The 115343-nt window shown below is 71.1% G+C and carries 91 protein-coding genes, 1 tRNA gene and 1 pseudogene (1 of these 93 running past the window's edge); 40 read left to right on the top strand and 53 right to left on the bottom strand.

What is annotated here, in order from left to right; genetic code table 11:
* From EDF20_RS00470 to EDF20_RS00455, 4 genes are all read right to left on the bottom strand, one after another.
* A protein-coding gene (locus EDF20_RS00470) for a glycosyl hydrolase family 65 protein (RefSeq protein ID WP_133737391.1) crosses the window boundary here: on the bottom strand, positions 1-2251 show its 5' portion. The gene continues 257 nt to the left of window position 1, outside the view; only the first 2251 of its 2508 coding nucleotides appear in the window; the start codon lies at positions 2249-2251; its stop codon lies off the left edge, out of view.
* Complete coding sequence (locus EDF20_RS00465) at positions 2248-3126, bottom strand: beta-phosphoglucomutase family hydrolase (protein WP_133737390.1); 879 nt, start codon at positions 3124-3126, stop codon at positions 2248-2250. The genes EDF20_RS00470 and EDF20_RS00465 overlap by 4 nt, the downstream gene beginning before the upstream one ends.
* A 153-nt stretch (positions 3127-3279) precedes the next feature.
* Positions 3280-3843: a hypothetical protein gene (locus tag EDF20_RS00460; protein WP_243833319.1), complete on the bottom strand. Its 564-nt coding sequence runs from the start codon at positions 3841-3843 to the stop codon at positions 3280-3282.
* 94 nt (positions 3844-3937) lie between these two features.
* Entirely contained in the window at positions 3938-5083 is a 1146-nt protein-coding gene (locus EDF20_RS00455; RefSeq protein WP_133737388.1) for a zinc-dependent alcohol dehydrogenase, read from the bottom strand.
* A gap of 192 nt (positions 5084-5275) precedes the next feature.
* Here EDF20_RS00455 and EDF20_RS00450 point away from each other — a divergent pair, with 192 nt between their 5' ends.
* The 3 genes from EDF20_RS00450 to EDF20_RS00440 all read left to right on the top strand — a co-directional run bounded on the left by EDF20_RS00450 (position 5276) and on the right by EDF20_RS00440 (position 10244).
* Positions 5276-8833, top strand: coding sequence for a DEAD/DEAH box helicase (locus EDF20_RS00450; protein WP_133737387.1), 3558 nt, complete (start codon positions 5276-5278; stop codon positions 8831-8833).
* A gap of 135 nt (positions 8834-8968) precedes the next feature.
* On the top strand, positions 8969-9730 hold the full coding sequence (locus tag EDF20_RS00445; RefSeq protein WP_233568917.1) for an MBL fold metallo-hydrolase: 762 nt from the start codon (positions 8969-8971) through the stop codon (positions 9728-9730).
* A 118-nt stretch (positions 9731-9848) separates the two neighbouring features.
* Positions 9849-10244: a hypothetical protein gene (locus tag EDF20_RS00440; RefSeq protein ID WP_133737386.1), complete on the top strand. Its 396-nt coding sequence runs from the start codon at positions 9849-9851 to the stop codon at positions 10242-10244.
* 151 nt (positions 10245-10395) lie between these two features.
* On the opposite strand, the gene EDF20_RS00435 is transcribed toward EDF20_RS00440, so the two are convergent.
* Positions 10396-11520 carry an SDR family oxidoreductase gene (locus tag EDF20_RS00435; RefSeq protein ID WP_133737385.1) on the bottom strand — a complete coding sequence of 375 codons (1125 nt, stop codon included), beginning with the start codon at positions 11518-11520 and terminating at the stop codon, positions 10396-10398.
* A gap of 122 nt (positions 11521-11642) precedes the next feature.
* Here EDF20_RS00435 and EDF20_RS00430 point away from each other — a divergent pair, with 122 nt between their 5' ends.
* The 3 genes from EDF20_RS00430 to EDF20_RS00420 all read left to right on the top strand — a co-directional run bounded on the left by EDF20_RS00430 (position 11643) and on the right by EDF20_RS00420 (position 16061).
* Positions 11643-12353, top strand: a complete 711-nt coding sequence (locus tag EDF20_RS00430) for a T6SS immunity protein Tdi1 domain-containing protein (RefSeq protein WP_208292564.1) — start codon at positions 11643-11645, stop codon at positions 12351-12353.
* A gap of 10 nt (positions 12354-12363) precedes the next feature.
* The gene (locus EDF20_RS00425) at positions 12364-14199 is read left to right on the top strand and encodes a threonine/serine exporter family protein (protein ID WP_243833318.1); all 1836 of its coding nucleotides are present in this window, start codon (positions 12364-12366) and stop codon (positions 14197-14199) included.
* A gap of 80 nt (positions 14200-14279) precedes the next feature.
* Positions 14280-16061 (top strand): DEAD/DEAH box helicase, encoded by a 1782-nt coding sequence (locus EDF20_RS00420; protein ID WP_133737384.1) that lies wholly within the window; start codon positions 14280-14282, stop codon positions 16059-16061.
* Between the two features lie 222 nt (positions 16062-16283).
* Here EDF20_RS00420 and EDF20_RS00415 read toward each other — a convergent pair whose 3' ends face one another.
* Positions 16284-16637 (bottom strand): hypothetical protein, encoded by a 354-nt coding sequence (locus EDF20_RS00415; protein WP_133737383.1) that lies wholly within the window; start codon positions 16635-16637, stop codon positions 16284-16286.
* A gap of 201 nt (positions 16638-16838) precedes the next feature.
* Between EDF20_RS00415 and EDF20_RS00410 the strand changes: the two genes are divergently transcribed.
* The 3 genes from EDF20_RS00410 to EDF20_RS00400 all read left to right on the top strand — a co-directional run bounded on the left by EDF20_RS00410 (position 16839) and on the right by EDF20_RS00400 (position 18263).
* On the top strand, positions 16839-17195 hold the full coding sequence (locus tag EDF20_RS00410) for a hypothetical protein (protein WP_133737382.1): 357 nt from the start codon (positions 16839-16841) through the stop codon (positions 17193-17195).
* A 179-nt stretch (positions 17196-17374) separates the two neighbouring features.
* Positions 17375-17674 (top strand): hypothetical protein, encoded by a 300-nt coding sequence (locus EDF20_RS00405; protein WP_123545408.1) that lies wholly within the window; start codon positions 17375-17377, stop codon positions 17672-17674.
* A 109-nt stretch (positions 17675-17783) separates the two neighbouring features.
* Positions 17784-18263, top strand: a complete 480-nt coding sequence (locus tag EDF20_RS00400; protein ID WP_133737381.1) for a very short patch repair endonuclease — start codon at positions 17784-17786, stop codon at positions 18261-18263.
* Positions 18264-18314: 51 nt separating this feature from the next.
* Here the strand turns inward: EDF20_RS00400 and EDF20_RS00395 are convergent, their stop codons facing one another.
* Positions 18315-21746, bottom strand: a complete 3432-nt coding sequence (locus EDF20_RS00395) for a TM0106 family RecB-like putative nuclease (protein ID WP_347876477.1) — start codon at positions 21744-21746, stop codon at positions 18315-18317.
* Positions 21747-21924: 178 nt separating this feature from the next.
* Positions 21925-22791 carry an AraC family transcriptional regulator gene (locus tag EDF20_RS00390; protein ID WP_133737379.1) on the bottom strand — a complete coding sequence of 289 codons (867 nt, stop codon included), beginning with the start codon at positions 22789-22791 and terminating at the stop codon, positions 21925-21927.
* A gap of 128 nt (positions 22792-22919) precedes the next feature.
* Here EDF20_RS00390 and EDF20_RS00385 point away from each other — a divergent pair, with 128 nt between their 5' ends.
* From EDF20_RS00385 to EDF20_RS00345, 9 genes are all read left to right on the top strand, one after another.
* A complete protein-coding gene (locus tag EDF20_RS00385) occupies positions 22920-26351 on the top strand; it encodes a DUF5107 domain-containing protein (protein ID WP_243833316.1) in 3432 nt (1143 codons plus the stop codon).
* 9 nt (positions 26352-26360) lie between these two features.
* Positions 26361-27374 carry a substrate-binding domain-containing protein gene (locus EDF20_RS00380; RefSeq protein WP_208292563.1) on the top strand — a complete coding sequence of 338 codons (1014 nt, stop codon included), beginning with the start codon at positions 26361-26363 and terminating at the stop codon, positions 27372-27374.
* Positions 27375-27455: 81 nt separating this feature from the next.
* Positions 27456-29000: a sugar ABC transporter ATP-binding protein gene (locus EDF20_RS00375; protein WP_133737377.1), complete on the top strand. Its 1545-nt coding sequence runs from the start codon at positions 27456-27458 to the stop codon at positions 28998-29000.
* Between the two features lie 14 nt (positions 29001-29014).
* Positions 29015-30064: an ABC transporter permease gene (locus tag EDF20_RS00370; RefSeq protein ID WP_192041510.1), complete on the top strand. Its 1050-nt coding sequence runs from the start codon at positions 29015-29017 to the stop codon at positions 30062-30064.
* A 3-nt stretch (positions 30065-30067) separates the two neighbouring features.
* Complete coding sequence (locus EDF20_RS00365) at positions 30068-31258, top strand: zinc-binding dehydrogenase (protein WP_208292562.1); 1191 nt, start codon at positions 30068-30070, stop codon at positions 31256-31258.
* Positions 31255-32220, top strand: a complete 966-nt coding sequence (locus tag EDF20_RS00360) for a hypothetical protein (protein ID WP_133737376.1) — start codon at positions 31255-31257, stop codon at positions 32218-32220. Before EDF20_RS00365 ends, EDF20_RS00360 begins: the two co-directional genes overlap by 4 nt.
* Positions 32221-32487: 267 nt before the next feature.
* Positions 32488-34158 (top strand): DUF3375 family protein, encoded by a 1671-nt coding sequence (locus EDF20_RS00355; RefSeq protein WP_166644729.1) that lies wholly within the window; start codon positions 32488-32490, stop codon positions 34156-34158.
* Entirely contained in the window at positions 34155-35057 is a 903-nt protein-coding gene (locus EDF20_RS00350) for a DUF4194 domain-containing protein (RefSeq protein ID WP_133737374.1), read from the top strand. The genes EDF20_RS00355 and EDF20_RS00350 overlap by 4 nt, the downstream gene beginning before the upstream one ends.
* On the top strand, positions 35054-38617 hold the full coding sequence (locus EDF20_RS00345) for an SbcC/MukB-like Walker B domain-containing protein (RefSeq protein WP_133737373.1): 3564 nt from the start codon (positions 35054-35056) through the stop codon (positions 38615-38617). The genes EDF20_RS00350 and EDF20_RS00345 overlap by 4 nt, the downstream gene beginning before the upstream one ends.
* Before the next feature lie 383 nt (positions 38618-39000).
* Here the strand turns inward: EDF20_RS00345 and EDF20_RS00340 are convergent, their stop codons facing one another.
* From EDF20_RS00340 to EDF20_RS00315, 5 genes are read right to left on the bottom strand one after another with little or no spacing between them, the layout of a single operon-like run.
* Positions 39001-40002, bottom strand: coding sequence for a citryl-CoA lyase (locus EDF20_RS00340; RefSeq protein WP_243833315.1), 1002 nt, complete (start codon positions 40000-40002; stop codon positions 39001-39003).
* Complete coding sequence (locus EDF20_RS00330; RefSeq protein ID WP_243833314.1) at positions 39999-41264, bottom strand: CoA transferase; 1266 nt, start codon at positions 41262-41264, stop codon at positions 39999-40001. The genes EDF20_RS00340 and EDF20_RS00330 overlap by 4 nt, the downstream gene beginning before the upstream one ends.
* Positions 41261-42814, bottom strand: coding sequence for a tripartite tricarboxylate transporter permease (locus tag EDF20_RS00325; RefSeq protein ID WP_123545388.1), 1554 nt, complete (start codon positions 42812-42814; stop codon positions 41261-41263). The genes EDF20_RS00330 and EDF20_RS00325 overlap by 4 nt, the downstream gene beginning before the upstream one ends.
* Positions 42814-43413, bottom strand: a complete 600-nt coding sequence (locus tag EDF20_RS00320) for a tripartite tricarboxylate transporter TctB family protein (protein ID WP_199732283.1) — start codon at positions 43411-43413, stop codon at positions 42814-42816. Before EDF20_RS00320 ends, EDF20_RS00325 begins: the two co-directional genes overlap by 1 nt.
* A complete protein-coding gene (locus EDF20_RS00315; protein ID WP_243833313.1) occupies positions 43410-44411 on the bottom strand; it encodes a tripartite tricarboxylate transporter substrate-binding protein in 1002 nt (333 codons plus the stop codon). Before EDF20_RS00315 ends, EDF20_RS00320 begins: the two co-directional genes overlap by 4 nt.
* Positions 44412-44551: 140 nt before the next feature.
* Here EDF20_RS00315 and EDF20_RS00310 point away from each other — a divergent pair, with 140 nt between their 5' ends.
* The 3 genes from EDF20_RS00310 to EDF20_RS00300 are packed head-to-tail and all read left to right on the top strand — an operon-like array spanning position 44552 to position 47090.
* On the top strand, positions 44552-45400 hold the full coding sequence (locus EDF20_RS00310; RefSeq protein WP_123545384.1) for an IclR family transcriptional regulator: 849 nt from the start codon (positions 44552-44554) through the stop codon (positions 45398-45400).
* Between the two features lie 60 nt (positions 45401-45460).
* Positions 45461-46123, top strand: coding sequence for a methyltransferase (locus EDF20_RS00305; RefSeq protein WP_133737371.1), 663 nt, complete (start codon positions 45461-45463; stop codon positions 46121-46123).
* Complete coding sequence (locus tag EDF20_RS00300; RefSeq protein ID WP_208292561.1) at positions 46116-47090, top strand: NAD(P)-dependent oxidoreductase; 975 nt, start codon at positions 46116-46118, stop codon at positions 47088-47090. The genes EDF20_RS00305 and EDF20_RS00300 overlap by 8 nt, the downstream gene beginning before the upstream one ends.
* 84 nt (positions 47091-47174) lie before the next feature.
* Here EDF20_RS00300 and EDF20_RS00295 read toward each other — a convergent pair whose 3' ends face one another.
* The 3 genes from EDF20_RS00295 to EDF20_RS00285 all read right to left on the bottom strand — a co-directional run bounded on the left by EDF20_RS00295 (position 47175) and on the right by EDF20_RS00285 (position 49626).
* Positions 47175-47909 carry a small multidrug efflux protein gene (locus tag EDF20_RS00295; protein ID WP_243833312.1) on the bottom strand — a complete coding sequence of 245 codons (735 nt, stop codon included), beginning with the start codon at positions 47907-47909 and terminating at the stop codon, positions 47175-47177.
* Between the two features lie 107 nt (positions 47910-48016).
* Positions 48017-48748, bottom strand: coding sequence for a GPP34 family phosphoprotein (locus tag EDF20_RS00290; RefSeq protein WP_133737370.1), 732 nt, complete (start codon positions 48746-48748; stop codon positions 48017-48019).
* Positions 48745-49626, bottom strand: a complete 882-nt coding sequence (locus EDF20_RS00285) for a MerR family transcriptional regulator (protein WP_133737369.1) — start codon at positions 49624-49626, stop codon at positions 48745-48747. Before EDF20_RS00285 ends, EDF20_RS00290 begins: the two co-directional genes overlap by 4 nt.
* Positions 49627-49932: 306 nt before the next feature.
* On the opposite strand from EDF20_RS00285, the gene EDF20_RS00280 reads away from it, so the two are divergent.
* The gene (locus tag EDF20_RS00280; protein ID WP_133737368.1) at positions 49933-52425 is read left to right on the top strand and encodes an FN3 domain-containing metallophosphoesterase family protein; all 2493 of its coding nucleotides are present in this window, start codon (positions 49933-49935) and stop codon (positions 52423-52425) included.
* A gap of 70 nt (positions 52426-52495) precedes the next feature.
* On the opposite strand, the gene EDF20_RS00275 is transcribed toward EDF20_RS00280, so the two are convergent.
* From EDF20_RS00275 to EDF20_RS00220, 12 genes are all read right to left on the bottom strand, one after another.
* On the bottom strand, positions 52496-53356 hold the full coding sequence (locus tag EDF20_RS00275; protein ID WP_148050017.1) for a serine hydrolase domain-containing protein: 861 nt from the start codon (positions 53354-53356) through the stop codon (positions 52496-52498).
* Positions 53356-54309, bottom strand: a complete 954-nt coding sequence (locus EDF20_RS00270; RefSeq protein ID WP_133737367.1) for an HTTM domain-containing protein — start codon at positions 54307-54309, stop codon at positions 53356-53358. The genes EDF20_RS00275 and EDF20_RS00270 overlap by 1 nt, the downstream gene beginning before the upstream one ends.
* A gap of 649 nt (positions 54310-54958) precedes the next feature.
* On the bottom strand, positions 54959-55294 hold the full coding sequence (locus EDF20_RS00265) for a hypothetical protein (protein WP_133737366.1): 336 nt from the start codon (positions 55292-55294) through the stop codon (positions 54959-54961).
* 462 nt (positions 55295-55756) lie between these two features.
* Complete coding sequence (locus EDF20_RS00260) at positions 55757-56560, bottom strand: TetR/AcrR family transcriptional regulator (RefSeq protein WP_243833310.1); 804 nt, start codon at positions 56558-56560, stop codon at positions 55757-55759.
* Positions 56557-58737 carry a CocE/NonD family hydrolase gene (locus tag EDF20_RS00255; protein ID WP_243833309.1) on the bottom strand — a complete coding sequence of 727 codons (2181 nt, stop codon included), beginning with the start codon at positions 58735-58737 and terminating at the stop codon, positions 56557-56559. Before EDF20_RS00255 ends, EDF20_RS00260 begins: the two co-directional genes overlap by 4 nt.
* A complete protein-coding gene (locus EDF20_RS00250; RefSeq protein ID WP_133737365.1) occupies positions 58734-58958 on the bottom strand; it encodes a hypothetical protein in 225 nt (74 codons plus the stop codon). The genes EDF20_RS00255 and EDF20_RS00250 overlap by 4 nt, the downstream gene beginning before the upstream one ends.
* A gap of 11 nt (positions 58959-58969) precedes the next feature.
* On the bottom strand, positions 58970-61021 hold the full coding sequence (locus tag EDF20_RS15975; protein ID WP_243833308.1) for an ABC transporter ATP-binding protein: 2052 nt from the start codon (positions 61019-61021) through the stop codon (positions 58970-58972).
* Positions 61022-61044: 23 nt separating this feature from the next.
* Complete coding sequence (locus tag EDF20_RS00240; protein ID WP_243833307.1) at positions 61045-61929, bottom strand: ABC transporter permease; 885 nt, start codon at positions 61927-61929, stop codon at positions 61045-61047.
* 107 nt (positions 61930-62036) lie between these two features.
* Positions 62037-63107 (bottom strand): ABC transporter permease, encoded by a 1071-nt coding sequence (locus EDF20_RS00235; RefSeq protein WP_133737364.1) that lies wholly within the window; start codon positions 63105-63107, stop codon positions 62037-62039.
* Positions 63104-64708 (bottom strand): ABC transporter substrate-binding protein, encoded by a 1605-nt coding sequence (locus EDF20_RS00230; RefSeq protein ID WP_133737363.1) that lies wholly within the window; start codon positions 64706-64708, stop codon positions 63104-63106. Before EDF20_RS00230 ends, EDF20_RS00235 begins: the two co-directional genes overlap by 4 nt.
* Positions 64709-65071: 363 nt before the next feature.
* A complete protein-coding gene (locus EDF20_RS00225) occupies positions 65072-65713 on the bottom strand; it encodes a G5 domain-containing protein (protein WP_133737362.1) in 642 nt (213 codons plus the stop codon).
* An 18-nt stretch (positions 65714-65731) separates the two neighbouring features.
* A complete protein-coding gene (locus EDF20_RS00220) occupies positions 65732-66076 on the bottom strand; it encodes a DUF4234 domain-containing protein (protein WP_133737361.1) in 345 nt (114 codons plus the stop codon).
* 252 nt (positions 66077-66328) lie between these two features.
* On the opposite strand from EDF20_RS00220, the gene EDF20_RS00215 reads away from it, so the two are divergent.
* Genes EDF20_RS00215 through EDF20_RS00205 form a run of 3 tightly spaced genes read left to right on the top strand, consistent with a single transcriptional unit; the run spans position 66329 to position 68952 of the window.
* A complete protein-coding gene (locus EDF20_RS00215; protein ID WP_166644727.1) occupies positions 66329-67405 on the top strand; it encodes a nuclease-related domain-containing protein in 1077 nt (358 codons plus the stop codon).
* Between the two features lie 9 nt (positions 67406-67414).
* Positions 67415-68410, top strand: a complete 996-nt coding sequence (locus EDF20_RS00210) for a 3'-5' exonuclease (RefSeq protein WP_347876488.1) — start codon at positions 67415-67417, stop codon at positions 68408-68410.
* Positions 68407-68952 carry a hypothetical protein gene (locus EDF20_RS00205; RefSeq protein ID WP_133737358.1) on the top strand — a complete coding sequence of 182 codons (546 nt, stop codon included), beginning with the start codon at positions 68407-68409 and terminating at the stop codon, positions 68950-68952. Before EDF20_RS00210 ends, EDF20_RS00205 begins: the two co-directional genes overlap by 4 nt.
* Here the strand turns inward: EDF20_RS00205 and EDF20_RS00200 are convergent.
* The gene (locus EDF20_RS00200; RefSeq protein WP_133737357.1) at positions 68949-70730 is read right to left on the bottom strand and encodes a DUF2075 domain-containing protein; all 1782 of its coding nucleotides are present in this window, start codon (positions 70728-70730) and stop codon (positions 68949-68951) included. The genes EDF20_RS00205 and EDF20_RS00200 overlap by 4 nt on opposite strands.
* Positions 70720-71040: a nucleotide pyrophosphohydrolase gene (locus EDF20_RS00195; protein ID WP_133737356.1), complete on the bottom strand. Its 321-nt coding sequence runs from the start codon at positions 71038-71040 to the stop codon at positions 70720-70722. The genes EDF20_RS00200 and EDF20_RS00195 overlap by 11 nt, the downstream gene beginning before the upstream one ends.
* A 236-nt stretch (positions 71041-71276) precedes the next feature.
* Between EDF20_RS00195 and EDF20_RS15845 the strand changes: the two genes are divergently transcribed.
* From EDF20_RS15845 to EDF20_RS00165, 7 genes are all read left to right on the top strand, one after another.
* The gene (locus tag EDF20_RS15845) at positions 71277-71543 is read left to right on the top strand and encodes an AAA domain-containing protein (RefSeq protein WP_208292560.1); all 267 of its coding nucleotides are present in this window, start codon (positions 71277-71279) and stop codon (positions 71541-71543) included.
* Positions 71544-71568: 25 nt separating this feature from the next.
* Entirely contained in the window at positions 71569-72651 is a 1083-nt protein-coding gene (locus EDF20_RS00190; protein WP_208292559.1) for an AAA domain-containing protein, read from the top strand.
* A gap of 354 nt (positions 72652-73005) precedes the next feature.
* Complete coding sequence (locus EDF20_RS00185; protein ID WP_133737355.1) at positions 73006-74130, top strand: hypothetical protein; 1125 nt, start codon at positions 73006-73008, stop codon at positions 74128-74130.
* Positions 74130-76163 (top strand): hypothetical protein, encoded by a 2034-nt coding sequence (locus EDF20_RS00180; protein WP_133737354.1) that lies wholly within the window; start codon positions 74130-74132, stop codon positions 76161-76163. Before EDF20_RS00185 ends, EDF20_RS00180 begins: the two co-directional genes overlap by 1 nt.
* Complete coding sequence (locus tag EDF20_RS00175) at positions 76160-77254, top strand: hypothetical protein (protein ID WP_243833306.1); 1095 nt, start codon at positions 76160-76162, stop codon at positions 77252-77254. Before EDF20_RS00180 ends, EDF20_RS00175 begins: the two co-directional genes overlap by 4 nt.
* A 15-nt stretch (positions 77255-77269) precedes the next feature.
* On the top strand, positions 77270-79129 hold the full coding sequence (locus tag EDF20_RS00170; RefSeq protein WP_133737352.1) for a hypothetical protein: 1860 nt from the start codon (positions 77270-77272) through the stop codon (positions 79127-79129).
* Positions 79126-80079: a PfkB family carbohydrate kinase gene (locus tag EDF20_RS00165; protein ID WP_133737351.1), complete on the top strand. Its 954-nt coding sequence runs from the start codon at positions 79126-79128 to the stop codon at positions 80077-80079. The genes EDF20_RS00170 and EDF20_RS00165 overlap by 4 nt, the downstream gene beginning before the upstream one ends.
* A 487-nt stretch (positions 80080-80566) precedes the next feature.
* Here EDF20_RS00165 and EDF20_RS00155 read toward each other — a convergent pair.
* A tRNA-Pro gene (locus EDF20_RS00155) sits at positions 80567-80643 on the bottom strand.
* A 150-nt stretch (positions 80644-80793) separates the two neighbouring features.
* Between EDF20_RS00155 and EDF20_RS00150 the strand changes: the two genes are divergently transcribed.
* The 8 genes from EDF20_RS00150 (at position 80794) to EDF20_RS00115 (ending at position 91480) form a co-directional block, all read left to right on the top strand.
* Complete coding sequence (locus EDF20_RS00150; protein ID WP_133737350.1) at positions 80794-81723, top strand: HNH endonuclease; 930 nt, start codon at positions 80794-80796, stop codon at positions 81721-81723.
* 66 nt (positions 81724-81789) lie between these two features.
* Positions 81790-82677, top strand: a complete 888-nt coding sequence (locus EDF20_RS00145) for an ABC transporter ATP-binding protein (protein ID WP_133737349.1) — start codon at positions 81790-81792, stop codon at positions 82675-82677.
* 58 nt (positions 82678-82735) lie between these two features.
* Entirely contained in the window at positions 82736-83803 is a 1068-nt protein-coding gene (locus EDF20_RS00140) for an aliphatic sulfonate ABC transporter substrate-binding protein (RefSeq protein ID WP_133737348.1), read from the top strand.
* Positions 83800-84669, top strand: a complete 870-nt coding sequence (locus EDF20_RS00135; protein WP_243833305.1) for an ABC transporter permease — start codon at positions 83800-83802, stop codon at positions 84667-84669. The genes EDF20_RS00140 and EDF20_RS00135 overlap by 4 nt, the downstream gene beginning before the upstream one ends.
* Before the next feature lie 169 nt (positions 84670-84838).
* Positions 84839-86323 carry a DUF3375 domain-containing protein gene (locus EDF20_RS00130; protein ID WP_133737347.1) on the top strand — a complete coding sequence of 495 codons (1485 nt, stop codon included), beginning with the start codon at positions 84839-84841 and terminating at the stop codon, positions 86321-86323.
* The gene (locus tag EDF20_RS00125; protein ID WP_133737346.1) at positions 86320-86964 is read left to right on the top strand and encodes a DUF4194 domain-containing protein; all 645 of its coding nucleotides are present in this window, start codon (positions 86320-86322) and stop codon (positions 86962-86964) included. The genes EDF20_RS00130 and EDF20_RS00125 overlap by 4 nt, the downstream gene beginning before the upstream one ends.
* Positions 86961-90338, top strand: coding sequence for an SbcC/MukB-like Walker B domain-containing protein (locus EDF20_RS00120; protein ID WP_133737345.1), 3378 nt, complete (start codon positions 86961-86963; stop codon positions 90336-90338). Before EDF20_RS00125 ends, EDF20_RS00120 begins: the two co-directional genes overlap by 4 nt.
* Positions 90339-90352: 14 nt before the next feature.
* Positions 90353-91480, top strand: coding sequence for a Wadjet anti-phage system protein JetD domain-containing protein (locus tag EDF20_RS00115; RefSeq protein WP_243833389.1), 1128 nt, complete (start codon positions 90353-90355; stop codon positions 91478-91480).
* Between the two features lie 235 nt (positions 91481-91715).
* Here the strand turns inward: EDF20_RS00115 and EDF20_RS00110 are convergent, their stop codons facing one another.
* The 22 genes and pseudogenes from EDF20_RS00110 to EDF20_RS00005 all read right to left on the bottom strand — a co-directional run bounded on the left by EDF20_RS00110 (position 91716) and on the right by EDF20_RS00005 (position 114575).
* On the bottom strand, positions 91716-93224 hold the full coding sequence (locus EDF20_RS00110; RefSeq protein ID WP_133737343.1) for an MATE family efflux transporter: 1509 nt from the start codon (positions 93222-93224) through the stop codon (positions 91716-91718).
* Positions 93225-93335: 111 nt separating this feature from the next.
* Positions 93336-93779: a MarR family transcriptional regulator gene (locus tag EDF20_RS00105; RefSeq protein WP_133737342.1), complete on the bottom strand. Its 444-nt coding sequence runs from the start codon at positions 93777-93779 to the stop codon at positions 93336-93338.
* A gap of 122 nt (positions 93780-93901) precedes the next feature.
* Entirely contained in the window at positions 93902-94468 is a 567-nt protein-coding gene (locus tag EDF20_RS00100) for a hypothetical protein (RefSeq protein WP_133737341.1), read from the bottom strand.
* 76 nt (positions 94469-94544) lie between these two features.
* Positions 94545-95075, bottom strand: coding sequence for a hypothetical protein (locus EDF20_RS00095; RefSeq protein ID WP_123545339.1), 531 nt, complete (start codon positions 95073-95075; stop codon positions 94545-94547).
* Positions 95072-96865, bottom strand: coding sequence for a hypothetical protein (locus EDF20_RS00090; protein ID WP_133737340.1), 1794 nt, complete (start codon positions 96863-96865; stop codon positions 95072-95074). Before EDF20_RS00090 ends, EDF20_RS00095 begins: the two co-directional genes overlap by 4 nt.
* Entirely contained in the window at positions 96862-97176 is a 315-nt protein-coding gene (locus EDF20_RS00085) for a hypothetical protein (RefSeq protein WP_123545335.1), read from the bottom strand. The genes EDF20_RS00090 and EDF20_RS00085 overlap by 4 nt, the downstream gene beginning before the upstream one ends.
* 143 nt (positions 97177-97319) lie before the next feature.
* On the bottom strand, positions 97320-98828 hold the full coding sequence (der, locus tag EDF20_RS00080) for a ribosome biogenesis GTPase Der (protein ID WP_123545333.1): 1509 nt from the start codon (positions 98826-98828) through the stop codon (positions 97320-97322).
* A gap of 8 nt (positions 98829-98836) precedes the next feature.
* Positions 98837-99514: a (d)CMP kinase gene (cmk, locus tag EDF20_RS00075; RefSeq protein WP_133738040.1), complete on the bottom strand. Its 678-nt coding sequence runs from the start codon at positions 99512-99514 to the stop codon at positions 98837-98839.
* A 149-nt stretch (positions 99515-99663) separates the two neighbouring features.
* Positions 99664-100851 (bottom strand): prephenate dehydrogenase, encoded by a 1188-nt coding sequence (locus EDF20_RS00070; protein ID WP_123545331.1) that lies wholly within the window; start codon positions 100849-100851, stop codon positions 99664-99666.
* A 1517-nt stretch (positions 100852-102368) separates the two neighbouring features.
* A pseudogene (locus EDF20_RS15970) lies at positions 102369-103148 on the bottom strand (pseudouridine synthase); the annotation flags it as partial.
* Entirely contained in the window at positions 103138-103764 is a 627-nt protein-coding gene (scpB, locus tag EDF20_RS00060) for an SMC-Scp complex subunit ScpB (protein WP_123545329.1), read from the bottom strand. The pseudogene EDF20_RS15970 and the gene scpB, both read right to left, overlap by 11 nt.
* Complete coding sequence (locus EDF20_RS00055) at positions 103754-104536, bottom strand: segregation/condensation protein A (protein WP_243833388.1); 783 nt, start codon at positions 104534-104536, stop codon at positions 103754-103756. Before EDF20_RS00055 ends, scpB begins: the two co-directional genes overlap by 11 nt.
* A 58-nt stretch (positions 104537-104594) precedes the next feature.
* Positions 104595-105494 carry a ParA family protein gene (locus tag EDF20_RS00050; protein ID WP_133737338.1) on the bottom strand — a complete coding sequence of 300 codons (900 nt, stop codon included), beginning with the start codon at positions 105492-105494 and terminating at the stop codon, positions 104595-104597.
* 94 nt (positions 105495-105588) lie between these two features.
* On the bottom strand, positions 105589-106512 hold the full coding sequence (locus EDF20_RS00045) for a site-specific tyrosine recombinase XerD (RefSeq protein WP_133737337.1): 924 nt from the start codon (positions 106510-106512) through the stop codon (positions 105589-105591).
* Between the two features lie 34 nt (positions 106513-106546).
* Positions 106547-107119: an NUDIX hydrolase gene (locus tag EDF20_RS00040; RefSeq protein WP_233568906.1), complete on the bottom strand. Its 573-nt coding sequence runs from the start codon at positions 107117-107119 to the stop codon at positions 106547-106549.
* 3 nt (positions 107120-107122) lie between these two features.
* On the bottom strand, positions 107123-108868 hold the full coding sequence (locus EDF20_RS00035; RefSeq protein ID WP_133737336.1) for a CTP synthase: 1746 nt from the start codon (positions 108866-108868) through the stop codon (positions 107123-107125).
* Positions 108869-109023: 155 nt separating this feature from the next.
* Positions 109024-110733 carry a DNA repair protein RecN gene (gene recN, locus EDF20_RS00030; RefSeq protein WP_133737335.1) on the bottom strand — a complete coding sequence of 570 codons (1710 nt, stop codon included), beginning with the start codon at positions 110731-110733 and terminating at the stop codon, positions 109024-109026.
* Entirely contained in the window at positions 110730-111653 is a 924-nt protein-coding gene (locus EDF20_RS00025) for an NAD kinase (RefSeq protein ID WP_123547159.1), read from the bottom strand. The genes recN and EDF20_RS00025 overlap by 4 nt, the downstream gene beginning before the upstream one ends.
* 5 nt (positions 111654-111658) lie before the next feature.
* A complete protein-coding gene (locus EDF20_RS00020; RefSeq protein ID WP_133738039.1) occupies positions 111659-112504 on the bottom strand; it encodes a TlyA family RNA methyltransferase in 846 nt (281 codons plus the stop codon).
* Between the two features lie 8 nt (positions 112505-112512).
* Positions 112513-112716: a hypothetical protein gene (locus EDF20_RS00015; protein WP_133737334.1), complete on the bottom strand. Its 204-nt coding sequence runs from the start codon at positions 112714-112716 to the stop codon at positions 112513-112515.
* 13 nt (positions 112717-112729) lie between these two features.
* Positions 112730-113788, bottom strand: coding sequence for an HAD-IIA family hydrolase (locus tag EDF20_RS00010; RefSeq protein ID WP_133737333.1), 1059 nt, complete (start codon positions 113786-113788; stop codon positions 112730-112732).
* On the bottom strand, positions 113727-114575 hold the full coding sequence (locus EDF20_RS00005; RefSeq protein WP_243833304.1) for a hypothetical protein: 849 nt from the start codon (positions 114573-114575) through the stop codon (positions 113727-113729). The genes EDF20_RS00010 and EDF20_RS00005 overlap by 62 nt, the downstream gene beginning before the upstream one ends.
* Positions 114576-115343 lie beyond the last annotated feature (768 nt).

The raw sequence follows: 115343 nt of genomic DNA, 5'->3' as shown, positions 1-115343 counted from the left end.
CGACGCGGAGGCGGCTTCCCTTGACCGTCAGGCGGAACGTGAGCTCCTCCCAGTCGGCGGGCAGGCGCGGGTCGAAGCTGACACCGCCGAGGTAGTCGCGCATGCCGCCGTAGCCGTTGACCAGCGCGCTCCAGATGCCGCCGGTCGACGCGACGTGCACACCGTCCGCCGTGTTGCGGTGCAGGTCGGCGAGGTCGACGTAGAGCGACGACAGGAAGTACTGCATCGACAGCTGGTGGTGGCCCACCTCGGCCGCGATGATCGACTGGACGACGCCCGAGAGCGTGGAGTCGCCCGTCGTCAGCGCGTCGTAGTACTCGAAGTCGCGCAGCTTCTGCTCGGCCGTGAACTCGTCGCCCTGCAGGAACAGCGCGAGCACCACGTCGGCCTGCTTGAGCACCTGGAACCGGTAGATCACCAGCGGGTGGTAGTGAAGCAGCAGCGGGCGCTTGTTCGCCGGCGTGGCGTCGAGGTCCCACAGCTCCTTGTCGAGGAACTGCGCATCTTGCGGGTGGATGCCGCGGTGCTCGTCGTAGGGGATCTCCATGGCCTCGGCGGCGCGCTGCCAGCCGGCGACCTCCTGCTCGTCGAGCCCCAGCCGGGAGACCATGCGCTCGTAGGCGACCGGCGACTCCTCCGCGAGCTTGGCGACGTAGCGGACGGCGGCCCGGAGGTTCGCGCGGGCCATGACGTTCGTGTACAGGTTGTCGTCGACGACGGTCGTGTACTCGTCGGGGCCCGTGACGCCGTCGATGTGGAACCGCTGGTCGCCGTTCGAGCGCCAGAAGCCGAGGTCGGCCCAGAGCCGTGCCGTCTCGACGAGGATGTCGACGCCGCCGCGCTCCATGAAGTCGAGGTCCCCCGTGGCCTGGACGTACTGGCTGAGAGCGTGGCTGATGTCGGCGTCGATGTGGTACTGCGCGGTGCCGGCCGCGTAGTAAGCGGACGACTCGAGCCCGTTGATGGTGCGCCACGGGAAGAGGGCGCCGCGCTGGTTCAGCTCGACGGCGCGGTCGCGGGCGGCGTCGAGCATGCCGAGACGGAAGCGCAGGGCGTTCCGTGCGACGTTGGGCGCCGTGTACGTGAGGAACGGGAGCACGTAGATCTCGGTGTCCCAGAAGTAGTGCCCGCCGTAGCCGGACCCGGTGACGCCCTTGGCGGCGATGCCCTGGCCGTCGGTGCGGGCCGTCGCCTGCGCGAGCTGGAAGAGGTTCCAGCGGACGGCCTGCTGGATCTCGGGCTGGCCCCCGACGACGACGTCGGTCCGAGCCCAGTAGTCGTCGAGCCAGGCCCGCTGCTTGTCGAACATCGCCTGCGGCGGCTCCTCCGCGGCACGGTCGAGGGTGCGGTCGCAGCGGTCGGCGAGCTCGCGCGGCGGCACGCCGCGGCTCGTGTGGTACGTCACCGTCTTGATCATCTTCACGGACACGCCCGCCTTCGCGCGGACGCGGTACACGTGCTTCGACAGGTCGTCGTCGATCGACGACGACTCGTCCCACTCGTTCTCGGTCTCCATCACGTGGTCGGCGCCGACCGCGATGGTCATGCCCGAGTTGGTCGTGCGGTAGCCGAGCACGGCGCGGGCGCCGCCGTTGCGGGCCAGCACGGGCTGCAGCACCCTGTCCTCGAAGGACTCGGCGCGGCGGGGGTCGAAGGCGTCGGCGGCGGCCCGCATGCCCGCGTGGTACTCGTCGCCCATGTCCTGGCGGTTGAGGATCTGGCTCGAGATCAGCAGCGAGGCGTCGGCGTCGAGCACGGTGACCTCGTACTCGATGATCGCCAGGTGGCGGTCCTCGAGGCTCACGAGGCGGCGGCTCGTGACGAGCACCCGCTTGCCCGACGGGGTGCGCCACTCGACCTCGCGGCTGAGGACGCCGTCCTGGAAGTCGAGCCGGCGGCAGTGCCGCAGGATGTCGGCCTCGAAGAGCACGAAGGGCTCGTCGTCGACGTAGAGCCGGATCACCTTCGCGTCGGGCACGTTGACGATCGTCTGGCCGACGCGGGCGAAGCCGAACGCCTCTTCTGCGTGGCGGATCGGCCACGTCTCGTGGAACCCGTTCACGTAGGTGCCGAACGAGTGGCCGCCGCGCCCCTCGTCGGGGTTCCCGCGGAGCCCGAGGTAGCCGTTGCCCACGGCGAAGATCGTCTCGGAGACGCCCTCGTCGCCCTGGTGGTACTCGTCCTCGACGAGCGCCCACTCGTCGACGGGGAACCGGCTGCGGTCGAGCGGGTCGGAGGTGATGTGGTTCACGGCTGTGCCTCTGCGGTCTCGGTGCTGGTCGTGTCGGGGGTGCCGGTGTTGGTGGTGTCCGCGCTGCTGGTGGTGGCGGTGTCGGCCTCGGCCGTGCGGGCCGGGTCGGGCGACGAGGAGGCGCGGGCCGAGCCGAGCGCGGCGACCACCTCCTGCAGGTCGTCGACCACCACGTCGGCGCCGGAGCGGAGCAGCGCGTCGCGGCCGGTGCCGCGGTCGACGCCGAGCACGAGGCCGAACGAGCCGGCGCGGCCGGCCTCGACCCCGCTGGTCGCGTCCTCGACGACGACGCAGTCCGCGGCCGTGAGGCCGAGACGGCGGGCGCCCTCGAGGTACGTGTCGGGCGCCGGCTTGCCCGCGATGTTCTCGGCGGCGGCCACCGCGCCGTCGACGATCACGTCGAAGCGGTCACGCAGCCCTGCGGCCACCAGCACGGGCACGGCGTTGCGCGAGCTGGAGACCACCGCGACCTTCACGCCGAGGGCGATCGCGCGGTCGAGGAACTCGACGCTGCCCGGGTAGGGCTCGACGCCGTTCTCGTCCAGCTCGGCCGCGAAGACGGCGTTCTTGCGGTTGCCGAGGCCGCGCACGGTCTCGGCGTCGGCGCTGTCGTCGTCCGTGCCCTCGGGCAGCTCGACGCCGCGCGCGGCGAGCATCGCGCGGACTCCGTCGTAGCGGGGGCGCCCGTCGACGTGCTCGAAGTAGTCGGCGTCGGTGTACGGGGCGAGCCCGTGCGCGTCGAACCAGTCGTTGAAGAGGCGGGACCAGGCGCGCATGTGCACCTCGGCCGTCGGCGTGAGGACACCGTCGAGGTCGAAGAGGAGCGCGCCGAACTCGCCGAGGCGGGACGCGTCGCGCGGGAGGGTGGAGGCCATGCACGGATCCTTCGAGGAGGTGTCGGTCAGAGGCGTTCGGAGCGCCCCGGAGCGACGACGGCCCGTGGTGCGCGCCAATTCTGGCACCACGCGGGCGTCCCGCACGACACCGCCGGGCCCTTCCTCCCGGCGACGTCCCTTCCCTCCCCTGGCTCAGCGCAGTGCGCGCACCGCCTTCGCGACGACGCGGACGGCGACCACGCCCGTCACGACCCACGGGCCGGCGACGATCAGCGGGTCGAGCCACCGGTGGTGGCGGTCGACGCGGGTCGAGTCGCGGGACGCGGCCCGCGCCTCCTTCTTCGCCTCGGCGGTCACGCCGGTCTCGGTCAACAGGTCGTCGGGCCGGCCGCTGACGAACGACCGGAGGTGCGCCCCCGTCGCGTCGACGCGGTCGCCGGCGACGAGCAGCAGCCAGTGGGCGAGGCGTCCCTCGCTGTAGCGGTCGTAGGCGAACCGGCGGATCGCGCCCGACACGCCGTGCAGCGGCTGGGCCGTGCCGAAGACGGGCGTGACGAAGGCGTGCTCGATCGAGCGCTCGCGCCCCTCGGCGCCGGGCTGCCGCTCGGGGAAGTCCCACCGGGCCCCGGAGGCGCCGGGCGCGAACTGCAGCTTGGGGTGCGACGGGCGGTCGGCCGGGTCGAGGTCGGCACCCCAGCCGGGCACCCGCTCGCGGAGCTGCTCGGCGCTCGGGACGTCGCGGGGCTTGGAGGGCACGTACGCCAGGGGATGTCGTCGTGGTCGCTCATGGGATGTCTCCTCGTCCGTGGGACAGGTACGGGACAGGTGCTGCTGCGGGTGCCGGTCGGCCTCAGGTGCCCGGCACGACCAGGGTCTTGATGTTGCCGTCGAGCTTCGCCGAGAAGAGGTGGTACCCCTCGGCGATGTGCTCGAGGGGCACGCGGTGCGTGACGATGTCGCTCGGCGTGAAGTGACCGGCCCGGATGTGCTCGAACAGGCGCGGCCACTGCCGCTTGACCGGCGCCTGGTTCATGCGGAGGGTGAGGCCCTTGTTGAGGGCGTCGCCGAACTTGACGGCGCTGAAGATGGGGCCGTAGGCCCCCATCACCGAGACGGTGCCGCCCTTGCGGACGCCGTCGATGGCCCAGTTGAGCGCGATCGGGGACCCGCCCTGGAGCTTGAACTTGGCGCTTGTCACGTGCTGGATCAGGTTGCCGTCGGCCTCGGCGCCCACCGCGTCGATGACGACGTCGGCGCCCAGGTAGTCGGTCTGCTTCTTGAGCTCGACGACGATGTCGTCGTGCTCGGCGAAGTTGAGGGTCTCGGCGTGGGCGAAGCTGCGGGCCTTCTCGAGGCGGTACTCGAGGTGGTCGACGACGATCACGCGCGCGGCGCCCATGAACCAGGAGGAGCGGGCGGCGAAGAGCCCGACCGGCCCGGCGCCGAGCACGACCACCGTGTCGCCCTGGGCGATCTCGCCGAGCTGGGCGCCGAAGTAGCCGGTGCTGAGGGCGTCGGTCATCAACAACGCGTCCTCGTCACGGATGTCGTCCGGGATGATGCTCGGCCCCACGTCGGCGAACGGCACCCGCACGTACTCGGCCTGCCCGCCGTCGTAGCCGCCGGTGGTGTGCGAGTAGCCGTAGATGCCGCCGACCGCCGTCGCGTTCGCGTTGACGTTGTGGCAGTTCGAGTACAGGCCGCGGGCGCAGAACCAGCACGAGCCGCAGTAGATGTTGAAGGGGACCATCACGCGGTCGCCCTTCGCCAGGTTCTCGACCGACGACCCGACCTCCTCGACGACCCCGATGAACTCGTGCCCGAACGTGTGGCCGATCCTCGTGTCGGGCATCATGCCGTGGTAGAGGTGCAGGTCGGAGCCGCAGATGGCCGCGAGGGTCACCCGCACGATCGCGTCGTTCGGGTGCTGGATCGTCGGCACGTCCTTCTCGTCGACGCGGATCTTGTACGGCCCTCGGTACGTCATCGCCCTCATGCGTGCTGACTCCTCATCGTGCTGGGTCCTCTCGTCGGTGTGGCTCCCCGAGCCAACACCGGACGGCGCAGGGGCTGACGGGGCTTGTCGACGCGCGCCGGGAGCCCTATCCTCGCCCCGGCCGCACGGCGGTCGACGTCCTCCTCGACGGCCCCGTCCGCCGGTGTCGGCGGCTGCTGGGATCATGGGCGCATGCCCTCCCCCGAGCCGACGGACGCGCCCGCGCCCCTGGTCGACGCCGTCGACGTCATCCGGCTCGTCGGGCCGCGCGCGTTCTCCCGCGCCAAGGAGTACGCCCGCGACGAGCACGTCCTCTCGTCGTCGTGGGATGTGGAGGGGCAGGTGCTCTCGGCCGAGGTGCGGGGCAGCGTCGCCGCTCCCTACCGCTGCAGCGTCGTGCTCGCTCCGGGCCGCGGCGAGCACGGGCGCCCCACGAGCAGCGAGTGCAGCTGCCCGCTCGGCGGAGACTGCAAGCACGTCGCCGCGGCCCTGCTGGCCAACAACGCACGGGTCTTGTCTCCGGGTGCTGGCCTCGTGCGCACGGCCTCGAGCGCAGGAGGCGCGGGCTGGGCCACCGGCGTCGCGGGCGGCGACGAGACGGTCGCCTCCCCTGCCGTCGTCGCAGGCGCTGCCGCCGGCACCGGCTCCCCCGCCGACTGGCGCTCGCGCCTGGCCCAGCTGACCGAGCCGCCTCGCCTGGTCGACGCCCGCACGACCCGCATGGGACTGCTCTTCGAGCGTCGGCCGCGAGCACGGCCCTCACGCAGCCGCTGGGACGCGCCGTCGCCGGCGCCGCTCGTCGACGCGCAGGGCCGTGCCACGGGCGGGCTGGGCGGGGGCGGGCTGGTGACGGGTGCCTCCCTGGGCGGGGCGGCGGGCGCCTCCTGGCGTCTCGGGGTGCGGCCGGTCAGCCTCAGCCGCACGGGCAACTGGGTGCGGGGCGACCTCACCTGGACGTCGCTGCCGTACCAGATGAACCGCCTGCAGATCGCGGCCGACGTGCACGCCTGGTTCGGCCAGTTCGCGGCCCTGCACCGCTCCGTGCACGCGGCCTGGGTGGCGGGCGAGAGCGACTGGCTGATGCTCGACGACTTCTCCAGTCCGCTGCTCTGGCCCCTGCTCGACGAGGCCGACCGACTCGGCATCGCGCTGGTGACCGGTAAGCGGAGCACGGACGTCACCGTCGCGGCGAGCGCCCGGGTGAGCGTCGACGCGCGCCGCGACGACGACGGGGGGCTCGTCCTCGAGGCGGGTGTGACGGTCGACGGCGTGCTGCGCACGGGTGACGAGACGGGCACGGTGGCCGACCACGGCGTCTATCTCGTGACGCCCGCCCCTGCCCTGTCGATCGTGCTCGCGCCGACGGCCGTGCCGCTCGGCGACGAGCAGCGACGGCTGCTGACGTCGGCGCGCGAGGTCGTCGTGCCCGCCGACGACGCGGACGAGTTCCTCCGCGACTTCTACCCCGCGCTGCAGCAGGCCGTGGCGGTGACGAGCAGCGACGACTCGGTCGTGTTCCCCGAGGTGCTGCCGCCGCAGCTCGTGCTGACGGCCACCTTCGGCACGGGCGACAGCCTCGGGCTCGCCTGGCACTGGGAGGTGGCGGGCCGCGTCGTGCCCCTCGGCTCGGCGGCACCGGCACCCGGCGTCGTCGTGCCCGACGTCGAGCAGTGGGGCGTCCCCGCCAGGGGGACGAGGCTCCGCGGCGTCGCTGCGGCCGAGTTCGCCCACGCACGCCTCCCCGACCTCGAGGCCCGGCGCGACGTCCGCGTCGACGTCGTCGGCGAGCGCCCTGACTACCGCGAGCTCACCGAGGCTCCGCACCTGACCGTGACGACGATCGAGACCGACAAGCGCGACTGGTTCGACCTCGGCGTGCTCGTCACGATCGAGGGGCGCACCGTGCCGTTCGTCCCGCTGCTGACGGCGCTGGCCAAGCGGCAGCGCAAGATGCTGCTCGTCGACAAGTCGTACCTCTCGCTCACGCACCCGGCGTTCGACGAGCTCAAGCGACTGATCGACGAGGCGACCTCGCTCGACGAGTGGGAGGTCGAGACTCCCCGCATCAACCGGTACCAGGCGGGCCTCTGGGCCGAGTTCGACGACCTCGCCGACGCGACCGTCCAGGCGGAGAGCTGGCGGCGGACGGTGGGCGGGCTGCTCGCACTCGCCGACGCGGCCGACGCCGCCGCCGGTGACGGCGAGGACGAGCGCGGGGCTGCGGCCGTCGTGGCCGCGTCGGCGTCCTCCGCACCCGTCCCCGCCTCCGTGACGGCCACGCTGAGGCTCTACCAGCTCGAGGGCTTCCGCTGGCTGGCGTTCCTGTACGAGCACGGGCTCGGCGGCGTCCTCGCCGACGACATGGGGCTCGGCAAGACACTGCAGACGCTCGCCCTCGTCGCCCACGTCCGCGAGACGGAGGCAGCGACAGCAGGGGCAGCAGCAGCGGCGAGCGTCGGCTCCTCCGGCGGCGGCTCCCCCGGCCACGACTCGCCCGACTCCCCGACACCTGCCCCGTTCCTCGTCGTCGCCCCCACCTCCGTCGTCTCGGGCTGGGCGTCCGAGGCCGCTCGCTTCACCCCGGGCCTCACGGTGCGCACGATCACCGAGACCGAGGCGAAGAGCCGCGGGGGTCTGCGGGAGGCGGCGGCCGAGGCCGACGTGGTGGTCACCTCCTACGCGTTGTTCCGTCTCGACTTCGCGGCGTACTCCTCGCACTCGTGGGCTGCGCTGGTGCTCGACGAGGCCCAGAACGTGAAGAACCCGCAGTCGCAGACGCACCGGTGCGCCGTCGACCTCGACGTGCCGGTGACGATCGCCATCACGGGCACCCCGCTCGAGAACGGCCTGATGGACCTCTGGGCGCTGTTCCGCATCGTCGCGCCCGGGCTGCTGTCGACGAGCGTCCGCTTCTCGGACGACTGGCTGAAGCCGATCGCGACCGGTGAACGACCCGAGCTGCTGCAGGCGCTGCGGCGTCGGATCCGGCCGCTGATGCTGAGGCGCACGAAGGAGCTCGTGGCGCCCGAGCTGCCCGAGAAGCAGGAACAGGTGCTCCGCGTCGACCTGGCGCCGGCGCACCGAGAGCTGTACGACGCGTTCCTGCAGCGGGAGCGCCTCAAGCTGCTCGACCTCATCGACGACCTCGACCGCAACCGGTTCATCGTGTTCCGCTCGCTGACCCTGCTGCGGATGCTCGCGCTCGACGCGGTGCTGATCGATCCTGCCTACGACGACGTGCCCTCGGCGAAGCTCGACCAGCTGCTCGACGAGATCGACGACGTCGTCGCGGGCGGCCATCGCGCGCTCGTGTTCAGCCAGTTCACGTCGTTCCTGTCGCGCGTCGCCGACCGACTCGCCGAGAGGGGGGTCGCCCACGAGTACCTCGACGGGTCGACGAGGCGACGGGCCGAGGTGATCGAGCGCTTCCGCTCGGGGGCGTCGCCCGTGTTCCTCATCAGCCTCAAGGCCGGCGGGGTCGGCCTGAACCTGACCGAGGCCGACTACGTCTTCGTGCTCGACCCGTGGTGGAACCCCGCCGCCGAGTCGCAGGCGGTCGACCGTGCCCACCGCATCGGCCAGACGAAGCGGGTGATGGTCTACCGGATGATCGCGAACGACACGATCGAGGAGAAGGTCCTCGCGCTCAGCCGCAAGAAGGCCGCCCTCTTCGACGCGGTCGTCGACGACGACGCCGTCTTCAGCTCGTCGCTCACCGCGGACGACATCCGCGGCCTGCTCGACGCCTGACCGACGGTGGTCGAACCCGGACACCGGCTGACTGGTGCCTGACACCGTCGGCCCGGCGCGCGGCTCCGTGGCCCCTCGACAGGGGCTCCTGTCAAGCCGTCTGCGCGGACGAGCCCGCCGTGGTTCGGTCGGTGCATGTCGTTCCTCCGCCCCTCCGCCCTGCTCGAGCGCGACGTCGCCCCCGGCGTGCACCGCCTCGAGGTCGCCGACACGAACCTGTACCTGGTCGAGCACGGCACGAGGGTGCTGATCGTCGACGCGGGTCTCCCTGCTGCGTGGCCGCACCTCCTGCAGGCCCTCTTCGAGCTCGGCCACGGCCGGGACGACGTCGACGGCGTCCTCCTCACCCACGCCCACTTCGACCACGTCGGCTGCGCTCGTCAGGTGCGGCGGCGCTGGGGGCTGCCGGTGTGGGTCCACGAGGCCGACGCCCGTCTCGCGGCCCGGCCGTACTCGTACCGCCACGAGCGCCCCCGCTGGAGGTACCCGGTCGAGCACCTCGCCGCCCTGCCGGCGCTCGGCCGCATGGCCCTCGCGGGCGCACTGGGGGTGCGGGGCGTCCGGGACGCCGAGCCGATCGGTGCCGGCACCCCGTTGCCAGAGGGCGCCGTGATCGTGCCGACGCCGGGACACACCGACGGGCACGTCGCGCTCCACCTGCCCGACCGCGACGCCGTGATCGTCGGGGACGCGCTCGTCACGCTCGACCCCTACACCGGCGGTCGCGGCCCGCAGATCGTGGCCGGAGCCGCGACGGCGGACAGCGACGTGGCCCTCGCCTCGCTCGACGCCCTCGCCTCGACGGGAGCGCGGGTGGTGCTCCCCGGCCACGGGGCGCCGTGGCGCGACGGCGTCGAGCGTGCGGTCGAGCTGGCGCGGCGCCGCGGCGCTCACTGAACGGGGTGCCGCGGCGCGCGCTGAGCGGCCTGTGAACGGCGCACTGCTCAGTCGCACGGGAGGGCACTGCCTCCGAGATGCCTGACGATCACTCGCGAGCGCGGCGTACGGTCGCCGCATGGACGAGACGACACCGACCGACCGCACGCCCGAGCGCGACGCCGCGGAGCTCGCGCTCGCGATCGTGTCGCAGGCGGCAGCCATCTCCCAGGGCGACGACGAGGCGCTCGACGCCAGCGACGACAACCTGCGCGAGGTGGTCGCTGAGCAGGCGGGCGACCCGCTGACCGAGAAGCAGGAGGCGGTCGTCTCGACCCTCGGAGCAGCCGGCGGCAGCCTCGCGGCCGGCCTCAGTGCGGCCCTGGCCGAGGCACGCGGCGTCGACGCCGCCGTGGTGCTCGGCGCCACGGCGCAGTCGATCCTCGCCCACGCGGACGACGTGCCCCTCGCGGAGGGTGCCCCCCGCCTCGACGACGCATCTGACGGCCCGGCGGACGACACGCGCCTCCCCTAGCTCGCGACCCGCGCCTCCTCGGCTCAGCTTCATCTGCTGCACATGCCGACTGTCAGCCGTCGAGCGGCGCCGCAACAGGTGGAAATGCAGGTATTGCAGCACAAGCGGTCGGCATGTGCGCGATGTTCAGCGCGCGGGAGGCGCACCCGCCCTACGGCACCAGGCGTGCGGCGCGGTACCGGTCGAACAGCTCCGTGAGCGCCCGCTCCGTTCGGCGGAACCCGACGAACCCGGCCTCGCGGCTCTTGCCCATGTCGGTGACGACCTCCATCTCGCGGCCGAGGTCGGCGTCGGTGTGCCACCACGACGCGACGCGCGCGAGGTCGGGCTCGACGAGATCGTGCTTCGCGGCGAGCGCCGCCCAGTCGTCCTCGCGCCCGGCCATCTGCACCTCGAGCGGCTGCGGCGCGCCCGACGGCCCGGAGACCAGCGCCGGGTCCACGCCGAGGTGCGCGGCGAGGCGGGGCCACATCCAGCGCCAGCGGAACACGTCGCCGTTGACGACGTTGAACGGCTCGTCCGCGCCGGCAGGGTCGGTCGACGCCCAGACCATGTGGTCGGCGAGCAGGCCGGCGTCGGTCATGTCGGTGAGCGAGTTCCACTGCGTCTCGCTGCCCGGGAACACGAACGGCAGCCCGTGCTCACGGCTCAGAGCGGCAGCAGCGGCGATCGTGAGGCCCATGTTCATCGCGTTGCCGACGGCGTAGCCGATCACGGTGTGCGAGCGGTGCACCGACCAGGTGAAGCCCTGGCGCTCGGCGGCGGCGAACAGCTCGTCCTCCTGCGCGTAGTAGAAGTTCGGGGTGTCGAGGCGGGGCTCCTCCTCGTGGAACGGCGTGTCGGGCATCTCGCCCGCGGCGTACGCCTCGAACGGGCCGAGGTAGTGCTTGAGGCCGGTGACCAGCGCGACGTGCTGCACGGGCGCGTGCGCCAGGGCGGCGAGCAGGTCGCGGACCATGCCCGCGTTGACCGCGATGTTCTCGGCCTCGGTCTCCTGGCGCGACCAGGCCGTGAAGAAGACGTGGGTGGGGCGTTCGCCGGCCAGCGCCTCCTGCAGGCTGTCGGCGCTGCGCAGGTCGGCGGCGATGCCGCGGACGCCGGGGGCCGAGGAGGCGCGGCGCGACAGCGCGAGGACGTCCCAGCCGTCCGCCGTGAGGCGCTCGACCAGCGCGGTGCCGGTGATGCCGCTCGCGCCGACGACGAGCGCGGTGCGCGGAGCGGAGGTGGAGGTGGAGGTGGTCGAGGAGTCAGGGGAAGTGGTGTCGGCAGAGCTCATCCGTGGTGCAACCGGGTCGGCGGCCGTGCATTCCCGCAGGTCTGTCCTGCGCTCGGGCGGACCACCTCCTGAGTTCTCGTCAGCTCTCGACGGGCGCGCGCGGTCCCCCTAAGCTCACGCGAATGAGGAACCCGTTCCGGCGCTCGACGACGAGCCCCCAGGACACCGCGGTCGCACCCGAGAGCGCGCCTGCCAGCACCCCCGCCGGGCCGGCGCCCCAGCCGGAGGCCGCGCCTGCGGCCGAGCCCGCTGCCGAGCCCGCCTCCGGGCCCGGGACCCCCGAGCGCGCGGCCGGGCCCACTGCCCCCGAGCCCGCTGCCGGCTCGCCCGGCTACCACCTCCTCCCGTCGCCCCGTCCTGTCGGCGACCTGCCCGGCTGGGAGGGGCTGCACCGCTCGTACACCGACGTCGTCGGCTACTCGCACCTGGGGCACGTCTTCCTCCACGACCGGCGCGAGGGCACCTTCGGGGTGCTGCACCCCTTCCGAGACGCGTTCAAGGACTACGGCCGCTTCGACTCCCTCGATCACTTCGACGCCATGGTCCTGTCCGACGAGGGCTTCGACGAGTTCGTCCTGCGCCGCCCCCACCTCGACGAGGTCGCGCGCCGCACGGGCCCACTCGGCCCCGACCAGGTGTACGTGCCCGTGCCGTACCCGTTCCTCGGCGGCGACGAGTCGCCCGACAGCTACGACCGGGGCGACGTCTGGACGTTCCTCAGGATCGTCCCGCAGATGTTCGCCCGGCAGCGGGCGCAGGAGGCGGAGGCCGAGTCCTCGGGGGACGCGCCGGTCGGCGACGGTCGCAGCGACTCGCCGGGCGCGCCTGCCTAGACTCGTCCCGATGTCCGAACGCCCCGCCTCCGACCGACCTGCCGACCGCGACGGGGCGCCGACCCGGGCGGGCACACCCGGCTTCGCCGACGGCCCGCGGGCGTACGACCCGCCGCCGAGGCGACCGGCTGCTCCCGAGGCAGGACCTGAGGCCGACGGGGCTGCGCCCGGCGGCGCCCCGAGCGCCGCGACCGACAGGACAGGCGGCGCCGCCGTCGCTGCCGACGCGCACCAGGAGGTGCCGGGGACCACCCGGGACCCCGCGGCTCCCTGGATCCCCACCTACCGGACGCCGCCGAAGGCCCCGGCCAAGGCGACGGGGCGGGGTGCGCCCAAGGCGCCCTCGGCCCCGCGGCCGGCACGCGTCCGCCGCCGTCGGGTCGACGCGCAGGAGATGCGCGACGTCCGCGCCCGCCTGCGCGGGACGATCTACGAGGGCACGACGCCCGCGCACGGCCACCTCGGCGACCTCTACTCGCCCCGTCAGATCGTCGACTTCTGCCTCGACCTCGGCGAGGTGATGCTCGCCTCGGGCGCCGACGTCCGCACCGTCGAGGTCGCGATCGTCGCGGTCGGCACGAAGTGGAACCTGGCCCCGCTCGAGCTCGACATCACGGGCACCGCGATCACGGTGCAGTACACGCCCGTCGAGGGCCCGCCCCTCGTGAAGATGCGCGTCGTCGCGGCCGAGGGCAGCGACCTGCACCGGCTCTCGCTCGTCTACCAGATCGTCGACGAGCTGCTGCACGACGAGCGCGACATGACGAGCGCCGTCGAGGGGCTGGTCACGGTGCTGCGTTCTCCCCCGCGCTGGCCGACCTGGATCACGGACGCGGCCATGGGCCTGTTCGGCGTGTCCGTCTCCCTGCAGGCCGGCGGCTCGCTCGCCGGCGCGGCGGGCGCCTTCGTCCTGATGGTCGGCGCGATGGTCCTCGGGCGCTGGCTCACCCGCAAGGGCATCCCGAACTTCTTCATCGTCGCCCTGCAGTCGGCGAGCGTCGCCGCCGTGGGGTCGCTCGCGATCGGGGCGGGCGCGGTCGGCGCCGGCAGCGCCGCCGCGATGGTGGCCGCCGTGGTGGTGCTGATCCTGCCCCACGTGACGATCGTCACCTGGGCGCAGGACGCCATCTCGGGCTTCCGCGCGATGGCGTTGTCCCGGGCGCTGATCATCGCCTTGATCGTGGCGGGGATCGCCGTGGGCATCCCCGGCGGGCTGGCCCTCACCTCCGGCCTGTCGATCGAGGTCGACCCGACCGACATCACGCTCCGGACCCTGCCGATCTGGCTCCTCCTCGTCACGACCTTCTTCGCCGCGTCGGCGACGGCCGTCACACAGGGGGCCAACGCCCGCGTCGTGCCGGTCGCGATCGGCGTCGCGCTCGTCGGCACCGTCACCCTGTGGTGCCTGAAGCAGCTCGAGGTGCCCCTGCTCGGCGCGACGTTCCTGGTGGCCACCCTGCTCGGGGCGCTCAGCACCGTCATCGCGGCGCGCCTGCGCGTCTCGGCGACCGCCATCGCCGTGCCCGCCTTCTGCGGCTCGCTCCTGCCGTCGCTCGCCGTGGCCTCCGCGCTGCTCAACGTCATGGCGGGCACGGGCGGAGCAGCGCTCGACGTGGTCGGCTCCGTCTCGACGACGCTCGCCATCGGCGCCGGCCTGGTGCTCGGCAGCCTGCTGGCGACCCCCGGCGCGCGGCGCTCGCTGCGGCGCCGGGCGAAGCGCGTCGTGGTGCAGTCCGAGCGGCTGGACACCTCGCCGATCAGCATCGTCGGCCCGCAGACGCCCGCGCCGGGGACGACCGGCTCAGCAGGCGCAGCCGGCTCGGGAGGCTCGACCGGCGGCGCCTGAGCTGCCTCGCCGGGCACGTCTCGACGACCCGCCCGCGCCGAGCGGCCGTGGGAGCACCCGCAGTCCTCTACCCTTGCAGGATGAGCGACACCACCGAGAACGACACGATCGACGCCGATGCACCCGAGATCGGTCCGACGTTCTCGGACCTGGGTCTGAGCGACCAGGTGCTCAAGGCGATCAAGGAGATCGGCTACGAGACCCCCTCCGCCATCCAGGCGGCCACCATCCCCACCCTGCTCGGCGGACGCGACGTCGTCGGCCTGGCCCAGACCGGCACCGGCAAGACGGCGGCGTTCGCGCTGCCGATCCTGTCCCGCCTCGACGTCTCCGCCAAGAAGCCGCAGGCCCTCGTCCTCTCGCCGACGCGCGAGCTGGCCCTGCAGGTCTGCGAGGCGTTCGAGCAGTTCGCCAGCGGCATGCGCGGCGTCCACGTGCTGCCCGTCTACGGCGGCCAGGCCTACGGCGTCCAGCTGAGCGCGCTGCGCCGCGGCGTCCACGTCGTCGTCGGCACGCCCGGCCGCATCATGGACCACCTGGCCAAGGGCACCCTCGACCTGAGCGAGCTCAAGTACCTCGTGCTCGACGAGGCCGACGAGATGCTCAAGATGGGCTTCGCCGAAGACGTCGAGACGATCCTCGCCGACACCCCCGACGACAAGCAGGTCGCGCTCTTCTCCGCGACGATGCCGCCCCAGATCCGTCGCATCTCGAAGCAGTACCTCAACGACGCCGAAGAGATCACGGTCAAGGCCAAGACCACCACCTCGGTCAACACGAGCCAGCGCTACCTGATGGTGTCGTACCCGCAGAAGGTCGACGCCCTCACGCGCATCCTCGAGGTCGAGGCCTTCGAGGGCATGATCATCTTCGTCCGCACGAAGAGCGAGACCGAGACCCTCGCCGAGAAGCTGCGGGCCCGCGGCTACACCGCCGCCGCGATCAGCGGCGACGTGGCCCAGGCCCAGCGCGAGCGCACGGTCGGCCAGCTCAAGAGCGGCAAGCTCGACATCCTCGTCGCGACCGACGTCGCGGCCCGCGGCCTCGACGTCGACCGCATCACGCACGTCGTCAACTACGACCTGCCGATCGACACCGAGTCGTACGTGCACCGCATCGGCCGCACGGGCCGTGCCGGCCGCAGCGGTGCAGCGATCAGCTTCGTCACCCCCCGTGAGCGTCGCCTCCTGGGCGCCATCGAGAAGGCGACGCGCCAGCCGCTCACGCAGATGCAGCTGCCGACTCTCGAAGACGTCAACGTCACGCGCCTCGCGCGCTTCGACGACCAGATCACGGAGGCGCTGAACCAGGAAGCGAGGATCAGCGCGTTCCGCGACATCATCGGCCACTACGTCGAGCACCACGACGTGCCCGAGGCCGACGTCGCCGCCGCCCTCGCCGTCGTGGCTCAGGGCGAGACGCCCCTGCTGCTCGACCCAGCCGACGAGCGCCCGGCCCGGCGCGACGACCGTCCGGCCCGCGACGACCGCGGCTCGGGCTCCGGCTCGCGCGACGACCGCGGCGGGCGCTCCGACCGCGGCGACCGTGCCGAGCGCGGCCCCCGCACCTCGAAGCCGATGACCGCCTACCGCATCGAGGTCGGCCGTCGTCAGCGCGTCGAGCCCCGTCAGATCGTCGGCGCGCTCGCCAACGAAGGCGGCCTCAGCCGGGACGACTTCGGAGCGATCCAGATCCGTCCCGACTTCTCGATCGTCGAGCTCGCCTCGGACATCAGCCGCGACATGCTCGACCGCCTGGCCGACACCCGCATCAGCGGCACGCTGATCGAGATCAAGCCCGACCGTCGTAGCGGCGGCGCGCCCCGTCGCGACGGCGACCGCGACCGCAAGCCCCGCTACTAGCCGCCGGCCGCGGGCGCGGCTGCGGCTCCGGGCGCGGCTGCGGCTGCGGCTGCGGCTGCGGTGCTGAATACGCGTAAAGGGACAAGACACCTGCGGGCCCGCGGGTGTCTTGTCCCTTCACGCGTATTTCTTCTCCACGTCGACGAGCGGAGAGGCCGCGGCGCGGGCGGGCACGGGCCGGAGCGGAGCGCGATCGCGGGAAGCGGCGACGCATGCCGGGAGCTACGCGGCGCGCCGGCGACGTGCGCGCACCTGGCGCCGCACGAACTGGATCACGGCGAGCACGATCATCGCGGGCACCAGCACCGACAACAACCCGCTGAGGCCGTTCTCGAGCATGCCCAGCGACACCATGTCGTCGGTGACCTGCCGGGCGCCGACGATCAGTGCGACCCCGACGAGGGCCGTGACGAGCGACAGCACGGCGGCGAGCCCGAAGACCCGGAGGCCGTCGCCGCGCACGATCTGGATCAGCCCGTCGAGCAGGAACGATCCGATCAGCGGCAACGCGACCGCGAGGAGCAGGACTCCCACGATCATCAGCAGCAGGCCCATGAGGCCGGTGGCGTCGAACACACGACCCCCTCTCGTCGCAGCGACCCTAGCGACGTCGTCTGGGCGACCCCTGCCGTCCAGCCGTGAGCGAGCCCAGGAGCGCGACCCGCGCCTCCTCGGCCCCGGTCAGCAGGTGCGGGAGACGACCAGGCAAGATGGTCACGCGATACTCGTCACCCGCACCAGCCCGTCCCGCACCGACCCGATCCCGTGAGGACCGCCGTGAACACCCAGCCCGAGGGCGTGCCCGCCCTGTTCGGCATCGTCCAGCTCGCCCTGACGCTCGGAGCCGTGGTGCCGCTGGCCGTGGCCGTGCTGGCCGTCGTGCTCTTCGTGCCCAGGCAGAGGAGGCGCGCCACGGCGGACGACGCCCGTCGCCTGCACGACCTGGCTCGCGTCGCCCTGCTCGGCTCGGGCCTCGCGACCGCGGCACTGCTCATCGGCCGGCTCGTGACGTCGGCGTCGGGCGGCGCCTCGTTCGTGTCGGGGGTGTCGTCGCCGCTGCTGGCGGTCGCGATGCTGACGGTGGTCGTCTCCGGGGTGCTGTTCTTCGTGGTGGCGACCAAGCCGCAGGACTGAGGCTCGCGACACGGCCCGACGCCTCGACGGCGCTCTGGCCGGCCGTCTCAGCCCCGGGGCTGAGACTCGCGCGGCCGGGTGTCGCATGGTCCGACCGGTCTGTATCGTTGCGCGGCATGGACTCCCCGTCGCCCCCGCCGTCGCCTTCGCCGTCGCCGTCTCCGGCGAGGCGTGGCCGTGTGCGCGTCGCCCGTGTCGTGGCCGTGCTCGGCGGACTCGTGGGCGTCACCGCAGCGATCCTGCTCGTGAGCGTGCCGTGGGCCGAGCCGGGGCCGATCGCCGCCGCGACGGCGCTGGCGGTGACGGTCCCGACGGCGGGTGCGGTCGGAGCCGTCGCTGCGGTGACGACGGTGCTCCCCTCGAGCGAGCCGTCAGAGCACGAGGCCGTCGACGTCGCCCTGCTGGTCGTCGACGTGGCCGTGGTCGTGCTCGTGCTGCCGGCCATCTGGCTGGTCGGCGTCCTGCTCGGCGGCCCCTGAGCCCGGTTCTGGCCTGCCGTTCCTCCTCCGAGCGACGCAGCCGTCGAGCGTCCACAGGCGACGCCGCCCGAGTGGGGTCGGACGCCTCCTCGCCCTAGCGTCGTCATCCATGCCCTCCTCGTCGCACTCCGAGCGACCCACGGCAGACGAGTTCGACTCGGACGCGGCGACGCGTCTCCGGATGAGCCGCATCCGTCGTCGCGACACGAGGCCCGAGTGGCTGCTGCGAAGAGCCCTCCACGCCCGCGGCTGGCGCTACTTCGTCGACCGACCGGTGCGGGGCGTGAGCCGGGGCCGACCCGATCTGCTGTTCCCGCGTCTCCGGGTGGCGGTCTTCGTGGACGGCTGCTTCTGGCACTTCTGCCCGGCGCACACCCACCTCCCCCGGTCCAACGCGACGTACTGGCACGCGAAGCTGCTCGCCAACCGGCAGCGCGACGCCCGTCACGACGCCGAGCTGACGCGGGCGGGCTGGCGCGTGGTGCGTGTCTGGGAGCACGAACCTGCCGGGGTCGCCTTGGCGACCGTCGAGGCCGTCCTCGTCGCCGCGCAGCACGCCCGAGCCGCCGCGAGGCGAAAGACGACGTGAGAGCGACAAGACGACGCGATGTTCCGCGTTGCCTTGTCGTCTTCGGGTCGCCTAGCCCGGCTGCTGGCCCGGCTGGCTGCCCTCGACGAGCTCGATGAACCGCGACAGCAGCCCGAGACCGGCGATCGAGGTCGGCATCGACGACGCCAACGCCGGCGAGTGCACGAGCCACGCCGCCCACTTCGCGCGCGAGATCGCCACGTTCAGCCGGTTCGGCATCAGCAGGAAGTCGAGCCCCCGTGGGATGTCGGCCGCCGACGACGCGGCGAGCGACACGATGGCGACGACCGCCTCCCGACCCTGGAACAGGTCGACCGTGCCCACGGTCGCGCCGGCGTAGCCCGCGCTGTCGAGCAGCTCACGGATCACCGCGCCCTGCGCGTTGTAGGGCGCGACGACGATCACGTCGTCGTCGGTCAGCGAGCGGCTGCCGTGCTCGTCGGTCCAGCGGCGGCCGACGACGTCGCGCACGAGCTCGACGACCCGCTGGGCCTCGTCGACCGACGACGTCGTGTCGCCCGCGTGCACGACCGGCGCGACGTGCAGCCCCGGCTCGACTCCCTCGAGCAGCCGGGACGGAGCGCGCGACTCGAGCTGCCCCGCGTACGAGAGCCGCGACACCGGCGCCGTCACCGCAGGGTGCATCCGGAACGTCCGCGACAGGAAGTACCCGAGCTCGGCGGGCAGCACGTCGTGCCCGTCGGCCACCCAGCCGAGCGCCGACTCGTCCACGGGCTCGGGGTGCGAGCCCTGGCTGACCTGCGGCAGCTGCTGCGGATCGCCGAGCAGCAGGAGGCGCTGGGCCGCCACCGAGGAGGCGATGGTCGGGGCCAGCGAGAACTGCCCGGCCTCGTCGACCACCAGCAGGTCGAGCGACCGGCGCGCGATCGTGTCGCCGTTGGCGAAGGTCCACGCCGTGCCGCCGACGACGCCGCCGGTCTCGCCGGCCCCGGCGAGGAAGCCGGCCACCGCGGCGCCGTCCTTGACCGGGGTCCAGGCCGCCGCCTCCAGCGTCTCGGCGTCGGTGCCCTTCTTGGGCACCTTGACGACGCGCGAGGAGTCGACGCCCTTGGCGACGACCGCCTCGAGGAAGTTCTCGACGACCGCGTGCGACTGCCCGACGACGCCGACGCGCCAGCCGTGCTCGCTCACGAGGCGGGCGACGACGGTCGAGCCGACGTAGGTCTTGCCCGTGCCGGGAGGCCCCTGCACGGCGAGGTACGAGCGGTCGAGACCGAGCAGCGTGCGGGTCACGGCCGCCACGGTGTCGTCACCGACGACGGGCACGACTCCCCCGCGCGGCGGGATCCGGCGCAACAGGTCGAGCGCCGGGTCCGGCCGCATCGCCGGCAGCTCGTCGAGCAGGGCGCGGCCCCACCCCGAGATGGCCTCGGGCTGCGGGGCCGCCCGAGGCGGCGCGGCGGGAGTCAGCGCGAGCGGGAACTGGTGGTGCGGCTCGCCGCCGCTCGCCAACGACTCCTTGACGAGCAGGACGACGCTGTCGCCGTCCGCGTCGACGTCGAGCACCGTGGCACGACCGGACGCACCGCGGAGGCCGGGCCCGGCGGCGCGGACAGTGGGCGGCAGCGGCGCGTCGTAGACGAGGTGCGGCGACGGACCGCCTGCGCTGAGACGGCTGCCCGGCCCGAGCGAGCCGACGAGGCGCAGGTCGCGCGAGAGGGTGCGGGCCCGCGGCAGCTTCTCCCAGTCGCGGACGACCTCGGTACGCTCGACGACGAACACGTCGCGGGTGTCGCCCCACTCGTCGACCGGGCCGCGGAGGCGGTCGAAGTGCTCCTGCCAGAAGGTCTTGGCCTCGCGCCGGTGGTAGTCGATCGCGGCCGCGGCGAGCGCCAGCGCCGTCTGGTCGGCGTCGCGGTCGAGCGGGTCGACGTCGGCCAGCAGGGCGGCGAGCTCGACGAAGACGGGGTCGGGCTCGGCCTTCACCCGCTCGTCGTCGACGAGCGGCAGCAGGTCGTCCGAGGCCTCGACGTCGGTGGTCGCGGCGAAGCCGAGCAGCCAGTCGCGCAGCCGCAGGGTCGAGCGGCAGTCGTACTCGTTGTAGTCGGCGACCTGGTCGAGCCGGGCCTGACCGGACGGGTCGCCGGCGCGGAGGGCGGTGATCGCCTCGACGTAGGCCGTGATGCTGTCGGCGGCGTTCACGACACCTTCGCCGTCGCGCAGGTCGGCCCCCATGTAGAGCGGCTCGAGCTTCTTGATCGAGTAGCTCCGCGAGCCGACCAGCAGCGCCTTGCGGACGATCGGGTAGAGGTCGACGAGCACGCCGTCGCGCAGCAGGTCGTCGACCTCCTCCTCGCCGACGCCGTGCCGGGCGGCGAGCGACAGCAGGTGCGTCCGCTCGTAGGAGGCGTAGTGGTAGACGTGCATGCCCGGGTGGGCCGCGCGTCGCTCGCGCACGTACGCGAGGAACGCGACGAGCGCACGTCGCTCTTCTCGGAGGTCGTGCGCCCAGAACGCGGTGAACCGTGCCTCCTGGTCGACGAGGCCGAAGAGGTAGTCGAGGCCCCACACGCTGCTGTCGCCCTCGGTGTACAGCGGGTCGCCCTCGAAGTCGAAGAAGACGTCGCCGGGGTCGGGCGCGGGGATCGCGGCGAGCGACGCGGCGTCGACGAGACGCACCTCGGGTCGGCCGTGCTCGCTCGCCAGCTGCAGCTGCGCCTGGCCCCGGAGGCGCGCGAGGGCGGCGCCGCCCACTCCCGGCACGCTGCCGGTGCTGACCGCCAGTTCGTCGATGCTGTGCACGCCGGCGTCGTTCAGCCGGGAGCGCTGCGAGAGCGTCAGCCCGGCGACGAGCACGAGGTCGCGGTGCAGCTCGACCTGCGCCGAGCACTGCGAGCAGCGGCCACAGGCGGTGATGCCCGGGGCGCCCCAGGCCAGGGGCTCGGTCGCGCGCACCCGCTCGGCGACCACCGCCCGGAGCTGCGCCCGCTGAGCCCGGAACACCGGTGCGATGTCGGCGAGGTCGTGGGTGGACCGCGACCCGTCGCCGAGCACGAGGTGCACCTGCGCGCCCACCGGGATGCCGAGCGCCTCGATCTGCTCGGCGTAGGCGGCGAGCTGCAGCAGGGCGGGGATCTTGGCGTGCCGCGCCAGCTTCGTGTCGTACACCTCGTACTCGCCGGCGTCGTTCCGCACCAGGAAGTCGCTGAACCCGATGAACGACCCGTCGAAGAACGTCGCCTGGTAGAGCACGTCGGCACCGGCCCGCATCGCGTCGGCCGCCGCCCGCGCCGCCGCGGGGTACTCGTCGCGGGACGGCCGCTCGAACTCGACGACGTCGTGCGTCGCGCGCAGCTGCTCGAGGAACCGCACCTCGTGGTCGTCGCCGAGCCGAGCCGTGCGGTCGAGCATCGCGTCGGCCTCGTCGACCACCGCGTCGATCCGCCCCAGCTTCGCGTCGAGCCGGCGCAGGAACGCCCACTCGCACGCGGCCCAGGTCGTGAGGTCGGTGGGGCTCGTCACCACGGTGTCGTCGGCGATGTAGATGGGGGCCTCCTCGTGCAGGTCCGGCCGGGCGACGAGCGTCGCGGGGCGTGCTCGACACCGTAGCGGCCGCCTCCGACACGACCCGGCAGCAGGCCGGCCAGCAGACCGGGCGGGACGCCGACCCGCACGCTCGTCGGCAGGCCGACCCGGTGCTTCAGCCCTTGCGCTGGGCCCGGTACGCGACAGGCGTCAGCCCGTGCACTGCTCGGAACTGCCGCGAGAAGTAGAACGGGTCGACGTAGCCCACCCGGTCGGCCACGAGCCCGACGGGCAGGTCGGTCGTGTCGAGCAGCTCCCGGGCCCGCGCCATGCGGAGCTGCGTCTGGTACCGGAGCGGCGTCGACCCCGTCTCCTGCTTGAAGCGGGCGGCGAAGTGCGAGGGGCTGAGCCGGGCCAGCGCGGCGAGCTCGTCGACGGAGACGCGTTCCGTCACGTGCTGCCGCAGGTACTCCTGGGCCTGCTCCACGGCCGACTCGCGGGGGCTGCCGACACGCCGCTCCGAGCAGAGCAGCGCCATGAGGTGCCAGGCGGCGCCGGAGGCGGCGAGCACGCTGGCGAACGTCTGGTCCCGTTCCATCGCCTGCACCACCTCCTCGATGAGCGCGACCACGCGGTAGACGTCCGAGAGCTGCCGCACGGGAGCCGACGACGAGAGGCCCGCCACCCGGAGGAACTCCGCGAGGTCGCGGCCGTCGAGGTGCAGCCACCACAACGTCCAGGGCGACGCGTCGCCCGAGCCGTACTCGTGCGGCGCGTCCGGCGGGACCACCACGACCTGGCCGGCGGCCACCTCGTGACGGATGCCGTCGACGACGCACCAGCCGGCGCCGCGGACGCAGACGAGCACGACGCTCTGCGGCACTCCTTCCAGCCGGGCCATGCCGTGCGCCCTGGCCTCGGGGAAGTACCCGGCGTCGGTCACGACGAGGTGCGACGTGCCGGGCCGTGCCAGGGCCGCCCGGACGCGGGGGCGAGGCATGACGAGCAGGCGCTGCCCGGGGAAGCCGTCCTCGATGGTCATCCCGCCATCATGGACGCGCGTCGTGGTTTCGTCCAGGCATGCCGCAGGATCGGTCGTTCCGGAGGCGTCGACCGCCTCCGTACGCTGGCCTCATGCTCACCGCCGAGTCGAGGTTGACTCTTCCCCCCGTGCCCGCTGACCAGGCCTCGGCAGGCGTCGCCGCCTGGTCGGAGCCCCTCGTCGTCGACACGTACCTGCCGGGCGAGCCCGACCGGTACCCGGCCTTCCTCGACTCCCGCGTCTACCAAGGATCGTCCGGGCGGGTCTTCCCGCTGCCGTTCCACGAGAGCATCGAGCCCGAGAAGCGGCCGTACGCCTGGGACGCGGTCCACCTCGAGAACCCGTGGCTGCGCCTCGTGATCCTGCCCCAGCTGGGCGGGCGGATCCACGTCGCCTACGACAAGACCGCCGACTACGACATCTTCTACCGGAACAACGTCGTGAAGCCCGCCCTCGTGGGCCTGGCCGGTCCGTGGATCTCCGGCGGCGTCGAGTTCAACTGGCCCCAGCACCACCGCCCCGCGACGTTCCTGCCGACCGACGTGTCGATCGAGCGCGAGGCCGACGGGGCCGTCACCGTCTGGTGCTCCGACCACGACCCGTTCGCCCGGATGAAGGGCATGCACGGCATCCGCCTCCGGCCCGACTCCTCCCTGATCGAGGCTCGGGTGCGGTTGTTCAACCGCAGCGACGAGACGCAGACGTTCCTCTGGTGGGCCAACGTCGCCGCCGCCGTGGGCGACGACTACCAGTCGTTCTTCCCCACCGACGTCCGTCACGTCGCCGACCACGCGAAGCGGGCCGTCGTCGACTTCCCCCGGGTCGCCGGCGAGTACTACGGCGTCGACTACCCCGCCCGCGTCGACGCCGACCGCCCCGACGCCGACCGCCTCGACTGGTACCGCAACATCCCCGTGCCGACCTCGTACATGGTCACCGCGACCGACGACGACTTCTTCGGCGGCTACGACCACGGCCGTCGTGCCGGCTTCGTGCACTGGGCCGACCGGGCGATCTCCCCCGGCAAGAAGCAGTGGACCTGGGGCGACGCGCCCTTCGGCTGGGCCTGGGACGACAACCTCACCGACTCGGACGGCCCCTACGTCGAGCTGATGGCCGGCGTCTACACCGACAACCAGCCCGACTTCTCGTTCCTCGCCCCGGGCGAGACCAAGACCTTCAGCCAGTTCTGGTACCCGATCACCGAGATCGGGCCCGCGCACCAGGCCACGAGGGACGCCGCGATGCGCCTCGACCTCGCCGACGCCGGCGACAGCAGCAGCGACCGCGCCCCCGTCCTCCGCGTCGGCCTCGCCGTGACGCATGTCCACGACGAGGTCGACGTCGTCGTCCTGTCGCCTGACGGGTCCGTGCTCGACCGGCACCGCGCCTCCGTCGCTCCGGGCCTGCCCGCCGTGCTCGACTGCGCCCTGCCCGCCGGCACGACGCTCGGCGGGCTCGTCGTCGAGGCCCGAGCCGACGGCCGCCTCCTCGTGGCCGTCGACGGTCGCGACGTCCTCGCGCAGCTCGACGCGGAGGCGCGGGCGGCCGACACGAGCAACGCCGACGGAACGGACGAGACGGACGCCGCCCCGGCCGCAGCCGTCGCCCCGCCCGCGCCCGCCGACGTCGCGACGGTCGACGAGCTGTTCCTCGTCGGCCAGTACCTGCAGCAGTACCGGCACGCGACGCGTTCGCCCGAGCCGTACTGGCGCGAGGCCCTCCGCCGCGACCCGGGCGACGTGCGCGTGAACGTGGCCCTGGCGACGCGGCTGCACGACACGGCCCGGTACGACGAGGCCCTCGCCCTGCTCCGCACCGCGGTCGCGCGGCAGCTCGCCTGGGCGCCCAACCCGGCCGACGGCGAGCCCCTCTACCGTCTCGGGCTCACGCTCACGCGGCTCGGCCGGACCACAGAGGCGAAGGAGGCGCTGGCCAAGTCCGGCTGGAACGCGGCCTGGGCGGCCCCCGCGTCGCTGGCCCGGGCCCGGCTGCTCGGACGCTCCGACCCGGCCGCGGCCGAGCAGCTGCTGCGCGACGTGCTGCGACGCGACGCCGACAACCTGCAGGCGCGTGACCTCCTCGTCCTCGTCCTCCGCGCGCTGGACCGGCGCGACGAGGCCGACGCCCTGCTCGACGAGACGTTGGCGCTCGACCCGCTCGACCAGTGGGCCCGGCACCTCGCCGGACGCGTGCTCTCCGACGACGCCCCCACCCTGCTCGACGTCGCGCTCGAGTACGGCTCCGCCGGCTGGCTCGACGAGGCGCTGTCGGTGCTCGACCTGGCGCAGGCGCAGCTCTCCCGCGCCGCGCAGGGGCAGGTGAACGTCGGGCCCCTGCTCGGCTACCACCGCGCCTCCTTGCTGGCCCGTGCCGGTCGTGCCGACGAGGCCCGCCGTGCGCTCGTCGCGCTGCACGCCGTCGACGCGATCCGCTGCCTCCCCTCGCGGCTCGACGACGTCGCCGTCCTCGTCGAGGCCGTGCAGGTCGATCCTGCCGACGGACTCGCCTGGTCACTGCTCGGCAGCTGGTTCTACGCCCACGGCCGCGGGGCCGACGCCGCCGACGCCTGGCGCCGGGCGCTCGAGGGCGACGTCGACGACGCGCAGGCCGCGGTCGCCGAGCGCAACCTCGGCATCGCCGCCTACAACGTCGAGCACGACCCCGAGCTGGCCGCGACGCACTTCGAGGCCGCCCGGCGCCGTCGTCCCGACGACTCCCGGCTGCTCTTCGAGGCCGACCAGCTCGCCGAGCGCCGCGGCACGGCCCCGGCCGACCGCCTCCGTGCCCTCGAGCTGCGTCCCGACCTCGTCGACGAGCGAGACGACCTCAGCGTCGTCCGGGCCCGGCTGCTCACCCTCATCGGTCGGCACCACGACGCGATCTCCGCGGTGGCCGCACGCCGGTTCCAGCCCTGGGAGGGCGGCGAGGGCCAGGTGCTCGGCGTCTGGGAGGCAGCCCAGCTGGCGGCCGCCGGCGAGGCCCTCGCGGCGGGTGACGCAGCAGAGGCTCGTGCCCGTGTCGAGTCCGCACTCGAGCCCCCGGCGAGCCTGGGCGAGGCACGTCACCCCCTCCAGACGACGGCGGAGCTGCACCTCGCCCTCGGCGACGCGCTGACCGCGCTCGGCGACGACGCGGGGGCTCGCGCCGCCTGGCAGCAGGCCGCGGCCGCCACCGGCGACTTCGCCGGCATGGCGACCCAGGCCTTCACCGAGCGGAACGCCGCCGCCGTCACCGCGCTGACCCGCCTCGGCGCGGACGGCGAGGCGCGGGCGCTGCTCGCCCGGTTCGACGCCTTCATCGATGAGCTCGCCGCGACCCCGGCCGAGGTCGACTACTTCGCGACCTCGCTGCCGACGATGCTCCTGTTCCAGGACGACCCGCAGGACGTGCGCGACGCCGAGGTGCAGCGGCTCCGGGACGTGGTCCGCGACCTGCGGACCGACCTCGCGACCGACCGGCCGCGTCGCTCCTCCCCCGTCCCGTCCGTCTCCCCTGTCTCCACACCCGACCCGACCGCCCCCGCGATCACGACCGGCGACGACGCCGGTCGCCCCTAGGAAGGAACCATGACCATGACGACACGCACCAGGACGCGACGCCGCGTCCTCTCCGCGGCCGCGCTGCTCGCGGCCGCCGCCGCCCTCGCCGGCTGCTCGATCCCGACCGCCGACGGCGGCGAGGGCGGGGCCGAGCGGATCGGCGCCCTCTACCTCGACTCGCAGGGCTTCTACGGAGGCGTCAAGAAGGGCGTGCAGGACGCGGCCGACGCCGACTCCAAGAACGTCGACTTCCTCGAGTCGACCTCGGCGGGCGACGTCTCGAAGGAGAGCTCGTTCATGAACACGCTGACCTCCTCCGGCGTCAGCGCCATCATCATGTCGGCCGTGTCGACCGACGGCAGCGTCCCCGCCGTCCGCCAGGCGAGCGAGGCCGGCATCCCGGTGATCTGCTACAACACCTGCGTCAGCGACGACGCCGTCGACCAGTACGTGACGGCCTGGGTGCTCGGCGACCCGCTGAAGTTCGGCGGCGACCTCGGGAAGCAGGCCGCGGCGTACTTCACCGAGGCCGGCATCACGGCGCCCAAGATGGGCGTCATCAACTGCGAGCAGTACGAGGTCTGCCAGCAGCGCTACAAGGGCTTCTCCGAGGCACTGACCGCCGCGCTGCCCGGCACGGTCTTCGTCGCCAACCAGGAGGGCGCCGAGGTCGACACGGCCGTGTCGACCGCCGAGCAGATGCTCAGCGCGAACCCCGACCTCGACGGGCTCTACGGCGAGGCGGGAGGCGCGACCGTCGGTGCGTACAAGGCGGTCCAGACCCGCGGCCTCACCGGCCAGGTCGCCGTCTTCGGCTCGGACATGACGAGCGACATCGCGGCTGAGCTGGCCGACGGCTCCGTGCTCAAGGCGGTCGTCGACATCAGCGGCATCGAGGCCGGCAAGCTCGCCTTCGCCGCCGCCCAGGACGCGATCGACGGCACGACGCCCGACGACAAGGTCGTCGCCGCGCCGATCGACCTGTACCTGCCGGCCGACGCCGCAGGCTGGTCCGAGACCCACCCCGACGGCCTCCCCTGATCGGCAGGAGGAGCCCGGCGACCCGTCGGGCTCCTCCTCGTCCGTTCCCCCTCTCCACCACCCGATCCACGGAGGATCCCCTTGTCAGAGTCGACAGCCGCCACCCCGGCCGTGCCGCTCGATCCCGAGCGCGACCGCGGCGCGCCCATCGCCGAGGCCCGCGGCGTCAGCCAGGTCTACCCCGGAGTCACCGCCCTCGACGGGGTCGACTTCGCCGTCCACGCCGGCGAGGTCCGCGCCCTGCTCGGCCAGAACGGCGCCGGCAAGTCGACGCTGATCCGCCTGCTCAGCGGCGTCGAGACCCCGACGACCGGCGAGGTGCTGCTCGGCGGTCAGCCGCTGGGCGACGGCGGGGTGACCGCCGCCTCCGCCGCGGGGGTCGCCACCTGCTACCAGGAGCTCAGCCTCGTCCCCGGCGTCACGGTCGCCGAGAACCTCGCCATGGGCCGCTGGCCCCGTGGCCGGTTCGGCATCGACACCCGCGTGATGGTCGAGCGGGCCCGCACCACGTTCGAGCGCCTGGGAGCCGACATCGACGTGCACGCCGAGGTGGCCGGGCTGACGCTCGCCCAGCAGCAGATCGTCGAGATCGGGCGGGCGCTGCAGGACGACCCGCGTCTCCTCATCCTCGACGAGCCGACCAGCGCCCTGGCCGCCGCCGAGGTCGACCTCGTGCTCGACACCGTGAAGCGGCTCGCCGCGCAGGGCGTCGCCGTGCTCTACGTGAGCCACCGGATGGACGAGATCCGGCAGATCGCCGACACCGCGACCGTGATGCGCAACGGCAAGGTCGTCGAGACCGTCTCCATCGCCGGCAGCGACACCGCGCACATCATCGAGCTGATGATCGGCGCCGACCCCGAGGAGCGCTCCGTCGCCACCCGCCCGGTGACCACCGGCGAGGTGCTGCTCAGCGTCGCCGACCTCGACGTGGCGCCGAAGCTCCGCGGCGTCAGCTTCGAGGGCCGTGCCGGCGAGGTGCTCGGCATCGCCGGGCTGCTCGGCTCGGGCCGCACCGAGCTGCTGCAGGCCATCGCCGGGTTCCGTCCCGCCGCCTCCGGCACGATCTCGATCGCGGGCTCCGTGGTCGACCGGCCGACCGCCTCCCGCATGCTGTCGCTCGGCGTCGGCATGACGCCGGAGGACCGCAAGGGCCGAGGCGTCGTGCCCGGTCTCGGCATCGACGAGAACATCGTGATGAGCGACTTCGCGAAGGTCAGTCGAGGAGGCGCACTGTCGGCCGGCGCGATCGCCACCGCCACGCGGGCCCTGGCCGAGAAGCTCACCATCAAGGCGCACGACCTGTCGCGCCCGATCAGCACCCTCAGCGGCGGCAACCAGCAGAAGGCCGTGATCGCCCGCTGGCTGCACGCCGACAGCCGCGTGCTGCTGCTCGACGAGCCCACCCGCGGCGTCGACGTCGAGGCGAAGGCGCAGATCTACGAGATCATGCGCGCCGTCGCCGACACCGGCAAGCTCGTCGTCTTCGTCTCGAGCGAGATCGAAGAACTGCCGCTCGCCTGCGACCGCGTCCTCGTGCTCCGTGACGGCGGGCTCCGCGAGGAGTTCCGCGCCCCCGACATCTCCCTGCCCGTGCTGCTCCAGGCCTCCATGGTCTCGAGCTAGAGAAGGACGATCCGATGACCACCACGCTCGACCCCACGACCGCCCCGGCCCCGGGACGCGGAGGCGCGCCCCGCGACTCCGCCCTCGGCCGCGTCCGCGACGCGTTCCGCCGCAACACCACGCTCGTCAACATCGTCGGCCTGCTCGTCGCGATCGTGCTGCTGTACCTCTACCTCATGTTCAACGCGGTCGGCTTCTTCACGATCGCGAACCAGAGCGGACTGCTCCGCGACGCCGCCCTGATCGGCATCGCCGCCACCGGCATGACCCTCGTGATCATCGCCGGCGAGATCGACGTGAGCACGGGCCCCGCCGTCGCCCTGTCGTCGGTGATCGTCGCCGTGGCCATGACCCAGTGGGGGCTGCCGGCCCTGCTCGCCATCCTCATCACGCTCGTGGTCGGGGCCGGCTGGGGCGCCCTCGCCGGCGTGCTGCGCGCCCGGTTCCTCGTGCCGTCGTTCATCGCGACGCTGGGGCTCTGGAGCGTGCTGCGCGGCCTCGGCCAGTTCGGCACCGACGCCCTGCCCGTGCCGCTGCCGCTCGACGAGCCGGTGATGCCGTTCCTCACCGGGACGATCGTCGGCGTGCCGACCCCGGCGGTCATCATGATCGTCGCGTTCCTGGTCTTCGCGTTCGTCGCCCGCAAGACCGCCTTCGGCCGCTCGGTCTTCGCCATCGGCGGGAACGCCGCGGCAGCACGCCTGGCCGGCATCAAGGTCGCCCGGGTGCGCGTGATCCTGTTCGCGATCATGGGCATGCTCGGTGCGCTCAGCGGAGTCCTGCTCGCCGCGCGCCTCGGCTCCGGCAACGCCGGCGCCGCCAACGGCCTCGAGTTCGACGTCATCGCGGCGGTCGTCATCGGCGGCACGGCGATGTCGGGCGGGCGCGGCAGCCTCGTCGGCACGTTCCTCGGCGTGATCTTCATCACCCTGATCGGCAACGGGCTCGTGCTGCTCGGCGTCGACTCGTTCCTCCAGAGCGTCGTGCGCGGTGTCATCATCGTGCTCGCCGTCCTCCTCAACGTCACCCTGTCCCGCAAGCGCGGGTCGATCGAAGAGAGCTAGGCCATGACCACCACCGCACCCTCCCCCGCCGGCGCGACCGGCACCTCCTCGTCGCTGCCCGCCACGATGCAGGGCGTGTTCCTGCCCGGCGACCACACCGCCGAGCTGCGCACCCACGACGTGCCGACGCCCGGCCCCGGCCAGGTGCTCGTGCAGGTCGGCGCCAGCGGCATCTGCGGCAGCGACATCGGCTTCATCTACGGCGGCTACAAGACCCACAAGGGCCTCGACGGCGCGCCCGCTTACAAGGGCGTCGTCGCCGGTCACGAGCCCTCGGGGCGCATCGTCTCGGCGGGGCCGGGCGTGACCCGCTTCGGCGTCGGCGACGACGTGATCGTGTACCACATCCAGGGCTGCGGCCGGTGCCGCAACTGCCGCTCGGGCTACTTCATCAGCTGCACCGACCAGCCGCACAAGGCCTCGTACGGCTGGCAGCGCGACGGCGGCCACGCCGAGTACGTGCTCGTCGACGAGTCGACCTGCGTGCCGCTGCCCGACGGGCTCTCGTACGTCGACGGCGCCCTGATCGCGTGCGGCTTCGGCACCGCGTACGAGGGCCTCCGCCGCACGGGCGTGCACGGCGGCGAGGACCTGCTGGTCGTGGGCCTCGGCCCCGTCGGCCTGGCCTCCGCCATGCTCGGCCGGATGCTCGGTGCCCGTCGCGTGATCGGGGTCGAGCGCTCGCCCGAGCGCATCGAGTTCGTCCGCGCCACGGGCCTCGTCGACGACGTCGTGCTCGCCGACGACGACGCCGTGTCGAACGTCCTCGCCCTCACCGACGGCGTCGGCTGCCAGGTCGCCGTCGACTGCTCCGGCAGCACGCCCGGTCGGTCGACCGCGGTGGAGGCGGCGGCCGAGTGGGGCAGGGTCGGCCTGCTGGGCGAGGGCGGCCGGCTCGAGACCGAGGTCTCGGACACGCTGCTGCACAAGCAGCTCACCCTCACCGCCTCGTGGGTGACGTCGCTGCAGGGCATGGAGGACGTCGCGCGGATGATCGCCGAGGGCGGCCTCAGCCCCGAGATCGTGGTGTCGCACCGCCTCCCGCTCGGCCACGCCGACGAGGCGTACCGGATCGCGGCGGCCGGGGCGACCGGCAAGGTCGTGCTGGTGCCGGACGGCGCGCCGGTGCGCGAGGAGCCCGCGTCGCGGACGACGACCGTCGGGCACGCCGCCGCGGGGCACGCCGCCTCGTGACGGTCGTCGTCGAGCGGACCGGGCGGCCCGACCTGCCCCTCCTTCGCGTCACGACCGGCGAGCTGGTCCTGGTCTTCGCGCCGACCCGGGGCGGGCGGCTCCTGTCGCTCGTCGTCGACGGCCGCGAGCTGCTCTGGCAGAACCCCGTGCTCGTCGGCGCGGACCTCGTGCCCCTCGTGCCGGTGGCCGACTGGCCCGCGAACGACGGCGGCATGGACAGCTGGGCGAACCTCGGCGGCTCGAAGACCTGGCCGGCGCCGCAGGGCTGGTCGGGGCCGGACGAGTGGGCAGGCCCGCCCGATCCCGTCCTCGACTCGGGTCCGTGGACGGCCGAGTGGGAGGCGGACGACGCCGAGGCGACCGTGACGCTCACCAGCGGCGACGACCCGCGGACCGGGCTCCGCGTCGTCCGCGAGTTCCGCCTCCTCGACGGCACGTCGTCGTTCACCCAGCGGGTCACCTTCACGAACACGTCGGCGACGACGCGGCGCTGGTCGATCTGGGAGGTCTGCCAGGTCGACACCGGCGGCCCTGACGGCCGAGACGCCAGCGACTCGGTCGTCGTCGTGCCCCATGCTGCCTCGGCCGTCGAGCTCGACCTCGGCACGTACGAGGGCGAGCTGCACAGCGAGCGCCGCGGCCACGACGTGGTCCTGCCGCTCGGCACGGGCGTCGCCAAGCGCGGCTACCCGTCCGCGTCGGGGTCGGTGGAGCTGCACGGCCCCGACGGGCTCGAGATCGGCCTCGCGACGTCGCCGGAGGCAAGGACGGGCACCTGGCCCGACGGAGGCTCGAAGGTCGAGGTCTGGCTGCAGCGGCCCACCGCCGCCCCGATCGAGTCGCTGGAGGGCCTGCACCCCTCAGCCCACCTCGTCGAGCTCGAGGTGCTCGGGCCGCTGACGACCCTGGCGCCCGGCGCGACGTCGACCCTCGACGTCGAGTGGATCACCGCGCGGCCTTGACCTCTGCAAGTCGGCGAGTTCCGGTGCCCCTCGGCGGGTGGGCGCCGACCTGCCGCCGGCGACGGGAACCCGGCGAAGCGGAGCACGCGCGCTCAGCTCGGCTCGGCGGGCCCCTGTGCAAGTCGGCGGGTCGTCGTGCCCCCCGGCGGGTGGGCGCCCGCCCGCCGGGGCCGACGGGAACCCGCCGAAGCGGAGCGCGCCGCCCGCACACGGTATCGTCGTCCGTCGACATCGAGCACGTCGGCACGGCGCAGGAGGGGACGAACGGTGGACGAGACAGCAGCCCCAGCCCCAGCCCCCGAGGCGGCAGCTCCCGGAGGCCCCCTCACCCGCGACGACGTGCGCGACGTGTGGGAGGCGGACCCGACCTGGGCGCTCCTCCGCAGCACGAACAGCCGCTGGGTCGTCGCCCTCTTCTCCGAGCACCTCGAGCAGGCCGAGGGCCCGGTCTCGGCCGACTGGTTCCACCAGCGTGTCGCCGACGCCCTCGAGCAGAACAACACGGAGCAGAACAGCACCGAGCGGAACAGCACCGAGCAGCCGGCCCACGACCAGGACCCTGCCGAGGAGGCGCGGCCCGCGCCGGCCCCGGACGGCTCCGCACCCGAGACGCGCGCCACCCCGGCGGACTACTGCCGCAGCTGGGTCGACGCCCGGTGGCTCGTCCGCACCCGCGCCTCCTCGGCGGACACGGCCCGTGCCGAGTACCGGCTCTCGCCGCACGCGCTGCGGGCGCTGCGCATCGTGCGCGAGCTCGTCGAGGCCGACAACTCCGTCAGCGAGGCGCGGCTCGGCAGCATCGCGAACGCCGTCCGGCAGCTGGCCGGGCTCGCCGACCCGAGCGTCGAGTCGCAGCTCGGCCGGATCGACGCGCAGCTCGCCGACCTGCAGCGTCGGCGCGACCGGATCGAGCAGCACGGCACCGAGCCGGTCCCCCTCGACGCGCTGAGCCGTCAGCTGCACGAGGTCGTCCGGCTGACGGCGTCGCTGCCCGCCGACTTCCGGCAGCTGAGCGCGATGGTCGAGCAGCGGCACCGTGAGGTCGCCCGCCGTGCCGCGAGCGAGGACCTCGGCAAGGGAGCGCTCGTCGACCAGTACCTCCGCGAGAACGACCTGCTCGAGCAGACGCCCGAGGGGCGGGCCTACCGCGGCTTCGCGCAGATGCTGTCGTCGAGCGAGATCGACCAGATGCGTGCCGACATCGAGACGGTCCTCGCCCAGCCGGACGCCGCCTCCCAGATCGGCGAGCGCCAGCGCGCCCAGCTCGAGCAGCTCATCTCGTCGCTGCTCGCCGAGGAGCAGGCCGTGCAGGAGACGTACGGCCGCTGGACGTCGTCGCTCCGCCGGTTCCTCAGCCGCTCGGGCGCCGACCGGCACCAGCGGCTGCTCGCCCTCGCCGACCGCGCCCTCGACGCCGGTGCCGCCTGGGCCGAGCAGCGGCCGGGAGCTGCCGTGCTGCCCGCCGACGTGCTCGGCCTCGGCCCGCTCGACGCCGTCGACCTCACGCAGCTGCAGCTCTGGAGCGAGCGCGGCCGGCATACCGTCGACGTGCAGGTCACCGAGGGCGACCTCGCCCTGCCCGAGGCCGACCGCGTCGCGCTGCGCCTGACCGCCGGCACGAGCCCCGCCGCCGTCGCGGGCACGCTCGACCGGCTCCTCGCAGAGCGTGCCGAGGTGTCGAGCACCGACGTGTGGCTCGCCACCGAGCCCGAGTTCCGCCGCCTCGGCCTCGTGCTGAGCATGCTCGACCTCGCCGTCGACCGGGGCCTCGTCACCGACGACCGTGAGTCCGTCGTGCTCACCGCCGACGAGGGAGGCACGGGCCGCGAGGTCGTGCTGCCCCGCCTCGTCTTCACGGCGCCGTCCTCCGCTGCGTCGGCAGGCGCTGCCTCCGCCGACGCGGCTTCCCCGCTGCACCTCCAGGGAGACCCCTCATGACCGATGCCCCCGTCGACACGACGCCCGAGGTCGAGGACGCCGCACCAGGCGCGGGCACCGGCACCGACGGCGTCGACACGGCCGCCGACGTCCTCGCCGCCCCCGGCACGCTCCCCCTCGCCGGTCGTCGTGCGCTCGTCACCCTGTTGACCCACCGCTTCGTCTCGCGGGCGAGGCAGAAGGAGGCGTGGGCCGACCTCCTGGCGCACGAGGCCGACATCCGCGCCCGCCTGTCCGAGCTGTTCCTCGACCTCGAGGTCGACCACGGTCACGAGGTCGCGTTCAAGCGGCAGTCGGGCGGCGACGACGCCCCCGTGCTGCTGCGCCGCGAGAAGCCCCTGTCGCGCGACGCATCGTTCCTGCTCGTGTTCCTCCGGCGCGAGCACGCGTACACCGACGGCGACGACGAGGCCGTCGTCGTCTCGCGTGACCAGGTCGCCGAGTTCCTCGGCAGGTTCCACGACGACACGGGCCGCGACGAGGTGCGGGCCGACCGACGCGTCGACGCCGCCATCGCCGCCATGGTGTCGCGCGACCTGCTCGAGCCCGAGCCCGACGACCCGCAGCTCTTCACCGTCTCGCCCGCGATCGTCCCCCTGGTCCGACCCGAACAGCTGGCGCACCTCGAGCAGGTGTACCTCGACGCCGCAGGAGGCGCGGGTCCCGACGTCGAGGTCGGTCCCGACCTCGACGAGGCCGAGCCGGACACGGAGACGGACGCAGAGGCCGTCGGGGTGCTCGACGGCCCCGAGTCCGACACGGAGGCCGACGAGGCCCACACGGACACGGACCCCGACGAGCCCGACGCCGACGAGCACGCCCCCGACCCCACGGCGGTCGCGCTCGACCTCGACCTCCCGCTCGACCTCCCCCGCGACACGGAAGCAGACCCGGCATGACCCCCGCCTCCCCCGCCGACGAGACGACCGACACCGCAACCGAGACCCCCGCGCTCGACGTCGACGTCGCCCCGGACGACGCCCCCGACCTCGGCATGTTCCACTCCGGCCAGTACCGCATCGAGCTCGTGCAGCTGCTCAACTGGGGCAGCTACGCGGGCCTGCACCGGATGCCGGTCGGGCGCGGCGGCATCGCGATCCTCGGCCCGACCGGCCGCGGCAAGTCGACCGTGCTCGACGCGATGAGCGCCGTCATCATGCCGAACCCGCAGGAGTTCAACCGCGCGGCCCGCGACGACTCCCGCCAGCGCTCCGAGCGCACCGTCTACAGCTACGCCCGCGGCAAGACCGACGAGGTGCGCGACGCGGCCTCCGACCAGACGACGACGCGGTTCCTCCGTCCGCTCGGGGAGGCGTTCGCGAGCGGCTCGGCCATCACCTGGAGCACCGAGCTCGGCGAGACCCTCACCGCCGTCCGCCTCGCCTGGATCGGTCCCGAGACGTCCAGCCAGGACGAGGTCACCCAGTCGACCGTCTACCTGCTCGTCCGCGGTCGCTTCGACCTCAGCCGCCTGACCGAGGCCCGCCGCGACCCCACCAGCACCTCCCCGCTGACGAAGAGCTCGCTCAGCCGCCTCGTCGACCCCGCGCACGACCTCGTGACCTACTCGCAGCCCGAGCTGCGCGTCCGGCTCTGCGGCGTGCTCGGCATCGGCGGCAGCGACGAGTCGCAGCTCAAGGCGTTGACGCTGCTGCGCCGTGCACAGGCGTCGAAGGGCGTCTTCTCGATCGACGAGCTCTTCACGCAGTTCGTGCTGACGCAGCCCAAGGCCCTGAGCCGCTGGGAGACGACGCTCAGCACCTACCGCGAGGCCTCGCAGCTCTACGACGTCTTCGAGACGACCCGCAAGAAGCTCGAGGTGCTCGAGCCCGTGCCTGCCCTCGCCGAGCAGTGGCAGGCCGCGGGCGACGACGCGACGGCCAAGCGACGACTGCTGGCCGAGGGCGACGAGCCCGGCGCCGAGCCGAGCCGTCTGCGCGTCTGGCTGGCCGGCAAGGTCGGCGACTGGGTGGGCGGCGAGGTCGACCGCGTCCAGCTCGCGAAGCGCGAGGCGACCGAGACGAGGAGGCGCGCGGCCGACGACGAGGAGGTCGCGCTCCGTGCCCGTGAGCAGGCCCTCGCGCAGATCGCCGACCTCGGCGGCGATCCCTCGCACTCCCTCCGCGAGCAGGTGCGCTGGGCCGAGGACGCGCTCGCCCGCGTCGAGGCGCAGCACCGACGCTTCGCCGCGCCGCTCGAGGGCGTCGGCGAGGCCGTGCCGACCTCGGCCGACGAGCTCGAGGCCCTGCGCGGTCGTGCGTCCTCGCTCGCCGCCGAGGAGAAGACCGCCCGCCGCGAGCACGACGAGCTGCGCGGCGAGCTCGCCGCCCGGATCGCCGAGACGCGTCGTGCGGTGGGCGAGCGCCAGCGCCAGAAGGAGTCGTTCGAGCGCCGCCGCAGCAACGTGCCCGACGAGGCCGTCGAGCGTCGCCGTCGCATCGCGGACGGCACCGGCGTCCCCGTCTCCCGACTGCCCTACGCGGGCGAGCTGATGGAGGTCGCCCCCGAGCACCGCGACTGGAGCACCGCGGTCGAGCGGGTGCTCGGCGAGCTGGCCACGCACCTCCTCGTCGACTCGGACGACTTCGCGGCCGTCCGCCGTTTCGTCGACGCCGAGGACATGCGCGGCCGCGTCACGCTCGTGCCCGCGACCCCGGACCTCACGCCGCGTCTCGAGTCGGTCGCCCGCACGGTGCCGTCGATGCTCGTGCTCGACCAGGCGAGCCCGTTCCGCGGCTGGCTGCACGACGAGCTCGTCGCCGAGCGCAGCGTCCTCTGCGTCGAGGGCGCCGACGACCTCGACGCGCCGTTGCCCGCCGGCGCGCGCGGGGCCGTGACCCGGGCGGGTCTCCGCACCGGAGGCGGTCGTCGCGTCACGAAGGACGACCGGCGGATCCGCTCGTGGATCGGTCTCGACAACGCCGCGCGCGTCGCCGAGCTGGGCGACGAGATCGACGAGCTGACCCGCTCGCTCGACGCTGCCCGGGCCGAGTGGGACGCAGCCGAGACCGTCGCCGGCGCACGCCGCCGCGTCGTCGAGACGATCGAGCGCGCCGTCGAGACGAGCTGGTCGGACGTCGACGCCGCCCCGGCCCGCGCCCGGCTCGACGACCTGCGCGGCCAGCTCGAGCGGGTCGCCCTCGAGCGTCCCGAGGTCGCGACGCTGCAGGCCGCCGCCGCCGAGCACGACGAGGCCCGGCTCGAGGCCGTCCGTCGCGGGGCCGAGGTGCAGCAGGTCCTCGACCAGCTCGAGCAGACCCACGCGACCCTGGTCGACATCGAGGACGCGTTCAGCGACGCCCTGCACGGCGCCGACCCGCTCGACGACCACGAGCGCGCCTTGCTCAGCACCCTGCCGTTCACGGCGCCGCGCGAGGCGGCCGACGTCGAACGGTCGCGCCGCGACGCCGCCGCCCAGCTGCGGTCGCAGATCGACGCGCACGACCGCGAGCGGGGCCAGCACGAGCTGACCCTCGAGCTCGTCTTCGCGCGCTACCTCGAGCTCGACCGCAACGCCGGGATCGACGCGACGATCGACAGCTTGCCCGCCGTGCTCGCCATCCACCGCGGGCTCGTCGACGACGACCTGCCGCACGCGAAGGAGAGCTGGCTCGAGAAGGCCGGCAGCGACATGGGCGACAGCCTCCGCGCGCTGCTCGTCCAGATCGAGGAGGACGGCCACGTCATCCGGCGCGGCGTCCGCCCCATCTCGGAGGCGCTCCGGGCGATCGAGTTCCGTGAGGGCTCGACGCTGGACATCGAGCCGCGTCCCGTGTCGAACAGCGACCTGGCCGATTTCCGGCGCACCCTGCGCGAGCACCTGGGCGACGCGCGCGGGTCGGTGCGCGGTGCCGGGCCTGACGCGGGCTCGAGCGCAGGAGGCGCTGGCCCGGCTGGCACGTCCATCCCGTCTCGGGAACCGGCCGAGGTCGAGCGACGGTTCCTCCGCCTCCGGCGCGATCTGGCCCACCTCGAGGAGCGCTCGAAGGTCGGCGACGCGTGGCGCCGCCGGGTGCTCGACGCGCGGGAGCACTTCCAGTTCCGGGCGATCGAGACCAGGGCCGACGGCACCCAGATCGTGCACGAGGGCGTGGCAGGCAAGTCGGGCGGCGAGGGCCAGGAGCTGATCGCGTTCGTGCTCGGCGCCGCCCTGCGGTTCCGGCTCGGCGACGGCACCGACCGGGTGCCGACCTACGCGCCGATCGTGCTCGACGAGGGCTTCGTCAAGGCCGACACGGAGTACACCGGCCGCGCACTGTCGGCGCTGCGCTCGCTCGGGTTCCAGCTCGTCGTGGGAGCCCCGCGCGACAAGGTCGCCGCCTTCGAGCAGCACGTCGAGAGCGTGGCCTACATCTCGAGCGACCCGACCCGCCCCGAGCTCTCGCGCATCTGGCCGCTCACGATCCGCGAGGCGATGGAGGTCGAGCGCCACGGCCTCGACCCGGCCCTGCTCGGCTAGCTCAGGCCGCCTCCCCCGCCCGGGCTGCCGAGTGGTCAGCAACGGTCCTCCCCTGCAGTTCAAGGGACACGTGCTGACCACTCGGCAGCGCACACCTCCTCGTCTGCACCCACAGCCACTTCCGGATGTCGGCGGGTTCCCGTCACCCGCGGCGGGTCGGCGCCCACCCGCTGTCGACGATGGGAACCCGCCGCACACGACAATCACCTGCCCGCAACGACGGCGACCCGCCGACTTCGGACGCAAGAGCCTCGTGGCAGGTTCGGGCTCGGGCTCGGGCTCGGACACGCTCAACGAGTCGCCCCGAATTGCTGTCTCACACCGCTCGGAGCAGCACTTCGGGGCAACTCTCTCGATGCGCGGCAGGGAGGGGACGAGCGGCGTCAGAGGGCGCGGGTGGGCGGGCCCGTGTAGTCGGCGAGGAAGCCCTTCGGCAGCGGGCCCTTGATGCGCTGGCCGGACTGCGACTCCTCCCAGGCGTGCGCGAGGATGCCGACCGATCGCGACAGCACGAAGAGGCCGCGCGCGAGCTCCGGCTCGATGCCGAGCTCGCCGTAGACGACGGCCGAGACCCCGTCGATGTTCATCGGGACGTCCTTGGCCGCCAGCTCGTCCTCGATCGCCAGGGCAGCGGCGAGGTGCTTGCCCGCCACGACGCCGTCGTCGCGTGCCCGCTCGACGAGCGTCAGCAACGGGTCCCGACGGGGATCACGCGGGTGCCACCGGTGGCCGAAGCCCGGCACGAAAGCGCCGCGCGCCCTGTACGAGGCCACGAGGGAGGCGGCGAGCTCGTCCAGAGGACGCCCGCCACCCAGCCCGCCTGCCCCGCCGATCCCGTCAGCGCGCGAGCCCTCGCCCGCACTGGAACCCTCGTGTGCCGCGACCATCTCGTTCAGCAGCGCGACGCACTGCTGGCCCGCGCCTCCGTGGGTGTCGCCCAGCACGTTGACCCCGTTCGCGATGGCCGAGTTGAGGCCGACGCCCGAGGTCGCCGCCATGCGCGCGCTCGCGATCGACGGTGCCTGCGGTCCGTGGTCGACGCTCGCCACGAGGGCGGCCTCGAGCAGGGCGGCCTGCTGCGGGGAGGGCAGCTCGCCGCGCGTCATCAGCCACACCGTGCTGATGAAGTCGACGTTCCCGATCAGCTGCTGCACGGGGTAGCCGCGCAGCTCGATGACCCCGGGCTCGATCTTCGTGATCGCGGTCGACCACCACGCCGTCGTCGAGGCCAGCCGCGCCTCGAGCCGGGCGTTCTCGGCCCGGGACGCGGCGAGCTGCTCCTCGAGCGAACCAGCACCGGCACCGGCACCCGCACCCGCACCAGCACCAGCACCAGCACCAGCACCAGCACCAGCCGCGGTAGCACCCGCACCCGACGCGCTCACACCGCACCTTCCTCGTGCAGCGCCCGGATCTCGGCGGCTCCGTACCCGAGCTCGGCCAGCACCTCGTCCGTGTGCTCCCCGAGCAGGGGCGGCGACACGGTGGGCCTGCCCGGCACCCCGTCGATGCGGATCCCGTGCCCCATGACGCGCAGCGGGTCATCGCCGACGGCTCCCCCGGGGAACGGCAGCGAGTGCACCAGCTCCCGGTCACGCACCTGCGGGCTGTCGAGCATCTCGGCGACCGTGAGGACGGCGGCGGCCGGCACGCCCGCGTCGCTCAGCGCTTCCTCCCACGAGAGAGCGGACCGCGAGGCGAGAGCCGCCTCGAGCTCGGCGGTGAGCGCCGCTCGGTGCGTCTTGCGCGCCTCCCGCTCGGCGAACCGCGGGTCGGCGACGAGGTCGGGGCGGCCGACGACGCCGCAGAGCAGCTCGAACTGCTCCTGCTTGTTGGCGGCGATGTTGAGGGCGCCGTCGCCCGTCGCGAAGGTGCCCGAGGGAGCGGCCGTGCTGTTGTCGTTGCCGAGCGGACGCGGCTCGGTGCCCGCGACGAGGTGGTTCGAGACGACCCAGCCCATCGCGGTCGCGGCCGTCTCGAGCATGGACACGTCGATGACCGAGCCGACCCCGGTCCGTTCCCGCCCGAGCAGGGCCGACGAGATGGCGAAGGCGGCGGCGAGCCCGCCGAGGGTGTCCGCGATCGGGTAGCCGGCCCGCAGCGGCGCGGTCTCGGGGGTCCCGGTGACGCTCATCATCCCCGAGCTGCCCTGGATGATCTGGTCGTAGGCCGGCTTCGAGCGCAGCGGTCCGGTCTGCCCGAAGCCCGAGATCGCGGCGTAAACGAGCCGCGGGTTGATCGCGCGGAGCGCGTCCCAGCCGAAGCCGAGCCGCTCGAGCACCCCGGGCCGGAAGTTCTCGAGCAGCACGTCCGACTCCGCGACCGCCCTTCGGAGCACCTCCGCGCCTCCCTCGGTCTTGAGGTCGACCGTCAGCGAGCGCTTCTGGGCGTTCTGCGCCAGGAACGAGATGCCGAGGAGGCGCCCGTTCAGCTCCGCAGACGCGCCGAGCTGGCGGGCCAGGTCGCCGCCCCTCGGCGTCTCCACCTTGATCACGTCGGCTCCGAGCAGCGCCAGCTGGTAGGCCGCGTACGGCCCGGCGAGCACGTTCGTCATGTCGAGGACGCGGATCCCCTCGAGCGGGCGAGGGCCGGCAGACGAGCCAGCCCCCGCCGCGGCACCGGCTCCTGCGGGTGGGGCGTCGGTCACGCGTTCTCCTTCTCTCGAGCGAGCTCGCCGCCGCCGCCGGCGAGGCCGCGCGCCGCCCGGCGACGCGCACGGATCTTCGTGAACGCGGCCCCCGCGACGGCGATCACCAGCACGGCGTACAGCGTCACGGTGATCCCGCTCGACACGAGGATCGACGGGTCGCCCTCGCTCACGAGCAGCGCCCGGCGGAACTCCGTCTCGGCGAGCGGGCCGAGGATGATCGCGATCAGCATCGGCGCGACGGGCAGCCCGTAGCGTCGCATGAGGAACCCGATCAGCCCGATCACGGTGACGAGCGCCAGGTCGAGGATCTTGCTGCTCGTCGCGTAGACGCCGAGCATCGCGAAGACGGTGATGCCCGCGTAGAGGTAGTGGCGCGGCACCTTCAACAGCTTCGCCCAGAGCGGCGCGAACGGCAGGTTCAGGATGAGCAGCACGACCATGCCGACGAAGAAGCTCGCGAGCAGGGCCCAGACGAGGTCCGGCGCGCGGTCGAAGAGCAGCGGCCCCGGCTGCAGGCCGTACTGGCGGAACGCGGCCAGCAGGATCGCCGCGGTGGCCGACGTGGGAAGGCCGAGCGCCAGCAGCGCGCCCATCGCGGTGCCGGCGGTGGCGTTGCCTGCCGCCTCTGGCCCGGCGACGCCCTGGATGGCGCCCCGACCGAACATGGGCGACTTCCGTCGGGAGTCGAGCCTCTTCTCCGTGCCGTAGGCGAGGAACGTCGGCACCTCGGCGCCGCCGACCGGGATGATGCCGAACGGGATGCCGATCGCCGTGCCGCGCAGCCACGCGGGTGCGGCGAGCCGCAGCTCGCGCCGCGACAGCCAGAGGCGACCGGTCGAGCGCAGCAGCTGCGTCTCGTCGCGCGAGCCGCGGCGAGCGGCGACGCTGAACACCTCGCCGAGGGCGAGCAGGCCGACCGTGATCACGACGATGTCGATGCCGTCGAAGAGCTCGGGCACGCCGGCGGTGAAGCGCGAGGCGCCCGAGATGCCGTCGATGCCGACCACCGAGATCGCGAGGCCGATCGCGAGGGCGCCGAGGCCCCGGACGACCGACTCGGTCACGACCGCCGAGATCGCCACGAAGGCGAACACCGCCAGCGCGAGGTACTCGGCCGGCCCGAACAGCGTGGCCAGCTCGGCGAGCCGCGGAGCGAAGAACACCACGAGGATCGACGCGACGATGCCGCCGATGAACGCGCCGATCGCCGACGTGGCGAGCGCCTGCGCGGCCCGGCCGCTCGTGGCCATCTTGTGGCCCTCGATCGTGCCGGCGATGGCCGTGCTGTTGCCCGGAGTGTTCATCAGGATGCCCGAGATCGAGTCGCCGAACAGGCCGCCGAAGAGCACCCCGGCGAACATGATGAAGGCGCCGATCGGGTCGAGCGAGAAGGTGACCGGCAGGAGGAGCGCGACGGCCATCGCGGAGCCGAGGCCGGGCAGCACGCCCACCGCGGTCCCGAGCAGGGCACCGATGAGCACCCAGAGCATGTTGATCGGCGTGAGGACGGTGGCGAAGCCGTCGCCGAGGTTCGCGAGCGACTCCATCAGAGGATCCCTCCCAGGACGCCCGGAGGCAGGTTGAGGCCGAGGCCGGCCGAGAAGGCGAGCTGCACGATCGAGGAGATCGCGAGCGACAGGGGGATGTCGAACAGCGGTCGCTGGCTGCCCAGCGCCCGGGCGACGCCCCAGAACAGCAGGGCGCCCGAGAGCAGCCAGCCGAGCGGGGTGAGCGCCGCGATGAACACGACGACGGTCAGCAGCGCGCCGAGCAGCGCACGGTGGTTGCTCGTCGGGCGGAGCGCCTGCGGCTCCCCCTCCTCGTCGAGCACGAGGTCGTCGTCGGGCTGGCCGGGGGCCGCGGGCTGCGCGACCTCGACGCTCTCCGACTCGGGCTTGCGCAGCACGTCGATCGCGAGCAGCACGGCGAGCACGATCACCAGCGCGGCGATCAGCGAGGGGAAGACCTGCGGGCCGGGCGAGGCCGTGTTGGCGGGCACCTCCATCGTCACCGTGCCGACCACGAGGCCGAGCCCGATGACGAGCATCAGCGCCGGGACGATCAGCCCGGTGCGGCGGCGCCAGAAGCCGTCGGCGACGACCACGGCGCGACGGGTGACCGAGACGGTCCGGATGACGCCGCTCACAGGCCCAGCTCCTCGATGATCGCGTCGACACGGGCCTGGTCCTCGGCGATGAACTCGACGAAGTCGTCGCCGGTCACCACCGCCGGCTCCCACGAGTTGCGGCGCAGGGTGTCCTGCCACTCGTCGGACGCGACCATCTCGTCGATTATCGCGACGAGCTCGTCCCGCTCGGCGGTCGTGATCCCCGCCGGGGCGACGATGCCGCGCCAGTTGGGCAAGTTGATGTCGATGCCCTGCTCGATGAAGGTGGGGGCGTCGATCTCGTCGACGGGCTCCTCGGCCGAGAGGGCGAGGGCGCGCAGGTTGCCGGCCTCGATCTGGTCGCTGAACTCGTTGTAGCCGCTGACGCCGATCTCGACCGTGCCCGACAGCAGTGCGGTGAGCACCTCGCCGCCGCCCGGGTACGACACGTAGTTGATCTCGCCGGGGTCGACGCCGACCTCGCGGGCGAACAGCCCCGCGAGGAGGTGGTCGGTGCCGCCCAGCCCGCCGCCGCCGATCGCGTGGCTGGAGGGCGCCTCCTGCCAGGCCTCGACGAAGTCGTCGATGGTCTCGTAGGGCGAGTCCTCGGGGACGATGAAGACCTCGTAGTCCTCGGCGAGCTTGGCGATCGGCGTCGTGTCCTCGAGATTCACGCTCGAGCCCTGCACGGTGATCGCGCCCTCCATGACCGTGCCGGTCATCATCAGGGTCGTCGGGTCGGGGTCGAAGTCGGCGAACTGGGTCAGGCCGATGGTGCCGCCCGCGCCGGGCACGTTGACCACCTGGACGTTGTTCACGATGGAGGCGGCCCGCAGCGCCTGCTGCGCCTCGCGGGCCGCGAGGTCCCAGCCACCGCCGGGCGCGGCCGGGGCCATCACCGTCAGCTTGGCTCTCGGATCGGCTCCCGCGGTGCCGTCCCCGGCGTCCACGGCGGCGAAGCCGACGAGCACGGCGGTGACGGCGACGCCGACTCCCCCGAGCAGGCGGCGCCGCGTCTTGTCGTTCGGTCTGGCCACGTTCACTCCCTTGTGACGTCGGACGGGCATCCACTAGGTGGATGTCTGTGTCCGCCTGATGGTAGCTTCGCGTCGAGACATCGTGCAAGGCGGACCGCACAGGACGGTCCGGAGGCGCGGGTCGGGACGAGAGGTCGGCGATGGTCACGGAAGCGAGCGGGGTCCGCGCCGTCAGCCGCGCCCTCGACGTGCTGCAGGCGTTCACGCCCGAGCGCACCTCCCTGTCGATCGGCGAGCTCGTCAAGGCCGCCGGGCTGCCGCGCACCACCGTGCTCCGCCTGGTCGAGACCCTCGTCGCCGAGCGCATGCTGCAGCACGTCGCCGACGGCCGCGTCGCCGTCGGCACGCGCCTGATCCGCTGGGGAGCCTTCGCCTCCGCCGCCTGGACCGTGCCCGAGGCGACCGCCGCCCGCATGGCCGAGCTGGCTGCCGAGACGGGCGAGACCGTCAGCCTCTACGTGCGGAGCGGCACGACCCGCGTCGTCGTCGCCCAGTCGCCGAGCCCGCACTCGCTGCGGCACGTCGTCCAGGTCGGCGACGAGCTGCCGCTGTGGAAGGGCGCGGCCGGGATGGTGCTGCTGAGCTCGGTCGCGCCGGAGGCACTCGGCGCCGAGGTGGCGGCGCTGGCCGCCACGGTCGCCGGAGCGGGCGCCGGGTCAGGCACCGGGTCAGGCGCCGGTGCACCGTCTGCATCCGGGGCTGGCTCGAACGTCGGTTCCGCTGCCGAGGTCGTCGACGAGGAGGCGCTGGTCGCCCGCGTCGAGCAGGCCCGGGCCGCCGGCTGGTCGCTGTCGCACGGCGTGCGCGAGCCCGGCAACAGCGGCATGGCGGTGCTGGTCCGCAGTCGCGACGGAGCGCAGCCCGTGGCGCTGGCGCTCGGCGGACCCACCAGCCGGTTCACCGACGAGGCGACCGCGCGGTTCCTCGGGGCACTGCAGGCCGCCTCCTCGGACATCGCCCGCACCGGGCTGCCGCCCGCCCTCGACTGACCCCGGCCCCGGCCCGGGCGACGTCGCCGCGGGTCACCACCCCGAACGACAGGAGCGACGATGCCCCAGCCCGACCCGCAGCAGCCCGAGACCGCCGGATCCCCCGCACCGGGGCCCGTCGGCGCCGGGCCCGACGCCCGACCCGCCGCCTTGCCCGCCGCGGGCGAGCTGCCCGTGGCCACGATCTCGGACGCGATGGAGCGGTTCGGCGTCGCCGAGGGCATCCGTCCGCTCTGGCGCGGGGCGGCTCTGTCGGGGCGCGCCTTCACCGTCTGGACCCGCCCCGGCGACAACGCCGGCCTGCACGCCGCGTTCGAGCAGATCAGGAGGGGCGAGATCCTCGTCGTGTCCGGCGGCGGCGACGAGACGCGGGCGCTGATCGGCGAGCTCGTCGCCGAGAAGGCGCTCGCGTTGGGGGTCGGCGGGATCGTGCTCGACGCCGCAGCCCGCGACGTGGTCGAGCTGGAGCGCGTCGGCGTCCCCGTGTTCGCCCGGGCCGTGACTCCTGCCGGGCCGTGGAAGACCGGCCCGTACCGACTCGGCGAGACCGTGGCCGTCGGCGGGGTCGCCGTGGCTCCGGGCGACTGGGTCGTCGGCGACGACGACGGCGTGGCGGTCGTGCCCGCGGGTCGCGTCGACGACGTGGTCGCGGCGACGCACGAGCTGCTGCGCGGCGAGGGCGAGCGGCGCGAGGCGAACCGGCGGCTGGTGCCGCGTGGCTGAGGGCGACGATGCCCGGCCCGTCGTGTGGGTGCCGCGTCCGATCGACGACGCGGTCGTGGAGTCCCTGGCGGAGTGGGCCGACGTGCGTCTCGGCTGGGGCGCGACGGCCGCCTCCTGGGCTGACATCGCTCCGGAAGTGCAGGGCGTCCTGCTCCGCACCGCCCGCGTCGACGGAGCGATGATGCGCGAGGCCCCGCGGCTGCGGATCGTCGCCCGTCACGGGGTCGGGCTCGACACCGTCGACGTGGCCGCCGCCGCCGAGCTCGGCGTCGAGGTCACGACGACGCCCGCGGCCAACAGCCGGTCGGTCGCGGAGCTCGCCGTCGCCCTGCTCATGGTCACGCGCCGCGGGCTCGGCCCGGCACTCGCGAGTGCCGGCGCCGGAGCCGGAGCCGATCCCAGCGCGGCCGCGCCCGGCGACCGCGCGTCCATGACCGGACGTGAACTCACCGGAGCCACCCTCGGCCTGCTCGGCTACGGCCGCATCGCGCAGCTCGTCGCCGGCATCGCCCGTGACGGACTCGGCATGCGCGTCGTCGCACACGACCCGCACCTCGGTGACGACGCGATCCGCGGGGCCGGAGCCGAGCCCGCCGGTCTCGACGACCTCCTCCGCGCCTCCGACGCCCTCAGCGTCCACGTGCCCCTCACCGACGCGACCCGCGGCCTGATCTCGGCTCGCGAGCTCGCCCTGCTCCCCGCGGGAGCGGTCGTGGTCAACACCTCACGCGGAGGCGTCGTCGACGAGGAGGCGCTGGTCGCCGCCCTGGAGTCCGGTCACCTCGCGGGAGCCGGTCTCGACGTCACCTCGGTGGAGCCCCTGCCCGGCGACCACCCCCTGCGGCACCGCCCCGACGTCGTGCTCACCCCGCACGTCGGCGGGCAGACCCGCGAGGCGATGTCCCGTGTCGGCCACGAGGCCGCTGCCCACCTCCGTCGGTCCCTCCTCCCTCTCCCCCAGGAGTGAACCGGCAAGAAGTGCTGCCCGCCGCCTCCTCGAGAGCACTTCCTGCCGGCTCACCGCCCCAGCGAGGAAGGGAAGCAGAGGCAGCTAGCCGATCGCGGAGATCAGACCCGTCGCGAGCAGCGTGATGAGCGTGGTCCAGACGACGATGGCGACGGCCTGCCAGAGGATGACCCAGCCCTTGGAAACTCCCGACCCGACGAACGTGGCCGCCGTGAACATGGTGGGCAGCGCCAGCGGGGCCAGGAGGCTCGCCCCGGGCACCCCGAACTTCACCAGCCAGCGCCGCAGCCGCGCCTTGCCCTTCTTCTCGGGCACCGCCTCCGTCGCCTCGACCGACCCGGCCGCGACAGGGTCCGGAGTTGCCCCGGCAGCCGGAGTCGACGCGGCGGCCCCCGCTGACCCAGGAGCGGCGGCGTAGGCGACCGGACCGCCACCGGTCGCAACGGTGCCGACACCGACGCCCGCGGCCGACGGGCTCGGATCCGCGGCCCCGGCCACCTGAGCGCCGCGACCGGCACGTCTCCGGACCAGCGCCTCCCTTATTCGTGACCCCAGCAGCACGACGACCACGACGCAGAGCAGGTTGCCGACGATCCCGGCGAGGGCGGCCACGAACGGGTGCACGCCGCCGATGATTCCGAGCGCGGACGCTCCCTCGCCCTCGATGAACGGGACGGCACCGGCCAGGGCGATGACGAGCGGCTGAACGACCTCGGGCACCTGGCCGACGAGGTCCTGGAACCAGGCGAACGGTCCGCCGGCGGTCGTGGCGGCCGAGGTGCCAGCAGCCGAGGAGGCGGTGTGGACGAAGAAGGACATGGCGGTCTCCAGGGGCGGGGTCGTCAGGACGGGAAGAAGGGGTAAGTGAAAGAAGAGGAGAGAAGAGCAGGAAGGGCAGGAGGAGGGGTGCGAGGCCGAGCAGCGGCTCAGTCGCGCAGAGACGGCAGCACGACGCTGACGAACAGCGAGTTCGAGAGCACGGCGGCGGCGACCGCGGCAGCCGACGCAGCCACGGCCTCGCCGGTGGCGGCGGCACCCCACTCGCCGCGCTGCAGCTGCTGCCCGCGGGTGTAGAGCGTGCCCGACCAGGGCAGGTCGCGGTGCATCGCCGGCAGCGCGCCGCTGGCCGACAGCAGGGCGGCGAGCGCCCCTGATCGCGGCGACGGCTCCTGGCCGTCGAGCAGCACCGGCCGCACGAGGGCGAGCATCTCGTCCCGTCGCCCGGTGCCGCCGTCAACGAGCGCCGTCGTCGGGATGAACCCGAGCGTCTTGCGGTTCTCGCGGCGCAGCGCCCCGCGCTCGACGACGCGGTCGATCATCGGCCCGCGCAGCCGCGGGCCTATCTCGAGCAGCAGCGACCGCAGGTCGGTCGGCTTCTCAGCGAGGCGACGCCACGTGGGGGCGAGCAGCGGGTCGGCGGGCTCCTGTCCCTCGACGGCGTGGACGAGTCGCCCGCGCAGTCCCGACCCGTGCTCGTCGACCCGTACCGCCTCGTCGAGGGCGAGCTCGGTGAGGACGGCGCCCGCCAGCGTGTGCAGCAGCGGCGTGCCCTCCGAGCGGATCGTGCCCGACTCCGGGTCGAAGAGCAGCACGAGCACGTCCTCGGCGAGCAAGGGCGAGGTGTCGAGGGAGGCGCGGGTGGAGTCGGTCTCGGTCATGGTCGTGTCCTCGGGTCGAGTTCGGGTGCGGTGTCGGTGTCGGTGTCGGTGTCGGTGTCGGGTGCAGGTTCGGTGGCGGGTCCGACGGCCGCGGCCGCAGGGGCGGGCTCGGCGCCCTCCGCCGCGTCCAGCGCGGCCTCGAGCGCCGCCAGGTCGTCGTCCTTGCCTGCCGACACGAGGTACGCGCGGTAGAGCACCTCGAGCTGCGCCTGGTTGTAGAGCTCGGTGACGGCCGCGCCCACGGTCGCTGTCGAGGTCGCGGAACCGTGTTCGGCGTGCCCGTCCGGGTCGGCCAGCCACGGGTACTGCTCGAAGAGCCGGCCCATGCCCGGCGCCAGTGCCGCACCGAGGCGACGTCGGGTCTCGCGGCCGGCGTCGGCGGGCAGCGAGTCGAACTCGTCGTCGTCGGAGGTGCGGGGCTCGTCCCGCAGGATCGTCCTGAGATCGTCCATCGCCGGCTCGTCGAAGACCCGCGACCAGATCATGACGAGCGCCCGGTCGGCGTCGCTGAGGTGGCCGCCGACCTCGCTGAACCCGGCGGGGAGGTCGACCGGCGCCCGGTGCTGCAGGATCAGCGCGAGCTCGCCTCGGACGCGCTGCAGCCGCTCGATGGTGGCCTCCAGCTCGGAGTCGAGCACGCGCAGAGCCGCGTCGGGGTCGTCACCCGCACCACCGACCGCCTGGATCTGGGCCAGCGGCACGCCGAGGTCGGTGAGCCGGGTGATCTGCAGCAGGCGGACCAGGTGCCGCACCTCGTACTGCTTGTAGCCGTTGGCGAGACGCGACGGCTCCTCGAGCAGCCCGAGCTGGTGGTAGTAGCGGACGCTCTTGACGGTGGTGCCGGCCATCTCGGCCAGCTGGCGGGTGCTCCAGGCCACGGGCGCCTCCTCGTCGGTGTCGTCGCCGGCGCTCGTCGCCGACTACCCACAAGTAGAAACCGTGCCCCTGGGGCAAGGTCAAGCGATCCCCCGAGAAGTCGCCGACCGGTCGAGCCCGCCCTCACCCGAGTGGTCGAGAACGGTCCTCCGCCGACCGGAGGAGAACCGTTCCCGACCACTCGACGACGCCGCCCGTCGGCAACACATGTCACCCCCGCTACACCTGTCGTCCACATCTCCCTGCTCTGATGCCCGAGGCCCGCCCCTGAACGAGGGGAGGCGCCTCCCCGATCACGAAGGACCAGGATGACCACCACCCCCACCGCCGCACGACGCCCGCGCCACCGCGCCCGCGTCGCCGCGGCGCTCCTGCTCGTCACGGCCACCGCCGTCGGAGCCACGAGCACCGTCACGTCGGCCCGCGCCGACGACGCCGTCCCGCTGCTGACCACCGAGTCGACCGCGTGGAGCTACCTCGAGACCGGGGTCGACCCGTCCGCCGGCAGCACCGACCCGCTCAGCTGGACCGCCGACGACTTCGACGACTCCCAGTGGAAGAACGCCCAGGGCAGCTTCGGCGCCAAGGGCGGCAAGGCGACCGGCATGGGCGGCGGCTACGCCGTCGACACCCTGCTGCAGCAGTACCTGCCGGGCGGCACCGCCGACGTGCCGACCTACTTCTTCCGCAGCTCCCTCGACCTCACCGCCGACCAGCTCGCGGGCTGGAAGTCGCTGACCGCCGACGTCGTCTACGACGACGCGCTCGTCGTGTACGTCAACGGCACGAAGGTCGTCGGCTACGAGGACTCCCGCATTGCCGACTTCGAGGGCAACGTCGGCTACGCGGGCGACGGCGGCGGCGACCCCGACCGCTCGACGTTCACGATCGACCCCGCCCTGCTGCGCGCCGGCGAGAACACCGTCTCGGTCGCGCTCTACCAGGACCGCTCGACCAGCTCCGACATCTACTTCGACTTCCTCTCGCTCACTCCCGTCTCGGCGAGCGCCGAGGCCACCATCAGCGACGTGTTCCTCAACGTCGGGGCCGACGAGTCGCAGCGTGCCGTGTCGTGGTACTCCGACTCGACCAGCGCCGAGGAGGCGCAGCTCGCGCTGACGAAGGACGTGACGGGCGGCGTCTTCCCGGCCCGCGCCTCCTCGTTCGCCTCCACCAGCGGAGTGGCGACCGACGGGCAGAACTGGCACCACGCGACGCTGACCGGCCTCGTGCCGAGCACCTCGTACAGCTACCGGGTCGGCAGCGACGCCGACGGCTGGTCGGAGACGTACGTCTTCGAGACGCAGGCGACCGGCGACTACGGCTTCCTGTTCATCGGCGATGCGCAGATCGGCGCGGGCGAGACCGTGCGCGACACGGCGGGCTGGGTCGAGACGATGGGCACCGCGTCCGGGGCCTTCCCCGACACGAGCTTCGTGCTGAGCGCGGGCGACCAGGTCAACACGGCGTCGAACGAGCTGCAGTACGACGGGTTCCTCGCGCCGTCGCAGACCAAGACGCTGCCCTTCGCGACCAACATCGGCAACCACGACGTCGCGAGCAAGGCGTACGAGCAGCACTTCGCGATGCCGAACGTCAGCGAGACGGCAGGCCGTCCCGACGCGGCGCGCGCCGGCGGCGACTACTGGTTCATCTACCAGGACACGCTCTACATCTCGTTCAACTCGAACGACCGTGACGACGCCGGCCACGCCGACTTCGCGAGCACGGTGATCGCCGAGCACGGCGACGAGGCCCGCTGGACCATCGTCACCTTCCACCACTCCGTCTACAGCGTCGCCTCGCACGCGACCGACGGCGACATCGTCACCCGCCGCGCCGAGCTGCCGCCCGTGATGAGCGAGCTCGACGTCGACCTGGTGCTGATGGGCCACGACCACGTGTACGTCCGCAGCTACCTAATGAGCGGCACGACGCCGGTGCACACCGACGAGCCGGTCGACGGCACGGTCGCGCCCGAGGGCGACGAGGTGCTCTACGTCACGGCGAACTCGTCGAGCGGCAGCAAGTACTACGACATCCAGTCGCAGGACTTCGACTTCAGCGCCGTGCAGAACCAGGAGTACACGCCGAACTTCACCAACGTCGAGGTGACGGCCGACTCCATCGCGATGACGACGTACCGCACGACCGACATGGCCGTCGTCGACGAGGTCACGCTGTCGCGCCCGGCCGACCCGACGGAGCCTCCCGTCGACCCGACCGACCCCACCACGCCGCCGGTGGACCCGACGACGCCGCCCGTCGACCCGGGCACCGGGGAGCCCACGGCGGTGCCGCTCTCCGAGCTGACGGAGGCGACGCACACGCTGGTCGTGACCGCCGTCGACGAGGCGGAGGGCACGCTCACCGCGACCGTCCCGCGTCGACTCGCCGGTGCGGCGCTCGACTGGTTCGTGCACTCGGAGCCCGTCTACCTGGGCGACGACCCCAGTGACGACGACGGGGTGCTCACGCTGCGCCTCCCCGAGGGCCTCGGAGCCGGCACCCACACCCTCGTCGGCCAGACCGACGCCACGGGAGCCGAGACCTGGGGCACCTTCGAGCTGACCGCCGTCTCCGACCCGCTGCCCGGCACGCCCGGTGCCGGCGGTGCCGGTTCGGGCACCGGTGCAGGCGCGGGTGCGGGCACGTCGGCCGGAGGCTCGACCACCACGGCGCAGGCCGACGGCGCGCTCGCCTTCACCGGCAGCGACGCCCTCCCCCTCGCCGCGGGAGCGCTGCTGGTGCTGCTCGCCGGCCTCGCGCTGGTCATCCGGGCCCGCCGCCGCCGCGCGTAGCCCGCAGCTCGCCCTTGGGGCGTCGAGTTGCCGCACCCGTGCGGCAGCCGGCGCCCCTCGCGCCTCGTGGTCAGCCCGGGGGCTGGGCACCAGCGAGTGCTCGGGCTATGAGGGCAGTTGCGATCTGGTCGGATCGGTTCGGTACCTGTGCCAGCGCGTGAGCCGCGGCCCTGATGCCGCCAGCGGAGACGATGGCCGCACCAGAGGCACGCACCTCGCCGTTGATCCACATCGTCACCCCCTCTCGCTGCCAGCTGACGGTCCGCTCAGGTCCGGCGTCGTGGGCTAGGGCCCAGTCCGCGTACCGACACAGATCCTCGAAGGTCGACCACATGCCACCCGAGGCGGCGTAGGGAGACCCGGCCATCTGCCACGGCGCGAGCGGCCGCCCGAACCAGAGCGACGGCATGATGCAGTCGTGGGCTCTCGGGGTCACAGTGGCCGTGGTGATGCCGGCCGGGACGAGAACGTGCTCCTGGACCGCACCGAACCAGTCTCCGTGCACGCGATCCAAGATGCTGCCGAGCAGGGCGTACCCGGTGTTCGAGTACAGGTACTCGCCCCACGCTCCGCCCTCAGGTCGGACGTCCTCGGGCGACAGGGGCCGACCGACTGTGCCCCGGTAGGGGTCTCGCACGAGACCACCCCGCATGTTCGTGGGCAAGCGCCGCAAGCCCGAGGTGTGGTGGACCAGGTCCGCGACCGTGTACTCGGCGTCCGGGTACTCGGGCAGCAGGTCTGCCACACGACGATTCGTGTCGAGGGTCAGATACGCGGTGGTGCCGACCAGCCCCTTGGTGATGCTGCCCCACTCCAAGAGCGAAGCCCTTGCGTAGGGCCCCGCGGCCCCCCGGTCTTCGACCCAGGCACTGTCGGCCGCAGCACGGACACTCGCGCGCCAGTCACCAGACGCTTTCAGGGAATCTCTCATCATGCACCTCCTCGAGCGTCCGGATCGGGCCGGGGCCGCCACGCCTCGATGAGCTTCCGTACATGAACGCGGAAGCGCTCGATGTGACCATTGACGAAGAGCATGTCGTATGCGGCCATCACGAGAGCGAAGGAGGTGAGGCCCATGAGGACGCCGATGGCAAGGTGGAAAACAAGCATGGCTGTCACTGCGGCGATTCGTCCTCCACGAAAGACGATGAACACAGGAGAGAAGACAGAAACTAAGACCGTGGCGTATCCGCCAAGAACCGGAAGCCAGTCAGATTGCATGAGTAGGGGCGTGACACCGGGGAGGAAGAACTCCGGAACATTCAGGACGTAGTAAAGCGCCGTACCGTCCTGCCAAAGATCTCCTTGAACTTTGTATAGGCCAGCCATCAGATAGACGATGCAGACCTGGACCGCGAGAAGAAGCAACCCAGTGTTGTTACAGACTGCGACGGTAGCGCTCTCAGCCCGCTCTCGTCCTCGTCTCCTCACTGCGAATGACGAATGACACCGCGTAAGCAGGAGAAAGGGAATCGCGGTCGCCGTGAGCGCATCCCCGCCATCCATGAATGAGGGGTTTGCCATGTACAGCGACCAAAGCAACACATAGTGGGCAGCCAGGACGGCCCGCCCGCCGATACCGAGCAGCACAAGGAGGGCCATGACGATGCCGGTATGGAAGATGAGCTCGAAAACAACGGGCGACGATGAGGCGGAGTAGAGACTGAATGTCCCTATGCTGGCCGCATAGTCAGAGATCCCCTGCTGCCCGTACACGCCGTCCGGCCCGAAGAAAAGGGCCCTATCTGTGTAGTGGCGAAGGTACAGCGCGAGGGAAGTGAACCCGATCACGGCTCTCATGAGGCTCAGCGCTGTCGTGGCCCGAGCCGCACCGGTCATCCACTCGAAAATCGAATCGGCTCGCGTCCTCAAGGCAGAAATCACAGGACGATCCACTTGGAGTCGAGAACATGCACTTCTCCCCGCGTGCTCAAGTCCATTCGAGTCGACCAAGGCGGGAGCGAACGGGTCACGTATCGAATTTGCACCGCGGTTGGTCTCAATGGTGATTGGCCTGAACAGGCGGTCACACGAGCGGCGTACCGAGCAAGAAGGCGCTCCGCCCGCTTACCGGCCGCGCCGTCGTCCGGAATGAGATCCTCAGCGTTTCTCTCCGAGAGTCGTTGCGCGATGTCGTCCCTCGCGAATCGCTCGACGAGAGCACTGCTGACGATCCGGCTCTCCCTTGACGGGAACAGTCGAGTTCCTTGAGTCTCTGCGATGGCCGGCGAGGAAATATCAACCCACGCTTCGGGATCGCCGTCGCAGCGGAGTCGTGCCACGACCCCGCGCTCGTCGCTCACGGGATCCGGCGCGAACAACTGCCAGTTCTGGGAAAAGTGCGGATTAAGTAGTTGCGCGACCGGTCCAACGTCAAATCGGATCGGGGTAACAGGTCCGGCGAGCACAAGTGCATTCAGTGTGAAAGTCATAACGACGCTCAAGCCGAGCGCAGCACCAAGTTCTCTTCGCATGAACCTTCCTTCGAGGAGCGACGGGGCTCACCCTTTCGGGTGAACCCCATCTGGACGACTTATCGATCGAAGTAGGCGGTTTCCACGTCGGGAGAATTGAGAGGCGTCGCCGACATGAAGCCCAGGACACTAGCCAGTCGGGCCATGTTGCCGACGGCCTGGGGTGCCTTGGCCGCCTTGAAGCCGATGGCCATCGCTCTCGCGACTCCCACCACACGACGGGGCGCCATCTCGTCGACGCCTGACTCCGTGCTGGCCGGATCGTTGAGAGCTTCCGCCATGGCAGACGTCTGCTCGTACGAAGTGGGAGCGGCATTCGCTGGGGTGCCAGCTAGGACGCCCCCGAAGATCATGGCGACTACCAAGCATGAACCGAGTTTCTGATTTTTCTTCATTTTTTATGAATTCCAATCTGCTGAAATACGAGTTCTATGTGTAGCACTTCCAGACCTGTCTGTCTACGGCCAAGATCTGGGCCCCAGAGCCGCGCACCCTGATCGAGCCGGGAGCGCGCCGACCTACTTGGAGGCGCAAGGGCGAACCCGTCGACCCCGAGAAATGGCGCCCACAGGCCAGGTGCTGCTGAGCGGGGCGGTGGCGGGGCGCTGCTTTCGGACCTGTCGGGCTGACGTTCATCACGTGCGACCCGCTCTCCATGGCGCTCGTCGCCCTGGCCCGCCGACGCCAGCCCTAGACTCCGCACGTCCTCCCTCGAAAGGCCCCGAATCGACCTCCGAGCCCCTCGGAAGGTCGATCCGGGGCCTCTCACCCGTCCCGCGCGGCGGTGAACCGGCAGAAATGGTTCTCGGGCAGCGCTGAGACAGCACTTTCTGCCGGTTCACCAGCCCCAGAAGGCCTCAGGCGAAGGAGGCGCCCGTCTCGTGCCCGAGGAACGTCCACATCCACGTCAGCGCCAGCTCCGACGTCAGCCCCGGAGCCTTCTGCGCCAGCTGCGTCGCGACCCCGTCGCTGTACGCGGCGAGCTTGAGCGCCACCTCCGACGCGCGATCGGCGCCGTCCGGACCAGCAGCCCCGGCCCCATCCGGGCCCGCAGCTCCTGCCGCGGCCCCGAGCGCCGGGAACGCGCCCGACTCCGCCCCGCGCCGGAGCGTCCGCGTGAGGCACGCCTCCCAGACGCGGATCCGCTCGACGTACTCTGCGGCGACCGCGGGTTTCCGCGCGACGGCCGTCCAGTAGTCCGACCAGAGCCGCCAGTGTTCGTCGCTCGCGTCCGTCGCGGCGAAGAGCGGCTCGACGAGCATCCGCACGCCGGCGACCGGGTCCGGCTCGGCGTCGACAGCCTCGATGATCGACGAGTAGAAGCGCGCCGTCTCGAGCACGACGACTTCGTTGAGGATCTCCGCGACGCTCTCGAAGTGGTAGGTCACCGTGCCCACCGAGACGCCCGCCTCCCCCGCGATGTCGCGCAGCCGCGTCCCGCCGAGCCCCTCGCGCAGGATGACGCCGCGCGCCGCCTCCACGATCAGCGCCCGCCGCACGGCCGGCTTCTGTCGCCCGCCGCCAGCGGCGACAGCCGCACCCGCAGACACGGCCGTACCCGCAGCCGCAGCCGCAGCAGCACCGGCACCAGCACCAGCAGAACCAGCCGCAGACGCACCCACAGCCGAGGAGGCGCCGCTCCCGTCCCCGACCCCGCTCACGCCGACGTCCTCGGCACCCGGTCCTCGAACCGGCGTTCCGCGACCACGACGACCGGCGCCTCCGGCCCACCGTCGCGAGCCCACGCCTGGACGGTGTTGACGACGACGAACTCGTCCCGGGTCGCCGTCAGCCGCGACGTCGTCTCGAGCCACGCCTGCCACGAGGGCTTCTCGAGCCCGATGGCCCAGCGCGACTCCGCCGAGGCCGACAGCGGGTCGCCGTCGGTGATGCGGTAGGTCTCGCGGCTGTCCTCGGTGAAGACGAGCCCGTCGGGGTACTCGCGTCCTCCGCCGTAGCCGGGGTCGACGTCGAGCACCCACTCGCCCGTGCCGACGTCGTGCGAGACGCTGCGCTGCGGCAGGTCCGACGCAGGCGGCAGCGCGCGGACGGCGAGCGGGGTCGCGCGGACCGGCTCCTCGAAGCGGACGCCGTCGTCGTCGCTCCGCGTCCAGACGGGCAGCGTCACCGAGCTGTGCCGCGGGTCGATCGTCAGGGTCGCCTCGTCGGGGTGCGGCCAGATCCAGGGCCAGTAGGCGGACGAGACCGCCACCCGGAGGCGGTGGCCGACCGGGAAGGAATGTCCGGTCGAGACCAAGGCGACCTGCACGACCTCCTCGACCCCCGCCTCCATCGGGACGTTCTGATCGCGACCGTGCCGCTTGTTCAGGTTGAGGACCCCGCGGGTGACGAGCGTCGAGCTGCCGTCGGGGGCGACGTCGCAGAGCCGCACGATGACCGTGGCCGACGTCCGGTCGCTCGTCAGCGCGAGGTCGACGACGACGTTCCCCAGCAGGTCGAGGGGCGCCCCCGTGGCCAGCAGGTCGAAGCAGGCCGAGCGTCCGTCCTCGCCGCGCTGGTCGGGCGGCAGGTCGGTGGCGTTGCCGAAGGGGAAGAAGCGTCCAGCGTCGAGTCCGGTGCTCTGCGGCGAGCGCACCGACACCGGTCCGTGCTCGCCGCCGACGGCGAGCGACAGCGACTCGACCCGAGCCGAGGTCGCCTCCGATGGCCAGGCCTCGGCGGCGACCCAGCGGCCGGTCCGCTCGGCGTAGAACGTCGCGGGAGGCTCGGAGTCGTTGATCCAGGCCCGCAGCGCCGGCTCGTCGTCGACGCCGTTCGGCTCGTCGAGCAGCCAGCGGTCCCACCAGCGCAGCGTCTCCTGCAGGAACCCGATGCCCGGCCCCGGAGCCAGCCCGCGGTCCGGGTACTGGTGCGACCACGGCCCGACGATCCCCTTGACGGGGGCATCGAGGTTCGACACGAGCCGCAGCACGGCGTCGCGGTACGGGTCGGCCCAGCCGCCGACGGCGAGCACGGCGGCCGTGATCGAGGAGTAGTCCTCGCAGACGCTGCCGTGCCGCCAGTAGTCGTCGCGTTCCTGGTGGGCGAGCCAGGTCGGCGTCATCGGCCGGTTGTGCTCGAGCCGCTCGCGCCACTGGGCGACCCAGTCGGCACCGACGACCTCGGGCCGCGGCGGACGGGAGTTGAACGCGAACATCGTCCCGCCCCAGGCCGCCATGTCGATGCCGAGCACGGCGCCGCCCATGTAGTGCACGTCGTTGTCGTACCGGTCGTCGGTCGAGCACACGGTCACGATCGCCTTCAGCGCCGCGGGCGCTCGTCCGGCGAGCTGGAGCGCGTTGAACCCGCCCCACGAGATCCCGAACATGCCGACCGCGCCCGTCGACCACGGCTGGGCGGCGAGCCACTCGATCAGGGCCATGCCGTCGTCGAGTTCCTGCACGGAGTACTCGTCGTCGAACAGCCCGTCGCTCGACCCCGTGCCCCGGATGTCCACCCGCACCGACGCGTACCCCCGCGCCGCGTACCAGGGGTGCCGCTCGCTGTCGCGCGGAGCCGTCCAGTCGTCGAGCCGGTACGGCAGGTACTCGAGGAGCACCGGCACCGGGTGCTCGACCCGCGGTGCCCAGATGCGCGCGTGCAGCCGCGTGCCGTCCGGCAGCGGCACCCACTCGTCGCGCACGTCGACCTCGTGCAGCACTGCCGGGTCGCGAAGGAGGCGCGGGTCGCGACCGGCGGACCGGTCGCCCTGGCGCCCTTGGTCGGCCTGGCGCCCCTGGTCGGCCTGGCGCCCCTGGTCGGCCTGGCGCCCTTGGGCGCCGTACGCGCGCTGGTCGCCGTGTGCATGCGGGGCGCGCTGCTCGTCCTGCCCGCTCACGAGGCGCCCCCGTCCCGACGTTGGCCCTGTTCGCGCTCACGCAGGCGGCGCAGGAGGTGGGCCTCCGCAGCGATGCCGCCCTCCGCCTCCTCGTCGCCGGCGCGGTCGTGCAGCTGCACCCCGCCGTGCACGCTGGTCCGAACCGCGCCCCTGCCGACGTCGATCCGTCCCGTGCCGGATCGCTCGGCACCGCGCGTCCCCACCACGGCCCCCCTGGTCACGTCGTCCTCTCTCACATCGCCTCCCAGTGCTTGATCCGGTGTCCGTCGCCGTGGTCGTCCCAGCCGTCGGCGTCGCGCCAGCGCGGGCGTCCGTCGCCGACGCTCGGCAGCTCGGTGGTGCCCGGGTCGAGCGTCGCGTCGAGGAGCGTCTGCGTGTACGGGTGGTTCGGACCGGAGAACACGGCGTCGGCCGTGCCGACCTCCACGATCTGTCCGCCCGTCATGACGGCGACGCGGTCGGCCACCCCGCGCACCACGGCGAGATCGTGGCTGATGAAGAGGCAGCTCAGCCCCTTCTCGTCGCGGAGCCCCGTCAGCAGGTCGAGCACCCCCGCCTGCACCCGCACGTCGAGCGCGGTCGTGATCTCGTCGGCGATGATCAGCTCGGGACCGGCGGCGAGCGCGCGGGCGATGCCGACGCGCTGGCGCTGACCGCCCGAGAGCTGGGCCGGCAGGCGTGCGGCGAAGTCCGGCGACAGCCCGACCTCGACCAGCAGCTCGGCGACGCGATCGGCCCGTGCGGAGCCGGTCAGCCCCGTGAACAGCGTCAGCGGCCGAGCGATGGCGGCGCCGACGGTGCGTCGCGGGTTGAGCGACGTGTCCGCGTTCTGGAACACCAGCTGCACCGACCGCCGCAGCTCCGCAGTGCGCCTCGCGACGGGCTGGGTGAGGTCGCCCTCGACGCCGTCCGTGCCGCGGAACGTGAACGACCCCGACTCCGCCGGGATCAGCCCCGCCATCGCCGTCGCGAGCGTCGACTTGCCGGAGCCCGACTCCCCCACCACGGCCAATGTCTCCCGCCGCCCGATCTCGAGCGACACCCGGTCGACGGCCGCAGGCAGCCCGCGGCCGTACCGCACGACCAGCTCGCGCGCGACGACGACCCCCTTCGACGGCTCGCTGGGCGCTGCTGTCTCGCTGTCGGTGGCGTGCCCGGCGCCGTCAACGCGACCCGCGCCTCCCGCGAACCCCGCAGTGGACGATGCACCCCGCAACGACGAGGTGTTCGGTCCACTCGAGGGTGCATCGCGGTGCCCGGTCCCGGCAGCACCGGCAGCGCCGGCAGCGCCGGCAGCGCCGGCCGCAGATTCACCCGCAGGAGGTGCGGCGCCGTCCCCGGAACCGCCCACCACACGCTTCGCCCGCGCCAAGAACCGCGTTCCGAACGATGAACCGCGTTTTATCGCGGTTCCCGGTTCGGAACCCGGTTCATGGTGAACAGACCCGTCGTCGGCCCCGCCCACGCGCGGGATGCTCGCGAGCAGCTCCCGCGTGTACGGGTCGCGCGGGTCGGCGAACAGGTCCGCGGTCGCCCGGTGCTCGACGACGACCCCGTCGCGCATGACGGCGATCTCGTCGGCCATGCTCGAGACGACGCCGAGGTCGTGGCTCACGAGCAGGATCGCCATGTCGAGCTCGACGGCGAGGTCGCGGATCAGCTCCAGCACTGCGGACTGCGTGACGACGTCGAGCGCGGTCGTCGGCTCGTCGAGCACCAGCAGCTTGGGACGCGCCGCGACGGCCATCGCGATCGCGATCCGCTGCTGCTGCCCGCCGGAGAGCTGGTGCGGATATCGCCGCACGATCCCCTCGGGGTCGGGCAGCCGCACGTGCCGGACGAGCTCGAGCACGCGCTCGTGGCCGCCGGGCAGCCCGTGGCTCTCGAGCGCCTCGCGCAGCTGTCGGCCGACGCGCATCGACGGAGTCAGCGCCTGCCCGGCGTTCTGGGCGACGAGTGCCGCCGTGCCGCCGCGCAGTGCCCGGCGGGCCCGCTCGTCGAGCGCGAAGACGTCGGAACCGGCCACGGTGACGCTGCCGCCGACGAGGCGCGAGCCCCGTCGGAGGTGCGCCAGCAGCGTCCGAGCCACCGTCGACTTCCCGCTGCCGCTCTCGCCGACGAGGCCGAGTGCGCGACCGGCGGCGATGTCGAAGCTGACGCCCCGCACCACGGGCACCTCGCGGCGTCCGGCGGAGTACGAGATCGAGAGGTCGTCGACGCGCACGACGAGGTCGCGGGCGATCTCGCCGACCGCACCCGCGCCTCCTCGTGTCTGGTCTGCCAAGGAATCGGACGATCGAGCGCTCATCAGATCGCCCCCTTCTGCGCGCGGTCCACGCCGAGCGTCTTGCTGAGTCCGTCGGCGCTGAGGTTGAGGCCGATCACGAGGGTGGCGAGCGCGACGACGGGGGCGAGGGTCCCGAGCGGCACGACGGTGAGGGCGGTGCGGTTCTCCTGCACCATGAGCCCCCAGTCGGGAGTCGGCGGGTTCGCGCCGAACCCCAGGAACGACAGCGTCGAGATCAGCAGCACGATCCAGGAGGCGCGCATCGCGAACTCGACGAGCACCACGTCGGTGACGTTCGGCAGGATCTCGCGGAACACGATGCTGAGCGCTCCCTCGCCGCGGGCGCGGGCGGCGGTGACGTAGTCCTGGGTGATGACGGTGCGGGCGGCTCCGCGGACGACGCGCGTCACGGCCGGTGCGTAGACGACGGTGACGGCGAGCACGATGACCCACAGCCCCGAGTCGAAGACGGTCACGACGACGAGCAGCGCGAGGATCGACGGCACGCTCAGCAGCGCGTCGACGATGCGCATGACGACCTCGTCGAACCAGTTGTCGGCGTAGGCGGTGACGCAGCCGAGCACCGTGCCGATGCCGACGGCGATCGTCGTCGCGAGGAACGTCACGAGCAGCGCGTACTGACCGCCGTGCAGGGTGCGCGAGAGGATGTCGCGGCCGTACTGGTCCGTGCCGAGCCAGTGCGACCAGCTCGCGCCGCTGAGCGCTGCGGTCGAGTCGGTCATGACGGGGTCGTGTCCCGAGATCAGCGGGGCGAGCACGGCGAGCAGCACGTGCAGGGCGATGAGTCCCAGCCCGATGCCGAGGGCCGAGGAGGCGCTGATGCTGCTGCCGAGACCGGTCCAGACCGAGCGCAGGCGCGTCGCGATCGGGGGTGAGGTCGCCACAGAGCCTGATCCGTCCCGTGACGGATCATCGCCCTGACCCGATCCGTCCCGTGACGGATCAGCCCCAGGAGCAACAGAGCCAGAGGCAGGAGGAGGCGTGATCGTGCTCATGAACGGGCCTTCCGTCGGGTGCGCAGCCGCGGGTCGAGCGCGAGGGCGATCAGGTCGGCCGCGAGGTTGCAGACGACGTAGACGAGCGCGCTGACGACGGCGATCGCCTGGATGGTGGGCAGGTCGCGGTTGAAGACCGACTCGAGCATGAGCTTGCCCATGCCCGGGTAGTTGAAGACGTTCTCGACGACGACGACTCCCCCGAGCAGCCACGCGACGTTGAGCGCGACGACGTTCAGCGTCGGCAGCAGGGCGCTCGGCACGGCGTGGCGCCAGACGACCTGGCGGGTCGAGAGGCCCTTGAGCTCGGCGGTGGTGACGAACTCCGAGGCCATCACGTCGATGGTCGACGAGCGGGCCGTCCGGACGATGTAGGCCGCCATGGCGAGGGTCAGCACGATGGCGGGCAGCCAGACGCTCGGCAGCAGCTCCGTCACGGTGGCGCTGTCGCCGCGCAGCACGACGGCCGGGAAGATCGGGATCGCGACCGCGAAGAGCAGCACGAGGATCGTGGCGACCATGAACTCCGGCACGCTCATCACGACCAGGCTGATCAGCGAGATGGCGTGGTCGCTCGGGCGGCCGCGGCGCACGCCCGCGACGACGCCGAGCGTCAGCGACAGCGTGACGCCGACGAGCAGGGCCGGCACGGCGATCAACATGCTGTTGCGGAACGCGACGAGCAGGTCGGGCCCGACCGGAGCCCCGCTGACCAACGAGATGCCGAAGTCGCCGTGGCTGGCGCCGACGAGCCACTGGCCGTAGCGGGCCCAGACGTTCTGGTCGAGGCCGAGCGTCTCGCGCAGGGCGGCGACCGCGTCGGGCGTCGCGTCCTGGCCGAGCAGCTGCTGCGCGACGTCGCCGGGCAGCGCCTGCACCGCGAAGAACACGAAGAAGGAGGCGAGCAGCACGGTGAGCAGGGCGGTGCCGACCCGGCGCAGCACGAGCAGAGCGGTGGTGACCGCTGCGCCTCCTGGGCGGGCGCCTCCTGCGGTCTGCTTGTCGAGGCCCGACGACGGACGCGGCTGGCGCGGCGGCGTGGCAGGGGTCGTGATCTCAGTGCTCATGCGCGCAGTCCGATCTGCAGGTAGTCGAACTCGAAGCCGTACTCGCGGTAGTTGACGACGTCCCGGCCGAGGCCGACGAGGCGGTCGCCGAACATCGGGGTCATGTCGGCGGAGTCCTCGACGATGACGCGCTGGGCGTCCTGGTAGAGCATCCGGCGACGGTCGTCGTTCATCTCGGCGCGGGCGGAGTCGAGCAGCCCGTCGAAGGTGGGGTTCGACCAGGCGCTCTCGTTGTACGACGAGCCGGTGCGGAAGATCTGGTTCAGCAGCTGGTCGATCGGGCGGCCGGTGAACCAGTAGCTGACCATCAGCGGCTTCTGCATCCAGATCTGTGTGTAGTACGAGTCCGAGGAGGCGTTGCGCACGACGAGGTCGATGCCCGCCTCCTTGACCTGGTCGCGGTACGCGACGGCCATCGGGGTGAAGACCGACTCGTAGCTGGACGTGTAGATCTCGGTGCGGAACCCTTCGCGACCTGCCTGCTTGAGCAGGGCGCGGGCCTTGTCGGGGTCGTGCTGGCGCTGCTCGTCGAGCCACACGGCCTGGGTGGGAGGCACGGGGTTGTCCCACCCCGGCGAGCCGGTGCCCTGCAGGGCAGTGTCGACGATGGCCTGGGGTTCGTAGGCGAGCTTCATGGCCTGGCGGACCAGCGGGTCGCTGAACTCGGCGGAGGTGAACAGCATCGGGATCGTGTACCACTGCGCGTTGGCGGAGCGGGCGACGGTGGCGGTGCTCGAGGCGCTGACGACCTGGGCGGTGGCGAAGTCGAGGTTGGTCTGCGAGATGAGGTCGATCTGGCCGGCGAGCAGGGCGTTGACGCGGGCGGTCGTGTCCTGGATCGAGTAGAAGTCGATGCCGTCGAGCACCGGACGCCCGGCGAAGTGGTCCTCGAACGCCTCGATGCTGCCGGTGCCCGCGGGCTCGAAGCTGCTGAGCTTGAACGGCCCCGTCCCGATGCCGGTCGTGCCGATGCCGTTCGGGTCGCCGGGCTCGGCGCTGCCCTCGGGGACGATGTAGCACTGGTACGCCGTCAGCAGCGAGGGGAACTCGGCGTTGGCGGTCAGCAACTCGAAGCGGAGGGTGAGCGGGTCGGGGGCGCTCATGCTGCCCGGGCCGATCATGGCGGCGAGCACCTCGCCCTGGGGCGAGCCGGTGTCGGGGTCGAGGATGTGCTCGATCGAATAGATCGCGTCCGCGGCGGTGAAGCGGCGTCCGTCGTGGAATGTGACGCCTTGGCGCAGGCGGAAGGTCCAGGTGACGCCGTCGGGGGTGGCGGACCACTCCTCGGCGAGGTCGGGCACGGTGACGCCCTGCTCGTCGAGCTTGACGAGGCGGTTGTAGAGGGCGCCGAGGTACTCGTAGGCCGAGAGGGAGCTGGCCGAGTCGAGCGTCTCCGCGGCGGAGGCGGCCGGCCGGGCGATGCGCAGGCGTCCGCCGCTCTTCGCTGTACCAACGGCGGCGGCCTCGGGGATGGTCGGGTTGCTCCGGGCCGGGGTGCAGCCCGACAGGGTGAGCAGGCCCAGCCCGGCGAGCCCGGCGGCGCCGGCCAGCACGGTGCGCCGGCTCAGGCCGGATCGGTGTTCAGGGACGATCGGTGTCATGCGGGGATGGCCTTCCGTTTATCGTTCCGCTGAACGATAAGGGACTTGCGGCCCTGCCGCGAGGCCGTCAGACCGCAGGAGGCGGCACTTGCGTGCGCACTCTGCACCCCGCGATCCCCGCAGCTACGGGCCTGCGGCCGGGGTCGCGCCCTCCCCCTCCCGCCCCCGAAGCTTCACGCACTCGTTACATGCGGGCGTGCGCGAGTGCCGAGCCAAGTCCTCGTAACGCCCGGAAGGGCGTCCGGGCGCTGCCTCCCGGCAGGACCCCGACGCCCTTCGTCCTCGAGTGGTCAGAACTGGTCCTCCATCGAGCCACGAACGACCACTTTCGACCACTCGACCAACTGGCCCCGACAGGAAGTCCTAGTCGCAGGCGATGCCGTCCCCGTCGCGATCGAGGTCGTAGATGTCGGAGCCGACGACGCTCACGGGACCCCGCACGTATGCGGGTCCGTTGCCGCTGCCGCCGTCACAATCCACGTCAGAGGCCACCGGGACGCAGGCCCCCGAGTAGTTCGAGTCGCAGCCCTGCGGAGCAGGCGCGGGCACGGGGGCCGGCGCAGGCGCCACGTAGGGCTCCCGAGTCCCCCTGCTCGTGACCTGCTGGACCGGAGGCGCCGCGACGACTTCGCTCGCGAGCGATCGTGACGTCTCGACACCGTCCGTGTAGGTGACTTCGTACGTCTTGACGCGAGTGCCGTCCTGGCCGGTCGTGGTGACGGCGTCCTGCCCGATGTCACGTCCGGCGTCGTCGACCGTAACGGCGTCGAACGGTATCGCCTCACTGACATCGACGTTCTCCGTGGTGACCACGGGCGTCGGGGTCGGCGTCGGCGTCGGCGTGGGGCTGGCCGATGCTGTCCTCTGGACAGCGGTGTCGGCAGACGCCGAACCGCTGCTGCTGTCCGGGGCGATGAGAGCCCCGGCGATGAGCAGAGCGGCGACTCCGCCAGCTCCCGTGAGGAGGCGCCCCTTGTTCGTCAGACCGTTCCACCAGCGTTTCATCGCGAGAGACACGTTGATCTAGGCCATCGCCGGCGTGACGGCGACCGGGGCGCCAGCCTGGGCACCGTTCATGCGCGCCTGCACGATGGCTTGGCCGATGCCGCCCAGAAGGAGGAGCAGCGCGTAGTTCCCACCAGTTCCGAGCCCCGTGGCGACGTTGATGCCCTTGGCCAGCGACCACAGGTACCAGAAGAGACCGAAGGGGCAGAGGATCCACCAGGTCGTGATCGCACTCGCGCCGCTTGCATTCACCTCTCCTCGAGTCTTGGCGTACCAGACGATGGAGTAGATCCCGAAGGTGACGAGAGGCAAGAAGAAGACGGCCGCAGCAGAGCGACGCTGGAGGTGAACATTGTTCGACATCTGCGAAAAGTACCGTTTAGTTGGTTATGACTTCGCGCCCCCGTTCGGGGAAGGCCGGGCCCCTCGCTCCCGGCGAAACGTCGAACACGCATCCACCCCTCTACTGGGTCCCCGCACCCCACTAGCCCAGACGGCGGAGCATGTGAGCATGGTTCACAGACCGCGCCCCGACCAGGCGCGGCCTGACCACGGGGGAACGACATGGCCGCAGCAGGCGCGTCCGCACGCGAAGAAGCATTTCGCCAGCAAGCCTTGGCTGAAGCACACGAACAAGCAGCAGCTGAGGCCCGCGACGCGGCCGCTCGCTACGGCCTCGCCGGCATCACCGAGAGCCGTGTCGCCGGCGTCCTCGCTCCGCTCGCCGCAGTCGGCTACACGCTCTTGCCCGATCGAGCCTGGCCGGGAAGCCGCCGCAGCGGTGCCCAGGTCGACCTCATCGTCGTCGGCCCCTCGGGCGTCCACATCGTCGACACCAAGGCGTGGAAGGAGGTATCGATCCGGGGTGGTCGCATCTTCCGGGGCCAGGCGGACGTGTCCGACGACCTCGCGAACATGGCCGACCTCGCGCACAACACCGAGGCGCTCCTCGCCGAGGTGGGACTCGGAGCGCTCGAGGTGCACGCCGTGGCGGTCTTGGCAGGCCACCGGGGCATCAAGGAGAAGGTCGGACCCGTGACGGTCATCGGCGAGCACGACGCCCTCCGCCACGTCACCTCCCCAGGCGCCCGTCTGACGTCTCACCAGATCGACCTGGTGCTCCGTCGCGTCCTCGACCATTTCCCCGTCCTGCGGACGTCCTCCGCCATCGACGTCGCCGTGCCCGAGCCGGTCCTGACCCGGCCGACCGACCCCGTCGACGCAGCCGAGCTCATGACGGCAGAAGAAGTCAACGCGGCCCTTCTCGACGGTGTCCTCGAGGCTCCCATCGAGAAATGGATGTCGTTCCTCGACCCGGCGCAGGCAAAGCTCGCTCGCCGCAGCTTCAACGGACCGGCCCGCATCCGAGGATCAGCCGGCACCGGCAAAACAGTGGTCGGCCTCCACCGCGCCGCATATCTGGCTCGCGGAGGCCAGGGCAAGGTTCTCTTCACGACCTTCGTGAAGACTCTCCCGGTCGTGCTCGAGAACCTTTTCGGCAGGATGGCGCCCGAGGTCGCCCACCAGGTCGAGTTCACCAGCATCCACAAGCTGGCCCTCGGCATCCTCCGAGACCGAGGCGCGTCCGTCCGCATCGACCCGAAGGCCGCCGATGCTGCGTTCAGCGAAGCATGGGCCGGCAGAGGCGAAGGAGGCGCGCTCGGCTCATCGAGGATGTCCTCCGACTACTAGCGAGACGAGATCACCTACGTCATCAAGGGTCGCGGCATCCGCACCTTCGAGCAGTACGCGGACCTCGCACGCGTAGGCCGTCGACACCGTGTCACGATCGATCAGCGCCGGCTCGTCTGGTCCCTCTACGAGCGGTACGACGAGGCTCTGCGTCGTCGCAAGGCGGTCGACTTCGCCGACGTCATCTTGATGGCCCTCGCGAGTGTGAAGCAGAAGCCGCTCGCAGGGTACGGCGCCGTCATCGTCGACGAGGCCCAGGACCTCTCCTGCGCCATGGTGGCGCTCCTCCACACCTTGGTCGGCAACCGCCCCGACGGTCTCACCCTGATCGGTGACGGCCAGCAGACCATCTACCCCGGCGGCTACACGCTCTCCGAGGTCGGTATCTCCCTGAGCGGACGCGGAGTCGTCCTCGACGTCAACCACCGCAACACGGCCGAGATCCTGGCCTTCGCCAACGCGGCGGTGCTCGGTGATGAGTACACAGACATCGAGGGCACGGGCCAGAGCATCGATGGCGTCAAGGCCGTTGCTCGCACGGGGCCCCAGCCCGTTCTCGTCAGGCACGCGACCTGGCCCGAGCACGATGCGGCCCTGGTCGAGCGTGTGCGGGATGTGATGCACCTCGTCGGCATGTCGCTGGGCGACATCGGCGTGCTGACGGCCACGAATAAGGATGCTGACACCGCTATGGACGCGCTCATGGCCGCGGGCATCCCCGCGATGGATCTCTTGAAGTACGACGGCCGACCGAAGGACGCCGTCAAAGTCGGGACGGTGAAGCGAGCCAAGGGCCTCGAGTTCAAGCAGGTCGTGCTTGCGCGAGTGAAGCCGGAGCTGCTGAGGCGAGACACACCCGTCCCTTCCTCAGAGACCGAGCGTGAACGCCTCGCACTCAACCGGCGCGAGCTTTATGTGGCAATGACTCGAGCCCGTGATGGTCTGTGGGTGGGAACGAGCAACGTCACGCCCAGGACGAGCCACGCAGGACGGACTAGCTCATGACGTCCCTGATGACATTCGCTGTTTCGATCGGAGCCGTCGCGTCCTCCCTCGTCGCAGTCGTTGCCTTTTTCCTGGCTCAAGGGCAAGCCAAGCGAGCGAGACAACTTGCCCTAACGTCCGTACACTTCGACCTCACATCGGGTGAGATCGCTGCCGCTCGTAATGTCATGGGCACTTTTCGTTATTCACAGAAGGGCAGGGTGGCCCGACGAGCCGTTGATGGAAAAATTACGAGGGCGGATGTGATCCGGGCCTTCTTCGTGATCGCTTGGGGGCTCGAGCGAGCCGACAACGTTCTCTCGAACTACTCGGCGAAAGATCAAGCCACAGCCGATGACTTCATCGGATGGAACATCGACGAACTAACGCGGAACGTCATCTGGTTTCAAGAAGTCCACGGGCCGGCTCTCGGGGTGCAGAACCAAGACGCCTGGGCAGCATTTACCCAACGCATCCGGTCAGAAGTTCTTCGGGGATCAATCGGGCGAGCTCAGGCGGGCATGAAGGCTTCACCCGAACGAGCGGGAGCACCACGTCGTTAGGCCGAATGCTGGAAGTAACGCCGGACGTAAGCCCGCATCCCAGGGTCGACGGCGTACACGTAGGTGCCCCTGATGCCCCGGGTCAGCAGCACCCCGTAGATGTTGCTGATGAACTCGCGCAGCTCGGCATCGGTGTATGAGCGACCGAGCTGCTTGTTGTTTTCCGCCCCCTTCGTGTCGAAGTAAGAGGCTCGATCAACGGAGAGCTCGTCTAGGTCGACGTTGTATCGGAGGTCGCTACCGATGATCACTCCGGCATAGTTCAGGTCGTATCCCTGCACGGTGTGGATCGAGCCGACCTCCTCCAACGCACCCTTGGACGCGATCCAGTCCTTAGACGTCCGATTCCACTGCAGAGCAACACCATCGACTTCGATGTCGGCCGCTCCGGTGTCTTTTCTCGAGGCCCACTTCCAGGCGTAGCCCGCAACGAGTCGAGCGAGGCCGTGCTCGGCATCCCGCGCGCGGATCTCCGCGTGCATCTCGCCCAGATCGTCGAAGACCCGTAGGTCGTAGCTCTCGAAGGACCTGGGCAACACGCTGCCCGCGACGTGGCCCGAGCGAGGCACGCGAAGCACGTCCCGGACGTAACCGACGTAGTCGGCACCGGCCTTGACCCGCATCTGCGTCGACAACCTGTAGTGCCGGCGCCGGGCACGAGCGTCTTCGAGGAGCGCGACGACGGACTCCTTGGACAAGTCTGCTGGTCGCACACTCTGGGCCTCGTCGACCAGCAGAATCTGGTGTCGGCTCTTGGCACGGATCCAATCGAGTTGCGTCTTCGCGAGGTCGTCGGCCCCGAAGAGGCGCTTGTTGATCACCGGAAACTTCGCGTTGAGCACGCCCGTCGACTGGTTCGCCCGTTGATTCAGCCGGTGTGCCTCATCGACGAGAAGCAGGTCCCACTCGCCATCCGCCTGCCCGACCTCGAACGGGGTGAGCACCATGGCCGGGTCAAGACCGGGCGTCTTGCGGAACACGCGCTTGATCGACTCGCGCAGCGACTGCTGCGGCACAACCATACCGACACGCAGGCCCGCCAGCAGAGCCGGATACTCTCCGAGGAAGAAATCGGCGAAGAGCGAGTCCCCGTCGAAGCCGTCGGCAGCAGGCGCGGAGCCGATATCGACCAGCAGCTTGAGCAAGTAGATGGCAACGACAGTCTTACCGGTGCCCGGGTGTCCCTGGATGACGATCGTGCCGCCGCGATCATCGCGGAGGTCGGCGAACAACCCTTCCAAGATGTCCTCGAGAGCCGCGGCCTGGTCTTGCGTCAGCGCCTTGAAAGGCGACAGCTTGAAGAGGTCGCTGTTCTCGATTTCGGGGATGGGTCGGGTGAAGACGCCCTCGGCGCGGAGCTGCTGCACGACATCCGCAAACACGCCCCGGTACCGCTCACGGTCGTAGTAGTTGGCCGAAGTGATCCCGTCGTTGCGATTCAGGACGCTGTATGCGCCATCTGCTGAGAGCAACTGGATCAGCCTCGACTCCAGGTCCAGGCACGCCGACTTATTGAAGGTCTCGTCGACGACGACGCGGACCGTGTCGAGCTGGCCCTTGTCGGGGTTGACGAGATGCTGACGCATTCGTCCGGCGGCGTTGCGCGTCTCTCCCACGTAGATGTCCCGGAGTGATTCTTGAGCATGCCGTCCTGTCCGATGGGGCCTCGCCTGGTCGAGGACGTAGACGACAGGCCAGTCGATGTGCCGCGCATCAGTCAGCGCCCAGAGGTCGAGCGCCTCCCGATCGAAGGGCACCCGGACGATGTCAGAGGGCATCGTATTTCGTGCTCCGGCCCCGGGCTTTGTCGACGGGGTATTTCTCCCGCGTGACGGCAAGCTTCTGCAAGACAATCTGCTCCGGGTCTAATCCGAGCTTGTCGGCTAGGAGCAGGCAATAGGTCAGGACGTCGGCGAGCTCGTCCTGGACACGGTCGACATCGAAGTCGTTGCCCCATTGAAAGCACTGCAGCAGTTCGCCTGCCTCTACGGCCACACTTTTGGCTAAGTTCTCCTCGGAATGAAACTGCTCCCATTCACGCTCGGCGGTCACCGCCTTGATCGCATTCGTGGCTGAGCTGACAGTCATGCGAATGAAGGTATCAGGGCCCTGGTCACCCATCGCGGTGTCGCTGGGCGACGGAGGGGAAGCTAGCCCGCTTCCAGTGGCGAGTAGCGAAGTGATGAGTTCGCTCAGCACTTTTTCAAACGCGCGAACGTGTTTCGCAACGCACGTGAGCTCGCGAGAACATCGGCTCATGTGATCAGCTACGGGACTGACGTGAACTAATCTCAGCACAGTGCCCGCAATTGATGCGGGGACGCATGAGCGTCCTCGACATCATGACGACGTACGGCGACTTGATAGCCGAGGTCACGTCCTGCGTCCTCGTGAGCCCCGACTCCGTGGCGCGCTTCTTGCCTGCGAGGTCGGGTCTCTTCGACATCGTCGTCTGCGACGAGGCGTCGCAGGTCCGGGTCGCCGAAGCAGTCGGAGCGATGGGCCGCGCGACGTCGGTCGTCGTCGTGGGCGACAGCAAGCAGATGCCGCCGACCTCGTTAGCTGAGGCGACGATCGACGATCGACGATGACGACGCGGAGGCGCAGGTCGCGGACGTGCCGGCTCGTGACAAGGAGTCCATCCTCGCGGAGTGCAAGCAGGCGCGGGTCGAGAGCCGGTGGCTCTCATGGCACTACCGGAGCCAGGACGAGTCCCTCATCGCCTTCAGCAACCGCAACTACTACGAGGACCGTCTCACGTCGTTCCCGGCGCCGGCTCACGGCTCGGTCGGCAGCGGGATCGGCGACCACGGGATCACCATGAGGACGGTCGACGGGAAGTTCCTCCGTTCAGGCCCCAGCAAGACGCTCCGGACGAACCAGGCCGAGGCCGACGCGATCGTGGCGGAGATCCGTCACCGATTCTCGGTTGATCGTGCCGGTACCCCGTCGTTGGGCGTGGTCACCTTCAACGCGCAGCAGCGGACGCTCATCGAGTCGATGCTCCGCGACGCTGGCGACGAGCGCATCATCGACGCCCTCGACGCGTCGTCGGACGGCCCGTTCGTCAAGAACCTCGAGAACGTGCAGGGCGACGAGCGCGACACGATCCTCTTCTCGACGGCCTTCAGCGCCATCGACAAGGGCGTTCTCCCGCTCAACTTCGGGCCCTTGACGAACTTCGGTGGTGAGCGTCGGCTCAACGTGGCGATCGCCCGGGCGAGGCGCCAGGTCATCCTGTTCTCGAGCTTCGACCCCGGTGACCTCCGGGCGGAAGAGACGACCTCCCGGGGCATCAAGGACCTCCGCGCCTACCTCGAGCTGGCTCAGCGCGGAGTGGAGAAGGTCCTCTCGACGAATGCGTCGACGACCACCGACCTGCACCGCGAGGACGTGGCAGAGTCCCTCAGGGCGCGAGGACTCGATGTGCGGACAAACGTCGGCCTGTCCGACTTCAAGATCGACCTGGTCGTTGCCCCCGCCGGCCAGCCAGGATCACCGACCACGGCCGTGCTCCTGGACGGACCGGGTTGGGCGCATCGAGGCACCGGGGCCGACCGCGATGCTCTGCCGGTGGAGGTGCTCGGCGGCCTGATGCACTGGCCGGCCGTTGAACGGGTGTGGCTGCCGGAGTGGCTCAGCGATCGCGACGTCGTTTTCGACCGGCTTACTGCTGCTGTCCCCACGGCGCAGGTCTGACGAGCCGGTGGTCGGGTCCCATGCGCGAGCTCGTCCGAAGCAAGCAGGCGGACGCGCTGGCGCAGGCGGAAGGTCCAGGTGACGCCGTCGGGGTGGCGGACGACTGCTCGGCGAGGTCGGGCACGGTCGCACCCTGTTCGTCGAGCTTGACGAGGCGGTTGTAGAGGGCGCCGAGGTAATCGTAGGCCGAGAGGGAGCTGGTCCTTTGTGGCGATCACACCGATGACCAAAGAATAGGATTCGTGATAATCCATCAGCTAGTCTAGCTGCCGGAAGCAAGTCGGCCTCCGAATTCACTGATCGGTCCTTGGCCGACGCGAATGCCGGAATGGCGGACGAACGTCTGGGGGGAAAGTGAAAGAACTGCTCGCGCGTCAGCTACTGGCGAAAGTGATGGATTTCGGAGACGACCTCGACGACATGGCCGAAGTTGTCGACCGGCTGACCACGTTGAGCGAGATCAAATATGACGATTACGGCGGGTACAGCCCGGGCGTCAAATTCATCGAGTCATTGGCGATGTGGCTGACAGGATTTGAAAGCGAAGATCGTCGAACCGCCCTCGACTTCGTACTCAAGAGATTGACCTACGTGTCTGCAGCCGAGCTCGACCATCTCGTGGCCACCGTTTATAAAGATGTCTTGCGCCCCCTCTACATGAAGAGAGCGGCGTCACTCCTCGGGGAGCCGGAGTGGGCAGTCCGGAAGATCCGCGACAGCAATGCTTTCAAATCACTTCAACGCCGAACTCTCGTTCTGGGCCTGAGCGACGGAGCTCGCCTGGACAAGCTACGGCGATACAGCGCGCTATCCACCGAGCAGTTCCATCTCGTGTCTGTGCTCGATACCGAGAAGCAATCCGACATGTCGGTCAAACTTGCGAAGGCGCTCGCGAAGATGGGTCTCGAAGCAGCCAGAACGTTTAACTCCGTCATTGTGGTCGACGATTTCTCTGGTAGCGGGACAACCATGCTGCGCTACGACGAGGACGACCACCTATGGAGGGGAAAGCTCCAAAAACTCCAGAACCACCTCGCGGATCTGAAAGACAACGGCGTCGTCGCCGATGACGCAACCGTTATCGTCATCCTCTACCTGATCTCGGACAATGCCGACCGGGAGCTGCGGGCGCGCATCAAGAAGGCAGGATTCGAAAGCGAGATACGCCTATTCTCAGCACACAAGTTCGCGGCCGATTTTCCGCTTGACACATCCGACCACGACGACAACGCTTTTCTCGAACTGTGCATGAAGTACTTCCGACCAACATGGAAAGATGAGCACAACGCTCTCGCGGGCGACGTGACGTACGGCTACGGAGGAAGCGCTTTGCCTCTGGTTCTCCATCACAACGCTCCGAATAATTCGCCACCGATTGTCTGGAAAGACGAAGCGGCAGACGGTGCGGTCGGCGATCCGAGCAAGGACTGGATGGGCGTCTTCCCCCGATACGAACGACACCACCCCGGCAGGCCCTAATGGCAGTCAGCAACCCGTTCCGCTATCGCGCGACTGAACAACAGCGGCAGCAGTCTGCATTTCACCGCACTTTCGGCTTTGAGATGCTCGAGGTGTTGCCGACGTCCGAGGACGCGTGGAACCGACTTGTCGTTTTGCGTAGCGCGCCCGGCGCCGGAAAGACCTCGATACTCCGACTGCTGTCGGCCGACTCGTTGCGTCAGCTTCTCAGTAATGCCGCCTCCGACGAAGCAACTCGTGGACTCCGCAATGCCCTCGATTCGATTGGAGCGATAGGCGAGGGCGAGATGAAAATTCTTGGCATCATGATCAGCGTGAACAAGGACTACCGTTCCGTCATCGACCTCGGCCCGAACGGATCTGGTCACAGCGATAAAGTCTTCTTGAAGCTCCTCGACGCGCGACTAATCACTCATATTGTTGAATCAATTCTGACAGCAAAAGGTCTGGATTTCGAAGACTCACACAGAGTGCGTTTTGTTCCGAGAAAAGGTATTGGCGGAGAGCGGGCAAGGACGGCTATCGCCAAACTGTCCGACGATTCGCCCGTTGACCATGAAGGAGGCATTTCCGGAAGCGCGCTCATTGCCGCGGCGCGCGGAAAGGAGCGGCGGGTGATCGAGCTGCTGGACTCCCTCGTTGAAGTCGACTGGGTGGCGGAGACCGGGCACGCTCGCCTCTACTCGCTTCCTCTGTTGAGCAACGTTGACATCGAGGTTGACGGAGAATTCCAGTTTTACCGGCCGGTTCTCCTCTTCGACGATGTCCACGACCTGGCACATTCGCAACGAGACGTACTTTACGATGAGCTCGTCGACCGCACACACGATGTAGGGCGCTGGATCGCCGAACGCCAAGAAGCTGTCCCCGACGAGGAACTGCTCACCGGGCACATCAAAGGACGAGATTTTCGATTGGTCCAACTCGAGACAGAACTGCTCGCCGGCAATAAAGGCGGCAACTCCCAACGGCTCTCCCGCATCCTCACCAATGTCGCTAACGCGCGGGCGACGATCGGGCTCAGCTCGATCGACATTATGAACACGGACTTTACATCCTTGCTCCTAGAAGGAGAGTCGATCCCGCAACCAGCAGCCGCATCGGCACATCTTAAGACGCGAGACCGCATCGTAAGACTCGCCTCAATGCACCCGCAATACGCGGATTGGGTTAGGGCTTCGGACGAGCAGACGGCGAACTCGGACTTGCTTGCCTCTGCCGCGCACTGGCGAGAGATCGAAATTCTTATTGAACGAGACCTCGCCCGCTCGCAGCCGACTTTGTTCGACATTCCTGTCGACTCAGACAAAGCGGCTCAAATGTCGTCGAGCGGAACACGTGCTGCGGCGAGGCTGTTTCTGGCGAACGAGAACAATCTGCCGTACTACTACGGACCAGACGTACTTGCCGACCTTTCCAGCCGAAACATTGAACAGTATCTCGGGGTCGCAGGTGACCAGTTCGACCTCATCGTCTCGGCCGTCACCGCGCGAAGCCGACGGGGCTCACCCTTCCTCACAGCACAAGAGCAGGACCAACGCATCCGTCGATCAAGCAAACAGCTCTGGGCCGCCATCCCTTCCAGGGTCCCGCACGGGACAGACGTACTCGCCCTTCTGCACGCGATCGCAGATCACAGCCGGCACGAGACTTATCGGGTGAGCGCACCGTACGGTCCTGGCGTCACCGGTACGGCTATAGAGAACACTGAACGCAAACAACTGCTCGGGCGTCTCGGTGACAAAGGTGCGAGATACGACCGTCTCAGGCGCGCCCTGTCGAGTGCTGTCGCCAACAACCTCTTGGAGATGTCGCCCGAGCCGAACCGTACTGTCGGACCGCAGTGGGCGGTTCTCTACCTGAACCGTCTCCTTCTGCCGCACTTCGACCTACCGCTGCAACGAGGCGGCTACCGCGAGCAGTCGATCTCGAAGATGGCCCGACGGCTGGAACTGACGGTGACAGTCGACACCGGGGCCGGGCCGCCGGACCCCCTTACGAAGCTGCGCGACGTCGAAGGATGGCCGAAGTGATCGCGACCGATCAACCCAACCTGCGTTGGTACGACTACGTGTTCGCGAAGGGCGATGAAAGCGACGCGCTGATCCACGATGCGACGCGACCAGACGGCAGAACCCTCCTGGTCTGCGGTGCCGGCTTCGACCCGCGTACGCTCGACGTTCCCCAAAGGGTGGCCGTCAAGGCGCGAGGCGACGTCACCGTCGTCGCCATGGCGCCAGTCGCTGCAGGAGAACATGACGGGGCAGAGGAGTCAGCGCGCGAGAATGCCACCCAACTAGAGAAGCTGTTCGGCCCACGGCTCACGCTTTTCCCACCCCCGGCAGTGGAAGACCCGTCTACGCTCGGCACGGTGTTGGCCCGCGAGCTTGGCAAGCGGTTCAAAGTGCTCGATTTCGACACAGTCATAGTTGACATGAGCGGACTACCGTCTTCTATGTCGTTCCCAGTGATTCAACTTTTGTTGATTCAGTCCATGCCGGACAGCGCCGGCCGGCCGTTCAACGGCAATCTTCTCGTCACGGTGTCCGAAGACGCATCGACCGACGCGCGAATAGTCGCAACCGGTCTAGGTCCTGCCGGAATCATGTCGTCGTTCACGCGGCTTGACGATAAAAAACAAAACATTTGGGTTCCGGTCCTCGGCAAGAACTCCACCGAGGAGCTGAAGGCCCTCGTAACTCTCCTGCGGCCAGACGAAGTCTGTCCGGTCGTCCCGTTCCCATCGGTCGACCCGTTGCGAGCGGATGATTTGCTTGTGGAACACCGTACTCTCCTGTTCGACGAGCTCCGGTTCGAACCACGGAATGTCCTTTATGCATCCGAATCGAACCCGTTCGACCTCTACAGACAGCTCGTATGGCTAGCCGACAGGTACCGGATCGCGTTGAAGCCCCTCGGCGGCGCCACCATCATCGTCAGCGAGCATGCCAGTAAGGTACTGAGTCTCGGCGCGCTTCTCGCGGCACACGAAGCAGACATCGCCGTAGGCTATGTCCGGCCAATGTCCTACCGACTCGAGCCGGACACGGGCGCGACTCGAACACCACGAATTCACACCGCCTGGCTAACCGGACAACCGTACGAGGAAATGTCAGCGGCATGATCGAAGATTCAGGCAATGGCCCCCTACTCCGATGAAATAGCAGCGTTACCCGCGACCTATGCGACAGCACTGAGAACGCTCGACGGCAGGCAGCTGGACCGCGCTCGCACAGCAGTGACCGGACGAGATCTATATGCCATCGGCAGCGGCGGAACGATTGTTGTTGCAGAACTCGCAGCAGATTTCCACCGCATCGCCACAGGTCGTGCAGCGACTGCTTTGACACCGCTGCGTTTTGTTGAGACAGCCGCGTCTATCGACCGCGGGGTCGTCGTCTTATTCTCCGCTCAAGCACGCCATCCAGACACAGCGTTCGCAGCCACTACCGCCCTCGCTCACGGCATTCCGATAGTTCTTTTTACGCAGCGTGACCGCGCTGACCTTTTCGGACCTCTAGCAAATGCCCAAGTCACAGTCATCACCCTCCCTTCAGACACAGGCAAAGATGGGTTCCTCGCCACCCAAAGCGTGCTGACAATGGCCGTGGCGGCCGCAGCGACATACTTCCCGCAAACGCTGCCTAAAGAGCTGCCCTACTTGTCGCCGTCGGACAACGCTCCTCTTCGGAGGCGCCTCGTCGTACTCCACGGTCACGCCGGCTTCCCCGCGGCTCGCGACATTGAAGTTCGCATGCACGAACTGGGCCTCGCGGACGTTCAGCTCGCCGACTGGCGCAACCTCGCCCACGGGCGCCACGTGGGCTTACGACGCAACGAGGGCAGCACCACGGTCATCGCTCTAATCTCGCCGGAGACTGCGCAGATCGCTCGACGTACTTTGGCTGCCCTACCCGACTCGGTGGACATCCGCGTGATCGAGACGAGGTTCGACGGGGTAATAGGCAGCCTTCATCTGCTCTCCGCCGTTATGCAACTCCCACTGCTCACGACCCCAGACGACCACCTCGAGCCGAGCAAACCCAAAGTCGCCCCTTGGGGCCGGGAGCTCTACCACCTGCCTTTTAAACGCATGTTCCCCTCGACCGTCGATAACCCGGGCCTTAGGAAAGCGAAGGCTGCCGGATTCTCGAGCGAAAACTCGTCCGCCGTGGACATCTACACATCTGCATACAACACCTGGCTGACGCGTGTCCGAAAGACGCCGATCGACGTTCTCGTCGTCGACTACGACGGCACGTGCGTGGCGACCCCGGACCGGTGGGATCCGCCGACACCGGCCGTGCAGACAGCCATTCTCCGTGTGCTCGAATTGGACCTCCCGATCGTCTTCGCAACCGGACGCGGGGACAGTCTCTACGAAGGCCTGCGCACGTGGGTTCCAGAGAAACACTGGAGCCGCATACGCCTGGGCCTGCACAACGGCGCGTGGATCCAAGAACTATCCCAACCGCTGCTCGAACCGGCAATTCTAGCTTCAGAATGGACCTCGCGTCTTCGGGAAAGGCTCCGTCCATTCGTCGACACGTCCCTTATCACCATCCGCTCGAGCGGAACACAGCTGGCAATTAACAGCGTTGACTCCAGCATGAGCGTGAATGCTGTTTTTGCTCTGGTGTCTTCCCTGACAGGAGGTATGGAGAAACACCTTCGGGTCGCTTCCAGCGCACATAGCGTCGACGTAATCGATGCGAACTCGGGAAAAGAACACGTCTTTGCCATCGCCGAGAAGGAATGGGGGAACGCCCTTGCGATAGGAGACAGGGGCGGCCTCGGCGGAAACGACTACGGGCTGCTTTCGGCATCAACGCTGAGTATCACCGTCGACGAATGTTCCCCCGATCCCTCCCGCTGCTGGCCGGTCACCGACGCGGACGTCCGAGGCCCTCAAGCTCTCGTCGTCGTGCTCGATGCGCTCCAACCGCGTCGAGGCCGCCTTCACCTCACAGTGAAGAACCGTAAACTTGACCTGCGATGACTTCCGAACCCGGCAACGACAGGAACGCTGCCCCTGGGCGACCGAGGACGTTCGTGAGCAGCGGATTCATCACGGTAGATGTCATGATCGACGGGTCGGTCAGCGCCTCGCCGGGCGGTACAGCAACAAATGTCGCGCGAGCGCTGCAAACACACGGCTGGAGTACGCGCGTGGCGGGAACCGTCGGAAACGATCCCGCTGGCAGGTTCCTCAAGGAAGAGCTGGCGCACGACGGCGTCGACGTAAGCTCCCTCCATTTAAATCAGGCGTGGACTACCCCGGTAGTCGTACAAGAAGAATCTCGGGGCGACCATGAGTGGAGATTCAGCTGCCCCGTGTGTGGTGCGAAGTTCGCGAAACACCGCCCGGCGAACGAAGCGACTGCGAATGCGCTAGCCCATAACACCGAGGCCCCAGACGTCTTTTTCTTCGACCGAGTCAGTCTATTCACGCTCGCCCTAGCAGCTACCTGGGCCAAGCTAGGCACCTATATAGTCTTCGAACCCGCCGCCCTTGGACGTCCGCACTTATTCGAGCGAGCACTTCATATTGCAGATCTGGTGAAGTTTAGCGCAGAGCGCGCTCCGTCATTTTACAATCAACTTGAGTCTTCCAGCGCGAGCATCGTTGAAACCCTTGGACCTAGTGGGGCTCGCCTAAAAGCGGCCGGTTCCGATTCCTGGCTGCATGTAGAGGCAACGCAAGTCGAAGGCCTAGTCGACACCGCCGGGGCAGGAGACTGGACCTCAGCCGGGCTAATAAACGCCCTGTTCGACCCCCCCGCGGGAAAAGACAAGTTTGATCTAGAGCGTGCTGTCGCCGCTGGTCAAGTCTTGGGTGCTCGAGCCTGCACCTGGAAGGGAGTGTTCCCGGACGCTTTGCGACCGATCCAACGGGGTTTCGAGGCGTTCGGCTGTCCTCGCGTTCTTCGCGAAACGCAGGTTGCATAATCCCTTTGAACGCGGCCCCGTGCCACGCTTGTATCACCCCTGGCCAGATCGCATGCGTGGGCAATGACCGCGACTGTCCTCGTTGAAATCCCCAAAGCAGGAATGGCAGTCGAGTCGGGCGATACAGGCACGCACGTCGGAGATCACGAACTCCCGGTGCTTCCCGAACCTGTAGGCGGGGGCCTTTGACGTGCACCCCCAATAGTCAACCGTGGAGATCGTTGTGCCCTGGTAGGCCGCCAGCTCGCGGACGTCCATAAGAGGGTCCAGACCCCACTCGTCGGCAGGAGCAGAGGTTGGGTGCCCGCCGTGGATGCTCATGTCCAGCAGGTGCGCACGTCGATCCGGACTGACCGAGATCGACCCGAGCGCTTCGGACGACAGCGGTGGATCGGCGGCTCAGGACGAGTGAAAGTGACGACGGCGTGGTGACACATGAATCTCTTTGACCAAAGAATCCCGAGAACCCTTGAGTTTCCGAGCCATTTGGTCGGGCTGACAGGATTTGAACCTGCGACCCCTTGACCCCCAGTCAAGTGCGCTACCAAGCTGCGCCACAGCCCGAGAAATTCGCTCCGGAGAGTGAACCTCTTGGTGTTGCCCCGACCGAGGCAACTCGAACAGCATAGCCGATCCTGAGGCCCTGTTTGCGCACGCCGAGGCGCCCCTGAGCTGGGGGCACGAATATCGGTTGAGATCTGGCATACATGAGTCATGATCTTCTTCGTGGGGATCATCGACTGGACGACGGGCGAGCACGCGCGCCGTCTCGACCTGTGGTCCCGCCTGTCTGCCGAGGGTGACGCGAGCGGCCTGGCCCCCGACGCCGTCCGCGCTCTCGGCCTCTACCGCGGTCAGGCGGGCATCTTCTTCGATGGACAGGCTGACTGGGCTCGAGATGCGCCCGGCCGGGTAGCCCTCACGCTCTTGAACACGGGCAAGACGTACGCCGACTCGATCGTGGGTGACCGCCTCGAGTACCACTACCCATCCACGAACAGGCCCCCCGCGTTCGACAGGAACGAGATCGAGTCCGTCAAGCGCGCGCAGTCCCTCGGCCTTCCCCTCTTCGTCCTGGTCAACAACGCCTACAAGGCGGCCTTGAAAGACGTGCGGCTCGGCTACGTGGACACTTACGACGACGACGCTGAGGCCTTCTTCATCACCCTCGTCGACGCCGTCCTCCCTCTCGCCGCCGCCGAGCAACTACCCGAGACCGAGGACGACATCGAGCTCTTCGGCGGGCTGCCGAAGCAGACTCTCCGCCTCGTCCAGCAGCGCAACCAGCAGCGCCGCTTCAAGACCGACGTGCTCATCCGCTACGGCAGCCAGTGCGCCCTGTGCGACATCGACGTGCCACGGCTCATCCAGGGCGCGCACCTCATCCCCAAGAGCATCGGCGGCGCGGATCACGCCCAGAACGGGCTGCCCCTCTGCCTCAACCACCACACGGCCTTCGACGCCTTCTTGCTCGTCATCGAGACCGACGGCTCGGGCATCACCTACGCTCCCGGCGTGTCCAAAGAATCGCTTCGCGTGACCCGCGACGACCTGACCCACCTCCGCGCTGCACCGTCCAAGCGAGCGCTTCGCCAGTACAACTCGTCACCTGCGGCGAAGGCCGCCCGCGCCGCCTGGGTCTGACCACCACTGTTGCGCCCCGTTACACCTCACGCGACAGCACCTGCCACCCCGCCCTACCGTCGGGACATGCCCGCCTCCTCGACGACCGCCTCCCGCGCTCTGCCGTTGACCCTGCGGGGGGTGGGCCGGCGGTTCGACCGGCCAGTGCTGCACGGGGTGGACCTCGACGTGGCCGCCGGCGAGATCGTCGCCGTGCTCGGGCCGAGCGGGTGCGGCAAGTCGACGCTGCTCCGCCAGCTCGGCGGACTCGACCAGCCCGACACCGGCACCGTGCGGATCGGCGCCGAGCCTGCCCGCCACGCTGACCAACGGTGTGCCGTCGCCTTCCAGGAGCCGCGCCTCCTCCCGTGGCGCACCCTCCGCGACAACGTCGCCCTCGGCCTCCCGAAGCCGAGCAAGGGCGGCAGCTCCCCCAAGCTCACGAAGCCCGAGCGCGACGCTCGCCTCACCGAGCTGCTCGACCTCGTCCACCTCAGGCCCGCCGGAGCCCGCCGCCCCCGCGAGGTCAGCGGCGGCATGGCCCAGCGCGCCAGCCTCGCCCGGGCCCTCGCCCGCCAGCCCGCGGTCCTCCTCCTCGACGAGCCGTTCGGCGCCCTCGACGCCCTCACCCGCCTCCGCATGCAGGACCTGCTCCTCGACGTCCACGACGCCCTCCCCACCACGGTCGTCCTCGTCACCCACGACGTCGACGAGGCCCTCTACCTCGCCGACCGCGTCGTGCTGCTCGCCGACCTCAGCCGGCAGCCGGCCGACCAGCCCGACCCGACGAGCGCCGACTCGACGCACGCCGACACCGCAGGAGGCGCCACCAGCATCCAGCGCATCGTCACGGTCCCCGGAGCCCGCCGTCGAGACCGCGACGCCCCCGAGCTCGCCGTCCTCCGCCAGGAGCTGCTCGAGGGCCTCGGCGTCCACCGCGTCCCCGCGGCCAGCGGCAGCACCGCACGCCCCTAGCCCGCACCGCTCACCTCGAGCCCCACGCCATCCCCGACACAGCACCGGAGACGACACCATGACCAGCACCCGCACCTCCCCCGCCCGCCGCAGCCGCGCCTCCTTCGCCGCCCTCGCGCTCGGCGCAGCAGCAGCCCTCGCGCTCACCGGCTGCGTCGCCGGCGAGGACGCCCAGGGCGAGCCCGCCGAGGCCGCGGGCGGCGACGCGAGCGCCTCCGGCGGCGAGTGGAGCACCGACACCCTCGACATCGACTTCGCGACCTACAACCCGCTCAGCCTGATCGTCAAGGATCAGGGCTTCATCGAGGACGCCCTCGGCGACGACGTCACCGTCACCTGGACCCAGTCCGCCGGCTCGAACAAGGCCAACGAGCTGTTGCGTGCCGGAGCCGTCGACGTCGGCTCCACCGCCGGCTCGGCCGCGCTGCTCGCCCGCTCGAACGGCTCCCCCATCCACACGATCGACATCTACTCGCAGCCCGAGTGGTCGGCGCTCGTCGTCCCCGGCGACAGCGACATCGCCGACGTCGAGGACCTCGAGGGCAAGACGATCGCGGCGACGAAGGGCACCGACCCCTACTTCTTCCTGCTGCAGGCGCTCGACGAGGCCGGCCTCAGCGCGAGCGACGTCACCATCGAGAACCTGCAGCACGCTGACGGCCGCGCCGCCCTCCAGAACGGCAGCGTCGACGCCTGGTCCGGGCTCGACCCGATCATGGCCGCCAGCGAGGCCGAGTCGGACACGAAGCTGCTGTACCGCAACGTCGACTTCAACACCTACGGGTTCCTCAACGCGACGGAGTCGTTCCTGACCGAGTCGCCCGACGTCGCCCAGGTCGTCGTCGACTCGTACGAGAAGGCCCGCGCCTGGGCCGAGGAGAACCCCGACGAGACCGCGACCATCCTCTCCGGAGTCGCCGGCATCGACCCGGCCGTCGCCACCACCGTGCTCGACCGCACCCACTTCGACGTCGACCCCGTCCCCGGAGCCGCACAGGTCGACGTGCTGGAGGCCGTCGGCCCGATCCTCGTCGAGTCCGGCGATGTCGCCTCGCAGGACGCCGTCGACGACGCCCTCGACACCCTCTTCGACGACACCTTCGCCAAGGACGCCGACGCCTCGTGACCGACACCTACCCGCTGAGCGGCAACGAGAAGGAGGCGGACGCCCGCCAAGTCGTCGAGCGCGGCCGCAGCGGATCGCAGGAGGCGCGGGCCGGCTCGACCCCCACCTCCCGCGGTCCGCGTCGCGGCCTGGCCCTGCTCGGGGCGATCCTGCCCGCGGCCGTCCTGCTCGCGTGGGTGCTCGCGACCGAGGTCGTCGACGTGCCGAGCAACAACCTCCCCTCGCCGTCAGACGTCTGGCTGGCCGCCGTGCAGCTGGCGCAGGCGGGGCTGCTCGGGCAGTACGTCGCGATCTCGGTGCAGCGCGTGCTGATCGGCTTCGCGATCGGGGCCGGCATCGGCATCGTGCTCGGAGCCGTCGTCGGCCTCTCGCGGGTCGGCGAGGCGCTGCTCGCTCCGTCGATCGCCGCGGTGCGGGCTGTGCCGTCGCTGGCGTGGGTGCCGCTGCTGATCCTCTACCTCGGCATCGGCGAGGACTCGAAGATCACCCTCATCGCGATCGGCGCCGCCTTCCCCGTCTTCACGACCGTGGCCGGCAGCCTGCGTCACGTCGACCCGCAGCTGGTGGAGGCAGGCCGCGCGTACGGGCTCGGCCCCGTCTCGCTCTTCACGACGGTGCAGCTGCCTGCGGTGATCCCGTCGCTCGTCTCGGGCCTGCGCCTCGCGCTCGCCCAGGCGTGGCTGTTCCTGGTCGCGGCCGAGCTGATCGCGTCGTCGATGGGGCTCGGCTTCCTGCTCACCGACTCGCAGTACAACGGACGCGTCGACCGCATGTTCCTCGCGATCATCCTGCTCGCGCTGCTCGGGACGCTGACCGACTTCGTCCTCAACGCCGCCCAGCGCGTGCTCCTCCGCCGCTGGCGCTAGCCCGCCCCTCCTCGCCCTGCCACCTCGTTGCGGACACGGCACCTCGTCGCGCCGAGGTTCCTCGTCCGGAAGTCGGGTGCCACGGCGAGGCTGTCGGCGCGGGCCGATAGCATCAGCGGACCCATCGACGACGACCGGCCAGGGGGGACCACGTGGGATCAGTCGCCGCATGAGCACGCTCAGCACCGCGCTCGCGTTGTCGCGCCTGCAGGCCGACAACGCGGCCTGGAGCCTCCTTCGCAGCGACCACGCCGCCGTCGCGATCGCCGTCCTCGAGGCCCACCTCGGGGGCGACCAGCGGCGGCTAGCCGCAGTCGACCTGTTCGAGCTGGTCGACTCGGACCTCGACGACCTGCGCGACCACGGCTTCGACCTCCCGCGCAGCGGCCAGGCGTACTGCGGCGACTGGCGTGCCGCCGGCATCCTCATCCGTCGGCCCACGGACGAGACGCGCACCGAGACGTTCGAGCTGTCGCCCGCGGCGTTCTCCGCCATCCGCTACATCCGGCAGCTGGTCGAGCCGCGCTCGACCGTGACGCAGTCTAGGCTCGCCACGATCGCCTCCGGACTCGCCGACCTCGCGCGCGACACCGATCCCGATGCGCCGAGCCGCCTCCGGTCGCTGCACGCCGAGCGTGCGCGGATCGACGCCGAGATCGCGAGCGTCACCCGAGGTGACGTCTCAGTGCTGCCGTCCCGCGACGCGCGCGAGCGTGCCAGGGAGATCGTGGAGCTCGCGCGGGAGCTCCCCGACGACTTCTCGCGCGTCCGCGCCGACCTCGAGTCGATGAACAGAGAGCTGCGGCTGCGAATCGTCGAGGACGACGACGTCCAGGCGCACGTGCTCGACGAGATCTTCCGCGGCGTCGACCTCCTGCAAGAGTCGGATGCCGGGCGCAGCTTCGCGGGGTTCTACTCGTTGGTGCTCGACCCAGAGGTCACCGACGCGTTCCAGGAGAGCATCGACGCCGTCCTGGGCCGGGCCTTCGCGACCGAGCTCAGCCAGGAAGAGCGCCGGTTCCTCCGCGGACTGCTCCGCACCCTGCAGGAGCGCAGCGGCGAAGTGCACGGCGTCATGTCCTCGTTCGCGCGGGGCCTCCGCCGCTTCGTGCAGAGCCAGGAGTACCAGCGTGACCGGGTCATCCGCCGGCTGCTCCGGGAGTCGATCGCCGCGGCCGGGCAGATCTCGCACGATCTCAAGCCGTACTCCGACATCGGCCTCGAGCTGACCCGGACGTCGGTCGCCCTCCGGTCGATCGGCGCCCTCGCCCTGCACGATCCGGCAGCGCTCGAGACGACGGAGGCGGTCGTCGAGCACCGCACGGGCGGTCCCGTCGTCGACCTGGCCACGTTGCGCCTGCTCGCGCGGGCGACCGAGATCGACCTCGGCGAGCTGCGGGCGGACGTCGACGAGACCGTCGACGCTCTGGGCCCCTCCGCTGTCGGCGCCGTGCTCGAGCGCCACCCGGCGACGCAGGGCGTGGCGAGCGTGGTCGGGCTCGTGCTCCTGGCCGAGCGCCACGGCACGCGGCGAACCGCACCCGACGGCGCAGCCGAGGTCGAGGTCGTCCAGTGGTCGACGGCTGATGCCGCCGACGGACGCCGCCTCCGTGCCGCCGTGCCCCTGATCACCTTCACCGAGAGGATCTCATGAGCTTCGAGACACCGGTCGAGCCGCAGGCCGACATCGACACCTCACCCCGGAACGACGCGCTGTGGGCCGACGACCTCGGCACCCTCCCCGACTCGTCCCGGCGTGCCTTGTTGCAGCTCATCCGCGGCCCGTACCTGTCGTTCCGCCGGCATGCGCAGCTCTGGGCCGCGCTGCTGCGGGACGAGACCGCGATCCGCACGCGTCTGAACGAGCTGTTCCTCGAGCTCGTCGTCGACCTCGCCGGCGAGGTGGCCTTCGTGCGGAACGTGCAGGTCGACGGTGAGGACGAGTTCCCCAAGACCGTGCGCAGCGCGCCCCTGACTTTCCTCGACACGGGGATGCTGCTGGTGTTGCGTCAGTTGCTGCTGAACAGCGACGGTTCAGAACGGGTGATCATCGGCCGAGAAGACGTCGACGACCAGCTCGAGCCCTACCGCGACGCTGCGGCGGCCGACCCCGCCGCCTTCACGAAGAGGCTGAACGCCTCGTGGAGCAACATGAAGAAGTTCGGTGTCATCGTCGACGCCGAGTCGGAGGAGCGGGTCGAGATCTCCCCCGTCCTCCGGCTGGTGTTCGGTCCCGACGAGATCACCACCGTCCGTGACGAGTACCGCCGCATCGCCGAGAGGGGCGGATCGTGACCAGCGCCACCACCACCTCCTCGTCGTCGTCGTCGTCATCGCTACCGACCCTGCTGCTCGACGTCGACGACCCGCATCCGGCACAGTGGCGGCTGGCTCGCCTCGATGTTGTCAACTGGGGCACCTTCACCGGTCTGCACAGCCTCGACATCGCGCGCAAGGGCCACCTGATCACGGGCCACTCCGGGTCGGGCAAGTCGTCGTTGCTCGATGCGATCTCCACCGTCATGACCCCGCCGAAGCTGCTCCGCTTCAACGCCGCGGCGCAGGAGGTGTCGGCCAGGTCCGAGGACAGGAGCGTGCTCAGCTACGTCCGAGGCGCGTGGAGCCGCCACACCGACGAGGAGACCGGCGACGGCGTCAGCCAGTTCCTCCGGGCGGGGGCGACGTGGAGCGGCGTGCTGCTCCGCTTCGAGGGAGGGCCCGGCCGACCCGCCGTCAACCTCCTCCGTCTGTTCCACGTCCGCCGCGGGAGCACCGCGAACGCCGACGTCAAGCAGTTGAACGTCATCGTCCGCGGCGACGTCGAGCTGCTCGACTTCGAGGACCACGCGCGCAACGGGATCGAGACCCGCAAGATCAAGGCGGCCTGGCCGGATGCCGCCGTCACCGACCAGCACTCCGTCTTCGCCGCGCGATTCGCGAAGCTGCTGGGCATCGGCGACGGACGCGACACCGAGAACGCGCTGCAGCTGCTGCACAAGACGCAGGCGGCCAAGAACCTCGGCAGCCTCGACAACCTGTTCCGCAGCTTCATGCTCGAGACGCCCCGCACGTTCACGCTCGCGGACACCGCCGTCGATCAGTTCGGCTCCCTCGCCGAGGCGCACCGTCTCGTCGTCGAGGCGCGTCGCCAGGCCGACCATCTCCGGCGGCTGAGCCTCCCGGCCGAGCAGTACACGACGGCGAAGGAGGCGGCGGGCGCGGCCGACGCACTGCTGACGGTCCTCGACGACTTCCGTGACCGACGCCTCCTCGAGATCGACCGCAGCGAGAGGGAGAGGGTACGGGTCGAGCAGGTCCGTGCCGCCGCTGCCCTGCAGGCCGCCGACGACGCCGCGCAGCGAGCCCGGAACGAGGCAGACTCGGCCCGCCTCCGTGTCCGTCAGGCAGGAGGCGCCGACCTCGACGCGCAGATCGAGCGCGTCGCGCACGCCCGAGCGTCCGCCGACCGCGTGGCCGACTTCCGGCGGGGGCAGTCGGCCCTGCTCGCCGGCGTCGGCGTCGAGATGCCGACGACCGCCGAGGAGTTCGAGCAGCTGCGGACCACGGCGCGGCGCGACACGGACGCCCTCCCGGCGGGGCAGTCGACTCTGCGTGACACGGAGGTGGCTCTGCACGACGACCGCGCGGCAGCCCGCGCGCGGCTCCGCGAGATCGACCTCGCGATCGACGGGGTCCGCGGGCGGAGCTCCAACATCGCCCACCCTCTCATCCGTGCGCGAACAGCGATCGCGTCGGCCATGGGGGTGCCAGAGGAGACGTTCCGCTTCGCCGGCGAGCTCCTCGACGTGGCCCCCCGGCACGCGGAGTGGACGGGCGCGATCGAGCGCGTCCTCCGCCCCCTGGCGCCCACCCTCCTCGTGCGGGACGAGTACATCGACGACTTCGTCGCGGTCGTCGACGGGCTGCACCTCGGCACGCGTCTCGTGTACGAGAGCATCCCCGCCGGGTCCGACCCGCCCCAGGCGGTGAGATCCCCTCGTTCTCTGGTCAACCGCGTCCACGTGGTGGCGGGTCTCGACGACTCTCTGACAGGATGGCTCGCCCGTCGCCTGGCCGAGCGGTTCGACTACGACTGCGTCGACGATGCCCGCGAGCTCCGCGCGACCGCGCGCGGCGTCACCCGCGCCGGCCAGGTCAAGCACGGTCCGCGGCGCTTCGAGAAGGACGACCGCCACGGGCTCGACGATCGCCGCGAGTGGATGCTGGGCTCCGACAACTCGGCCAAGCTCGACGCCCTCCTTGCCGACCGCCGAGCACAACAGGAGACCCTCGAGCACGCGAACGCCGCGCTCGAGCGGCTCACCGTCGAACGCCGGGCCGCCGAGCGGCGCATCGCCGCCCTGGCGGCGTTGGACGCGGTCCCGTGGTCGGCGCTCGACGTCGACGCCGCGCGCGCTGCGGCCGACGCCGAGGCGGCCCAGCTCGACCGGCTGACGGAGGGCAACGCCGACCTGGCCGCGGCCCAGCGCCTCGCCGACGAGGCCGCGGGACGAGAGGGCGACGCGTCGTCCCGCCTGCGCGCCACGGCCGCCGTCGTCGATCGGCTCGACGACGCGCTCGCCACGCTGGAGGCGCACATCGCGAGACTCGCTCCGCTCGAGCAGCAGTGGACGATCGGCGACTCCGAGGCCGACGCCCTCGAGGAGAAGTTCCGTGCCCGGTCGCGGTCGCGAGGGCGCGACCAGGTGTTCGAGAGCGCACTGGCCGTGCAGAAGCAGCTCACGACCGATCGTCGGGCTGCCGACGAGGACCTGCACCGCGCCTCCCGCGCCTTCGAGCACCTGGCCGTGGAGTTCCGTCGCCTCTGGCCCTCGCTGGTGGCGGACGTCACCGAGTCGGTCACCGACCGGGACGCCTACGCCGCGATCCACCAGCGGATCGTCTCGTCGGGGCTGCCGCGGTACGAGAGCCGGTTCTTCGACCTGCTCCGTCAGCAGAGCCAACAGCTGACGGGCGAGCTGCTCAACGAGATCAGGACCGCGCGGCAGGCGGTGGTCGCGCGGATCGACCCGGTCAACGCCTCGCTCCTGCGGTCGCCCTTCGACACCGATCGGTTCCTGCAGATCCAGGTGCGCGACCGCCGGTCCGACGAGGTCAAGGAGTTCATGTCCGACCTGCAGGCCATCTCGGCGGGGGCCTGGCAGGAGGACGACGCGCGCGGCGCCGAGAAGCGCTTCGCGTTGTTGCAGCGGGTGATGGAGCGCCTCGGGACCGATGCCGACCGTGCGTGGCGGCAACGGTGCCTCGACACCCGCGAGCACGTCACCTTCGTCGGCGTCGAACAGGACGCCGACGGGGCCGAGATGAACCGGCACGACTCCGGTGCGGCCCTCTCGGGTGGCCAGCGCCAGAAGCTCGTCATCTTCTGCCTCGCCGCCGCGCTGCGGTACCAGCTGACGGACGCTGACGAACTCGTCTCGCCGTACGGCACCATCGTGCTGGACGAGGCCTTCGACAAGGCGGACAGCGAGTTCACCCGGATGGCCATGGACGTGTTCGCCGAGTTCGGGTTCCACATGGTGCTCGCCACTCCCTTGAAGCTGCTGCAGACCCTCGAGCGCTACGTCGGCGGCCTCTCGCTCGTCTCGTGCGAGGACCACAAGGACTCGCGCGCGGCGACCCTCTCGTTCGACGAGGCGCCGTCGTGAGCGCCGCACGGTCGATGCTGGGGCCTGCCGACCTTCGTGCGGCCGCCGCGGCGAAGTACGCCCGTGAGGCCCGGACGTGGGCGGCGGACCCGACGAGTTCGCCGCGCCTCGATGTGCCGCTCCACCCACCCACGCAGGCGACGGCGCTGCGGGTGGGCCCCGATGCTCCCGCATGGGCCCGCTCCTGGCGGGATCCCGGCTTCGCCGCCGAGGTGCTCTGGGAGACACGGAACTGGGCGAGCGTGGGGACCCAGCAGGTCCCGGTCCGGTGTGTGATCGAGGGTACGGAAGCGATCGCCGCAGCGGCCGGGACCACCGGCGAGTGGCTGCTGCTGCGCCATCGTTCCGACGTCCTCCGCGAGCGCTGGGGCGGACGCGGAGTCGACGAGGCGTTGGCGTCCGCCATCCGCACCGAGACACCTCGCCTGCTCGACCTCGGACCTCTCGACTTCGACCTCCTGCTGGGGGTGCTCGACTGGGTGGCAGCGAACCCGACGTCCGGCCTCTACCTGCGACAGCTGCCGATCCACGGCATCCACACGAAGTGGATCGAGTCGCATCGCCGTCTGGTGTTCGCCTTCGTCGGGGCTGTGACGGGCGAGAGCACCCTGGGCCTCGCGTCGAGTCCGTCGCTGATCCGGCTGCGCGTGCTCGATGCGCGCCTCCGCCCTGCCGGCATCGGAGACCTCGCCGTCCCCGCGGCGACCCTCACCGCCTGGGCGCCCGCGCCCACGACCGTCTTCGTGTTCGAGAACCTCGAGACGGTCCTGGCCATGCCCGACCTGCCGGGTGCGGTCGTCGTGCACGGCAGCGGCTACGCCGTGGATCGTCTAGCAGCCGTGCCGTGGATCCAGTCGTCGCGGATCGTGTACTGGGGTGATCTCGACAGCCACGGCTTCGCGATCCTCGACACCATCCGACGCGGCTGCGACGACGTCCGCTCCGTCTTGATGGACGAGGCGACCCTCGACGCCCACGCCGACCTGATCGGGCACGAGGCGAGCCCGCACCGGGGTGTGCTCGCCCGGCTGACGCCCGGGGAATCGACGGCTCTGCACCGACTGCGCGACGGCGGCGATCTCCGGCTCGAGCAGGAGCGGATCGACTGGCGCTTCGCCGTCGACGCCCTGGTGTCGGCCTGACCCACGGCCGCACGGGTCTCGATGCCCGCTGTACCCCTCCGGCGTCCCCGAGCCGCGCCTCCTGCACCTCGTAGCGGACGATGCACCCCGAGCGAGAGCACCAAGGCGCAGGAGTCGCTGACGCAGACGCCCGTACCTCTTCCGGAACACCGCCGAGTGGACCATGCACTGCCCACTTCGGCGGTGTTCCGTTCACTCGACGGTGTGTTCGCCGCCGCTACGAACCGGGTTCCGCTCAAAGAACCGCGTTGCTTCGTGGTTCTGTGAACGGAACGTGGTTCGCCGCGACCCCGCGCGTGATCGACCCGCGCACCACGAGCCACATCGCGACCCCGGCGACCAGCACGAGCACCTCGCTCACCGTGAGCGACCAGACGATCCCCGCCAGCCCGAACACCGCGTTGCCGACGAGCACGATCGGGATGAACAGCACTCCCTGCCCCATCGACAGCACGATCGCCGGCACGGCGCGCCCCGTCGCCTGGAACAGCGACGTCAGCAGCCCGGTGAACCCGTTCGCGACCGCGGCGACGAGCTGCGCCGTGAGGATCGTCACGCCGATCGCCAGCACCGACGGGTCGGCCGAGAACGCCCCGAACACGGCCTCGCGGAACACGAACACCACCCCGGCGAACACCCCGATCACCAGCGCGACCGCCACGACGGAGGTGCGGAGCGCGGCCCGCAGACGAGCCCCGTCGCCCTTGCCGAACGAGTACGCGAGCAGCGGCAGCACGCCGAGGGTGATCCCCATCACGAGGAACTCCGGCACCTGGGCGATGCGCACCGCGACGCCCATGGCGGCGAGCGCCCCGTCGCCGTACGCCGCGGCCAGGCGGTTCAGCACGAGCGACGTCACGATCAGGAACGACGCCTGCAGCAGCTCGCTCGCCCCGACCGAGAACACCGGCCCGGTGACGCGACGCGCCAGCGTGACCCAGCGCGGAGCCAGGCTGACATGCTCGCCGTGCCGGCTCAGCCACACCGCGAAGTACGCGACGGCGACGGCGTTCGCGAGCCCCGTCCCGAGCGCGGCGCCGGCCACGCCCCAGTGCAGCACGAGGATGAACACGACGTCGAGCAGCACGTTGGCGACCGTCGAGACGATCAGGCCGATCATCGTCTGGCGGGCCGCTCCCCCGGCGCGGACGATCTGCTCAAGGCAGAACGCGCCCGCGAGCACCGGCACGAAGGCGAGCATGACGGCGACGTAGCTCGTCGTCTCGGCTCGGGCGGCCTCGTCGGCGCCGAGTACGGCGACGAGCTGGGGCAGCAGGAGGAGCCCCACGGCTCCCAGCACCGCCCCCGTCCCGACCGCGCCCCAGAGCGCGAACGCGGAGACGTGCTTGATCTCGCCCGCCTTCGACGGGTTCGTCTCCGAGGCGCCGAGCAGCCGCGAGATCAGCGCGCCGCCACCGACGCCGAACACGCCGCCAACGGCCATGACGAGGCCGAGCAGCGGGGTGCCGAAGGTGACGGCGGCGAGCATCGCGGTGTCGCGCTGCGAGCCGATGAACCCGGCGTTGACGACGTTGTAGAGCGCGCCGACGATCAGCGCGGCAGCCATCGGCACGCAGAGGTGCACGAGGGCCCGGAGGACGGGCGCGGCCGAGAGGTACCAACGGTCGGTGCCTCTCTCCGGTGCGGAGGGCCGGTCGATGACGGCGCTGTCGGCGGTGCCGACGGCGTTGGTGTCGGCGGTGCCGGTGGTGGTGGTGGTGGACGAGGGCTCGACGGAGTCCATGGCTGCTCCTCTCCGGGGCAGGCTGGAGCGCGCGCCGACGTACGCCGGCACGGCGAGGGGATGGAACGGACGGGAGGAGGCGCGGCGCCGCTCAGGGCGCCCCGCCGCCGGTTACCGGCGCGGCGGAGCCAGCTGCGCGGTGATCGTGGTGAGCAGGGCGAGCAGCTGGGCCTGCTCGTCGTCGTCGAGCGGCGCGAGGATGGCGTCGTCGACCTCGGCCATCGCCTCGGTGAAGCCCGAGACGAGCTCGGCCCCCGCGGCGGTGGCGTAGACGCGCTTACGGCGTTCGTCGCCGTCCTCGCTGCGTCTCTCGACGAGGAGGCGGCGCTCCAGGCCCTGGACGAGGCTCGACACGCTCGCCGGGCTCGTCCGCGTCATCTCGGCGATGTCGCGCTGGATGACCCCGGGGGTCTGGACGAGGTACCCGAGCACGAACGCCTGCTCGGGAGTGAGGTCGCGGCTGCGCACCCAGTCCTCGCCGCCCTTGCGCTGGGCCCAGGCGATCCAGCGCACGAGTCCGAGCGGGGTGGTCCGCATGCCCTCGGGTTCATCCATGTTCAGGACTCTAACTGTTAGCTATCTAACTGTCAACGCGCGACGCTCCGTCGGGCGAACCGACGGGCGAGTTCGTCGCACACGGGCCGTCACGACCGCCCGCAGCCCATGAACTCGCCTGGTCAGGAGCGGTGATCGTCGGCGGACGGCGACCCAGACGCTGCAGACGCTGCCGACGCCGCCGGTCGCGGGAACGCCGCCCGCATGTGGTCCGTCGTCAGCAGGTCGCCGATGCCGATCATCAGCAGCGAGAACACGATCTGCTCGACGACCATCCAGCCGGGGTAGAGCCCGGGGATCGTCGCGACGATCAGCGTCACGATCGGGAAGATCCGGCTGAAGAGCCTCAGCCGCGAGTACGCCCACCAATAGCCGAGCTGAGCCCGCCAGGCGAAGACGTAGAGCGACGCCGTGATGAAGAGCACGACGGTCGAGCGGAACCACACGGCCCACGGCACGTGCTCGCCCCGGCTCCACAGCACAGCAGCGATGAAGATCGCGGTCAGCCCGACGACGGTCTCGCCGAGCAGCAGCCACCGGATGCCCATGAACGCCCGGACGGTCCGCGGGTGCTCCCGCATGTCCTCATGGATGACGTGCTCGGCCTGACGCCCTCCGGCGATCCTGTCCAGCCGGAGGCGCCTCCACAGCCGGTCGGCGGAGTCGCTGAGGGCGCTGGTCGCGTCCACACCGTCCCTGGGCCCGACCACCCCGCCTCGCACCGTCCGCACCACCCCATCGTGCCGCATCCGGAGGGTCGGCCCGTCACTCCGCGAATATCTCCCAGGCGTAGCCGTCCCGCTCCTCGTCGTAGGCGAAGCACGTCGAGAACGAGGCCACCTGCAGGGACTCCTCGATCATCTCCACGTAGTAGTCGCCCAGGACAGGGCTCCGCAGGATGAGCCGCGGCTCCTGGGTGGAGCCCTCCGTCAGATCGACCTCGAAGTCGCCCGCGCGCGACCAGCGTGCCCGCAGCTCTGCCGTCAGCTCATCGAGATCCGGAGGCCTGCTCACCGGCACCGCTGTGTGGCTGCCCCAGCTCACCGCTCCGGGGGCGCAGTCGGAGATCGATCCCCCAGCTGAGTAGACCTCGCCCGCGACGAGGTCGAGGGGCACGAAGGCCGCGACCTCCTGCTCGATCCCCTTCACGACGGGCTTGATCTCGGCCAGGGTCTGCTGCGAGACCACCGGCGTGGCGCTCGTGCTGTTCGAGAGGCCTACCGTGCTGCACCCTCCCAGGCTCGTGACCGCGACGACGGCGAGTGTCGCCGCCCGTGCGGCCCGATCAGCCCTCATCGTGGGTCCACCTCTCGCAGTTCCTTGAGAACGTCCCGGATCACCTGGTCGTTCTGCCTCGAGTCCGTGGCGATCAACGCGTGGTTCGTCAGCAACGCGGCTGCTCTCAGCCACGCCGGCGAGTCCCATCCCATCGCGCGGTCCGCGTCGCTCTCGTACTCGTGCTGCTCGAACTCGGAGAGGTACTGCGGATTCCGGTGCCGGTAGACGATTCCGGTCGCCTGCACGACGCCGAGGGCGTCGTCGTACCGGAACGAGTCGTACTCGGTATCCGGGGAGCCCGACCACTCCGGCACGGCTCCGGCGCCCGCGAGCGAGACCACGTGGTCCCAGTGGGCTCCTGCCACTTCTGAGGCGACGATGTTGGATGTGCCCCAGCTGTGTCCGATGCCGATCGTCCGAGGAGGAGGCGAGCCGGGAGCGGAGCCCCCGGCGTCGAGCCCGGCGCGGAACGCGGCGAGTCGTTCCCCCGCCTCCCGAGCGAACGGTGAGGAGTTCGCCTGAGCGAGGGCTGCGACGAGGCCCTTCCCCTCGGCCGGGAACACCTGGTCGCCTCCGCCGGGGAACCGGCCGTCCTTGTAGACGAAGGCGACGCTGTCCATCCCGTCGTCCTGCATCAGCCGGCGGGTGAAGTCCTGCAGACCGGCCCCGGTCTTCCAGAAGTCCTTCATCTGCGCGGACGTGCCCGGCACGTACGTGTACACGCGCTCAGGCACACCCACGCCAGGCCACTCCCCGAGCATCTCCACGATCCGGTCTCTGGCCCGGTCGTACGTGTAGAGCTGCACCCTCGGCGGAACGGCCGCCGCATCGCGCAGGTACGCGTTCTCCCGTTCGAGCTCCGCGATCAGCTCCCGTGCCTGAGGATCATGCAGGGGGTGTCGCGCGATGTCGTCGATCACGTGCTGGTTCTCGGCGACCTGTCCCGCTGCCGTGACCGCATTCGCCTTGATGCGCACGAGCGGCGGTACGCCGTCCAGGTTGCCGATCAGCCACGGGACCGCGAGCACCAGCGCCTGCTGCGCCGCCGACAGGCCGTCTCCCTGGAGGGGACGCACCCGCGCGAGCGAGTCCCACCACTCGCGCACCGCCTCCGGCGACGCCTGCGCGATGAGCACGGCGAGGAGCGCGTTCTCGCCGAAGAGGAGCGCGAGCTCGACGACGGAGAGACCGTCCAGTCGGCGCAGCGCCTCCTCCGGCGTCGTCGACTCGCGGACCTCGACCGCGGCAGCCAGGAAGTCGCCCGCAGCCGCGGCGTACAGGCCCTCGATGCAGGCGCTGTCCGCCGCGTCGCGACGCTCGACCAGCTCGGCCCACCGCCGCCCGACCCCGGCCAGCTCGTCATGGTCGGCCTGCTCGCCGCGGCGGAGGGCCTGCCTCTCGACGTCGCGCAGATCGGATCCGGAGAGTGGCGACGCCGCCTCCTCCGCCTCGAGCACGAGGAGCGAGTCGGACGTGCGGCGCAGCGCCGTCGCGACCTCGACCCGGCGACGCTCGAGCAGTCGCTGCACCAAGGCGATGTCGCCGACCTCGAGCCCGTACGCCTCGAGCACCACGCCGTGTAGCTCGACGGCGTCCATCAGCGCCGCGAACTCCGCGACGAGCAGCTCGCCCGAGTCGCAGAAGGCCGAGCCTGCCTCGGCCCGCCACTCCGTCGCCGCCCAGCGCAGACAGGACTCCAGGCGGTGCCGGCCGAGCCCCAGGTCGTCGTGCTTCTCGCGCCGCACCCGGGCGAGGCGGGCGATCCCGGCAGGGTCGCCCTTGCCGGGGTCGACCTCGTCGACGCTCATCGGTCGACCTCGGACGAAGCCCCGGAGCCGGCGTCCGCCTGCGCCGCGAGCTGCGCGTCGACCTCTCGGACCCCGGCCGCGAAGGCCGTGGCCGTCGCGGTGAGCCGCTCGAGCAGCTCGAGCGTCAGGTCGACGCGTCGCGCGAGGTGCACCGTCACCTCGCCCAGCACCCCGGCCACGCCCCGGTTGCCCAGGGCCGCAGAGCAGTCGCCGGTCAGCACGTGCGAGAAAGACAGCCCGTCCCGGGCCGTCCGCGCTGTCGCGGTCATCCCTTCCAGCGCCTCGAGGTCCACGTCGATCGTCGCACTCATGCATCGCCTTCCGTCGGTGAGGTGGTCGCGCCGACGATATGTCAATTTCGTACGCGAGGCCATCACACTAGCAATGCGAACGCCCGGCCGTGGACGGATCCACAACCGGGCGTTCTGCCCACAGGGGGCGGGGAAGAGACGAGCTACGGGCGCTTGCGCTTCTCGCGCACGCGCATGTTCACCGTGATCGGGGTGCCCTCGAAGCCGAAGATCTCGCGCAGGCGACGCGTGATGAAGCGGCGGTACTGCGGGTCGAGGAACCCGGTCGTGAAGAGCACGAAGGTCGGCGGGCGGTTGGCCGCCTGCGTGCCGAACAGGATGCGCGGCTGCTTGCCGGAGCGCAGCGGGTGCGGGTGCTCGGCCACGAGCTCCGCCAGCAGGGCGTTGAACTTGCCCGTGGGGATGCGGGTGTCCCACGACTCGAGCGCGAGCTCGAGGGCCGGCACGAGCTTCTCGAGGTGACGACCGGTGCGGGCCGAGATGTTCACGCGCGGCGCCCACGACACGTGGTCGAGGTCCTGCTCGATCTCGCGCTCCAGGTACCGACGACGGTCGTCGTCGAGCAGGTCCCACTTGTTGAAGGCGAGCACGAGCGCGCGGCCCGACTCGAGCACCAGGTCGATGATGCGCAGGTCCTGCGTCGAGATGGGCTCGGTGACATCGATGACGACGACGGCGACCTCGGCCTTCTCGAGCGCGGCCGAGGTGCGGAGCGACGCGTAGAAGTCCGCGCCCTGCTGCAGGTGCACGCGCTTGCGGATGCCGGCGGTGTCGACGAAGGTCCAGATGCGCCCGGCGATCTCGACCTGCTCGTCGACCGGGTCGCGGGTGGTGCCGGCCAGCTCGTTGACGACGACGCGCTCCTCGCCCGCGGCCTTGTTCAGCAGCGAGCTCTTGCCGACGTTCGGGCGGCCGAGGATGGCGACGCGGCGGGGTCCGCCGATCTCCTCCTTCGCGACCGTCGAGACCGCGGGCAACTTCGTCATGATCATGTCGAGCAGGTCGGCGACGTTGCGGCCGTGCAGGGCCGACGCGGGGAACGGCTCGCCGAGGCCGAGGGTCCAGAGCGAGGCCGCCTCCAGGTCCTTCCGGGCGTCGTCGCTCTTGTTGGCGACCAGGATGACCGGCTTGTGCGAGGCGCGCAGCATGCGGACGACGTGCTCGTCGGTGGACGTGGCCCCGACGTTGACGTCGACGACGAACAGGACGGCGTCGGCCAGGTCGACGGCGATCTCGGCCTGCATCGCGACGGACTTGTCGATGCCGATCGCGTCGGGCTCCCACCCGCCTGTGTCGACGAGGGTGAAGCGGCGTCCGCCCCACTCGGCCTTGTACGAGACGCGGTCGCGGGTGACGCCCGGCTTGTCCTCGACGACGGCCTCGCGGCGGCCGAGGATGCGGTTGACCATGGCGCTCTTGCCGACGTTGGGGCGGCCGACGATGGCGAGCACCGGCAGGGCCGGGGCGTAGGTGAGGGCGTCGGGGTCCCACTCGCCGCCCTCGAGGACGTCGACGTCTTCGTCGTCCAGCTCGTAGTCGGACAGACCGGCGCGGAGGGCGCGGGCGCGCTGCTCCGCATCTTCGTCGGGCATCGCCTGGATGCGGCCGACCATCTGGTCGTCGAGCTCGGGGTACTTGTCGTCGTCTGCCATGGAGGCTCCTAGCGTGTGGGGGTGCTCGCTCGCACGAGCTCGACCACGGCCTGCACCGTCTGGTCGAAGTCGAGATGGGTGGAGTCGACGGTCGACACGCCCTCGGCGGCGGTCATGAAATCGACGACCTTGCTGTCCAGCCGGTCGCGGGTCGACAGCTGCCGAGCGGTCTCCTCGGCGGACTGCCCGGTGACCTCGGCGGAACGCCTGGCCATCCTAGCCTCTTCGGTCGCCGTCAACAGGATGCGCACCTGGGCGTCCGGCGCGACGACCGTGGTGATGTCGCGGCCCTCGGTCACGATGCCGGGCCGGTCGGTCGAGGCGATGATGCGGCGGAACAGGTCGACCATGAAGCGCCGCACCTCCGGCAGCTTCGCTACGTGGCTCACGGCGCCGGTCACGCGGGGCGTGCGGATCTCGTCCGTGACGTCCGTTCCTCCCACGGTCACCGAGGAGGCGCGGGCCGGGTCGATCTCGATCGCGTACGCGAACGAGGGCAGCGCCCCGATCACCGCGTCCGGGTCGTCGAGGTCGACGCCGCTGTCGAGCGCGTGCAGGGCGAAGGCACGGTAGGCCGCGCCGGTGTCCTGGTAGTCGTAGCCGAGGGCCACGGCGGAGGCGCGGCTCACGCTGGACTTGCCGCTGCCGGCCGGCCCGTCGACGGCCACGACGACGTGCCGGTGCACCGCCTCCGCGGTCCGCTCGCGCAGCTCGGCGGTGTGCGCCTCGCCGGCGGGGCCGCCCACGCCGTGCTCGCCGGGGGTGCGCTCGACGTCGACCTCGACGCCCGAGTCGGCCGAGTCGGCCGAGCCGGTCGCCTCGTCGCGTGCGGCGCTCATGCGAACGCCCCGGACACGGTCCAGCCGCGCCCCTCGAGCTCGGCGACGAGTCGTTCTTCTTGTTCGGGCACGATGCTGACCTCCGCGAGTCCCACCTGCGCGCCGGGCGAGTGCTCCAGCCGCAGGTCTTCCAGGTTGACGCCGATGTCGCCGATGTCGGCGAGCAGGCGGGCGATCTGGCCCGGGGCGTCGTCGACGATGACGACGACCGAGCTGAACCGTGTCGACTGCCCGTGCTTGCCGGGCAGACGTGCGACGCCGGTGTTGCCGGCGCCGATGGCCTCGGCGACCGTGCGGCGAGCGCCCGGGGCCGAGGGGTCGGCGAGCGCCGCGATCACGCCGTCGAGGTCGTCGCGCAGCTCGCGCAGCACCTCCACGACGCGGGACGCGTTGGCGCCGAGGATCTGCACCCACAGGGCCGGGTCGCTGGCGGCGATGCGCGTGACGTCGCGCACTCCCCCGCCGGCGAGCCCCAGGGAGGCGTCGGTCGCGTCGCGCAGGCGGGTCGCCATGAGGCTCGACACGACCTGCGGCACGTGGCTGACGAGGGCGACGCCCGCGTCGTGCTCCTCCGGCGTCATCTCGATCGGGGTGGCGCCGAGGTCGAGGGCGAGGTCCTCGACGGCCGCGGCGCGGCGGTAGCTGATGTCGTCGTGGCCGGCGATGACCCACGGGCGGCCGGCGAAGAGGTCGGCGCGGGCCGAGATGGCCCCGCCACGCTCGCGACCGGCCATGGGGTGGGAGCCGATGTAGCGCGAGACGTCGGCGCCGCGGGCACGGAGCTCGTCGAGCGGCGCGACCTTGACCGAGGCGACGTCGGTGACCAGCGCCTCCGGGTAAGCGTCGAGCTCGCGGTGGACGATCTCGGCCGTGACGTCGGGCGGCACGGCGACGACGACGAGCACGGGGGCGTCTCCCTCGGCGGCGACGCGACCCGCGCCGTAGTCGACGGCGAGGCTACGGGCCGCAGGCGAGGCGTCGTCGAGGATCACGTCGACCCCGTGCTCGCGCAGCCGCAGCCCGATGCTCGTGCCGAGCAGGCCCGAGCCCACGATCCGCACCTGGCCGTCGAGACGGCGCGTGCCGCCGACGAGGTCGTCGACGGTCGCACCGGGTCGTGCCGATCCCGTGCTCGCGTCAGCGACGCTGAGGTCCGTCGAGGAGGCGCGGGTCGGGTCGGTCACGAACGCCCGCCCCCGCGGGGACCACGTCCCCCGTCGTCGGGGCGGCCACGGAACGGACGGTCGCCACCGCGCTCGGGGCGTCCGCCGCGGTCGTCGCGACCCTGGTAGCCGCCGCGCTCGGGACGTCCACCGCGGTCGTCGCGACCGGAACGGTCGTCACGGCCCTGGTAGCCACCACCGGCAGGACGACCACCACGGTCATCGCGACCCTGGTAGCCACCACCTGCAGGACGACCACCACGGTCATCGCGACCCTGGTAGCCCCCACCTGCAGGGCGTCCGCCACGGTCATCGCGTCCCTGGTAGCCGCTGCCAGCCGGGCGCCCGCCGCGGTCGTCACGGCCCTGGTACCCGCCGCGCTCGGGGCGTCCACCGCGGTCGTCACGTGCACCACGGTCGTCACGCCCCTGGTAGCCGCCACCAGCCGGGCGTCCGCCACGGTCGTCACGGCCCTGGTAGCCACCGCGCTCCGGGCGTCCACCGCGGTCGTCACGTGCACCACGGGCGTCGCGGCCCTGGTAGTCGCCGCGGTCGTCGCCGTCGCGGGCGCTGCGGTCCTCGCGGCCGCCGCGGCCGGATCCGGGTCCGCCGGCACGGACGCCGGAGGGGCGGCCGGTGCGCGGGTCCTTGGGCAGGTCGCGGTTCGGGTACCCGGCGGCGCGTTCCTCGCCGGGGCTCAGCGGGCGGTCCCCGCCACGGGGAGCGGCACCGCGGTCATCGCGCGACACGTAGCCGCCGCGATCCGGGCGTCCGCCACGGTCGTCGCGGGACACGAAGCCGCCGCGCTCGGGACGGGCCCCACGGTCGTCGCGACCCTGGTGTCCGCCACCGGAGGGGCGTCCGCTGCGGTCGTCGCGACCCTGGTAACCGCCGCGCTCCGGACGCGCACTACGGTCGTTACGCCCCTGGTACCCGCCACGGTCGTCGCGACCCTGGTATCCGCCGCGCTCGGGGCGCGCACTGCGGTCGTCACGACCCTGGTATCCGCCGCCGGCGGGACGTCCGCCGCGGTCGTCGCGACCCTGGTACCCGCCGCGCTCCGGGCGTCCGCCACGGTCGTCACGAGCAGCCCCGCCGCGAGCACCGGAGCCCGGGCGATCGCCACGAGGCGCGTAGCCGCCACGGTCCTCGCGAGCGGCGTAGCCCCCGCGGTCACTGCGATCGTCACGACCCTGGTAGCCGCCACGCTCAGGGCGGCCAGCGCGGTCGTCGCGCGCCGGGCGCCCGCCGCGGTCCGCGCCCTGCTCGCGGCGTCCTGCCTGCTCGCGCCGCACCTCCGCGCGTCGCGACACGGGGGCGTCGCCCTTGCCGACGCCTGCACGGGGGCCGGCACCGGGCACGCGGCGACGGGCGTCGCGGGCATCGGTCTCGGGGTCGTACTCGTCGTCGTCCTCGTCGTAGAACTCCTTCTCGACCTCGTCCGCGTCGAGGGCGACCTCGACCACGTCGGCCTCGTCGACCGGCGCGTCGCCGCTCTCGATCGTGGGGACGGAGTCGACCTTCGGCGACGGCGAGGCGTCGCGCGCGATCGTGAGGATGGCGCCGAGCTCGGTCTTGTTCAGCGAGCGCACGTGGCCCGCCTTGAGGGTGCCGAGGTGCAGGGGGCCGAACGAGCGGCGCACGAGGTCGATGACGGGGTGGCCGACCTCCTCCATCATGCGGCGGACGATGCGGTTGCGCCCCGAGTGCAGGGTGATCTCGACCAGGGACGAGTCGGCGGAGCGCGACAGGCCCGCGCCTCCTGCGACGACGGCTGCACGGTCGGCGGCGATCGGGCCGTCCTCGAGGTCGACGCCGGCGAGCAGCTGCGCCAGCACGGCGGGCGTGACGACGCCGCGCACCTTGGCGATGTAGGTCTTGGTGACGCCGAACGAGGGGTGCGCCAGCACGTGGGCGAGCTCGCCGTCGTTCGTCAGCAGCAGCAGGCCGCTGGTCTCGACGTCGAGGCGGCCGACGTTGAACAGGCGCTCCTCGAAGTCGGAGGTGAACTGACGCAGGTCGGGGCGGTCGGCCTCGTCGCTCATCGTGCTGACGACGCCGACGGGCTTGTTCAGCATCACGTAGCGACGCGTCGTGTCGAGCTGGACCGCGGCGCCGTCGACGACCACCTTGTCCCTCTCGGGGTCGATGCGGCGACCTGCCTCGGTCACGACCTTGCCGTTGACGGTGACGCGGCCCGCGGCGATCAGGTCTTCGGAGACACGGCGCGAGGCGACGCCCGCGGCGGCCATGACCTTCTGCAGGCGCTCGCCCGTGGGCAGGTCGTCGTCGGGGGTGGTGGTGGGGTCAGATGACATCGTCGAATCCTCCGGATCCGTCAGGGAGGAGCGGGGAGATCAGCGGGAGCTCGTCGAGCGAGGCGATGCCGAGGTGGGTCAACAGGAGATCCGTCGTTTCGTAGGTGAGGGCGCCGGTCTCGGGGTCGGTGGACGACTCCGTGACCAGGCCGCGACCCACCAGTGTACGGACGACCGAGTCGACGTTCACCGCGCGGATCTGCGCGATGCTGCTCCGGGTGATGGGTTGCTTGTAGGCGATGACCGCCAGCGTCTCGAGAGCCGCCTGCGACAGTCTGGACGGGTTCTCCGTCAGCACGAAATCGCGCACGACGGGATCCAGCTCTTCCCGCACGTAGAAACGCCAGCCGCCACCGACCTCGCGCAGCTCGAAGCCGCGCCGGGGAGTGCCGTCGACGCCGTCGAAGTCAGCGACCAGGTCGGCCACCGCACGGCGCACCTCCGCGGTCGGTCGGCCCACGGCGGCGGCCAGCGACAGGAGCGACTGAGGCTCGTCGGCGACCAGCAGCACGGCCTCGAGGGCCCGGGCGGTCGCACGGTCGTCGTGGGTGCGGTCGCGCGGCTCGTCGTCGACGACGCTGCGAGCGGAGGAGGCGGTCGTCGCGTCAGCCGTCATAGTCGGCCCCCAGCGAGTCCAGCGCCTCGTCGGTCCAGTGCTCGGCCACCCAGCGCACGCTGAGCTCGCCGAGCGGCTCGACCTGCTCGAACGCGAGCGATCCGTGCCGGTACAGCTCGAGGAGCGCGAGGAACCGCGCGACGACGACGCCCTTCTGGTCGACGTCGGCCACGAGCTCGCGGAACGTCGCGACCCCGGCGCGGCGCAGCATCGCGACCACCCAGGCGGCCTGCTCGCGGATGCTCACGAGCGGGGCGTGCAGATGGTCGAGGCCGACCGTCGGCACGGCCTGGGGCGTCAGGGCGAAGGCGGCGAGCGCCGCGAAGTCGTCGGGCGAGAGCGTCCACACGAGCTCGGGCGTCGTGACGCGGTACTTCTCCTCCAGCCGCACGGTGCGGGGGTGGCGGCGGGACTCGACGGCGCCGCGCTCGGCGAACCACTCGGCCGCCTGCTTGAAGGCGCGGTACTGCAGCAGCCGGGCGAAGAGCAGGTCGCGCGCCTCGAGCAGCGCGACGTCTTCTGCGTCGACGAGCTCGCCCTGGGGCAGCAGGCCGGCGACCTTGAGGTCGAGCAGGGTCGCGGCGACGACGATGAACTGGCTGGCCTGGTCGAGGTCCTCGTCGGTGTCGACGGTGCGCAGGTAGGCGATGAACTCGTCGGTGACGGCGCTGAGCGCGACCTCGGTGACGTCCATCTCGCGCTTGCCGATCAGGGTCAACAGCAGGTCGAACGGGCCGCTGAAGTTCTCGAGGACGACCTCGAAGCCCCGCACCGACGGACCGGCTGCGGGATCGGGGGCGCCGCTCGGGTCGGCGGCGACGACGGGGGCCTCAGGCTGCGGCACCACGCGCGATCAGCTCTCGGGCCAGCTGGCGATAGGCCTGCGCCGCCGGGTGCTCGGGGGCGAACTGGGTGATGGGGATGCCCGCGACCGAGGCGTCGGGGAACTTCACGGTGCGGCCGATGACGGTCTCGAGCACCTCGTCGCCGAACGCGTCGACGACCCGCTCGAGCACCTCGCGGCTGTGCAGGGTGCGCGAGTCGAACATCGTCGGCAGGATGCCGTCGAGGGTGATGGCGGGGTTCAGCCGGTCACGGACCTTCTCGATCGTCTCGACGAGCAGGGCCACGCCGCGCAGGGCGAAGAACTCGCACTCGAGCGGGATGAGCACGCCGTGGGCCGCGGTGAGGGCGTTGACGGTAAGGAGGCCGAGCGAGGGCTGGCAGTCGATCAGGATGACGTCGTACTCGGCGCTGACCTGGCGGATGATGCGGGCGAGGATCTGCTCGCGGGCGACCTCGTTGACGAGGTGCACCTCGGCTGCCGAGAGGTCGATGTTCGCCGGCATGACGTCGAGGTCGTGCACGCGGGTCGGCACGATCACGTCGTGCGCGTCCTTGACGGAGCCGATCATGAGGTCGTAGATCGTGGGCTGGTCGTGCGCCTGCACGCCCAGACCCGCGGTGAGGGCGCCCTGCGGGTCGAAGTCGATGGCGAGCACGCGACGGCCGTACTCGGCGAACGCGGCGCCGAGGTTGATGGTGGTCGTGGTCTTGCCGACGCCGCCCTTCTGGTTGCAGAGGGTGATGATGCGCGCGGGGCCGTGGCCGTCGAGTCGCTCGGGGACGGCGAACTCGGTGCGCGGGCGACCGGTGGGACCGTTCGCGGGGACGGTCGTCGGAGCGCTCTCGAAGAGGGCGGGCGTGCTCGAGGTCGACTTGGTGCTCACACGTCGATGGTACCGGCGGCCCTCTGCCCGGCCGGGCTGACGCGCCCGTCCCGCGGGCAGGAAGCCTCATGCGGCGGATGAAGGTAGTGCCTGGTCAGGAGGCAGGTCGGAGGGCCCGCGGGTGGGCTGTGACGTACATGTCGCGCAGGGCGTCCGCCGTCACGAGCGTGTAGATCTGCGTCGTCGCGACGGACGAGTGGCCGAGCAGTTCCTGCACCACCCGCACGTCGGCGCCGCCCTCGAGCAGGTGGGTCGCGAACGAGTGCCGCAGGGTGTGCGGCGAGACCTCGACGTCGAGCTCCGCCCGCTCGGCCGCGGCCTGGATGACGAGCCACGCGCTCTGCCGAGAGAGGCGCGCACCCCGCGCACCGAGGAACAACGCGGGCGTCGCGTCTCCTCGCGCCGAGAACTCGGGCCGGCCCCGGACGAGCCACGCGTCGAGCGCCCGCCGCGCGAAGCTGCCCACGGGCACGATCCGCTGCTTGCCGCCCTTGCCGAAGAGCCGCACGACGTCTCCCCCGTCGATGACGTCGTCGACGTTGAGCGCCACGGCCTCGCTCACGCGGGCGCCCGTCGCGTACAGCAGCTCGAGCAGCGCCTTGTCGCGCACGCGAGCGGGCTCGTCGCCGTCGGTGGCGGCCAGCAGGGCCTCGACCTGGGCGACCGATATCGCCTTCGGCAGGCGCGAGGGCAGCTTCGGCGGGCGGACGCCGGCCGCGACGTCGACGGCGACCAGCCCCTCCTCGTGCAGGAACCTGTGGAGGCCCCGCACCGACGAGAGCACCCGGGCCACGCTGGAGGCGCGCAGAGGGTCGTCCGCACGGGTCGCCAACGCGGCGGGGAACGCCGCGACGTCCGCCGGCGCGACCTCCTCGACGGAGGCGCGTCCCGCCTCCTCGAGGTGCGCCGCCCAGAGCACGAGGTCGCGTCGGTACGCGGCCGTGGTGTTCGGGGACAGGCCGCGCTCGACCGTGACGTGCCTCAGGTAGCGGGCCACCGCCTCCTCGATCGAGGTCATCCTGCGCTCGTCCCGACCGACCGCCGCCGCGTCGTCAGCGGCGGGCGGCGACGGTCGCGGCCAGGGCCGCGATGCTGAGGATGGAGTTGTGCAGGCGCCCGGCCAGCACGCCGTCGACGATCTCGTCGAGGGCGACCCAGCGCTTCTCGATGTCGGCTTCCTCGTCGGTGCGGTCGAACGCCGCGTCGGTCGCGCTGACGCCGGTCGCCCGGTAGACGGTGACGAGTTCGTCGTTGCCGCCGGGGCTCGTGTGGAACGAGACGAGCTCGTCCCAGTCGGTCGCCTCGAGGTCGGCCTCCTCGGCCAGCTCGCGCTTGGCCGCGTCGAGCTTCGACTCGCCCTCGGCGTCGAGCAGGCCGGCAGGCAACTCCCAGTCGCGGGTGCGGATCGGGTGCCGGTACTGCTTGATGACGAGCACGCGGTCGTGCTCGTCGACCGCGAGCACCGCCACGGCGCCGGTGTGCGCGACGTACTCGCGCGTCATCGGCGAGCCGTTGTAGTCGACGACGTCGCGGACGACGTTCCAGACGGCGCCCTCGAAGACCGTCTCGGAGGAGGTGACGGTCGGGTCGGCGGGCTCGTCGCGGAGCAGCTCGGAGTCGGCCACGGCTCAGGACCGCCCGGGGGCTGCGGCCTCGGCCGCGCCGTCGGTCGGGTCAACGGCCGCAGCGACCGCGTCGGCACGGGTCTCGCCCGCGTCGTCGCCCTCGTCCGCGAAGAGGCGGCTCGAGTTCTGGCGCTCGAGCGACGCCCCGACGAGGCCGCTGAACAGCGGGTGCGCGCGGTTGGGGCGCGACCGCAGCTCAGGGTGCGCCTGGGTGCCGATGTAGAACGGGTGCTCGGCGCGGTCGAGCTCGACGTACTCGACGAGGGTGCCGTCGGGCGAGGTGCCCGAGAACACGAGGCCCGCGTCGGCGATCTGCTGGCGGTACTGGTTCGAGACCTCGTAGCGGTGGCGGTGACGCTCGTCGACCAGCTCGGAGCCGTACAGCTCGGCCGCGAGCGAGCCCGGCTGCAGGGCTGCCGGGTACAGGCCGAGGCGCATCGTGCCGCCCAGGTCGCCGTCGGCGATGATGTCGACCTGCTCGGCCATCGTCGCGATGACCGGGAACTCGGTGTCGGGGTCGAACTCGGACGAGGAGGCGCCGGCGAGGCCCGCCTTGTCGCGGGCGTACTCGATGACCATGCACTGCAGGCCGAGGCAGAGGCCGAGCGTCGGGATGCCGTTCTCGCGGGCGAACTTCAGCGCGCCGAGCTTGCCCTCGATGCCGCGGATGCCGAAGCCGCCGGGCACGCAGATGCCGTCGACCTGCGACAGCGCCGCGGCGGCGCCCTCGGGAGTCTCGCAGTCGTCCGACGGGATCCACACGAGCTTCGCCTTGGCCTGGTGGGCGAACGCACCGGCGCGGAGGGCCTCGGTGACCGACAGGTAGGCATCGGGCAGGTCGATGTACTTGCCGACGAGGCCGATGGTGACCTCGTGCTTCGGCTGGTGCACCGCGTCGAGCACGGTCTGCCAGCCGGACCAGTCGACCTCGCCGGCCTTCTCGGCCAGGCCGAGGTGGCGGATGATGTACGAGTCGAGGCCCTGTTCGTTGAGCATCGAGGGGATGTCGTAGATGCTCGCGACGTCCTTCGCGTTGACGACCGCATCTTCGTCGACGTCGCACATCAGCGCGATCTTGCGCTTGTTCGCCTCGCTGACGGGGCGGTCGCTGCGGAGCACGAGGGCGTCGGGCTGGATGCCGATCGACCGGAGCGCCGCCACGGAGTGCTGCGTCGGCTTCGTCTTCTGCTCGCCCGACGCGCCCATGTAGGGCACCAGCGAGACGTGCACGAAGAACACGTTGTTCCGCCCGAGCTCGTGCCGCACCTGGCGGGCCGACTCGATGAAGGGCTGGCTCTCGATGTCGCCGACCGTGCCGCCGACCTCGGTGATGATCACGTCGGGGGCGACGTCGCCCTCGGCCTGCTGGCGCATGCGGCGCTTGATCTCGTCGGTGATGTGCGGGATGACCTGGACGGTGTCGCCGAGGTACTCGCCCCGCCGCTCCTTCGCGATGACGGTCGAGTAGACCTGGCCCGTCGTGACGTTCGCGGCCTGGTCGAGGTCGATGTCGAGGAACCGCTCGTAGTGCCCGATGTCGAGGTCGGTCTCGGCGCCGTCGTCGGTGACGAACACCTCGCCGTGCTGGAACGGGTTCATCGTGCCCGGGTCGACGTTCAGGTACGGGTCGAGCTTCTGCATGACCACGCGCAGCCCGCGCGCCGTGAGCAGGTTGCCGAGGCTCGCGGCCGTCAGGCCCTTGCCGAGCGACGAGACGACGCCGCCGGTGACGAAGATGTGCTTGGTCACACTGCTCTTCGTGACGCTGGAGGAGTTGCTACCGGACGAAGGAGACTCCGAAGGGCCACCTCCGTCGATCGAGGAGGAATCAAGGCCCGAGTTCTCAACGTTCACCACGGGATTCCATCCTATGTCACGCGGGGCCGGTCAGCCACCGCTGCCTGTTACGAGTGTGTGACGGCGCGGCCGGCCGAGGCGAGCTCGAGCAGCTCGCGGGCGTGGTCGAGACCGCTGGCGCTGTCGGGCAGCCCCGAGAGCAGCCGGGCCATCTCGGCGACCCGCTCGTCGCCCTCGAGCTGCTGGACGCTGCTCGCGGTGACCTCGCCCGACGCATCTTTGACGACGCGCAGGTGGTTGGTGGCGAACGCGGCGACCTGGGCGAGGTGGGTCACGACGATGACCTGGGCGCGCTCGGACAGCGCGGCGAGCCGGCGGCCGATCTCGATCGCGGCCGACCCGCCGACGCCGGCGTCGACCTCGTCGAAGACGAAGGTCGGCACGTCGCTCGACCCGGCCATCACGACCTCGAGGGCGAGCATGACGCGCGAGAGCTCGCCTCCCGAGGCGCCCTTGCCGAGCGGCCGGGGCTCGCTGCCCGGGTGCGGGCGCAGCAGCAGCGACACGACGTCGGCACCGGTGCTGCCGAGCTCGTCGCGCGGCGTGACCTCGACGACGATCTCGGCACCGGCCATGGCGAGCGCGGACAGCTCGGCGCTGACGCGCTCGGACAGGTCGGCACCGGAGGCGCGGCGCAGGTCGCTGAGGACCCCGGCCCTGGTCTCGGCCTCGGCCCGGAACTGCGCCACCTCGTCGTCGAGCGACGCGAGCCGGTCGTCGTCGCCGTCCAGCTCGACCAGGCGCTGGCTGCCCGCGTCGAGCAGCCGCAGCACGTCGTCGAGGCCGGGGCCGTGCTTGCGCATCAGCGACGTCAGCTCGGCGCGCCGGGTCTGGACCGCCTCGAGGTCGCCCGCGGCGTCGGCGTCGAGGCCGCCGAGGTAGCTCGACAGGCGCGACGAGGACTCGGACACCTGCACGCTGACCTCGGCCAGCAGGTCGGCGATCGGCGCGAGCGCGGGGTCGTGCGGGGCGACGCGCTCGACCTGTCGCCGCGCCTCCTCGACGAGGGAGAGGACGTCGCGAGTGCCGTCGACGGCGTCGGTGGAGAGGATCTCGTGCGCGAGGCCGGCGGCGAGCCGCAGGTCTTCGGAGTTGCTGAGCCGGTCGGCCGTGGCGTCCAGCTCGTCGAGCTCGCCGGCCACTGGAGCCGCCGCCTCGATCTCGTCGATGGCGGCGCGCAGCGCGTCGGCCTCGGCACGGCGCTCGTCGCGGTCGCGGGTGATCTCGGCGAGCTCGTCACGGGCGGCCGTCCAGGCCTCGAACGCAGCCCGGTAGGAGGCGGCGGCCGCGGCCAGGGGCGCGCCTCCGTGGGCGTCCACCGCCGCCCGCTGCGCCTGCGCCGACTTGAGGCGGATCTGCTCGGACTGCCCGTGGACGACCACGAGGTGGTCGGCGAGGTCGCCCAGCACGCCGATCGGGGCGGACCGACCGCCCACGACGGCCCGGCTGCGGCCCTCGGCCGAGACGACGCGGCTGAGGAAGAGCTCGCCGTCGTCGACGTCTCCCCCGGCGTCGCGCACGCGCTCGACCACGGCGCCGTCGGCCGGGACGACCCACCGGCCGTCGACGACCGCCTGGGCGCTGCCCGAGCGGACGATGCCGCTCTCGGCGCGCTGGCCGAGCAGCAGGCCGAGCGCGGTGACGACCATGGTCTTGCCGGCGCCGGTCTCGCCGGTCACGGCGGTGAAGCCCGGCCCGAGGGGCAAGGTCGCACGCCCGATGACGCCGAGGTCGCGGATCGCGATCTCCTCGATCACGACGCGTCTCCCTGCTCGGGGCCGCGCCAGCCGGTCACGGGGAGCTTGAACTTGGCGACGAGGCGGTCGGTGAACGGCCCCTGTCGCAGGCGGGCCAGCAGCACGGGCTGGTCCGAGCGCGTGCACTCGACACGGGCGCCGGGCGGCAGGTCGTGCTCGCGGCGCCCGTCGCACCAGAGGATGCCGCGGCCGTCGGTGCGGCTCATCACCTCGACGGCGAGCGTCGAGTCGGGGCCGACCACGAGCGGCCGCGCGAAGAGCGCGTGCGCGCTGAGCGGCACGAGCAGCAGCGCCTGGACCTCGGGCCAGACGACCGGCCCCCCGGCGGAGAACGAGTAGGCGGTCGACCCGGTGGGGGTCGACATGACGACCCCGTCGCAGCCGAACGACGAGAGGGGGCGCCCGTCGACCTCGATGACGACCTCGAGCATCCGCTCGCGCGACGCCTTCTCGACGGTCGCCTCGTTCATGGCCCAGGTGCGCCAGACGACCTCGGAGCCCTCGACGACGCGCACGTCGAGGGCGAAGCGCTCCTCGACGTCGTAGTCGCGCGCGACGACGCGTGACACCGCGTACGCCATCTCGTCTCGCTCGCTCTCGGCGAGGAACCCGACGTGGCCGAGGTTGACCCCGAGGATCGGGGCACGTGTGCCCCGGACGAGCTCGGCGGCCCGGAGGATGGTGCCGTCGCCGCCGAGCACGATGACGCACTCGAGGGCGTCGAGCGCGACGTCCTCGCCGAGGATGTCGACCGGCTCGATGTCGGGCGCCGCGGTCTTGATGTCGTCCCACTCGTCACGCGAGAGCACGGGCACGACGCCGGCGCCGACCAGGAGCGCGCAGACCTCGAGGGCGGCGTCGAGCGAGTCGCGTCGCCCGGTGTGGGAGACGACGAGGATGTGCCGTGTCGTCGTGTCGATCTGTCTCACGCTCCCGTCGTGCTCTCGGACCTGCCGAGCCATTCTGTCGGATTCGACCCGTGACGAGCCGAGAACCGGACGACGTACTCCTTGTTGCCCGCCGTCCCGACGATCGGTGAGGGGATGATCCCCGCCGTGCCGAGGCCCAGGTCGTGGGCCGCCCAGAGGACTCCGGTGACGGCCTCGTTCCGCAAGCGGGCGTCGTGCACGACGCCCTCGCGGATGCCCTGCCGCCCCACCTCGAACTGCGGCTTCACGAGCAGCACGAAGTCGCTGTCCACAGGCACGCTGGCGACCAGCGCGGGCAGCACCATCGTGAGAGAGATGAACGACAGGTCGGCGACGACGAGGTCGATCGAGGAGGCGCGGTCGCTGAGGCCCCGCAGCTGGCCGGCCTCGAGGTAGCGCGCGTTCACGCCCTCGACCACCGTGACGCGCTGGTCGCTGCGGATCGAGGGCGACAGCTGGCCGTGCCCGACGTCGAGCGCGACGACGTGGTCGACGCCCCGCTCGAGCAGCACCTGCGTGAAGCCGCCCGTCGACGCGCCCACGTCGAGCGCCGTGCGACCCCTCGGGTCGACGTCGAAGGCGTCGAGCGCCGCAAGGAGCTTGTGCGCCGCGCGGCTCACGTAGTGGTCGAGGCCGGCCACCTCCACGGTGTCCGATTCGACTACGCGGGTCGACGCCTTGACGGCGCCCGAGCCGTTCACCGTGACGAGGCCGTCGGCGAGGAGGCGGGCGGCGTGCGTGCGGGAGCGCGCGAGCCCCCGAGACGCGAGCGCCGCGTCGAGACGCTGACCGGCCCGCTCCGCCGGCTCGGCGGACGAGGCGGCGTCCTCCGGCTCCTCGATGCGGACGGTCACCGACCACCCGGGCTGTCGTCGGCCTCGCCGGTGTCCCCGCCCGTGCCCTGGAGCGCGACCCGCAGCTCGTCGTGCACGGCGCCGAACGCGACGGCACGCTGGTCGAGAGGGAGGGCCTCGATCGTCCGGAGGCGTCCTGCCAGCCCGGCCGTCGCCTCCTCGTCGGACGTCTTGTCGACGGACCTCGGCTCCTGCTGCATGGTGTCGTCCACCCTACTCACCGGGGTGCAGGGCAGGGTCGATGTCGAGGCCGTAGATCGCCCGGCCGGTGCCCCACACGGCGTGCGCCCCGGCTCGCAGCAGGTCGACGGGGTCGCCACCGGCCGCGAGGACCCGGACGACGCCGCCGCGGACGGCGACGCGGGCGTCGCGCACGGTGACCACATGGACGTCGTCCTCGTCGTGCTCGACGATCTCGGGATACGGCTGGCTCAGCTCGCGCAGGTCGCCGACGATGAAGTCGGGCCGCGAGCCCTTCTCGGCCGCGAGCACCTGCTTGGCGCCGTCGATGCCGGTCAGCACGAGCACGGAGACGAGCCCGGCACGACGGGCGCCGAGGATGTCGGTGTCGAGCCGGTCGCCGATGAACATCGCGGTCGTGGCGCCGAAGCGCTCGACGGCCGCGGTGAAGATCGGCGTCTCGGGCTTGCCCGCGGTCACGGGCAGACGGCCCACGGCGGTGTGCACGGCGCTGACGAGCGTGCCGTTTCCGGGTGCGGTGCCGCGCTCCTGGGGGATGGTCCAGTCGGTGTTCGTCGCGATCCACGGGATGTCCGCCGCGAGGGCGAACGAGGCCTCGGCGAGGTCGGACCAGCCGACCTCGGGGCTGAACCCCTGGACGACGGCCGCGGGCTCGTCGTCCGCTGACCTCGTGACCCGGAAGCCCTCGGCCTCGAGCACGGAGGTGAGCCCGTCTCCCCCGACGACGAGGACGGTCGAGCCGGCCGGCACCGCGTCGACGAGGAGGCGCACGGCCGCCTGCGGGGAGGTCACCACGTCGTCCGCGGTCACCTGCAGCCCGTAGCCGCTCAGCTGCGCGGCCACCGTGGCCGCGGTGCGCGAGGCGTTGTTGGTGATGTAGCCGACCCGGTGCGTCTCGGCCGCCGCGGTGAGGCTCTCGACGGCGTGGTCGATGGCGACGGACCCGCGGTACACGACCCCGTCGAGGTCGGCGAGGACGGTGTCGACGCCGTCCAGGGGCGTGGGGCCGTCAGCCACGGTGCTCGGGCTCCGCGTCCGTGTCGAGCGCGTCGTCGGAAGCGGGCTCCTCATCAGAAGCGGGCTCCTCATCAGAAGCGGGCTCCTCATCAGAAGCGGGCTCCTCATCAGCAGCAGGCTCCTCATCAGCAGCAGGCTCCTCATCGGGAACGAGCTCCTCATCCGGAGCAGGCGCCTCGCCTGTCTCGGACGCGTCGTCAGCCGTAGGCTCCTCGAGCGGCACGGACTCGTCCTCGGCGTCCCACGACTCGTCGAGCTCGAGCTCCTCCTCGACGACCTCGACGGTCTCCCGGTCGTCGTCGCCGTGGTGAGCCTCGAGCGCCGCGTCGGCTCGCTCGGCCAGCGTGCGCCACTCCTCCGCGTCACGATCGCGACCGAGGTCCTCGAGGACGGTGGCGTACGCGTCGAACAGGGCCGGGCTGTACTCGAACGCGCGGCGGCGGTCGAGCTGCGGGATCTCGAGCTCGCCGAGCGCAGCGTCGGGCTGGCCGAGGTCGAGCCGAGCACCGCTCATGGCGATGGCCAGCGAGACACGGACTGCCGGTGCGAGGGTCGAGACGTCGACCGATCGCCCGAGCTCGAGAGCGCGCTCGGGACGCCCCAGCCCGCGTTCGCTGTCGACCATCAGTGGCAGCTGGTCGTCTCGACCGGTGATGCGCCGATAGGTCCGCAGCTCGCGCAGCGTCAGTGCGTAGTCCCCCACCGTGTACGCCGTGATGGCGATCGTCTCGCGAACGACACCGATGCGACCAGCGCGACGACCGGCCGACAGCGCGTGCTTGTGAGCCTCCTCCGGCTCGTCCTCGATGAGGCGCCCCGCCATGACGAGGTGCTTGGCCACCCAGTCGGCGTTCTCCTTGCTCAGCGTCTTCAGCTCGCCTCGGGCGACCTTGTCCAGGTCGCGGGGCTCGACGTCGTCGGGGACGTGCGCGACTTCCTGCGCCGGCCGGACCGACTTCAGGCCGTAGGGATCGCGATCCTCAGGCGTCTCGCGGTTCCCCTGGTATCCGCTCGAGGCACGTCCACCGGTGGAGGGACGTCCACCACCCGTCGACGGTCGACCGCCGCCACCGGTGGGCGGACGCCCACCACTCGAGGGACGACCGGAACCGGTCGAGGGACGACCGCCGGTCGAACCCGCACGACCGCCAGACGAGGGACCGCCTCGACGGTCTCCCCCACCCTGCGGCCGACCCGAGGAGGCGCGGTCCCCGTACGCAGGACGCTCACCGCGCTGGGGCCGGTCGCCCCGGGCCCCGCGGTCGCCGCCCGACGGGCGCTCCCCCCGCGCACCGCCGTCACGCCCGGAGGACGCGTCTCGTCGGGGTCGGTCGGGTCGGTCGTCGTCGCGGTCGCTCACGGAGATGCTCCTCGTTCTGTCGTGCAGGCAGCTGTTGTGTTGTGGGGGCTCGCACCCCGGAAGTCGATCGGCAAGGACGAGCGGTGCTCGCTGCGGCCGAGGTACGAGACTACCAACGGATGCGCCCGAGGCGAGCCAGCATCTCTCGCCGACTGTCGGCTTTAAACAAGAAGAGCCCCTCCAGTGGAGGGGCTCTTCTATCAAAAGGAGTCCGGCGGTGTCCTACTCTCCCACAAGGTCCCCCTTGCA

It is taken from the genome of Frigoribacterium sp. PhB116 (assembly GCF_004364285.1).
Taxonomy (GTDB): domain Bacteria; phylum Actinomycetota; class Actinomycetes; order Actinomycetales; family Microbacteriaceae; genus Frigoribacterium.
Note: the sequence above shows the minus strand (reverse complement) of the source record. Positions and strands in the feature narration are given on the sequence as shown.

Excerpts from the sequence above, each read along its gene's own strand:
- EDF20_RS00465 (WP_133737390.1), bottom strand. The coding sequence starts at position 3,126 with ATGGCCTCCACCCTCCCGCGCGACGCGTCCCGCCTCGGCGAGTTCGGC.
- EDF20_RS00455 (WP_133737388.1), bottom strand. The coding sequence starts at position 5,083 with ATGAGGGCGATGACGTACCGAGGGCCGTACAAGATCCGCGTCGACGAG.
- EDF20_RS00450 (WP_133737387.1), top strand. The coding sequence starts at position 5,276 with ATGCCCTCCCCCGAGCCGACGGACGCGCCCGCGCCCCTGGTCGACGCC.
- EDF20_RS00445 (WP_233568917.1), top strand. The coding sequence starts at position 8,969 with ATGTCGTTCCTCCGCCCCTCCGCCCTGCTCGAGCGCGACGTCGCCCCC.
- EDF20_RS00440 (WP_133737386.1), top strand. The coding sequence starts at position 9,849 with ATGGACGAGACGACACCGACCGACCGCACGCCCGAGCGCGACGCCGCG.
- EDF20_RS00435 (WP_133737385.1), bottom strand. The coding sequence starts at position 11,520 with ATGAGCTCTGCCGACACCACTTCCCCTGACTCCTCGACCACCTCCACC.
- EDF20_RS00430 (WP_208292564.1), top strand. The coding sequence starts at position 11,643 with ATGAGGAACCCGTTCCGGCGCTCGACGACGAGCCCCCAGGACACCGCG.
- EDF20_RS00425 (WP_243833318.1), top strand. The coding sequence starts at position 12,364 with ATGTCCGAACGCCCCGCCTCCGACCGACCTGCCGACCGCGACGGGGCG.
- EDF20_RS00420 (WP_133737384.1), top strand. The coding sequence starts at position 14,280 with ATGAGCGACACCACCGAGAACGACACGATCGACGCCGATGCACCCGAG.
- EDF20_RS00400 (WP_133737381.1), top strand. The coding sequence starts at position 17,784 with ATGCCCTCCTCGTCGCACTCCGAGCGACCCACGGCAGACGAGTTCGAC.
- EDF20_RS00390 (WP_133737379.1), bottom strand. The coding sequence starts at position 22,791 with ATGACCATCGAGGACGGCTTCCCCGGGCAGCGCCTGCTCGTCATGCCT.
- EDF20_RS00380 (WP_208292563.1), top strand. The coding sequence starts at position 26,361 with ATGACCATGACGACACGCACCAGGACGCGACGCCGCGTCCTCTCCGCG.
- EDF20_RS00370 (WP_192041510.1), top strand. The coding sequence starts at position 29,015 with ATGACCACCACGCTCGACCCCACGACCGCCCCGGCCCCGGGACGCGGA.
- EDF20_RS00365 (WP_208292562.1), top strand. The coding sequence starts at position 30,068 with ATGACCACCACCGCACCCTCCCCCGCCGGCGCGACCGGCACCTCCTCG.
- EDF20_RS00350 (WP_133737374.1), top strand. The coding sequence starts at position 34,155 with ATGACCGATGCCCCCGTCGACACGACGCCCGAGGTCGAGGACGCCGCA.
- EDF20_RS00345 (WP_133737373.1), top strand. The coding sequence starts at position 35,054 with ATGACCCCCGCCTCCCCCGCCGACGAGACGACCGACACCGCAACCGAG.
- EDF20_RS00325 (WP_123545388.1), bottom strand. The coding sequence starts at position 42,814 with ATGGAGTCGCTCGCGAACCTCGGCGACGGCTTCGCCACCGTCCTCACG.
- EDF20_RS00310 (WP_123545384.1), top strand. The coding sequence starts at position 44,552 with ATGGTCACGGAAGCGAGCGGGGTCCGCGCCGTCAGCCGCGCCCTCGAC.
- EDF20_RS00305 (WP_133737371.1), top strand. The coding sequence starts at position 45,461 with ATGCCCCAGCCCGACCCGCAGCAGCCCGAGACCGCCGGATCCCCCGCA.
- EDF20_RS00295 (WP_243833312.1), bottom strand. The coding sequence starts at position 47,909 with ATGTCCTTCTTCGTCCACACCGCCTCCTCGGCTGCTGGCACCTCGGCC.
- EDF20_RS00290 (WP_133737370.1), bottom strand. The coding sequence starts at position 48,748 with ATGACCGAGACCGACTCCACCCGCGCCTCCCTCGACACCTCGCCCTTG.
- EDF20_RS00280 (WP_133737368.1), top strand. The coding sequence starts at position 49,933 with ATGACCACCACCCCCACCGCCGCACGACGCCCGCGCCACCGCGCCCGC.
- EDF20_RS00275 (WP_148050017.1), bottom strand. The coding sequence starts at position 53,356 with ATGAGAGATTCCCTGAAAGCGTCTGGTGACTGGCGCGCGAGTGTCCGT.
- EDF20_RS00265 (WP_133737366.1), bottom strand. The coding sequence starts at position 55,294 with ATGAAGAAAAATCAGAAACTCGGTTCATGCTTGGTAGTCGCCATGATC.
- EDF20_RS00235 (WP_133737364.1), bottom strand. The coding sequence starts at position 63,107 with ATGAGCACTGAGATCACGACCCCTGCCACGCCGCCGCGCCAGCCGCGT.
- EDF20_RS00230 (WP_133737363.1), bottom strand. The coding sequence starts at position 64,708 with ATGACACCGATCGTCCCTGAACACCGATCCGGCCTGAGCCGGCGCACC.
- EDF20_RS00225 (WP_133737362.1), bottom strand. The coding sequence starts at position 65,713 with ATGAAACGCTGGTGGAACGGTCTGACGAACAAGGGGCGCCTCCTCACG.
- EDF20_RS00220 (WP_133737361.1), bottom strand. The coding sequence starts at position 66,076 with ATGTCGAACAATGTTCACCTCCAGCGTCGCTCTGCTGCGGCCGTCTTC.
- EDF20_RS00205 (WP_133737358.1), top strand. The coding sequence starts at position 68,407 with ATGACGTCCCTGATGACATTCGCTGTTTCGATCGGAGCCGTCGCGTCC.
- EDF20_RS00200 (WP_133737357.1), bottom strand. The coding sequence starts at position 70,730 with ATGCCCTCTGACATCGTCCGGGTGCCCTTCGATCGGGAGGCGCTCGAC.
- EDF20_RS00195 (WP_133737356.1), bottom strand. The coding sequence starts at position 71,040 with ATGACTGTCAGCTCAGCCACGAATGCGATCAAGGCGGTGACCGCCGAG.
- EDF20_RS15845 (WP_208292560.1), top strand. The coding sequence starts at position 71,277 with ATGAGCGTCCTCGACATCATGACGACGTACGGCGACTTGATAGCCGAG.
- EDF20_RS00180 (WP_133737354.1), top strand. The coding sequence starts at position 74,130 with ATGGCAGTCAGCAACCCGTTCCGCTATCGCGCGACTGAACAACAGCGG.
- EDF20_RS00170 (WP_133737352.1), top strand. The coding sequence starts at position 77,270 with ATGGCCCCCTACTCCGATGAAATAGCAGCGTTACCCGCGACCTATGCG.
- EDF20_RS00165 (WP_133737351.1), top strand. The coding sequence starts at position 79,126 with ATGACTTCCGAACCCGGCAACGACAGGAACGCTGCCCCTGGGCGACCG.
- EDF20_RS00150 (WP_133737350.1), top strand. The coding sequence starts at position 80,794 with ATGATCTTCTTCGTGGGGATCATCGACTGGACGACGGGCGAGCACGCG.
- EDF20_RS00145 (WP_133737349.1), top strand. The coding sequence starts at position 81,790 with ATGCCCGCCTCCTCGACGACCGCCTCCCGCGCTCTGCCGTTGACCCTG.
- EDF20_RS00140 (WP_133737348.1), top strand. The coding sequence starts at position 82,736 with ATGACCAGCACCCGCACCTCCCCCGCCCGCCGCAGCCGCGCCTCCTTC.
- EDF20_RS00130 (WP_133737347.1), top strand. The coding sequence starts at position 84,839 with ATGAGCACGCTCAGCACCGCGCTCGCGTTGTCGCGCCTGCAGGCCGAC.
- EDF20_RS00125 (WP_133737346.1), top strand. The coding sequence starts at position 86,320 with ATGAGCTTCGAGACACCGGTCGAGCCGCAGGCCGACATCGACACCTCA.
- EDF20_RS00115 (WP_243833389.1), top strand. The coding sequence starts at position 90,353 with ATGCTGGGGCCTGCCGACCTTCGTGCGGCCGCCGCGGCGAAGTACGCC.
- EDF20_RS00110 (WP_133737343.1), bottom strand. The coding sequence starts at position 93,224 with ATGGACTCCGTCGAGCCCTCGTCCACCACCACCACCACCGGCACCGCC.
- EDF20_RS00105 (WP_133737342.1), bottom strand. The coding sequence starts at position 93,779 with ATGGATGAACCCGAGGGCATGCGGACCACCCCGCTCGGACTCGTGCGC.
- EDF20_RS00095 (WP_123545339.1), bottom strand. The coding sequence starts at position 95,075 with ATGAGGGCTGATCGGGCCGCACGGGCGGCGACACTCGCCGTCGTCGCG.
- EDF20_RS00090 (WP_133737340.1), bottom strand. The coding sequence starts at position 96,865 with ATGAGCGTCGACGAGGTCGACCCCGGCAAGGGCGACCCTGCCGGGATC.
- EDF20_RS00085 (WP_123545335.1), bottom strand. The coding sequence starts at position 97,176 with ATGAGTGCGACGATCGACGTGGACCTCGAGGCGCTGGAAGGGATGACC.
- der (WP_123545333.1), bottom strand. The coding sequence starts at position 98,828 with ATGGCAGACGACGACAAGTACCCCGAGCTCGACGACCAGATGGTCGGC.
- scpB (WP_123545329.1), bottom strand. The coding sequence starts at position 103,764 with ATGACGGCTGACGCGACGACCGCCTCCTCCGCTCGCAGCGTCGTCGAC.
- EDF20_RS00045 (WP_133737337.1), bottom strand. The coding sequence starts at position 106,512 with ATGACCTCGATCGAGGAGGCGGTGGCCCGCTACCTGAGGCACGTCACG.
- EDF20_RS00015 (WP_133737334.1), bottom strand. The coding sequence starts at position 112,716 with ATGCAGCAGGAGCCGAGGTCCGTCGACAAGACGTCCGACGAGGAGGCG.
- EDF20_RS00010 (WP_133737333.1), bottom strand. The coding sequence starts at position 113,788 with ATGAGGAGCCCGCTTCCGACGACGCGCTCGACACGGACGCGGAGCCCG.